Source organism: Mycobacterium paraffinicum, assembly GCF_025822865.1.
Lineage (GTDB): Bacteria > Actinomycetota > Actinomycetes > Mycobacteriales > Mycobacteriaceae > Mycobacterium > Mycobacterium paraffinicum.
Genome location: NZ_JACKUR010000016.1, coordinates 1 through 112,627 on the forward strand (window position 1 = coordinate 1; position 112,627 = coordinate 112,627).

General features: G+C 69.0%; 115 protein-coding genes and 1 pseudogene (1 of these 116 cut by a window edge). 45 read left to right on the plus strand and 71 right to left on the minus strand.

What is annotated here, in order from left to right:
- Nucleotides 1-353: 353 nt before the first annotated feature.
- From H7J89_RS05150 to mqo, 7 genes are read right to left on the minus strand one after another with little or no spacing between them, the layout of a single operon-like run.
- A complete protein-coding gene (locus H7J89_RS05150; RefSeq protein WP_264037119.1) occupies nt 354-1,946 on the minus strand; it encodes an MFS transporter in 1,593 nt (530 codons plus the stop codon).
- Nucleotides 1,947-1,979: 33 nt separating this feature from the next.
- Entirely contained in the window at nt 1,980-3,185 is a 1,206-nt protein-coding gene (gene cobA, locus H7J89_RS05155) for a uroporphyrinogen-III C-methyltransferase (RefSeq protein WP_264037121.1), read from the minus strand.
- A gap of 20 nt (nt 3,186-3,205) precedes the next feature.
- Nucleotides 3,206-4,591: a cobyrinic acid a,c-diamide synthase CobB gene (locus H7J89_RS05160; protein WP_264037123.1), complete on the minus strand. Its 1,386-nt coding sequence runs from the start codon at nt 4,589-4,591 to the stop codon at nt 3,206-3,208.
- Nucleotides 4,588-5,202, minus strand: coding sequence for a cob(I)yrinic acid a,c-diamide adenosyltransferase (cobO, locus tag H7J89_RS05165; protein ID WP_264037124.1), 615 nt, complete (start codon nt 5,200-5,202; stop codon nt 4,588-4,590). The genes H7J89_RS05160 and cobO overlap by 4 nt, the downstream gene beginning before the upstream one ends.
- A gap of 15 nt (nt 5,203-5,217) precedes the next feature.
- Nucleotides 5,218-7,053: a magnesium chelatase subunit D family protein gene (locus H7J89_RS05170; protein WP_264037126.1), complete on the minus strand. Its 1,836-nt coding sequence runs from the start codon at nt 7,051-7,053 to the stop codon at nt 5,218-5,220.
- The gene (locus H7J89_RS05175) at nt 7,050-7,574 is read right to left on the minus strand and encodes a GNAT family N-acetyltransferase (protein WP_264037128.1); all 525 of its coding nucleotides are present in this window, start codon (nt 7,572-7,574) and stop codon (nt 7,050-7,052) included. The genes H7J89_RS05170 and H7J89_RS05175 overlap by 4 nt, the downstream gene beginning before the upstream one ends.
- A complete protein-coding gene (gene mqo, locus H7J89_RS05180) occupies nt 7,571-9,073 on the minus strand; it encodes a malate dehydrogenase (quinone) (protein ID WP_264037130.1) in 1,503 nt (500 codons plus the stop codon). The genes H7J89_RS05175 and mqo overlap by 4 nt, the downstream gene beginning before the upstream one ends.
- A gap of 110 nt (nt 9,074-9,183) precedes the next feature.
- Between mqo and H7J89_RS05185 the strand changes: the two genes are divergently transcribed.
- Together H7J89_RS05185 and mtr are read left to right on the plus strand one after the other, a co-directional pair.
- Complete coding sequence (locus H7J89_RS05185; protein ID WP_264037132.1) at nt 9,184-10,200, plus strand: alpha/beta hydrolase; 1,017 nt, start codon at nt 9,184-9,186, stop codon at nt 10,198-10,200.
- A gap of 4 nt (nt 10,201-10,204) precedes the next feature.
- Nucleotides 10,205-11,584, plus strand: coding sequence for a mycothione reductase (mtr, locus tag H7J89_RS05190; protein ID WP_264037134.1), 1,380 nt, complete (start codon nt 10,205-10,207; stop codon nt 11,582-11,584).
- A gap of 57 nt (nt 11,585-11,641) precedes the next feature.
- Here the strand turns inward: mtr and H7J89_RS05195 are convergent, their stop codons facing one another.
- Nucleotides 11,642-12,106, minus strand: coding sequence for a Fur family transcriptional regulator (locus H7J89_RS05195; protein ID WP_264037136.1), 465 nt, complete (start codon nt 12,104-12,106; stop codon nt 11,642-11,644).
- Between the two features lie 171 nt (nt 12,107-12,277).
- Here H7J89_RS05195 and nicT point away from each other — a divergent pair, with 171 nt between their 5' ends.
- The 24 genes from nicT to H7J89_RS05310 all read left to right on the plus strand — a co-directional run bounded on the left by nicT (nt 12,278) and on the right by H7J89_RS05310 (nt 33,555).
- Nucleotides 12,278-13,390, plus strand: a complete 1,113-nt coding sequence (gene nicT / locus H7J89_RS05200) for a Nickel transporter NicT (protein WP_264037138.1) — start codon at nt 12,278-12,280, stop codon at nt 13,388-13,390.
- Nucleotides 13,391-13,483: 93 nt separating this feature from the next.
- Nucleotides 13,484-13,819, plus strand: coding sequence for a hydrogenase maturation nickel metallochaperone HypA (locus tag H7J89_RS05205; RefSeq protein ID WP_067949288.1), 336 nt, complete (start codon nt 13,484-13,486; stop codon nt 13,817-13,819).
- 28 nt (nt 13,820-13,847) lie between these two features.
- Nucleotides 13,848-14,618, plus strand: a complete 771-nt coding sequence (gene hypB / locus H7J89_RS05210) for a hydrogenase nickel incorporation protein HypB (RefSeq protein ID WP_067199618.1) — start codon at nt 13,848-13,850, stop codon at nt 14,616-14,618.
- Nucleotides 14,619-14,848: 230 nt separating this feature from the next.
- Complete coding sequence (locus H7J89_RS05215) at nt 14,849-15,904, plus strand: NADH-quinone oxidoreductase subunit B family protein (RefSeq protein WP_264037144.1); 1,056 nt, start codon at nt 14,849-14,851, stop codon at nt 15,902-15,904.
- Between the two features lie 80 nt (nt 15,905-15,984).
- Nucleotides 15,985-17,784, plus strand: a complete 1,800-nt coding sequence (locus tag H7J89_RS05220; RefSeq protein ID WP_264037147.1) for a nickel-dependent hydrogenase large subunit — start codon at nt 15,985-15,987, stop codon at nt 17,782-17,784.
- Between the two features lie 4 nt (nt 17,785-17,788).
- Nucleotides 17,789-18,691, plus strand: a complete 903-nt coding sequence (locus H7J89_RS05225) for a NifU family protein (RefSeq protein WP_264037149.1) — start codon at nt 17,789-17,791, stop codon at nt 18,689-18,691.
- Nucleotides 18,688-19,314, plus strand: a complete 627-nt coding sequence (locus tag H7J89_RS05230; RefSeq protein ID WP_264037151.1) for a DUF5947 family protein — start codon at nt 18,688-18,690, stop codon at nt 19,312-19,314. The genes H7J89_RS05225 and H7J89_RS05230 overlap by 4 nt, the downstream gene beginning before the upstream one ends.
- A complete protein-coding gene (locus tag H7J89_RS05235; RefSeq protein WP_264037152.1) occupies nt 19,311-19,958 on the plus strand; it encodes a DUF6084 family protein in 648 nt (215 codons plus the stop codon). The genes H7J89_RS05230 and H7J89_RS05235 overlap by 4 nt, the downstream gene beginning before the upstream one ends.
- Entirely contained in the window at nt 19,955-21,280 is a 1,326-nt protein-coding gene (locus H7J89_RS05240) for a hypothetical protein (RefSeq protein WP_264037154.1), read from the plus strand. The genes H7J89_RS05235 and H7J89_RS05240 overlap by 4 nt, the downstream gene beginning before the upstream one ends.
- 12 nt (nt 21,281-21,292) lie before the next feature.
- Nucleotides 21,293-21,412 carry a DUF6893 family small protein gene (locus H7J89_RS25885; protein ID WP_372513720.1) on the plus strand — a complete coding sequence of 40 codons (120 nt, stop codon included), beginning with the start codon at nt 21,293-21,295 and terminating at the stop codon, nt 21,410-21,412.
- 9 nt (nt 21,413-21,421) lie between these two features.
- The gene (locus H7J89_RS05245; RefSeq protein WP_264037156.1) at nt 21,422-21,931 is read left to right on the plus strand and encodes a hydrogenase maturation protease; all 510 of its coding nucleotides are present in this window, start codon (nt 21,422-21,424) and stop codon (nt 21,929-21,931) included.
- The gene (locus H7J89_RS05250; RefSeq protein ID WP_067212491.1) at nt 21,922-22,188 is read left to right on the plus strand and encodes a HypC/HybG/HupF family hydrogenase formation chaperone; all 267 of its coding nucleotides are present in this window, start codon (nt 21,922-21,924) and stop codon (nt 22,186-22,188) included. The genes H7J89_RS05245 and H7J89_RS05250 overlap by 10 nt, the downstream gene beginning before the upstream one ends.
- A gap of 1 nt (nt 22,189) precedes the next feature.
- A complete protein-coding gene (hypF, locus tag H7J89_RS05255) occupies nt 22,190-24,532 on the plus strand; it encodes a carbamoyltransferase HypF (protein ID WP_264037159.1) in 2,343 nt (780 codons plus the stop codon).
- 3 nt (nt 24,533-24,535) lie between these two features.
- Nucleotides 24,536-25,255: a HypC/HybG/HupF family hydrogenase formation chaperone gene (locus tag H7J89_RS05260; protein WP_264037162.1), complete on the plus strand. Its 720-nt coding sequence runs from the start codon at nt 24,536-24,538 to the stop codon at nt 25,253-25,255.
- Nucleotides 25,252-25,923, plus strand: a complete 672-nt coding sequence (locus tag H7J89_RS05265) for a D-sedoheptulose-7-phosphate isomerase (protein ID WP_264037164.1) — start codon at nt 25,252-25,254, stop codon at nt 25,921-25,923. Before H7J89_RS05260 ends, H7J89_RS05265 begins: the two co-directional genes overlap by 4 nt.
- Nucleotides 25,920-27,038, plus strand: a complete 1,119-nt coding sequence (gene hypE, locus H7J89_RS05270; protein ID WP_264037166.1) for a hydrogenase expression/formation protein HypE — start codon at nt 25,920-25,922, stop codon at nt 27,036-27,038. The genes H7J89_RS05265 and hypE overlap by 4 nt, the downstream gene beginning before the upstream one ends.
- A 40-nt stretch (nt 27,039-27,078) precedes the next feature.
- The gene (locus tag H7J89_RS05275) at nt 27,079-27,351 is read left to right on the plus strand and encodes a HypC/HybG/HupF family hydrogenase formation chaperone (protein ID WP_264037168.1); all 273 of its coding nucleotides are present in this window, start codon (nt 27,079-27,081) and stop codon (nt 27,349-27,351) included.
- Nucleotides 27,352-27,367: 16 nt separating this feature from the next.
- Nucleotides 27,368-28,498 carry a hydrogenase formation protein HypD gene (gene hypD, locus H7J89_RS05280; protein WP_264037170.1) on the plus strand — a complete coding sequence of 377 codons (1,131 nt, stop codon included), beginning with the start codon at nt 27,368-27,370 and terminating at the stop codon, nt 28,496-28,498.
- A complete protein-coding gene (locus H7J89_RS05285; RefSeq protein ID WP_264037171.1) occupies nt 28,495-29,232 on the plus strand; it encodes a DUF6390 family protein in 738 nt (245 codons plus the stop codon). The genes hypD and H7J89_RS05285 overlap by 4 nt, the downstream gene beginning before the upstream one ends.
- Nucleotides 29,233-29,253: 21 nt before the next feature.
- Entirely contained in the window at nt 29,254-30,396 is a 1,143-nt protein-coding gene (locus H7J89_RS05290; protein ID WP_264037173.1) for an alkaline phosphatase family protein, read from the plus strand.
- Between the two features lie 126 nt (nt 30,397-30,522).
- Nucleotides 30,523-30,969 (plus strand): hypothetical protein, encoded by a 447-nt coding sequence (locus H7J89_RS05295; protein WP_472409005.1) that lies wholly within the window; start codon nt 30,523-30,525, stop codon nt 30,967-30,969.
- A gap of 223 nt (nt 30,970-31,192) precedes the next feature.
- Complete coding sequence (locus H7J89_RS05300) at nt 31,193-32,095, plus strand: PPE family protein (protein WP_264037178.1); 903 nt, start codon at nt 31,193-31,195, stop codon at nt 32,093-32,095.
- Nucleotides 32,096-32,154: 59 nt separating this feature from the next.
- Entirely contained in the window at nt 32,155-32,565 is a 411-nt protein-coding gene (locus H7J89_RS05305; protein ID WP_264037180.1) for a hypothetical protein, read from the plus strand.
- Between the two features lie 99 nt (nt 32,566-32,664).
- Nucleotides 32,665-33,555 (plus strand): PPE family protein, encoded by an 891-nt coding sequence (locus H7J89_RS05310; protein WP_264037183.1) that lies wholly within the window; start codon nt 32,665-32,667, stop codon nt 33,553-33,555.
- Nucleotides 33,556-33,563: 8 nt separating this feature from the next.
- Here the strand turns inward: H7J89_RS05310 and H7J89_RS05315 are convergent, their stop codons facing one another.
- From H7J89_RS05315 to dxr, 10 genes are all read right to left on the minus strand, one after another.
- Nucleotides 33,564-34,340: a gamma-glutamyl-gamma-aminobutyrate hydrolase family protein gene (locus H7J89_RS05315; RefSeq protein WP_264037185.1), complete on the minus strand. Its 777-nt coding sequence runs from the start codon at nt 34,338-34,340 to the stop codon at nt 33,564-33,566.
- Between the two features lie 57 nt (nt 34,341-34,397).
- Nucleotides 34,398-34,958 carry an alpha/beta hydrolase gene (locus tag H7J89_RS05320; RefSeq protein WP_197504017.1) on the minus strand — a complete coding sequence of 187 codons (561 nt, stop codon included), beginning with the start codon at nt 34,956-34,958 and terminating at the stop codon, nt 34,398-34,400.
- A 142-nt stretch (nt 34,959-35,100) separates the two neighbouring features.
- Nucleotides 35,101-36,612, minus strand: coding sequence for a cobyric acid synthase (locus H7J89_RS05325; protein WP_264037189.1), 1,512 nt, complete (start codon nt 36,610-36,612; stop codon nt 35,101-35,103).
- A 14-nt stretch (nt 36,613-36,626) separates the two neighbouring features.
- On the minus strand, nt 36,627-37,484 hold the full coding sequence (gene map / locus H7J89_RS05330) for a type I methionyl aminopeptidase (protein ID WP_264037191.1): 858 nt from the start codon (nt 37,482-37,484) through the stop codon (nt 36,627-36,629).
- A gap of 10 nt (nt 37,485-37,494) precedes the next feature.
- Entirely contained in the window at nt 37,495-38,100 is a 606-nt protein-coding gene (locus H7J89_RS05335; protein WP_264037192.1) for a DUF1707 SHOCT-like domain-containing protein, read from the minus strand.
- 66 nt (nt 38,101-38,166) lie between these two features.
- Complete coding sequence (locus tag H7J89_RS05340; RefSeq protein ID WP_264037195.1) at nt 38,167-39,984, minus strand: penicillin-binding transpeptidase domain-containing protein; 1,818 nt, start codon at nt 39,982-39,984, stop codon at nt 38,167-38,169.
- A gap of 146 nt (nt 39,985-40,130) precedes the next feature.
- Nucleotides 40,131-40,985 (minus strand): GNAT family N-acetyltransferase, encoded by an 855-nt coding sequence (locus tag H7J89_RS05345; protein ID WP_264037197.1) that lies wholly within the window; start codon nt 40,983-40,985, stop codon nt 40,131-40,133.
- A gap of 55 nt (nt 40,986-41,040) precedes the next feature.
- Complete coding sequence (gene ispG / locus H7J89_RS05350) at nt 41,041-42,207, minus strand: flavodoxin-dependent (E)-4-hydroxy-3-methylbut-2-enyl-diphosphate synthase (RefSeq protein ID WP_264037199.1); 1,167 nt, start codon at nt 42,205-42,207, stop codon at nt 41,041-41,043.
- Between the two features lie 71 nt (nt 42,208-42,278).
- The gene (locus H7J89_RS05355; RefSeq protein ID WP_264037201.1) at nt 42,279-43,502 is read right to left on the minus strand and encodes a M50 family metallopeptidase; all 1,224 of its coding nucleotides are present in this window, start codon (nt 43,500-43,502) and stop codon (nt 42,279-42,281) included.
- Between the two features lie 19 nt (nt 43,503-43,521).
- Nucleotides 43,522-44,718, minus strand: coding sequence for a 1-deoxy-D-xylulose-5-phosphate reductoisomerase (gene dxr / locus H7J89_RS05360; protein ID WP_264037203.1), 1,197 nt, complete (start codon nt 44,716-44,718; stop codon nt 43,522-43,524).
- 96 nt (nt 44,719-44,814) lie between these two features.
- On the opposite strand from dxr, the gene H7J89_RS05365 reads away from it, so the two are divergent.
- Nucleotides 44,815-45,069 carry a DUF2631 domain-containing protein gene (locus tag H7J89_RS05365; RefSeq protein WP_264037205.1) on the plus strand — a complete coding sequence of 85 codons (255 nt, stop codon included), beginning with the start codon at nt 44,815-44,817 and terminating at the stop codon, nt 45,067-45,069.
- A 58-nt stretch (nt 45,070-45,127) separates the two neighbouring features.
- Here H7J89_RS05365 and rlmN read toward each other — a convergent pair whose 3' ends face one another.
- The 4 genes from rlmN to pyrH form a co-directional block, all read right to left on the minus strand.
- A complete protein-coding gene (gene rlmN, locus H7J89_RS05370) occupies nt 45,128-46,222 on the minus strand; it encodes a dual-specificity RNA methyltransferase RlmN (protein WP_264037207.1) in 1,095 nt (364 codons plus the stop codon).
- 22 nt (nt 46,223-46,244) lie between these two features.
- Nucleotides 46,245-47,111 (minus strand): phosphatidate cytidylyltransferase, encoded by an 867-nt coding sequence (locus tag H7J89_RS05375; RefSeq protein WP_372513733.1) that lies wholly within the window; start codon nt 47,109-47,111, stop codon nt 46,245-46,247.
- A gap of 90 nt (nt 47,112-47,201) precedes the next feature.
- Complete coding sequence (frr, locus tag H7J89_RS05380) at nt 47,202-47,759, minus strand: ribosome recycling factor (RefSeq protein WP_264037209.1); 558 nt, start codon at nt 47,757-47,759, stop codon at nt 47,202-47,204.
- Between the two features lie 15 nt (nt 47,760-47,774).
- Complete coding sequence (gene pyrH, locus H7J89_RS05385; RefSeq protein WP_264037211.1) at nt 47,775-48,545, minus strand: UMP kinase; 771 nt, start codon at nt 48,543-48,545, stop codon at nt 47,775-47,777.
- Nucleotides 48,546-48,896: 351 nt separating this feature from the next.
- On the opposite strand from pyrH, the gene mbp1 reads away from it, so the two are divergent.
- Nucleotides 48,897-49,133: a microaggregate-binding protein 1 gene (mbp1, locus tag H7J89_RS05390; RefSeq protein WP_067212426.1), complete on the plus strand. Its 237-nt coding sequence runs from the start codon at nt 48,897-48,899 to the stop codon at nt 49,131-49,133.
- Between the two features lie 227 nt (nt 49,134-49,360).
- Nucleotides 49,361-50,092 carry a winged helix-turn-helix domain-containing protein gene (locus H7J89_RS05395; RefSeq protein WP_264037215.1) on the plus strand — a complete coding sequence of 244 codons (732 nt, stop codon included), beginning with the start codon at nt 49,361-49,363 and terminating at the stop codon, nt 50,090-50,092.
- Nucleotides 50,093-50,138: 46 nt separating this feature from the next.
- Here the strand turns inward: H7J89_RS05395 and H7J89_RS05400 are convergent, their stop codons facing one another.
- Both H7J89_RS05400 and H7J89_RS05405 read right to left on the minus strand, forming a co-directional pair.
- Nucleotides 50,139-51,074 (minus strand): lysophospholipid acyltransferase family protein, encoded by a 936-nt coding sequence (locus tag H7J89_RS05400; protein ID WP_264037217.1) that lies wholly within the window; start codon nt 51,072-51,074, stop codon nt 50,139-50,141.
- Nucleotides 51,075-51,177: 103 nt separating this feature from the next.
- Nucleotides 51,178-51,732: an MPT63 family protein gene (locus tag H7J89_RS05405; RefSeq protein WP_264037220.1), complete on the minus strand. Its 555-nt coding sequence runs from the start codon at nt 51,730-51,732 to the stop codon at nt 51,178-51,180.
- A 396-nt stretch (nt 51,733-52,128) separates the two neighbouring features.
- Here H7J89_RS05405 and H7J89_RS05410 point away from each other — a divergent pair, with 396 nt between their 5' ends.
- Nucleotides 52,129-52,968, plus strand: coding sequence for a glucose 1-dehydrogenase (locus H7J89_RS05410; protein WP_264037222.1), 840 nt, complete (start codon nt 52,129-52,131; stop codon nt 52,966-52,968).
- Between the two features lie 30 nt (nt 52,969-52,998).
- Here H7J89_RS05410 and H7J89_RS05415 read toward each other — a convergent pair whose 3' ends face one another.
- Both H7J89_RS05415 and H7J89_RS05420 read right to left on the minus strand, forming a co-directional pair.
- Nucleotides 52,999-53,328, minus strand: a complete 330-nt coding sequence (locus H7J89_RS05415) for a DUF2795 domain-containing protein (RefSeq protein ID WP_276041746.1) — start codon at nt 53,326-53,328, stop codon at nt 52,999-53,001.
- A gap of 86 nt (nt 53,329-53,414) precedes the next feature.
- Entirely contained in the window at nt 53,415-53,828 is a 414-nt protein-coding gene (locus H7J89_RS05420; RefSeq protein WP_264037226.1) for a ChaB family protein, read from the minus strand.
- A 125-nt stretch (nt 53,829-53,953) separates the two neighbouring features.
- Between H7J89_RS05420 and H7J89_RS05425 the strand changes: the two genes are divergently transcribed.
- Nucleotides 53,954-54,373, plus strand: a complete 420-nt coding sequence (locus H7J89_RS05425; RefSeq protein WP_264037228.1) for a MarR family winged helix-turn-helix transcriptional regulator — start codon at nt 53,954-53,956, stop codon at nt 54,371-54,373.
- A 46-nt stretch (nt 54,374-54,419) separates the two neighbouring features.
- Here H7J89_RS05425 and H7J89_RS05430 read toward each other — a convergent pair whose 3' ends face one another.
- The 3 genes from H7J89_RS05430 to rpsB are packed head-to-tail and all read right to left on the minus strand — an operon-like array spanning nt 54,420 to nt 57,512.
- Nucleotides 54,420-55,817: an amidase gene (locus tag H7J89_RS05430; RefSeq protein WP_264037230.1), complete on the minus strand. Its 1,398-nt coding sequence runs from the start codon at nt 55,815-55,817 to the stop codon at nt 54,420-54,422.
- 32 nt (nt 55,818-55,849) lie between these two features.
- Nucleotides 55,850-56,665, minus strand: coding sequence for a translation elongation factor Ts (tsf, locus tag H7J89_RS05435; protein WP_264037232.1), 816 nt, complete (start codon nt 56,663-56,665; stop codon nt 55,850-55,852).
- 13 nt (nt 56,666-56,678) lie between these two features.
- Nucleotides 56,679-57,512 carry a 30S ribosomal protein S2 gene (rpsB, locus tag H7J89_RS05440; RefSeq protein ID WP_264037234.1) on the minus strand — a complete coding sequence of 278 codons (834 nt, stop codon included), beginning with the start codon at nt 57,510-57,512 and terminating at the stop codon, nt 56,679-56,681.
- 262 nt (nt 57,513-57,774) lie between these two features.
- Between rpsB and H7J89_RS05445 the strand changes: the two are divergent.
- Nucleotides 57,775-58,269: pseudogene (locus tag H7J89_RS05445) on the plus strand (M23 family metallopeptidase); the annotation flags it as partial.
- Between the two features lie 18 nt (nt 58,270-58,287).
- Here the strand turns inward: H7J89_RS05445 and H7J89_RS05450 are convergent.
- From H7J89_RS05450 to dprA, 4 genes are read right to left on the minus strand one after another with little or no spacing between them, the layout of a single operon-like run.
- The gene (locus tag H7J89_RS05450; protein ID WP_264037235.1) at nt 58,288-59,184 is read right to left on the minus strand and encodes a tyrosine recombinase XerC; all 897 of its coding nucleotides are present in this window, start codon (nt 59,182-59,184) and stop codon (nt 58,288-58,290) included.
- 33 nt (nt 59,185-59,217) lie between these two features.
- The gene (locus H7J89_RS05455; protein WP_264037237.1) at nt 59,218-60,381 is read right to left on the minus strand and encodes a lactate 2-monooxygenase; all 1,164 of its coding nucleotides are present in this window, start codon (nt 60,379-60,381) and stop codon (nt 59,218-59,220) included.
- A gap of 42 nt (nt 60,382-60,423) precedes the next feature.
- Nucleotides 60,424-61,275, minus strand: coding sequence for a siderophore-interacting protein (locus H7J89_RS05460; protein WP_264037239.1), 852 nt, complete (start codon nt 61,273-61,275; stop codon nt 60,424-60,426).
- 32 nt (nt 61,276-61,307) lie between these two features.
- On the minus strand, nt 61,308-62,474 hold the full coding sequence (dprA, locus tag H7J89_RS05465) for a DNA-processing protein DprA (protein WP_264037241.1): 1,167 nt from the start codon (nt 62,472-62,474) through the stop codon (nt 61,308-61,310).
- A 113-nt stretch (nt 62,475-62,587) separates the two neighbouring features.
- On the opposite strand from dprA, the gene H7J89_RS05470 reads away from it, so the two are divergent.
- Nucleotides 62,588-62,863, plus strand: coding sequence for a DUF4190 domain-containing protein (locus H7J89_RS05470; RefSeq protein WP_264037244.1), 276 nt, complete (start codon nt 62,588-62,590; stop codon nt 62,861-62,863).
- A 14-nt stretch (nt 62,864-62,877) separates the two neighbouring features.
- Here the strand turns inward: H7J89_RS05470 and H7J89_RS05475 are convergent, their stop codons facing one another.
- The 4 genes from H7J89_RS05475 to H7J89_RS05490 all read right to left on the minus strand — a co-directional run bounded on the left by H7J89_RS05475 (nt 62,878) and on the right by H7J89_RS05490 (nt 66,756).
- Entirely contained in the window at nt 62,878-64,389 is a 1,512-nt protein-coding gene (locus H7J89_RS05475) for a YifB family Mg chelatase-like AAA ATPase (protein ID WP_264037245.1), read from the minus strand.
- The gene (locus H7J89_RS05480; protein WP_264037247.1) at nt 64,389-64,766 is read right to left on the minus strand and encodes a YraN family protein; all 378 of its coding nucleotides are present in this window, start codon (nt 64,764-64,766) and stop codon (nt 64,389-64,391) included. Before H7J89_RS05480 ends, H7J89_RS05475 begins: the two co-directional genes overlap by 1 nt.
- Before the next feature lie 116 nt (nt 64,767-64,882).
- Entirely contained in the window at nt 64,883-65,701 is an 819-nt protein-coding gene (gene fdhD / locus H7J89_RS05485) for a formate dehydrogenase accessory sulfurtransferase FdhD (protein ID WP_264037249.1), read from the minus strand.
- Nucleotides 65,702-65,775: 74 nt separating this feature from the next.
- Entirely contained in the window at nt 65,776-66,756 is a 981-nt protein-coding gene (locus H7J89_RS05490; RefSeq protein WP_264037250.1) for an SDR family oxidoreductase, read from the minus strand.
- Between the two features lie 275 nt (nt 66,757-67,031).
- Here H7J89_RS05490 and H7J89_RS05495 point away from each other — a divergent pair, with 275 nt between their 5' ends.
- Complete coding sequence (locus tag H7J89_RS05495; protein WP_264037251.1) at nt 67,032-67,790, plus strand: GAF and ANTAR domain-containing protein; 759 nt, start codon at nt 67,032-67,034, stop codon at nt 67,788-67,790.
- Nucleotides 67,791-67,795: 5 nt separating this feature from the next.
- Here the strand turns inward: H7J89_RS05495 and H7J89_RS05500 are convergent, their stop codons facing one another.
- From H7J89_RS05500 to rplS, 4 genes are all read right to left on the minus strand, one after another.
- On the minus strand, nt 67,796-68,101 hold the full coding sequence (locus H7J89_RS05500) for a DUF2469 domain-containing protein (protein ID WP_264037253.1): 306 nt from the start codon (nt 68,099-68,101) through the stop codon (nt 67,796-67,798).
- Nucleotides 68,098-68,901 carry a ribonuclease HII gene (locus H7J89_RS05505; protein WP_264037255.1) on the minus strand — a complete coding sequence of 268 codons (804 nt, stop codon included), beginning with the start codon at nt 68,899-68,901 and terminating at the stop codon, nt 68,098-68,100. Before H7J89_RS05505 ends, H7J89_RS05500 begins: the two co-directional genes overlap by 4 nt.
- Before the next feature lie 2 nt (nt 68,902-68,903).
- Nucleotides 68,904-69,782: a signal peptidase I gene (gene lepB, locus H7J89_RS05510; protein ID WP_264037257.1), complete on the minus strand. Its 879-nt coding sequence runs from the start codon at nt 69,780-69,782 to the stop codon at nt 68,904-68,906.
- 69 nt (nt 69,783-69,851) lie between these two features.
- A complete protein-coding gene (gene rplS / locus H7J89_RS05515) occupies nt 69,852-70,193 on the minus strand; it encodes a 50S ribosomal protein L19 (protein WP_007171386.1) in 342 nt (113 codons plus the stop codon).
- 354 nt (nt 70,194-70,547) lie between these two features.
- On the opposite strand from rplS, the gene H7J89_RS05520 reads away from it, so the two are divergent.
- Nucleotides 70,548-71,519, plus strand: coding sequence for a serine hydrolase (locus H7J89_RS05520; protein ID WP_264037260.1), 972 nt, complete (start codon nt 70,548-70,550; stop codon nt 71,517-71,519).
- Here H7J89_RS05520 and trmD read toward each other — a convergent pair.
- From trmD to H7J89_RS05545, 5 genes are all read right to left on the minus strand, one after another.
- On the minus strand, nt 71,516-72,220 hold the full coding sequence (gene trmD, locus H7J89_RS05525) for a tRNA (guanosine(37)-N1)-methyltransferase TrmD (RefSeq protein ID WP_264037262.1): 705 nt from the start codon (nt 72,218-72,220) through the stop codon (nt 71,516-71,518). The genes H7J89_RS05520 and trmD overlap by 4 nt on opposite strands.
- Nucleotides 72,217-72,738 (minus strand): ribosome maturation factor RimM, encoded by a 522-nt coding sequence (gene rimM / locus H7J89_RS05530; protein ID WP_264037264.1) that lies wholly within the window; start codon nt 72,736-72,738, stop codon nt 72,217-72,219. Before rimM ends, trmD begins: the two co-directional genes overlap by 4 nt.
- A gap of 17 nt (nt 72,739-72,755) precedes the next feature.
- The gene (locus H7J89_RS05535) at nt 72,756-72,998 is read right to left on the minus strand and encodes an RNA-binding protein (RefSeq protein WP_003878715.1); all 243 of its coding nucleotides are present in this window, start codon (nt 72,996-72,998) and stop codon (nt 72,756-72,758) included.
- Nucleotides 72,999-73,003: 5 nt separating this feature from the next.
- Nucleotides 73,004-73,525: a 30S ribosomal protein S16 gene (gene rpsP, locus H7J89_RS05540; RefSeq protein ID WP_264037266.1), complete on the minus strand. Its 522-nt coding sequence runs from the start codon at nt 73,523-73,525 to the stop codon at nt 73,004-73,006.
- A gap of 250 nt (nt 73,526-73,775) precedes the next feature.
- A complete protein-coding gene (locus H7J89_RS05545) occupies nt 73,776-74,195 on the minus strand; it encodes a nuclear transport factor 2 family protein (protein ID WP_264037268.1) in 420 nt (139 codons plus the stop codon).
- A gap of 59 nt (nt 74,196-74,254) precedes the next feature.
- Between H7J89_RS05545 and H7J89_RS05550 the strand changes: the two genes are divergently transcribed.
- Nucleotides 74,255-75,130, plus strand: a complete 876-nt coding sequence (locus tag H7J89_RS05550; protein WP_264037270.1) for a D-alanyl-D-alanine carboxypeptidase family protein — start codon at nt 74,255-74,257, stop codon at nt 75,128-75,130.
- On the opposite strand, the gene H7J89_RS05555 is transcribed toward H7J89_RS05550, so the two are convergent.
- From H7J89_RS05555 to ffh, 4 genes are all read right to left on the minus strand, one after another.
- Entirely contained in the window at nt 75,131-75,739 is a 609-nt protein-coding gene (locus H7J89_RS05555) for a TetR/AcrR family transcriptional regulator (protein ID WP_264037272.1), read from the minus strand.
- A gap of 1 nt (nt 75,740) precedes the next feature.
- Nucleotides 75,741-77,582, minus strand: coding sequence for an N-acyl-D-amino-acid deacylase family protein (locus tag H7J89_RS05560; RefSeq protein ID WP_264037274.1), 1,842 nt, complete (start codon nt 77,580-77,582; stop codon nt 75,741-75,743).
- 69 nt (nt 77,583-77,651) lie between these two features.
- Nucleotides 77,652-78,743 (minus strand): metal-dependent hydrolase family protein, encoded by a 1,092-nt coding sequence (locus H7J89_RS05565; RefSeq protein ID WP_264040028.1) that lies wholly within the window; start codon nt 78,741-78,743, stop codon nt 77,652-77,654.
- Nucleotides 78,744-78,841: 98 nt separating this feature from the next.
- On the minus strand, nt 78,842-80,398 hold the full coding sequence (gene ffh / locus H7J89_RS05570) for a signal recognition particle protein (protein WP_264037276.1): 1,557 nt from the start codon (nt 80,396-80,398) through the stop codon (nt 78,842-78,844).
- 173 nt (nt 80,399-80,571) lie between these two features.
- Here ffh and H7J89_RS05575 point away from each other — a divergent pair, with 173 nt between their 5' ends.
- Complete coding sequence (locus tag H7J89_RS05575) at nt 80,572-81,366, plus strand: alpha/beta hydrolase (protein ID WP_264040036.1); 795 nt, start codon at nt 80,572-80,574, stop codon at nt 81,364-81,366.
- Nucleotides 81,367-81,470: 104 nt separating this feature from the next.
- A complete protein-coding gene (locus H7J89_RS05580; RefSeq protein WP_264037278.1) occupies nt 81,471-83,201 on the plus strand; it encodes a DEAD/DEAH box helicase in 1,731 nt (576 codons plus the stop codon).
- Between the two features lie 4 nt (nt 83,202-83,205).
- Here the strand turns inward: H7J89_RS05580 and H7J89_RS05585 are convergent, their stop codons facing one another.
- The 7 genes from H7J89_RS05585 to H7J89_RS05615 form a co-directional block, all read right to left on the minus strand.
- On the minus strand, nt 83,206-85,665 hold the full coding sequence (locus H7J89_RS05585; protein ID WP_264037280.1) for a [protein-PII] uridylyltransferase: 2,460 nt from the start codon (nt 85,663-85,665) through the stop codon (nt 83,206-83,208).
- A gap of 46 nt (nt 85,666-85,711) precedes the next feature.
- Complete coding sequence (locus H7J89_RS05590; protein WP_264037282.1) at nt 85,712-86,050, minus strand: P-II family nitrogen regulator; 339 nt, start codon at nt 86,048-86,050, stop codon at nt 85,712-85,714.
- Nucleotides 86,047-87,438: an ammonium transporter gene (locus H7J89_RS05595; RefSeq protein WP_264040043.1), complete on the minus strand. Its 1,392-nt coding sequence runs from the start codon at nt 87,436-87,438 to the stop codon at nt 86,047-86,049. Before H7J89_RS05595 ends, H7J89_RS05590 begins: the two co-directional genes overlap by 4 nt.
- 184 nt (nt 87,439-87,622) lie before the next feature.
- A complete protein-coding gene (ftsY, locus tag H7J89_RS05600) occupies nt 87,623-88,936 on the minus strand; it encodes a signal recognition particle-docking protein FtsY (RefSeq protein ID WP_264037283.1) in 1,314 nt (437 codons plus the stop codon).
- Nucleotides 88,937-88,990: 54 nt separating this feature from the next.
- The gene (gene smc, locus H7J89_RS05605; RefSeq protein ID WP_264037286.1) at nt 88,991-92,608 is read right to left on the minus strand and encodes a chromosome segregation protein SMC; all 3,618 of its coding nucleotides are present in this window, start codon (nt 92,606-92,608) and stop codon (nt 88,991-88,993) included.
- Nucleotides 92,609-92,783: 175 nt separating this feature from the next.
- Nucleotides 92,784-93,077, minus strand: coding sequence for an acylphosphatase (locus tag H7J89_RS05610; protein WP_264037288.1), 294 nt, complete (start codon nt 93,075-93,077; stop codon nt 92,784-92,786).
- On the minus strand, nt 93,064-93,477 hold the full coding sequence (locus H7J89_RS05615) for an OsmC family protein (RefSeq protein WP_264037290.1): 414 nt from the start codon (nt 93,475-93,477) through the stop codon (nt 93,064-93,066). Before H7J89_RS05615 ends, H7J89_RS05610 begins: the two co-directional genes overlap by 14 nt.
- Before the next feature lie 53 nt (nt 93,478-93,530).
- Here H7J89_RS05615 and H7J89_RS05620 point away from each other — a divergent pair, with 53 nt between their 5' ends.
- The gene (locus H7J89_RS05620) at nt 93,531-94,307 is read left to right on the plus strand and encodes a PIG-L deacetylase family protein (protein ID WP_264037292.1); all 777 of its coding nucleotides are present in this window, start codon (nt 93,531-93,533) and stop codon (nt 94,305-94,307) included.
- Between the two features lie 91 nt (nt 94,308-94,398).
- Here the strand turns inward: H7J89_RS05620 and mutM are convergent, their stop codons facing one another.
- Genes mutM through sepIVA form a run of 4 tightly spaced genes read right to left on the minus strand, consistent with a single transcriptional unit; the run spans nt 94,399 to nt 97,348 of the window.
- Nucleotides 94,399-95,259, minus strand: coding sequence for a DNA-formamidopyrimidine glycosylase (gene mutM, locus H7J89_RS05625; RefSeq protein WP_264037294.1), 861 nt, complete (start codon nt 95,257-95,259; stop codon nt 94,399-94,401).
- Nucleotides 95,260-95,970, minus strand: coding sequence for a ribonuclease III (rnc, locus tag H7J89_RS05630; protein WP_264037296.1), 711 nt, complete (start codon nt 95,968-95,970; stop codon nt 95,260-95,262). It lies immediately after the preceding gene.
- On the minus strand, nt 95,967-96,551 hold the full coding sequence (locus H7J89_RS05635; protein WP_264037298.1) for a YceD family protein: 585 nt from the start codon (nt 96,549-96,551) through the stop codon (nt 95,967-95,969). Before H7J89_RS05635 ends, rnc begins: the two co-directional genes overlap by 4 nt.
- A 59-nt stretch (nt 96,552-96,610) precedes the next feature.
- Entirely contained in the window at nt 96,611-97,348 is a 738-nt protein-coding gene (gene sepIVA / locus H7J89_RS05640) for a cell division protein SepIVA (protein WP_068040785.1), read from the minus strand.
- A 321-nt stretch (nt 97,349-97,669) separates the two neighbouring features.
- On the opposite strand from sepIVA, the gene H7J89_RS05645 reads away from it, so the two are divergent.
- Nucleotides 97,670-98,845, plus strand: coding sequence for a permease (locus H7J89_RS05645; RefSeq protein ID WP_264037302.1), 1,176 nt, complete (start codon nt 97,670-97,672; stop codon nt 98,843-98,845).
- Nucleotides 98,846-98,893: 48 nt separating this feature from the next.
- On the opposite strand, the gene coaD is transcribed toward H7J89_RS05645, so the two are convergent.
- The 5 genes from coaD to H7J89_RS05670 form a co-directional block, all read right to left on the minus strand.
- Nucleotides 98,894-99,376, minus strand: coding sequence for a pantetheine-phosphate adenylyltransferase (gene coaD, locus H7J89_RS05650; RefSeq protein ID WP_264037304.1), 483 nt, complete (start codon nt 99,374-99,376; stop codon nt 98,894-98,896).
- A gap of 77 nt (nt 99,377-99,453) precedes the next feature.
- A complete protein-coding gene (gene rsmD, locus H7J89_RS05655) occupies nt 99,454-100,008 on the minus strand; it encodes a 16S rRNA (guanine(966)-N(2))-methyltransferase RsmD (RefSeq protein ID WP_264037306.1) in 555 nt (184 codons plus the stop codon).
- A 10-nt stretch (nt 100,009-100,018) separates the two neighbouring features.
- Nucleotides 100,019-100,642: a vitamin K epoxide reductase family protein gene (locus H7J89_RS05660; protein WP_372513722.1), complete on the minus strand. Its 624-nt coding sequence runs from the start codon at nt 100,640-100,642 to the stop codon at nt 100,019-100,021.
- An 8-nt stretch (nt 100,643-100,650) separates the two neighbouring features.
- Nucleotides 100,651-101,415, minus strand: a complete 765-nt coding sequence (locus H7J89_RS05665) for a DsbA family protein (RefSeq protein ID WP_264037310.1) — start codon at nt 101,413-101,415, stop codon at nt 100,651-100,653.
- A 97-nt stretch (nt 101,416-101,512) separates the two neighbouring features.
- Nucleotides 101,513-102,628 carry an alpha/beta hydrolase gene (locus H7J89_RS05670; RefSeq protein ID WP_264037312.1) on the minus strand — a complete coding sequence of 372 codons (1,116 nt, stop codon included), beginning with the start codon at nt 102,626-102,628 and terminating at the stop codon, nt 101,513-101,515.
- Between the two features lie 346 nt (nt 102,629-102,974).
- Here H7J89_RS05670 and H7J89_RS05675 point away from each other — a divergent pair, with 346 nt between their 5' ends.
- Nucleotides 102,975-103,820, plus strand: coding sequence for an aldo/keto reductase (locus H7J89_RS05675; RefSeq protein WP_264040051.1), 846 nt, complete (start codon nt 102,975-102,977; stop codon nt 103,818-103,820).
- A gap of 1 nt (nt 103,821) precedes the next feature.
- On the opposite strand, the gene H7J89_RS05680 is transcribed toward H7J89_RS05675, so the two are convergent.
- From H7J89_RS05680 to H7J89_RS05690, 3 genes are read right to left on the minus strand one after another with little or no spacing between them, the layout of a single operon-like run.
- Nucleotides 103,822-104,535, minus strand: coding sequence for an HNH endonuclease family protein (locus H7J89_RS05680; RefSeq protein ID WP_264037314.1), 714 nt, complete (start codon nt 104,533-104,535; stop codon nt 103,822-103,824).
- On the minus strand, nt 104,532-106,751 hold the full coding sequence (recG, locus tag H7J89_RS05685) for an ATP-dependent DNA helicase RecG (RefSeq protein ID WP_264037316.1): 2,220 nt from the start codon (nt 106,749-106,751) through the stop codon (nt 104,532-104,534). The genes H7J89_RS05680 and recG overlap by 4 nt, the downstream gene beginning before the upstream one ends.
- Nucleotides 106,752-106,753: 2 nt before the next feature.
- Nucleotides 106,754-108,439, minus strand: a complete 1,686-nt coding sequence (locus H7J89_RS05690; protein WP_264040059.1) for a DAK2 domain-containing protein — start codon at nt 108,437-108,439, stop codon at nt 106,754-106,756.
- A gap of 259 nt (nt 108,440-108,698) precedes the next feature.
- Here H7J89_RS05690 and rpmB point away from each other — a divergent pair, with 259 nt between their 5' ends.
- Nucleotides 108,699-108,893, plus strand: coding sequence for a 50S ribosomal protein L28 (gene rpmB, locus H7J89_RS05695; protein ID WP_046185726.1), 195 nt, complete (start codon nt 108,699-108,701; stop codon nt 108,891-108,893).
- A gap of 169 nt (nt 108,894-109,062) precedes the next feature.
- Here the strand turns inward: rpmB and H7J89_RS05700 are convergent, their stop codons facing one another.
- Both H7J89_RS05700 and H7J89_RS05705 read right to left on the minus strand, forming a co-directional pair.
- Nucleotides 109,063-109,884: a mycofactocin-coupled SDR family oxidoreductase gene (locus tag H7J89_RS05700; RefSeq protein ID WP_264037319.1), complete on the minus strand. Its 822-nt coding sequence runs from the start codon at nt 109,882-109,884 to the stop codon at nt 109,063-109,065.
- Nucleotides 109,885-109,886: 2 nt separating this feature from the next.
- Nucleotides 109,887-110,777: an SDR family NAD(P)-dependent oxidoreductase gene (locus H7J89_RS05705; RefSeq protein WP_264037322.1), complete on the minus strand. Its 891-nt coding sequence runs from the start codon at nt 110,775-110,777 to the stop codon at nt 109,887-109,889.
- 96 nt (nt 110,778-110,873) lie between these two features.
- Between H7J89_RS05705 and H7J89_RS05710 the strand changes: the two genes are divergently transcribed.
- The 3 genes in view from H7J89_RS05710 to H7J89_RS05720 are tightly spaced (at most 48 nt apart) and all read left to right on the plus strand, a layout consistent with a single transcriptional unit that may run on beyond the window.
- Nucleotides 110,874-111,317, plus strand: a complete 444-nt coding sequence (locus H7J89_RS05710; protein WP_264037324.1) for a nuclear transport factor 2 family protein — start codon at nt 110,874-110,876, stop codon at nt 111,315-111,317.
- A gap of 48 nt (nt 111,318-111,365) precedes the next feature.
- Nucleotides 111,366-112,610 carry a hypothetical protein gene (locus H7J89_RS05715; RefSeq protein ID WP_264037326.1) on the plus strand — a complete coding sequence of 415 codons (1,245 nt, stop codon included), beginning with the start codon at nt 111,366-111,368 and terminating at the stop codon, nt 112,608-112,610.
- Between the two features lie 2 nt (nt 112,611-112,612).
- Nucleotides 112,613-112,627, plus strand: the 5' end (the start) of a protein-coding gene (locus H7J89_RS05720; protein ID WP_264037328.1) for an oxidoreductase. The gene runs 816 nt beyond the window's last position; the window shows 15 of its 831 coding nt (coding positions 1-15); its start codon is at nt 112,613-112,615; its stop codon lies beyond the right edge, outside the window.

Here is a 112,627-nt window from a genome sequence, read left to right on the forward strand (position 1 = left end):
CACTGGCTGCACCACCGCGCCGCCGCGCTGAACCTGCGCCGACTGATCGCGATGGGCCTGACCTCCACCGGTAACACCTGGGCCATCGCCTAAACCACCCACTCACCGGCCTTGCCTCCCCCCCCCCCCCCCCTGCCACTCTCAAACCGGCGGGGCGACCTCTCCTGTCGACCTCAGGGTCTGACTTCCACAACGCCGCAAGACGGCTCGAGGCGCCTCGCCCCAAACACCACTAATTCAGCAGGCTCCTAGCAGCCGAGGACCCACGCAAGGCTCCGCGAATCTGATATCGCCGCCGCTATCGAATCCCGCGCAAAGCTATTGGAGCGGGCCGCCAATCGGCGGCCGCGGCGTCACAGCTCGCCGGCGTCGATCGCTTCCTTGACCTCCTGCGCGTGGGCCACCTGCGCGGGCGTGTAGCCGATCAACAGCGCCGCGGCGCCGACGACGACGGCCACCCCGGCCACCCACAGCAGGCCGTACGTGTAGCCCTGGTCGAGCGCGTGCAATTGGAGGTCGTTCATGATCTTCACCGGGCCGGTGGTGCCGCCCATGTACAGCGTGCGGGAGGTGATCACGGCCTGGATGACCGCCAGCACCAGCGGACCGCCGAGGCTCTGGAGCATCAACGCGATCGCCGAGACCGGGCCGATCTGGTCGAAGCCGACACCGGCGATGGCCGCCAGCGTCAGCGGGACGACGCAGATGCCGATGCCGATCCCGCCCACGATGATGGGGAGCACCAGGTTGGGGAAATAGGGCACGCCGCGGTGCATGAACGCCCAGCCGTAGAGCATCGCCCAGAACAGCAGGATTCCGCCGCCGATCGTCAACACCCTTGGCGAGAACCGCGACACCAGTTGCGAGGAGACGCCCAGGCCAATCCCCATCGCGATGACGAACGGGATGAAGCCGACGCCGGCGCGCAGCGCGCTGTAGCCGAGGATGTCCTGCACGTACAGGCCGATGCACACCGTCAGGCTGAACATGAGGCCGCCGGCCAGGAAGATCGCGGCGAAGGTGACCAGCCGGTTGCGGTCGCGGAACAGATCGAATGGGACGACGGGGTTTTCGGCGGTGCGCTCGACGATGATGAAGGCGAGAGCGGCGGCCATCGCGACCACGCCCGAGCCAACGGTGGTGATCGAGACCCAGCCCTTTTCCGGCCCCATCGAGAAGGCGAAGACGGCGGCCGTGCACGCCAGCGTCGCCAGCATGGCGCCGGTGGCGTCGAGCTTCATCCGCTCGCGGTTGGTCTCACGCAGCGCGGTGCGCGCGAGGTAGATCATCACCAGGCCGATCGGCACGTTCACCAGGAACGCCAGCCGCCAGGACACCTCGGTCAGCGCTCCGCCGACCACCAGGCCCATCACCGAGCCGACCGCCGTCATCGCGGCGAACACCGCCGTCGCGAAGTTACGCGCGGGCCCCTTGGGGAAGGTGGTCGCGACCAGCGCCAGGCCCGTCGGCGAGGCGATGGCGGAGCCGACCCCCTGCGAGAGCCGCGCGATGACCATGGTCACCTCGTCCCACGCGACCGCGCACAGCACCGAGGAGATGGTGAACAACGCGACGCCGACGATGAAGGTGCGCTTGCGTCCGATGGTGTCGCCGAGCCGGCCGCCCAGCAGCATCAGTCCGCCGAAGGTGAGCACGTATGCGGTGATCACCCAGCTACGGCCGGCGTCGGACAGGCTGAGCTCGTTCTGGATCCGCGGCAGCGCGACGATGGCGACGGTGCTGTCCATGGTCGCCAGCAACTGCATACCGCCGATGGCGATCACGGCCGCGATGAAGCGGCGGGAAGGCAGCCAGGCCGGGTAATACTTGCTGATGCGGGTGGTGGCGGTCTCCGCCGGGCGCGTGGAGCGCGCCGGGGCCGGACGATCGGGGCGCGCGGACGTGAAGTTCCGCACCGCGCGCTCTGTGTCGTTGAGGGCCGTCATAAAGGGTTACCTTACAGTAATCTTAAGATCCGTTTAAAGCCCGAAAGCCGCCACCGGCCCGATCACGATGATCGCGGGAGGTCGGATGCCCTCGGCTCGGATCTTTTCCGGCGTGTCGGCGAGAGTGGCCCGCAAAGTGTGCTGAGCCGCCGTCGTCCCATGTTGAACCACCAGGACCGGTGTTTCCGCAGGTCGGCCGCCCGCTATGAGTGCGTCGGCGAAAAGCTCGATGCGTTCGACGGCCATCAGCAAAACGATGGTGCCGGAGAGCGCGGCCAGCGCATTCCAATTCACTAACGATTCGGGGTGACCGGGCGCCAGATGTCCGCTGACCACGACGAATTCGTGATTTATGGCCCGATGCGTGACCGGAACGCCGGCCAGGGCGGGCACTCCTATGGCGCTCGTCACACCCGGCACGACGGTGACCGGGATCCCGGCGTCGACGCACGCCTGCACTTCCTCGTAGCCGCGGGCGAAGACGAACGGGTCGCCGCCCTTGAGCCGGACGACGAACTTCCCGGACCGGGCGCGCTCGATCATGACGTCGTTGATCGCGTCCTGCGCCATCGCCCGCCCGTAGGGAATCTTGGCGGCGTCGATGACCTCGACGTGCGGCGGCAGCTCGGCCAAGAGTTCCGGCGGCGCCAGCCGGTCGGCGACCACCACGTCCGCGTGGGCCAGCAGCCGGCGCCCACGCACGGTGATCAGCTCGGGGTCGCCGGGGCCGCCGCCGACGAGCGCCACCCCGCCGCGCACGACGTCGGGGCTCACCGCGCTGTCCGGGGCGATGACCCCGGTCTGCAGCGCCTCCCGGATGGCCGAGCGGATGGCCGCGGACCGGCGGTGCTCGCCGCCCGCGAGCACCCCGACCGATAACCCTTCGTAGCTGAAGGACGCCGGGGTCACCGCGGTCCCTTCCACGGCGATGTCGGCGCGGACGCAGAAGAGGTGGCGGCGCTCGGCCTCCGCGACGACGGCCGCGTTCACCTGCGCGTCGTTGGTGGCCGCGATCGCGTACCAGGCCCCGTCGAGGTCGCCGTCGCGGTATTCGCGCAGCGACAACGTGATTCCGGTCATCGCCTCGACCGACCTGGTGGCGCTGCGAGAGATGACGTGAACGTCCGCGCCGCTGGCGATGAGCAAGGGCAGCCGGCGCTGGGCAACCGAGCCGCCGCCGACCACGACGACCTTCTTGCCGGCCAGCCGCAGCCCGGCGAGGTAGGCGTTCTCGGTCACCGGGCAAGCCTAGTGCGGGACTAGCGGGAGGGCTGGCCGGGGCGAGCGCGCCGGGCGGCGGCGTGCGCGACGAACCGCGCGACGGCTTGTGGTGCGGCAGCCGGATGGGTGTGCAGATACGAGGCGTGCACTCCGGCGTGCACGACGCCCTCGCGCACGGTATCCGCATCGTTGCCCCGATAGGCCCAGGCGGGCTGGTAGCCGCCGCCGAATGTGATTGCGGTCCGGTGGAATTCATGCCCCACCGCCCGCTGCCCGGCGGAATACAGCGGCGAATCGGCCACGGCGACGGCGTCGCGATAGGCCAACGTCAGATTGGGCGTGAACCGCGCCGACCCGGCCAGCACTCCGCACATCGGGTAGCCGTCGAGTTCGGTGGCCAGATAGATGAGGCCCGCGCATTCGGCGTGGATCGGCGCACCGGCGGCGGCCAGCTCGTTGATCTGCCGGCGCACGGCCTCGTTGGCCGAGAGTTCCGCGGTGAACTGTTCCGGGAAGCCGCCGGGCAGCAGCACCGCGTCCGTGCCGTCCGGCAACTCCTCAGCCAGCGGGTCGAATTCGACCACGTCGGCGCCCGCGGCCCGCAGCAGCTCGGCGTGCTCGGCGTAGCCGAAGCTGAACGCCCTACCCGCCGCCATCGCCACGGTGGCGTGCCCGCCGGGCGTCTCCCCCACCGCGGTCGCCGGGTCCCACGCCGTGCCGGTCCGGCTCGCGGCGACGGCCGCCACGGCCGCCAGATCGACGTGACGGGCGACCAGGTCGGTCATCGCCTCGACCGCGAGCCGCGCCCGCTGCCCGTATTCAACCGCGGTGACCAGACCCAAATACCTTGTCGGCAGCTCTAATTCGGCGGTGCGCGGAATGCACCCCAGCACCGCGACACCAGCCTGCTCGCAGGCCTGCCGCAGCACGTGTTCGTGCCGGGCCGAACCGACCCGGTTGAGGATCACGCCGCGGACCCGGGTCGCGGCATCGAACGTCGAAAAGCCATGCAGCAGTGCGGCGATGCTGTGGCTCTGGCCGCGCGCGTCGACCACCAGAATCACGGGCGCACCCAGCAGGCCGGCCACGTGGGCGGTGGAGCCTTCCGCGGGACCTGCCGCGGCCGGCCCGATCCGGCCGTCGAAGAGCCCCATCACCCCCTCGATCACCGCGATGTCCGCACCGCCCGAGCCGTGCGCGTACAGCGGGCCGACGAGGTTCTCGCCGACCAGCACCGGGTCCAGGTTGCGGCCGGGACGCCCGGCGGCAAGGCCGTGATAACCGGGGTCGATGAAGTCCGGGCCCACCTTGAACGGTGCCACGGCATGGCCCGCCCGCCGCAGCGCGCCGATCAAACCCGTTGCCACGGTGGTCTTTCCGCTGCCCGACGCCGGGGCGGCGACGACGACCGCGGGGACACTCACCACTCGATCCCCTTCTGCCCCTTGCGGCCCGCATCCATCGGGTGCTTCACCTTGGTCATCTCGGTGACCAGATCGGCGGCCTCGATCAACCGCTGCGGGGCATCGCGTCCGGTGACGACCACGTGCTGATGACCCGGCCGCGCCAGCAGCACGTCCACCACCTCGTCGACGTCCACCCACCCCCATTTCAGCGGGTAGGTGAACTCGTCGAGCACATAGAAGTCGTGGCGCTGCTCGGCCAGCCGGCGCGAGATCTCCGCCCACCCGTCGGCCGCGGCCGCGGCGTGATCGAGTTCGCTGCCCGCCTTGCGCGACCACGACCAGCCCGCGCCCATCTTGTGCCATTCCACGGGCCCACCGATGTTGTGCTGTTGGTGCACCTGGCCGAGTTGAGCGAAGGCGGTCTCCTCACCCACCCTCCATTTGGCGCTCTTGACGAACTGGAAGACCGCGACGGAGAGCCCGACATTCCAGGCCCGCAACGCCATTCCGAATGCGGCAGTCGACTTTCCCTTGCCGGGGCCGGTGTGCACCGCCAGCACCGGGGTGTTGCGCCGGGCCCTGGTGCTCAGTCCGTCCTCGGGGACCCGCAATGGGCGGCCTTGTGGCATCGGCGGTTACCCTTCTCAGGCCGCGTTGCGCACGGCGCGCGTCAGAGAGTCCGCGTGTAGCTGCTCCAGGCGCACGGCCGGCGCGCCGAGCTGGCGGGCCAGTTGCTCGGCCAAACCCAGCCGCACATAGGAGGTTTCGCAGTCCACGACCACGGCGGCCGCGCCCTCGGCCACCAACCGGGCGGCCGCGGCCCGGCTGCGGCCCAACGGGTCCGCTCCGGCGGTGGCCCGGCCGTCGGTCAGCACCACCACCAGGGAACGCCGGGCCCGGTCGCGCGCCTTCTCCCGGACGATCAGTTCACGCGCGGCGAGCAAGCCTTCGGCGAGCGGCGTCTTGCCGCCGGTGTCGAACCGGGCCAGCCGCCGGCCGGCGATGTGCGCCGACGAAGTCGGCGGCAGCAGCAGCCGCGCCTCCTGCTGGCGGAAGGTGATCACGGCGACCTTGTCGCGGCGCTGGTAGGCGTCGCGCAGCAGCGACAGCGTCGCGCCGCTCACCGCGGCCATCCGGTCGCGCGCCGCCATCGAGCCCGACGCGTCCACGACGAAGATGACCAGGTTGCCTTCGCGCCCCTCCCGGATCGCCCGCCGCACGTCATCCGCGCCCGGGCGCAGGGGGCCGGACCCGGCGCGCTCGGCGGCCGACAGCAGGGTGGCGAACAGGTGCAGCCCGTGCGCGCCGGAACTCGTGTCGTTTCCGTCGGCGGCCGCGATCACGCTGCCGCTGGCGTTGCGGGCCCGCGATCGCCGCCCCGGCGCGCCCGCACCGACCCCGGGCACGGTCAACGCGCGGGCGCGGAAGGTCTTGGACGGCGGCGCGCTGGGGCGCGGTGGTTGCGGCTTCGACGGCGCCGACGAGTTCGGTTGTTCCCCAGCGCCTTCCAAGGACCGGCCGCCGCCCGGCGGGTCGGGCTCCGGATCGCGGTCGTCGTCGCCGGCTTGCGCCAGCGCTTCGTCGAGCTGGTCGCGGTCGATGCCGGGGTCGTCGAACGGGTCGCGGCGGCGCCGATGCGGCAACGCCAGCTCCGCGGCCACCCGGACGTCTTGCTCTTCGACGGACTTGGCCCCACGCCAGGCGGCGTGCGCGGCGGCGGTGCGGGCCACCACCAGATCCGCCCGCATCCCGTCGACGTCGAACGCCGCGCACACCGCCGCGATGCGCCGTAACTCGTTGTCCGGCAATACCACCTCGCCGACGAGCGCCCGGGCGGCGGCGATGCGCCGGGCCAGTTCGGCCTCGGCGTCGGCGTAGCGCTCGGCGAACGCGTCCGGGTCGGCCTCGTAGGCCATGCGCTGCCGGACGACCTCCACCCGCACGTCGATGTCACGGGACGCATGCACGTCGACGGTGAGGCCGAACCGGTCCAGCAGCTGCGGACGCAGCTCGCCCTCCTCGGGATTCATGGTGCCGATCAGCACGAACCGGGCCTCGTGCGAATGCGAGATGCCGTCGCGTTCGATGTGCACCCGGCCCATCGCCGCGGCGTCGAGCAGCACGTCCACCAGATGGTCGTGCAGCAGATTGACCTCGTCGACGTACAGCACGCCGCCGTGCGCGCGCGCCAACAGTCCCGGCGAGAACGCGTGCTCGCCGTCGCGCAGCACCCGCTGCAGGTCCAAGGAGCCGATCACCCGGTCTTCGGTTGCGCCGAGCGGCATTTCGACAAGGCCGGCGCCCGCGTCACCGGTCGCCTCGGACAGCAACGCCGCCAGGCCCCGCACGGCCGTCGACTTGGCCGTGCCCTTCTCGCCCCGGATGAGCGCACCGCCGATCTCCGGGCGCACGGCGCACAGCAGCAGCGCGAGGCGCAGCTGGTCGTGCCCGACGATCGCGCTGAACGGATACGGCTTCACGGGAGCTCCGTCAGGCCGGCGCCCGGCCCGCCCGTCGGCGATGCCGGCGGGGTATCCCCCTGAGGAGGCGGGCGTTGGGGCTTCAGCATCGGCACGTGCGGAACGCCGTCGTCGACGAAATCGTCACCGGCGCGGACGAACCCGTGCTGAGCGTACATGTCGGACAGGTAGGTCTGCGCGTCGATCCGGCACGGGTAGTCGCCGACCTCGGCCAGGGCGGCGCGCAGCAGCCGGGTGGTGTGGCCCTGCCCGCGCGCGCTGCGTTTGGTGCACAGCCGGCCGATCCGGAACGTCTTTCGGCCGCCGGCGTGCTCCTCCATCAACCGCAGCGTGCAGATCACCTCGCCGTCGGGCGTCTCCAGCCAGAAGTGCCGCGTTTCGGCGAGCAGGTCGCGCCCGTCCAGCTCCGGGTACGGGCAGGCCTGCTCCACCACGAACACCTCCACCCGCAACTTGAGCAGCTCGTAAAGGGTCCGGGCGTCAAGGTCTTTGGCCCAGGACCGGCGCAACGCTTCACTCATGACCGAACCCCCGAATCGGACTGCAACCCCAACACCTCGGTTCCCCAGGACCACACCTCGTCGTACAACGCCGGCTCGCGGGACAGCTCCACCCCTAGCGACGGCACCATCTCTTTGAGCGTGGGCAGCCAGGATTGATAGCGGCCGGCGAAGCACCGCTCCAACACCTCGAGCATGGCCGACACGGCCGTCGATGCTCCCGGCGAGGCTCCCAGCAGCCCGGCGATGCTGCCGTCGGAGGCGGCCAGCACGGTGGTGCTGAAGTCCAGCACGCCTCCCTTGCGCCGGTCCCGCCTGATCATCTGCACGCGCTGACCGGCCACGGTCAGCTCCCAGTCGGAATCCGCTGCGCTGGGGGCGAATTCGCGCAGCGCGTGGATGCGGTCCGTTTCGGACAGCCTCAGCTGGTGAATCAAATAGTTGATCAGTGTCAGCTGGGTGAGGCCGACCCCCAGCATGGACAGTGCGTTGTCCGGCTTCACCGAGCGGGGCAGGTCGCTGAGGCGGCCGTGTTTCAAGAACTTGGGTGACCAGCCCGCGTACGGCCCGAACACCAGCCAGGATTTGCCGTTGACGAACCGGAGGTCCAGGTGCAGCGCGCCGAGCGGCGGGGCGCCCGGCGCCGGGACCCCGTACACCTTGGCCCGGTGCGCGGCGGTGAGCGCGGGGTTGTCGGTGCGCAGAAACCGGCCGCCGATGGGGAACCCGGCGAAGCCCCTGACCTCGTGGATGCCGGCCTTCTGCAGCAGCGGCAGCGCGTCGCCGCCGGCCCCGACGAAGACGAATTTGGCGTTCAGCCGGCGCTTTTCGCCGGTGCGCCGATTGCGGATCAGCAGCGTCCAGCTGCCGTCCGATTGCCGGGTCAGGTCGCGGACCTCGTGGCCGAACAACGCGGTGGCGCCGCCCTGCACGCAGTAGCCGACGAGCTGTCGGGCCAGTGCACCGAAGTCGACGTCGGTGCCGTGGGGGGCCCAGTTGAGCGCGGTCGGTTCGGAGAAGTCGCGCCTGGCGGCCATGAACGGCAGCCGGCGGGCGAACTCTTGCGGGTCGTCGATGAATTCGGTGCCGGCGAACAGCGGGTTGGGAGCCAGGGCCCGCTGCCGTCGGCGCAAGAACTCGACCCGCTGCGCCCCGCGCACAAAGCTCACGTGCGGGAGCGGGTTGAGGAAGCCGGTGTCGGTCAGGATCCCGTTCTCGGCGGCGTAGGCCCAGAATTGGCGGGTCACCTGGAACTGCTCGTTGATGCGCACCGCTTTGGTGATGTCGATCGAGCCGTCCGGGATCTGCGGGGTGTAGTTGAGCTCGCACAGCGCGGAGTGCCCGGTGCCGGCGTTGTTCCACGGACTGCTGCTTTCGGCCGCGACGGCGTCCAGGCGTTCGACGAAGGTCATGGACCAGTCGGGCTGCAGCCGCCGCAGCAACGCACCCAGGGTTGCGCTCATGATGCCCGCGCCCACCAGCACGACGTCCGTCCGTGCGGTTCGGGCTAGCGATGACACCTGCTCCTGGTCCTTCCGTCGACTGTGCCGGTTCCCAGGCTATCCCGAGGCAAACCCGGCACGGACGGCGTGCGCCTCCCCATCGCCAGCAAAACCTCTAAGCTGGCCTCGTGACTGGCTGGGTGCCCGATGTCCTGCCCGGTTATTGGCAGCGCACCATCCCCCTCGGGCCCGACCCGGTCGGCGAGGGCGAGATCGTCGCGACGCTGATCCGGCGCGGTGAGCCCGCCGGACCCTCCGGCGCGGGTCACGCGGTGCTGGCCGTGCACGGCTACACCGACTACTTCTTCAACACGGCGCTGGCCGACCACTTCGCCGACCGCGGCTTTGCGTTCTACGCGCTGGACCTACAGAAATGCGGCCGGTCGCGCCGCGACGGCCAGACACCGCACTTCATCACCAACCTCGACGACTACGACGCTGAACTCGACCACGCCCTGGCGGCGATCCGCGAGCACCACCGGCCCGCCAAGGTCTTGGTGTACGGCCATTCCTCCGGTGGGCTCATCGTGTCGTTATGGCTGGACCGGCTCCGCCGGCGCGACGCCGCAGCCCACGCCGGCATCGGCGGTTTGGTGCTGAACAGCCCGTTTTTGGACCTGCACGGCCCGGCGGTGCTGCGCCATTCGGTGACCTCGGCGCTGATCGCCGGCCTGTCCCGCGTGCGGTCCAGGGGGGTAGTACGGTCGCCCACCGAGGGCGGCTACGGCACCACCCTGCACCGCGACTACCACGGCGAGTTCGACTACGACCTGCAGTGGAAACCGGTGGGCGGCTTCCCGATCACGCTCGGCTGGCTGCACGCCATCCGCCGCGGCCACGCCCGGCTGCACCGCGGGCTCGACGTCGGGGTGCCGAACCTCATCCTACGCTCGGACCACACGGTGGCCGAAACCAGCGACGCGGCGTCCATGCAGTGCGGCGACGCGGTTCTCGACGTCACCCAGATCGCCAGGCGGGCCGGCTGCATCGGGAATCACAGCACCATCGTGCCGATCGGCGACGCCAAACACGACGTCTTCCTCTCGCTGCCGCAGCCTCGGCGGGCGGCCTACCGCCAGCTCGACCTCTGGCTGGACCGCTACCTGCGCACCGACCGCACCGAGCCCTCTTCGAGGATGGGGTGACGGGTTGGAGACCTATGACATCGCCATCATCGGAACCGGCTCGGGCAACACCCTTCTCGACGATCGGTTCACCGGCAAGCGCGCGGCGCTGTGCGAGCACGGCACGTTCGGTGGCACCTGCCTGAATGTCGGGTGCATCCCGACCAAGATGTTCGTCTACGCCGCCGAAGTCGCCACGACGATCCGGGACGCGGCACGCTTCGGTGTCGACGCGCACGTCGACCGGATCCGCTGGGACGACATCGTCTCGCGGATCTTCGGCCGGATCGATCCGATCTCGATGAGCGGCGAAGATTACCGCCGCGCGTCACCCAGCGTCGACTTGTACGACCAGCACACCCGGTTCGGACCGGTTCAGCCCGACGGGCGCTACCTGTTGCGCACCGACGGCGGCGACGAATTCACCGCCGATCAGGTGGTGATCGCGGCGGGGTCCCGCCCGGTCATCCCTCCCGCGATCCTCGACTGCGGCGTCGCCTATCACACCAGCGACACGATCATGCGGATCCCGGAGTTGCCCGAGCACCTGGTGATCATCGGGAGCGGCTTCGTGGCAGCGGAATTCGCCCATGTCTTTTCCGCCCTCGGCGTCCGGGTGACATTGGTCATCCGCGGCAGCTCGATGCTGCGGCACTGTGACGACACCGTCTGTAAACGCTTCACCCGCATCGCCGCAGCCAAATGGGAACTGCGCACACACCGAAACGTCGTGGGCGGCACCAACAACGGCTCCGGGGTCGCGCTGCGGCTCGACGACGGGTCGACGCTGGACGCCGACCTGCTGCTGGTCGCGACCGGGCGGATGTCCAACGCCGACCTGCTGGACGCCGAACAGGCCGGTGTCGAGGTCGAGAGCGGTCGGGTGGTGGTCGACGAATACCAACGGACCTCGGCGCGTGGTGTTTTCGCGCTCGGCGACGTTTCGTCGCCATACCAGCTCAAGCACGTCGCCAACCATGAGGCCCGCGTCGTACAGCACAACCTGCATTGCGACTGGGACGACACCGAGTCGATGGTGATGACCAATCACCGCCACGTACCGTCGGCCGTGTTCACCGACCCTCAGCTGGCATCCGTCGGCCTCACCGAAAACCAGGCCATCGCACAGGGATTCGAGGTCTCGGTCGCGATCCACGACTACGGGGACGTCGCCTACGGCTGGGCCATGGAGGACACCACCGGGATAGTCAAGCTGATCGCCGAGCGCAGCACCGGCCGCCTGCTGGGCGCGCACATCATGGGCCACCAGGCGTCGTCGATCATCCAACCCCTGATCCAGGCGATGAGCTTCGGGCTCACCGCCCACGAGATGGCCCGCGGCCAGTACTGGATTCATCCGGCGCTGCCCGAGGTGGTCGAGAACGCGCTACTCGATCTGTCCTAGTGGCGATCGCAAGCGCGGCGTAGCCGGGCCGCTGGGGGTCGTCACCGTTGGTGCAGCTCAGCGCTTTTGGCACTGCGGGCACAGGCCGTGCAGGGTCAGGCCCGCGGCCTCGGACAGCGCGAAGGAACTGCCCGCCATCGCGTGTTCGAGCGCCGAACTGAGCTGCCGGGCGGGCACCTCGATGATCGAGCCGCACTCGGTACACACGGCGTGGTGGTGCGGCGCGGTGGCCATCCCGTAAGTGGTGACACCGCCGTCGAGGGTCAACGGGTGCAGCACTCCCTGGCCGACCAGGGTGGTCACCGTGCGATAGATGGTCGCCACGTCGGGAGCGTGGGCCCCGTGCGGCAGGCACGCCCGCACCCGCTTGTGGATCTCCGCCACCGGGAGATGGCCGTCGACCGGCTCGAGCACCGCCAGCACCTGAATCCGCGACGACATCCGCCGCAGCCCCCGGGCGCGCAGAAGATCGCCGATCCGGGCGGTGACGGACGGGTCCAGCGCCGGCGGCTTTGGCGTCACCCGTTCAGTGTCGCGCCGCCGCGGTGGGTGCGCCAGTTTTCGGCCGAATTCGCCCTGCACCGGCCTCCCGGAATTCCTGCGACCTACTTGCATCTGGCTGGCGATGGCACATACAGTCGTGCGGGTTGTTCCGTTCCATGCCCGATGCTGGAAGGACCCTGGAGGAACCCAGTGGTCAGTACTGAGTTGGGCCGGCCGTCATGGACGACCAGGCTGCGCGGCGCCCTGACACCGGCGGAGTGGGGGCGGCTCGCATCGATGTCGGCGATCATCGTCGCGCTCCACGTAGTCGGGTGGTTCGCCCTGGCGGCCTTCGTGGCCCCGGCGCAATTCAGCATGGGGGGCAAGGCATTCGGGGTCGGCGTCGGGTTGACGGCCTACACCCTGGGAATGCGGCACGCGTTCGACGCCGACCACATCGCCGCCATCGACAACACCACCCGCAAGCTGATGAACGACGGGCAGCGGCCGCTCGCGGTCGGATTCTTCTTCTCGCTGGGCCACTCCACGGTGGTCTTCGCGCTGGCGGTCCTGCTGGCGTCCGGGGTCAAGACGATCGTGGGACCGGTCCGCGACGACTCCTCGAAGCTGCATCACTACACGGGACTGATCGGCACGGGCGTCTCCGGTGTGTTCCTCTATGCGATCGCCCTCCTCAACGTCGTCGTGCTGGTGGGCATCCTGCGGGTGTTCGCGCGGGTGCGCCGCGGTGGTTACGACCCCGACACCGACGGGGCAGAACTGGAACGGCACTTGGACAACCGGGGCCTGATGAACCGATTCCTCGGCCGCTTCACCAAATCGGTCACTAAGTCGTGGCACTCCTACCCCGTCGGGCTGCTGTTCGGGCTCGGCTTCGACACGGCCACCGAGATCGCGCTGCTGATCCTGGCGGGCACCAGTGCGGCCGCCGGCTTGCCGTGGTACGCCATCGTGTGCCTGCCCGTGCTGTTCACCGCCGGCATGTGCCTCCTGGACACCATCGACGGCTCGTTCATGAACTTCGCCTACGGCTGGGCCTTTTCGAATCCGGTGCGCAACATCTACTACAACATCACCATCACCGCACTGTCGGTGGTCGTCGCGCTGCTGATCGGCAGCGTCGAACTGCTCACCCTGTTCGCCGAGCAGTTCGGCTGGCGGGGCGCGTTCTGGAGCTGGATCGGCGGGCTGGACCTGGGCGTGGTCGGCTATCTCGTCGTCGGCGCGTTCGCCGTCACCTGGGCGGTGGCGTTGCTCGTCTGGCGCTACGGGCGCCTCGAACAGAAGTGGACGTCGTCGTAGAACCGCGAGCCCCGAGAGCGGCTGCGCATCCTGGGCCGTCGGTGTAGAACAGTGCTCATGAGCCTCGCTGCGGCCGGACGCCGGTGATCGGCTGTGCATGAGCTGTCGCTGTGCGAAGCGATCGCTGGTGTGGTCAAGACGCATGCCGACGGTCGGCACGTCGACGTCGTGCGCGTGCGGATCGGGGCGCTGCGCCAAGTGGTGCCCGAGTCGCTGTCGTTCTGCTGGACGCTGGTGCGGGACGCCGAGGACATGCCCGGCGCCGAGCTGGAACTCGAGTGCGTCGGCGCCGAGGTGCGCTGCCGCGCGTGCGGCCGGCAATCGGAGATCACGTCGGCCTGGTCGATCTGGTGTCCCGAGTGCGACAGCTCCGACGTCGAGGTGTTGCGCGGCAACGAATTCTTGGTGACGTCGTTGGACGTCTCGTGAAACTGGCCTGCTCCGAACGGATTTGACCATGGGTAGATTTCATCGGCATGACGACGGGACCGTGCACACCCACGAGCACGACGACCCGGATCACCGGCACGGCGATCACGGCCAATACCAGACCGGCAAACAGCGGGTCGACGTGCTGGAGGCGATCTTCGCGGAGAACGACCTGCTCGCCGACGCCAACCGCGCGGCGTTCGAGAGCAGCGGGGTGCGCACCCTCAACCTGATGAGTTCGCCGGGATCGGGCAAGACGACCGTCCTGCAGGCCACGCTTGACGAGCTCGCCGGTGAGCTTGCCATCGGGGTGATCGAGGGCGACATCGCCACCGACCTGGACGCGGCCAAGCTCAGCGGTCGAGGCGCCCAGGTGTCACTGCTCAACACCAGCAACGGTTTTGGTGGCGAGTGCCACCTCGACGCGCCGATGGTGAACCGCGCACTGCCGGGTCTCGACCTGCCCGCGCTGGACCTGGTGATCATCGAGAACGTCGGAAATCTGGTCTGCCCGGCCGAGTTCGACGTGGGTGAGCACGCCAAGGCCATGGTCTACTCCGTGACCGAGGGCGAGGACAAGCCGCTGAAGTACCCGGTGATGTTCCGCTCGGTGGATGTGGTGTTACTCAACAAGATTGACTTGGTTCCGTACCTGGACGTCGATGTCGATGAGTACATCGCCCACGTGCGCAAGGTCAATGCGACGGCGACGATCCTGCCGCTCAGTGCGCGGACCGGTGCGGGGATGGGCGCCTGGTTCGGCTGGCTGCGACGATTCGCCGCGGACGCGCCGGCCTGACGGGTCCGCTCTTGCAATGCTTTCGCATGATGTCGGGGCATCGGCGCGGCCGACGACTGCTCCCCGAGCGGTGCGGAAGGGTATGCAACGGTTGTCTAACTACTTGGTGCCGCAAAGACGTTGACACACTGGGCGGTGAAGAGTAGACCCAGAAATTAGCGCTGCGCAAGTGGGCCGACGGTCGACTCCGGCGGCGCAGGGGTCTCAGCCCGGCCCCGGAAAGCTGCAGCATGCCAACAGAAGCAGCAGTCAAAGCGGAAGAAACATTGATTCATGTCCTATGGATTAATGCGGGGCTCAGTTGTGATGGCGATTCGGTGGCGCTGACTGCCGCCACCCAACCCTCTGTTGAGGAGATTGCCCTGGGGGCGTTACCGGGGCTCCCGAAGGTCGCCGTGCACTGGCCGCTCATCGATTTCGAGTGCGGACCCAGCGGAGGGGCGGACGATTTCCTGTCGTGGTTCTTCAAAGCCGACCGCGGCGAGCTGGAACCGTTCGTGCTCGTCGTCGAGGGGTCGATCCCGAACGAGAAGATCAAGGAGGAGGGCTACTGGTGCGGGTTCGGCAACGACCCGGCCACCAACCAGCCGATGACCACCAGCGAGTGGCTCGACCGGCTGACGCCCAAGGCCACCGCGGTCGTCGCGGTCGGGACGTGCGCCACGTACGGCGGCATCCACGCCATGGCCGGTAACCCGACGGGGGCGATGGGCGTGCCCGACTACCTGGGGTGGGACTGGAAGAGCAAGGCCGGCATTCCCATCGTGTGCGTGCCCGGATGCCCGATCCATCCCGACAACCTGTCGGAGACGCTGACCTACCTGCTCTACATGGCGACCGGTCAGGCGCCGATGATCCCGCTCGACGACGCGCTGCGCCCCGCGTGGTTGTTCGGCGCCACCGTGCACGAGGGTTGTGACCGGGCCGGATACTACGAGCAGGGCGACTTCGCCACCGAATACGGATCGCCGAAATGCATTGTCAAACTTGGCTGTTGGGGCCCGGTGGTCAAATGCAACGTGCCCAAGCGTGGTTGGATCAACGGCGTCGGCGGCTGCCCCAACGTGGGCGGGATCTGCATCGGATGCACGATGCCGGGCTTCCCCGACAAGTTCATGCCGTTCATGGACGAGCCGCCGGGCGGCAAGGTCTCCACCACCGCGTCGGGCCTGTACGGAACCGTGATTCGCAATCTGCGGGGTATCACCGCGCGCACCGTCGACAAGGAACCGCGGTGGCGCCACAACGGTAACCAACTCACCACCGGAGCGCGCCGCACCTGGTAGGTCACCTACCGGGTGGGCGCGCTTCGTTCTCAAATCTGAGCCCTCGAGCTCAAGAGCCCACAGCGGGAAGAAGAAGTGCGATGACAACCATCATTCCGGAGCCCACCCACGCCAAGCGGGAACCCGGCCAACTGGTCGACATGGCCTGGGACCCCATCACAAGGATCGTGGGCAGCTTGGGCATCTACACCAAGATCGACTTCGAGAACCGCGAAGTCGTCGAGTGCCACAGCACCTCGTCGATCTTCCGCGGCTACTCGATCTTCATGAAGGGCAAGGATCCGCGCGACGCCCACTTCATCACCAGCCGCATCTGCGGGATCTGCGGCGACAACCACGCGACCTGCTCGTGCTACGCGCAGAACATGGCGTACGGCGTCAAGCCACCGCACCTCGGCGAGTGGATCGTCAACCTCGGTGAGGCCGCGGAATACATGTTCGACCACAACATCTTTCAGGAGAACCTGGTCGGCGTGGACTTCTGCGAGAAGATGGTGTCCGAGACCAACCCGAGTGTGCTTTCGCTCGCCGAGAAGACGCCCGCGCCTCAGGCCGACGCCCACGGGTACAAGACGATCGCCGATATCATGCGTTCGCTCAACCCGTTCACCGGCGAGTTCTACCGCGAGGCGCTGGTCGTCAGCCGCTGGACGCGAGAGATGTTCTGCCTCATGGAGGGTCGCCACGTGCACCCGTCCACGCTGTACCCCGGTGGGGTCGGCACCGTCGCGACGATTCAGCTGATGACCGACTACATGACCCGGCTGATGCGGTACGTGGAGTTCATGAAGAAGGTCGTGCCCATGCACGACGACCTGTTCGACTTCTTCTACGAGGCGCTGCCGGGTTACGAGAAGGTCGGGCTGCGCCGCACCCTGCTCGGCTGCTGGGGGTCCTTCCAGGACCCGGAGGTGTGCAACTTCGAGTACAAGGACATGGAGCGCTGGGGCAACGCCATGTTCGTGACCCCGGGTGTGGTGGTCGACGGCAAACTGCTCACCCACTCGCTGGTGGACATCAACCTCGGCATCCGGATCCTCTTGGGCAGTTCGTATTACGACGACTGGACCGAGCAGGAGATGTTCGTCAAGACCGACCCCCTGGGCAACGCGGTGGACCGGCGCCACCCGTGGAACCAGCACACCAACCCGCACCCGCAGAAGCGGGACATGGACGGCGGCAAGTACAGCTGGGTGATGTCGCCGCGCTGGTTCGACGGCAAGGACCACCTGGCGCTGGACACCGGCGGTGGCCCGCTGGCCCGGTTGTGGTCGACCGCGCTGGCCGGCCTGGTCGACATCGGCTACGTCAAGGCGACCGGCAACAGCGTCAAGATCAACCTGCCCAAGACCGCGCTCAAGGGTCCGGTCGAGTTCGAGTGGAAGGTGCCCAAGTACGGCAGCAACACCATCGAGCGGGACCGGGCGCGCACCTACTTCCAGGCCTACGCGGCGGCGTGCGCGTTGCACTTCGCCGAGAAGGCCTTGGCCGAGATCCGCGCCGGCCGCACCAAGACTTGGGAGCGCTTCGAGGTGCCCGACGAGGCCATCGGGTGCGGCTTCACCGAGGCGGTGCGCGGCGTGCTCAGCCACCACCTGGTGATCCGCGACGGCAAGATCGCCAACTACCACCCGTACCCGCCCACCCCGTGGAACGCCAATCCGCGCGACAGCTACGGCACGCCCGGGCCGTACGAGGACGCGGTGCAGGGTCAACCGATATTCGAGGAGAACAGCCGGGAGAACTTCAAGGGCATCGACGTCATGCGCACGGTGCGCAGCTTCGATCCGTGCCTGCCCTGCGGTGTGCACATGTACCTGGGCAAGGGCAAGACCCTGGAGAGACTGCACACGCCAACTCAGTCACCCGTCGGGGAGTGAGGAGATGGTGGATCGCCCGGAAACCCTTGACGACAGTGCGGCGCGTTGGCGCACAGCGGGCGATCGGATCCAGACCCTGCTGGATTCCTGCGCGGCGAGCGGGGCGGCCGCGCAGGAACGCGCAAGGGAGTTGGTCCGGGAAGTGGTCGGGCTCTACGGGGCCGGGCTGGAACGGATCATGCTGCTGGCTCAAGAGGGCTCCCGGGACGGACCAGGCCCCGGCCTGGCCGAGCGGCTGGCCACCGACGACCTGGTGGCCAGCCTGCTCCTCGTCCACGGCCTGCACCCCCACGACGTGCACCGCAGGGTGTCGGACGCGCTCGACCGGGTGCGGCCGTACCTGGGCTCGCACGGTGGTGACGTCGACCTGATCGGAGTCGATGGCGATACCGTGCGGCTCGCATTCACCGGCAGCTGCAAGAGCTGTCCGTCGTCGGCGGTGACGCTGGAATTGGCGGTCCAGGACGCGGTGCGCGCCGCCGCGCCCGAGGTCTCGTCGATCGAGGTGGTGACCGCCGAATCCGCGTCCGGCCCGGCCGTGATACCCGCCGAATCCCTACTGGCCCATCTGCATTCGACCAGCCCGACCTGGTACCCGGTACCCGAACTGGCCGAGCTGGAGCCCGGCGAGGTGGCGGGCTTCCTGGTGTCGGACACCCCGCTGGTGGTGTGCAGGATCGGCGACCTGCCGCTGGCCTACCGTGACCACTGTCCGGTGTGTGACGACTCGTTGGCGGGTGCCCGGCTTCGCGAGACGTTGCTGGGCTGCCCGCGCTGCGGCACGCAGTTCGACGTCGTCCACGCGGGTGCCGGCGCAGGCGGAACTCACCTCGAGCCGCTCCCCCTGCTGGTGCGCGACGGGGTGCCATCGGTAGCGCTGGCCGAACCGATGGGCGCCCCGGCATGACGACCCCGTACGAGGTCCTGACCCGCATCCGCAGCAACCGTGCGGCCCCCGAACCGGCCGGGGAGCGGTGTGAGATGTGCTCGGAATCGATCGCGGACACCCACCAGCACGTGGTGAATGTGGCGGACCGCCAGCTCATGTGCGTATGCCGGGCCTGCTATCTGCTGTTCACCGACTCCCGGGCGGAGCTTCGCTACCGCGCGGTGCCCGACCGGTATCTGTCATTCCCGGGCTTCGCGCTGGATCGCCGGGCCTGGGAGGCGCTGCAGATCCCGGTGGGCGTCGCCTTCTTCTTCACGAACTCCGCACTCGGGCGCACCGTCGCCTTCTATCCCGGGCCGGCCGGCGCTTGCGAATCCGAGCTCGCGCTGGAAGTTTGGGACGCGCTCAGCGGCGCCGACGCCCGAGCGGGCCTGCTGGCCGACGACGTCGAGGCGCTGCTGGTCCGGGTCCCCGAATCCGGTGCGCCGCAGAGCTATCTCGTCCCCATCGACGCCTGCTACGAATTCGTCGGGCGACTGCGCACGCTGTGGCGTGGCTTCGACGGAGGGCAGGAGGCGCGCGAGTTCATCGACGGCTTCTTCTCCCAGCTCGAAGCGCGCGCCGTGAGAACACCGCCATGATGGACGTCGACTTCTCGGTCCTCGATGTGGCGCCCGAGCCGTACACCGTCAGCCCGGTGCTGACCGCGCGCGTCGCCATCGACACCGGCGGTAGCGCGGCCGACCCGGTGCACGCGATCGCCCTGCGCTGCCAGGTCCGCATCGAGCCGCTGCGACGTTCGTACTCCGACGACGAAGCCGCCGGGCTGCTGGACCTGTTCGGGCCGCGCGAACGCTGGGCTAGCACCCAGCGCACCTTCCTCTGGCAGCACTGCACCGCGATGGTGCAGGGCTTCGCCGGCAACACGACGGTGGCGCTGCCGCTCGATTGCACCTACGACTTCGAGGTCGCCGCCGCCAAATACCTGCATGCGCTGCGCGACGGGGCGCTACCGCTCCAGTTCCTCTTCAGCGGAACGATTTTCGTCAAATCCGAACGCGGGTTTTCCGTCCAGCAAGTCCCGTGGGACTGTGAATGCCGCTACGACATGCCGGTCACGGTCTGGCGGCAGCTGATGGCCCAGCATTACCCGAACGCCGGCTGGCTGCGGCTGAGCCACGAAACCATCACCGCCCTGGCCGCATACAAGTCGGCGCACGGGCTGCTCGACCTCGACCACGCGATCACCGCACTGCTGGACACGGACCGGGAGACGGCGCGGTGACCGAGGGTCGGGACCGGGCCCGCGCCGTCGCCGACGCGGTGCTCTACGAGGGCTACCTGCTCTACCCGTACCGCGGCACCTCGAGCAAGAACCAATCACGCTGGCAATTCGGCGTTCTGGGCCCGCCCGGGGCCGCGGAGGCCGGCCTGGGCGAGGACGACACCCTGGCGGCACAATTCCTGGTCGACGGCGCCGGGAAGCTGACCCTGGTGGTGCGATTCCTGCAGTTGCAGCACCGCCGGGCCGAGCGCGAAGTCGCCCCCGGGGAATACGAGCCCGTCGACGAGCTCGCCACCCCGGGCGGATCGTGGCTGACCTGGGACGAAGCGGTCGAATGCGAAAGGTCCTTCGGCCCTGTCGCGCTCGACGGCCGGCCGTGGACACTGTCGGTGACGGCGGACGCGGGCACCGACATCGAATTCCTCGATGGTGGGCGCCTAGTGCGGCAACGACGGGAGGTACGTGGCGTGCTCACGGTCGCCGGCGAGGCGGACGGCGACCTGTGCCGGGTGTCGGTGCGGGTCAGCAACATCGGCGACGGTGCAGCGGACAAGAACGACTCGATCGCGCGGTCCATGATCGGAACGCACCTCATCGCCGAAGTCGAGGGCGCGCAGTTCGTTTCGCTGCTCGAGCCGTCGCCCGCGGCCCTCGACGCGGCAGCCCGGTGCGGCCAGCACCGCTGCTTTCCGGTGCTGGCCGGACCGCCCGGCGCCCGGGACTTGCTGTTGATCTCGCCGATCATCCTCTACGACCACCCGGAGGTCGCCGAGCAGAGCGACACCGCCCTGTATGACTGCACCGAGATCGACGAGATCCTCACCCTGCGGGTGATGACCATGACGGACGAGGAGAAGGCGCAGGCCCGGGCCACCGATCCACGGGCGGCGCGGATCATCGACCAATGTGACGCCATGTCTCCCGACGCGATGGCTCGCCTGCACGGCGTGCTGCGCGATCCCCACGCGATCTCGGGCCTGGTCCCGGAGATCCCCGACGGGGTCGATTGGTGGGATCCGCTGGCCGACAACGCGGTACGCCCGGAAATCGATGCGGTGCTGGTGAACGGGGTCCGGGTGGCGCGCGGCAGCCGGGTCCGGTTGCGGCCCAGGCGCAACGCCGACGCGCAGGACATTTTCGTCGCAGGCAAGACCGCCCGCGTCACCTCGGTGCACGAGGATGTCGAGGGCACCAAGCACGTCGCGGTCGTCGTCGAGGACGACCCGGCCGCCGACCTGCATGACTGGTACGGCCGCTACCTCTACTTCTCCCCCGACGAAATCGAGCCTCTGGAAGCTCAACGCAGCCCGGCAAACTCGTGAAAGGAGTCCGAGATGGAGATCCTGGGTTGGATATTCATCGCGATCATCGCGTTGGTGGTGGCGATCGGCGTGGCGCTCGGGGTGGCATCCCTGCCCGATGCCCGCCGCTACCTGAAACTGAGGCGGATGTAACCGGCTGAAATGACAGCACGCATCCTGGTAGCGGGCATCGGCAACATCTTCCTGGGCGACGACGGATTCGGATCAGAGGTGATCCGCACCGCCGAGATCGCGCAGGACGGTGCGAGCGTCCGCGTCACCGACTACGGCATCAGCGGGATGCACCTGGCCTACGACCTGCTCGAGGATTGGGACACCCTGGTGCTCGTCGACGCGGTCCCCAGCCGTGGCAACCCCGGCACATTGCATGTCTTCCAGGCCGATCATGAATCGGATCACACCGCAATGGGTTTCGACGGCCACAGCATGGATCCGGCGGCGGTGTTCGCCAGCCTGCGGGCGCTGGGCGGCAATCCGCCCTACACGGTCGTCGTCGGGTGCGAGGCGGGCAGCGTCGAGGAGGGCATCGGCCTCACCGAGCCGGTGGCCCAGGCGGTTCCCCGCGCCGCGCGGGCCGTCGAGGAGATCGTCGCGGCGTTGCAAGCGCACTCGGTCGCGACCAGCCGAGAGGGTACCGAGCCATGTGTTTAGGGATCCCCGGCCAAGTGATCCGGATGCTGGACGGCTTCGAAGGGCAGCTGGCCCTGGTCGACGTCACCGGCGAACAGCGCAGGGTCAACGTCGGCATGCTGCCGGAGGAGACATTCGCCCCGGGCGACTGGATAATCATTCACATGGGCTTCGCCGTCGAGAAGACGGACCGCGCGGGCGCCGAACAGGCGCTGGCGGGCTTGGAGCTGATGGGCCGGGGCCGCACGGACCCAACGGACTTTCCGGAGGTCGGCTGAGATGACCTCGTCCCCCCTGCTGCTGCGGCACCGCGACGTTCGGCAGCGCTTGACCGTGACCGGTGTCGTGCAGGGGGTTGGCTTCCGGCCCTTCGTCCACCGCATCGCGACCGAACTCGGCCTGTCCGGCTTCGTCGGCAACGACTCGGGCGCCGTGTTCGTCGAGGTGCAGGGCGAGCGCGCACGCATCGCCGAATTCGGCCGCCGACTCCACGCCGAGGCGCCGCCGCTGGCCCGGATCCGCGACGTCACGGTCAGCGAGCTCGCCGCCGATGCCGGCGAAGAACGCGGGTTCCGGATCGTGGCCAGCCGGGACCTCCCCGGCGAGACGACGCCGATTCCGCCCGACATCGCCGCGTGTGACGACTGCGTCGCCGAACTCTTCGACCCGAGCGACCGGCGCTACCGCCACCCCTTCGTCACCTGCACCAACTGCGGGCCGCGATTCACCATCATCCGCGAGCTGCCCTACGACCGCCCGGCGACCACCATGTCCGGGTTCCCCATGTGTGCGCGCTGCGCCGCCGAATACCACGACCCGACGGATCGGCGCTTCCACGCGCAGCCGATCGCCTGCCCCGAGTGCGGGCCGTCCCTGTGGTTCCGGTCGGCGAGCGGACGCGTCGACGGAGCGGAGGCAGCGCTGGCGGCCACCCAACGCGCGCTGGCCACCGGTGCGGTGGTGGCCATCAAAGGCGTTGGCGGTTACCACTTGGCCTGCTCCGTCAGCGACGGCGCGGCGCTCGCCGCGCTGCGGGCGCGAAAGGCACGCGGCGCCAAGCCGTTTGCGATGCTGGTCCGCGATCTGGACGTCGCGCGCCGCTACGCCCACGTCGACGACGACGAGGCGGCCGTGCTGCTGAGTCCCGCCCGTCCGATCGTGTTGCTGCGACGCCGATCCCCGAATGACACTGCGCCGGTCGCCGACGCCGTCGCGCCGGGCAGCCCGCTGCTGGGACTGATGCTGCCGTACTCCCCCATCCATCACCTGCTGTTGGCGCCCGTGCCCGCCGCCACCGGGGCCGTCCCGGCCGCGCTGGTGCTCACCAGCGCCAACCGATCCGACGAGCCCATCTGCTTCACCGATGACGATGCCAGCCAACGGCTTCCGGCGCTGTGTGATGCGGTGCTCGACCACGATCGCCCGATCCACGTGCCGTGCGACGACTCGGTGGTGCGGGTGGTCGACGGGCGCGAACTGCCGATCCGGCGGTCCCGCGGGTACGCGCCGCTGCCGGTCGACTTGAATACCGAGGGCCCCGCGGTGCTGGCCGTTGGCGGGGAATTGAAAAACACCTTCTGCCTCACCGACGGCGCACGCGCCTATCTGTCCGGGCACATCGGCGACATGGGCACCTGGGAGACGTTGCGCGCGTTCGAGCGGGCGGTGCGCCAACTCAGCGAGATGCGCGGTGAGCCGGCGCGTTTGGCCGCCGACCTGCATCCCGGGTATCACACCCGAAGCTGGGCGGAGCGCCGCGCGGACGGTCGACCGCTGGACCTGATCCAGCACCACCACGCGCACGTGGTGTCGCTGCTGGCCGAGCACGGGCGAATCGGCGAACCCGTCATCGGGGTCTCCTTCGACGGCACGGGTTACGGATGCGACCAGACCATCTGGGGCGGGGAGATTCTCCGGCTCGGCCGCGACAGCCAGCGATTCGTCCGGGCCGGCCACCTGTTGGGAGTACCGCTGCCCGGCGGTGATGCGGCTGTCCGCAACCCTTGGCGGATGGCGCTCTCGCAGTTATGGTCGGCCGGCATCGACTGGACCCCCGACCTGGCCCCCGTCGCGGCCGCCACGCCGGACGAATTGCGCCTGACCCGTTCGCAATTGGAGACGGGAACCGGATGCGTGCCCTGCTCGAGCATGGGCCGCCTGTTCGACGCGGTCGCCTCGTTGCTCGGGGTGCGGCACCGGATCGACTACGAAGGCCAGGCCGCCATCGAGCTGGAGGCGCTGGCGCAGTCGGCGGGTGCGCAGTCCGGGCCGTCGCTGCCGCTCATGGTCGGCGCCGGCGGGGTGATCGATCCCGCGCCGATGGTGCAGACGTTGGTGTCGGCGCTCTACGCCGGCACGCGACCCGCGCTGCTGGCCGCGGCTTTTCACGAGGCCGTCGCGGACGCCGTCGCCAAGGTGATCGGTCAGGTGGCCGGCGCCACCCGGTTGGTGGGCCTCACCGGTGGGGTATTCCAGAACGTGCTGTTGCTGAGAGCGTGTCGTCAGCGGTTGCAGCTGGCGGGATTCGAGGTGCTGACCCACCACCTCGTTCCGCCCAACGACGGCGGGCTCGCCCTGGGTCAGGCCGCGATCTCGATGCTGACCGCGCGGGAGGAGGGCTGACCCATGACCACCACAGCCATCGATCGCGGGCTGGGCGCCGAATTGGCCGAAGACCTCGCCGCCACCGCGTTCACGCTCGCCAAGCGCTTCGCGGCGGGAGCGACCATGTGGTCCATCGCGCCGTCCTGGGAACCGCACGCGCTGCACATCGCGGTCGAGTTCGTGCACCCGGTGATCATGGGCAAACGGGCCCTGCCCGCGGTGGCGCTGACCGGACCCGACCTGGTTGACCTGGTGCGAGTGTCCGTGCGGCCGGGCGACATCGTGGTCGCAGTTTCTGGAGCCGACGACGCGCAGGTCCGCTCGGTGATGCGGCGCGCCCCCGCGTGGGGGGTCACCACGATCTGGATCGGCAGCGGCGAACGCCCCGGCGCGGGCATGGCAGACCACGTGCTGTGGCTCGACGACCCCGATCCTCGCGTGCCCGCGACGGGCGGTTTTGTGCTGTTCTATCACCTGCTGTGGGAACTGACCCACGTGTGCTTCGAGCACCCCGGCCTGCTCAAACCCGAGTGCGCCGAGCCGGTTTGCGTCACCTGCAGCGACGAGGGGCGTCCCGGCGAGGCGGTGACGGCGTCGGCCGACGGGCACGCCACGGTACGCACGGCGCGCGGCATCGAAAACGTGGTGACCACCCTGATCGACCCGGTCGAAGCCGGGGACCTGATGTTGGTGCACGCGGGCATGGCGATCGGCAGACTGGAAGACGAGGAGGGCCGATGAGCACCGACGAACCCACCAACTTCCTGTATCCGTTCATCGACGCCCGGGAAGACGATCCCGCCTCGCTGCTGGCCGACCTGGCCGCCTCGGCGCAGGCCAAGGCGGCCGAAAGTCTGGCGTTGCGGCGCTCGACACTGGAAGCCAACGCCGCGTTGCTCGGTGAGACCGCCGCCGAGCTGGCGCGCCGTTTCGCGGCGGGCGGGCGCATGTTCACCTTCGGAAACGGCGGTAGCTGCACCGATTCCACCACCCTGGCGAGGCTGTTCGCCCGGCCGCCGGTCGGCATGCCGCTGCCCGCGTGGCCCCTGACCACCGATCAGGCGATCCTGACCGCGCTGGGCAACGACGTGGGATTCGAGTTGGTGTTCGCCCGGCAGTTGATCGCCCGCGCCAGGGCCGGTGACATCGCGATCGCCATGTCGACCAGCGGCGGTTCGCCCAACCTGCTCGCCGCGCTGGCCGAGGCGCGTCAACGCGGTCTGTACACCGTCGGATTCGCCGGTTACGACGGCGGCGCGTTCGCGAACAATCCGAATGTGGACGCCTGCTTCGTCGTTCGTTCGCAGAGCGTGCACCGGATCCAGGAATCGCAAGCGCTGCTGGGCTATCAGCTGTGGCTGAGCGTGCACGAACAGCTCGGCGGCAGGCAAGGCATGGGGGCGGCATGAGCAATTCGAAATCGGCGGGTGAATACCTTTCCTCAGGGCCACGATTCGCCGAGGGCGAGGTGATCGAGCGGATCGAATCGTTCCGCAGGCGCCGGCCCCGGTTGCTCGACGACCATGTGACGCTGGCGCACGGCGCGGGCGGCAAGGCCTCGGCGGCGCTGGTGGACGCGGTGTTCGTGGAGGCGTTCCGCAACCCGCTGCTGGAGTCACTGGGTGACAGCGCGGTCCTGACGCTGCCCAGCGGCGAGCGCCTGGCGATGTCCACGGATTCATTCGTGGTGCAGCCCAGGCGCTTCCCGGGCGGTTCCATCGGCGCGCTCGCGGTGCACGGCACCTGCAACGACCTCGCGATGGCCGGTGCCGTGCCGTCGTGGATCTCGGCGGCGTTCGTGCTCGAAGAGGGTTTCCCCATCACCGAATTGAAAGAGATCGCCGCCGACATGGCGGCGGCGGCGACGACGGCGGGCGTGCGGATCGTCACCGGCGACACCAAGGTGGTGCCCAAGGGCGCCGCCGACGGCATGTTCGTCACCACCGCCGGCGCCGGTGTCATTCCCGCGGGACGCGCGCTGTCCGCGGCGTCGGTGCGGACCGGTGACAAGCTGCTGCTCTCGGGATCGATGGGCGACCACGGCATGGCGGTCATGCTGGCGCGGGGCGACCTGGCCATCGAGGCCGACATCCACTCCGACACCGCGTGCCTCAGCCCGCTGGTGGAGCTGCTGATGGTGGCCGCACCGTCCACCCGCTGGCTGCGGGATGCGACGAGGGGCGGAGTGGGCACCGTCTGCAACGAGCTGGCCCAGGCCTGTGGTCTCGGGGTGCTGCTCGAGGAGGAACGACTTCCCGTGGCGCCCATGGTGAACGGCGCCTGCGAGCTGCTCGGCATCGACCCGCTGTACGTCGCCAACGAGGGCAAGTTCGTCGCGGTCGTCGCGCCCGAGGAGGCGGCGGCCGGGCTCGACGCCCTGCGGTCGCATCCGCTGGGTGCCGACGCGGCCGAGGTCGGGGAGATCGTCACCGAACCAGCCGAAAGCGTGGTGCTGCGAACCGGATTCGGTGGAACACGGATCGTCGACATGCTCGTCGGCGACCCGCTGCCGCGGATCTGCTAGGACGCGGCGGATCGCCACCAGAAAGGAAGGGAGGCCGCACATGTGTTTGGGAATTCCGGGCCGGATCGTCGAGATCACCGACCCCGCCGACTATTTGGCTAAGGTCGACGTCAGCGGCGTGCAGCGCACCATCAGCGTGCGGCTGCTCTCCGACGACATGCCCGAACCCGACGACTGGGTCCTGGTTCACGTCGGGTTCGCGATGGCCAAGATCGACGAGACGGAGGCGCTGCTCACCCTGGCCGCCGTCAAGAAGCTCGGCGACGCCTACGACACCGAGATCCAAGCCTTCGACTCCTCATCGATCGTCTGAGAAGGAAAGGACCGTCATGAAATTCGTTGACGAGTTCCGTGATCCGGCCGCGGCCCGCAAGCTGCTGGGCGCCATCGAACGCTTGGCCGGTGCCGACGGCGAACAGTTCAAGTTCATGGAAGTGTGTGGCGGACACACGCACACGATCTACCGGCACGGCATCGAGCACCTGCTGCCCGACAACGTCGAGCTGGTGCACGGGCCCGGCTGCCCCGTCTGTGTGATCCCGATGGGCCGCATCGACGACGCCATGTGGCTGGCGGGCCAACCCGACGTCATCTTCACCTGCTTCGGCGACATGATGCGCGTGCCCGGATCGCACGGCAGCCTGCTGGACGCCAAGGCGCGCGGTGCCGACGTGCGGTTCGTCTACTCCCCGCTGGACGCGCTGAAGATCGCGCTCGACAATCCGGACAAGCACGTGGTGTTCTTCGCCATCGGTTTCGAAACCACCGCGCCGTCGACCGCGGTCACCCTGGTCCGGGCGCGCGACCTGAAGCTGAATAACTTCAGCGTGTTCTGCAACCACGTGATGATCGTCCCGCCGATCAAGGCCATCCTGGAGTCGCCGGACCTGCGCCTGTCGGGCTTCATTGGCCCCGGGCACGTGTCCACCGTGGTCGGCAACCGCCCCTACCGGTTCGTGCCGGAGGTGTACCGAAAGCCGTTGGTGGTGGCCGGGTTTGAGCCTCTGGACATTCTGGCCGCGGTCGCGATGCTGTTGACCCAGATCCGCGAGGGCCGCTGCGAGGTGGAGAATCAGTACACGCGCGTGGTGCCCGAGCGGGGCAATCCCGCCGCTTTGGCGTTGATGGGCAAGGTTTTTGCGCTGCGCCCCCACTTCGAGTGGCGCGGGCTGGGTTTCATCTCGCAAAGCGCGCTGCGGCTGCACGACGACTTTTCGGGATTCGACGCCGAGCTGCGGTTCGCGATGCCGGGCGTGCGGGTCGCCGATCCCAAGGCGTGCCAGTGTGGCGAGGTGCTCAAGGGTGTGCTCAAGCCATGGGAGTGCAAGGTTTTCGGCACGGCGTGCACCCCGGAGACCCCGATCGGCACGTGCATGGTGTCCCCCGAGGGGGCGTGCGCCGCCTACTACAACTTCGGCCGAATGCACCGCGACGCGGTCAAGCTGGTGGGGCGCGCTTGACCGGTAACACCGACGGTCCAGACATGTTCGCGCGCTACGCCTACGCGCCCAACGCGCTGGGCTATTGCGGTCCCCCGCTGGGAGCCACCCTGCGCGACGGTTCGGTCGACGAGGTGCGCCGGGCGGCGACGAAGTTCTCCGGGGCGTGGCCGTACCTGCGGGTGCTGTCGACGCTGACCGGCATCGCCGACCCGCTGGATTACCGGCTCGTGGAGTCCTACTGGCTGGGCGGCGGCGTCGGCGCCGACCTGGACCCCCGGGATTTCTTCAACGGGTTGCTGGCGATCATCGGCCCGCAGGCGGGCCGCTATTGGTCGCACCTGACGCCGGACCTGGCCGGCGAGGCCGCCGCCAACCACTGTTTCCACGTGTTCGGCGTGTACCCGTGGACCCGGTTCCTGGGGCGGGGCATGGACGAACATCCCCTGAACGTGCTCGACAACTGCCGCATCACCTGGGGAACCGTGCTTTCCCGGGACGGCGACCGGATCGAGGTGCTGCGCCGACGGCTGGTGCTCGACGGTGACAGGCTGGCGCTGTCCGAACCGTCGTCCGCTGTGTTCGACGTCTGGATCGACGGGTACAGCGCGGTGCCGGATGCCGCCGCGGGCGACGAGGTCGCGCTGCACTGGGGGCGGCTGTGCGGCCGGCTGTCACCGCGGCAGGTCCGTGCCCTCGCCGACGGAACCCAGCGTCAACTGCGGGTGACGAGCCACCGACTGGCGCGCGTCTAATTTCGTGCCAGACTGGCCCCCGTGCCCGGTTCCCTTTGCGACGTGCTGCCCGCGGCCGCCGCTCTGCTCGGCGCGCCGGGCGCCGTCGACGAGCTGGGTTTGGCCGACCGGGTCGGCGGGCCCGACCAGGTCGATCGGGTCGCGGTGGTGCTGGTGGACGGACTGGGCTGGCACCTGCTTGCGGAGCTGGCCGGCAGCGCCCCACTGCTCGCCTCCGTGCTCGCCGGGCAGACCGGCCACCTCACGGAGCTCGCCTGCACCTTCCCGTCGACCACCCCGACCAGTTTGGTCTCGCTGGGCACGGGGGCACAGCCCGGCGAACACGGGATCCTGGGATTCACGCTGAACGTGCCGGGCACCGATCGGGTGCTCAACCACATCCTGTGGCGTGACGACCCGCCGCACGCCGAGTGGCAGCCCTTACCCACCTGGTTCGGGCGGCTCAACGAAGCCGGCGTGAGCGCGCGCGCCGTCTTGCCGGCCGCATTCATGGGTAGCGGGCTGACCGAGGCGGCGTACCGCGGCGCCGAGTTCCGCCCGATCCAGCCGACGGACGACAACGCGCAGGCGGTGGCCGACGAGTTGCGCGCGGCGCCGGGCCTGGTCTACGGCTACACCGCGGCCCTCGACACCGCGGCACACGTATTCGGCGTCGGATCGCCCCGGTGGCACGAAGCGGCCGCCCAGGTGGACGCGCTGCTCAGCCGGTTGGTCGAGGCGCTGCCGCCGAACGCGGCGCTGCTGGTGACCGCCGACCACGGGGGTTTCAACGTGCCACCGGACGCGCGGGTCGACCTCGACACCGACCCGCGGCTGGCCGCGGGCGTCCGCGTGGTCGCCGGCGAGCCGAGGGTTCGCTACCTGCACACCGAGCCCGGCGCCGCGGCCGACGTGCAGGCGGCCTGGAGCGAGGTACTCGACGGCAAGGCGCAGGTCTACAGCCGCGAGCAGGCGGTGGCCGCCGGGATGTTCGGACCGGTCAGCCCGGCGCACCTGACGCGCATCGGTGACGTCGTCGCCGTCTGCACCGGCGATGCCGCCGTGCTGGCAACCGGGCACGAGCCGCCGGAAACGGCTCGGCTCATAGGCTTTCACGGCGCGGCGACGGCCGCCGAAACGGCCATCCCGCTGATCGCCTTCAAAGCCCCTGCCGCGGATCATTAGTCGCCGCTGCGCCGCCTTGCGGCTTCTTCCGCGAACTGCTCACAGCTCAAATTGCGCTACCTCTAAGCCTTTTCAAAGGGGACGGGCAGGGCCGCCACCCGCCCGCGCTGCTACGGTGGCAGCACTGTGAGTTTCCGTGGTGCGGGCAGACCTTCACGACGGCCCCGACACCAGTCGGCTCTGGCCGTAGTTGCCACACTGTCCCTTTTCGCCGCTGCCTTCGGGTTCTGGGCGTTGCAGGTCGAGGCGACGACCGGCCCACCGCAGCACCTGGCGGTGTCGGTGGCGACTGCCGGCACCGGGACGCTTGAGTTCCGGGACGGCTCCGCACCGCGCAGCCATCCCGACTTCGGCTCCACCCTGAACGACGACAAGGCATTCAAGAGCGCGGGATTGAAGCGCGATCGGCCGACGACCTTTTCGCTGGCCGTGCCGCGCTGGTCGTGGGCGCTGTCGTCACTTGCGTCGGCCACTGGGGCACAACGGCCCCTCGACGCGTGCCCGTCGCGCGCACCCTCGACTGTCCTTGCAGGTCAAGACCTCTTGACCAAGCTTTGCGTGTCCAGGCGCTGATCGGCATCCCGACCCACTCATAGCCATGTCTGCCGGCGCCGCGCGCCGGCCGACTGCCGACCGCGTTAGCCGGAGCGGGTAGAGCCCGTCGGCATGCGCGCAACTCCCGACGCGACGCTGAACGTCGTCGCTACCCACCCAAGGAAGTCATGTTTGCAGCCAACCCCGTCACGCGCGCCGGATCCGCGGGCAGCCACCCCGCCCCTGCCGGGGGCAGATAGCGGTGGACTTCGGCGCGTTACCCCCAGAGATCAACACCGCGCGAATGTATTCCGGCCCCGGCCCCGCATCACTGCTGAGCGCGGCCACAACGTGGCAGCGGCTGGCCGACCACCTCCGCGAGGCCGCGACGAAGTACCTCGTTTCCGCGGGGCTGCTGGACGGCTTGCGCGGCCCCGCCGCGGTGCAGATGGGCGACACGACGGCACCGTACATAGCGTGGCTGCAGGCCACCGCCGCAGTAGCGGAGCAAACCGCCGCCCGCGCCGGCGCGGCGGCCGACGCGTATGAATGGGCGTTGGCCGCGACCGCGCCGCCGCAGACCATCGCCGCCAACCGGGCATTGCGAAGGTCGCTGGCGGCGACGAACCACCTGCGCCAAAACACCCCGGCCATCGCGTCCGCGGAGGGCCACTACGACCAGCTGTGGGCGCAGAACGTCGCCGCCATGTACGCCTATGCCACTGCCGCTGCGGCCGCCTCGACCCTGACGCCGTTTACGTCCCCGCCCGTCGCCGACGACGGCGACGAAGTGATATCGGCTGGCGCGGAACTGGTTTCGATGCTGCCCGCAGCGCTCGACGGGTTATCCTCGGCATCTTGCCGGCGATTCCGTAAGGCTGTGCTGTCGATGTCGTCGCCGCTGTCCAAGCTGAGTTCCCTGCCCGCCGGGTTCGCCCGGCAGGCCGGCATCCCGCTCGCCGTGGCCATCGGTGCTGCGGCGGCGAAGGCGGGCTGGGGTAATCGCGCGGCGGTGCTGGTGGATTTTGGACGCGCGATCTCGATCGGCGGGTTGTCGGCGCCGCGGGCATGGCTGCCCGCGGCGAAACCGAATGCTGTTGGTAGGCGGCCAACTGCGCCCGAAGACACCGTAGGCGGGGCGCCGCGAACCCACACCGGACTTTGATCGTTTTCACAGCTCGCTGGGCTTGTCGGCCAAGCATCGTGTTGTAAGTTCGGGCCACTGTGACAGTTGGCGACACCCGTAGAACCCGACGATGGCGGTCGGTCATCGCAATCGTCGCGGTGCTCGGTGTGTTCTGCGCGGTCACCGCGGGCTGGGCATCGCGTGGGAGCGCGGTTTCCGGACTCGCCCGCGCGGATGCCGCGCACGTGCAGGTGCATAACCCGAGCCCGGCCGCACCGGGCTTTTCCGCCGGCTCCTCGCCGACACCTCACAAGACCACCAAGACCGCGTGGATGACGCGGGATCGGCCGCCCACCTGGGCCCGCTCGTCGCCGCCGACGATCGGGTCGCCGTTGCCGACTTCGTTTGCGGCCGCGGTGTTTCGGCTGCCCCGCGCTCCATCCCGTTCGCCCGGGGCGGTTCCGTCCGACCGGGATCTGTTGACGCTGCTCTGCGTCGCCCGTTGCTGAGGGCTCCTTGGCAGGTAGGCCTGTAACCCCCGGGCCTACGTCCCAACAGAAGAGTCCGTTCGAACCGCGGCCCACCGCCGTCGTTAGGCAGAGATAGCGATGAATTTCACGATGCTCCCGCCCGAAATCATTTCCGGACAACTGCATGCCGGCCCCGGCTCGGGCTCGATGGCCGAAGCCGCGACGGCCTGGGCCCGCCTGGCCACTCGGCTGCACACCGCGGTCGCGGACTACCGCGCGGTGACCTCAAAGTTGCTGGCCGGCTGGGAGGACCCCACCCCCGCGCCCGGCGCCGCGGCGTCCTACATCGACTGGCTCAATGCCACCGCGATACGCGCCGAGCAGGCGGCCACCCAGGCCGCCGCTGCGGCGGGCGCACACGAAAGGGCGTTAGCGGCAGCGGTGCCGCCGTCGTCGATCGACGCCAACCGGGTGCAGCGCAGATCGCTGATCATGGCGAATTCCCTCGGTCTGGCGAGCCCGGCGATCGCCGCCACCGAGGCCGACTACGAACGGATGTGGGCACAGGACGCCGCGGCCATGCACGCCTACGCCGCGGCGTCGGCGGATGCCGCGGCCATCGTGCCGTTCACGTTGCCGCCGGGCTGCGCAAGCCGGGGCACGTGGGCACTGGAGTCGGGACCGGAGCTCGTATCGGCAGGCCGGCAGTTGATCGCAGCCGCTCCCGCCGCGCTGCGGGCGCTGTCCCTGTCGCCGCTGGCCACGTTCGACGTCTCCCTCGCGTCGGCGACCTGCCCGCTGTCAAAACTGAGCTCGCTCACCGCGCCGTCGGGTGTCGCGATCGGCTACCTGAATTCGCTCAACAAGGCGGCGGCGTTGCGCTGCCTGGCACCCGACCGGCGGGCTGTTCGCGGCGCGGCAGTCACCGCGCGAGTCGGCCGCGCAACGTCGGTCGGGGCGCTGTCGGTGCCACGGGTGTGGGCGACGGCCGCGGCGCCGATGGCCGTCTACCGCGGAACGGTCGCGTAGCGCTCGGGTCAGCCGGCGCGCCCGGCATACGACCGCGCGGCGTCCACGATCGCGGCGAAGAGGCGCAAGTCGTCCAGGGATTGTTCCGGATGCCATTGCACCGCAAGCACAAAACGGTCCCCGGGCAACTCCAGCGCCTCGACGACGCCGTCGGCGTCCCAGGCGCTGACCATCAGCCCCTCACCGACTTTGTCGATCGCCTGATGGTGGTAGCACGGCGCATCGGTGGACTCCCCGACCAGCGCGGCCAGCCGGCTGCCCGCCGCGGTGCGCACCGTCAACCTGTTGAACACGGCGTTGCCCGCCCGATGTCCGTCGTGCCCGAGAACCTCCGGCAGGTGCTGATGCAGGGTGCCGCCCAGCGCCACATTGAGCACCTGCGCACCGCGACAGATGCCCAGCACCGGCAGTCCCCGCTCCAGCGCCCCGCGCAACAACGCGAACTCCCATTCGTCGCGGGCCGCGCGCGGCTGATCGGTGGCCGGATGCGGCTGTTGGCCATACGCGGCGGGATCCACGTCGTAGCCGCCCGTGATCACCAGCCCGTGCAGGCCGTCGAGCACCGGGCCGACCGTCTCCGGTTCCGCCGGTTGTGGCGGCAGCAACACCGCGGCCCCGCCGGCCAGCACGACGCCCTGGAAGTAATCGGCGGGCAGATAACCCGCCGGCATGTCCCAGATCCCGGTCCGCACCCGCTCCAGGTACGACGTCAGGCCCACCACCGGGCGCCCAGAGGCGTTCACCACCGCGCATCCTTTCCCCGACCGACACGGTACCGCCCGCAACCCGCGAAGTCGCGGCAAACCGCTTGTGCGAGTTGCTGTTCGGCGCGCCCGTCGGCACTACCAGGTGCTGGTGCGCAACACGATCTCGGCGGCCAGCTGTGCCGTCGACTCCTGCACCGTCCGCCGGCCCAAATGCACCACGCGGTACTCGGCGTAGACATACTGCTGGCTGGCGCGCGCCACCGCGCGCGCGGCCGGGGAGCTGACCAGGACCGTGGTGCCGATCTCCACCGGCGGGCAGTGCCCGTCGCGAACCGCGCCGTCGCGATCGGCCGCCCGCGGATGGCCACGATCGATCACCACCAGGCCGACGAACCGGCCCAGCTTCGTCGCGGCCAGTTCCCAGGCCAGTTCGCCGCCGGCGCGGTCGCCCACCACCACGGCCCACCCGATTCCCAGCGCGTCGAGGATGCCGACCACCGACTTGGGGGTCAGGCGCGGGTCGAGACCGATGACGACCGTCCGAAGCGACGCGGTGTGCAGCCGTTCGCAGACCGCGTCGTACGCGGCGGGGATGCGCTCCTCGTCGCCCAGGATGACGACCACGACGCCCTGTTCCGGACCAGCCACCGCTACCGGGACGGGGAACCCGTCGAGCGTGGTCATCATTGAGGGCATCTACGCACGCTACAGCCGACCGGCCCGCGCGCGCGACGATTTCTCCACATCCCCGTGTTCAGCGGCTATTCTGCGGGCGCGCGCGACGCGTTTTGCGTCGCCGTCAATTCGGCCGTCACGCCGCCGGCGCTCGGCGAATGCCCTACGGCCCCAATTGAGTTGCCAGGTGCGGCCGGCGGGGCGGCGGACCGTCGAGCAGGCCGAGGACGGCGTCGGTGTCGAGGTGGGCCGCCAGCAGATCGGCGATCACATCGAGCTGGGCATCGCGGCGCGCGGCCACGTTGGTGTCGGCGACGACGAACCCGTCGCGGCCCGCCGCGGCCGCGACGCCGGTGAGCCACGCGCGGCGGAAGTCGTCGTTGTCGAGCAGGCCGTGCCAGTGGGTGCCGAAGACCGCGCCGCGCGCCAGGCCGTGCGGCTGGCAGTCGCGCCCGCCCTCCGCGCCGAACCATCTGTCCTCCGCGCAGCGCGACACCCGGCCGTGATGGATCTCGTATCCGGTGAGCGGCGGCGGCCAGCGGCGCAGGATCTTGGTCTCGGCGAAGGCGATGTCGGCGTCCAGCAGCCCCAGCCCGGCGACGTCACCGAGTCCCGATTCCACCGGGTCGTCGAGGTGCCGGCACAGCATTTGAAAGCCGCCGCAGATCCCGAGCACCGGCTTGCCGGCCGCGGCGTGCGCGGTGATCGCCTCGGCCAGGCCGTGATCGCGTAGCCAGGTCAGGTCGGCGACGGTGGATTTGCTGCCGGGAATCACGACGAGGTCGGTGTCGGCCAGGTCGGCGGGGTCGGCGCTCCAGCGCACCGCGACGCCCGGCTCGCACGCCAGCGCCTCCACGTCGGTGGAGTTGGAGATCCGGGGCAACCGGATCGCGGCCACCCGCAGCCACTCGCTCCCGCGCGGCGGTTGCGGGGTGCCGACGAGGCGGCGCGCGACCACCGACAGCGAGTCCTCGGCGTCCAGCCAGAGTTCGTCGGCGTAGGGCAACACCCCGTAGGTCGGGCGGCCGGTCATCGCCTGCAATTGCCGCAATCCGGGCTCCAGAAGTGCGGGGTCGCCGCGAAATTTGTTGACCACGAACCCGGCGATCAGTGCCTGATCGTCGGGCTCGAGCACCGCGACCGTCCCGAACAGATGGGCGAGCAGGCCGCCCCGGTCGATGTCTCCGACCAGGATCACCGGCAGGTTCGCCGCCCGGGCCAGGCCCATATTCGCCAAATCCGTGGCACGCAGGTTGATTTCGGCCGGCGAGCCCGCCCCCTCACAGATGACGGCGTCGAAATCATCACGCAGGCAAGACAATTCGTCTGCGACAATTCCGGCGAGGCGGTCGCGATGCCGCACATAGCTTGCGGCCGTGACCGAGTCCGCGACCTGGCCGCGGATCACCAATTGCGACGTCCGGTCACTGCCCGGCTTGAGCAGGATCGGATTGAACCGCACGCTGGGCTCCAGCCCCGCCGCCCGCGCCTGGAGCGCCTGCGCCCGGCCGATCTCGCCGCCTTCCACGGTGACCACGGAATTGTTGGACATGTTCTGCGCCTTGAACGGCGCCACCCGAACGCCGCGGCGTGCCAGCAACCGGCACAGGCCCGCGACCACCACCGACTTCCCGGCGTCGGAGCTGGTGCCGGCGACCAGCAGCGCCCCGCTCAAGGATTCACGGCTTGTTATATCGAGGTGAGGATTTCGACGCCGGTGTCGGTCACCAGCAACGTGTGCTCGAACTGCGCGGTCCACTTGCGGTCCTTGGTGACCACCGTCCAGCCGTCGTCCCAGATCTCGTAGTCCAGGCCGCCGAGGTTGATCATCGGTTCGATGGTGAACGTCATCCCCGGCTGCATGATCGTCGTCACCGAGGGCTGGTCGTAGTGCAGCACGACCAGTCCGTTGTGAAACGTGGTGCCGATGCCGTGGCCGGTGAAGTCACGAACCACGTTGTACCCGAACCGATTCGCGTACGCCTCGATGACGCGGCCGACGACCGACAGCGCCCGCCCCGGCTTGACGGCGTTGATCGCGCGCATCGTCGCCTCGTGGGTGCGCTCCACGAGCAGCCGGTGTTCCTCGGAGACGTCGCCGGCCAGGAAAGTCGCGTTGGTGTCGCCGTGCACCCCGTCGATGTAGGCCGTGACGTCGATGTTGACGATGTCGCCGTCCTCGACCACCGTCGAGTCCGGGATCCCGTGGCAGATGACCTCGTTGAGCGACGTGCAGCACGACTTCGGGAAACCCTTGTAGCCCAGGGTCGACGGGTAGGCGCCGTGGTCGATCATGTACTCGTGGGCGATCCGGTCCAGTTCGTCGGTCGTCACCCCGGGCGCCACCGCTTTGCCCGCCTCCTGCAGCGCGCCGGCCGCGATCGCGCCGGCGACCCGCATCTTCTCGATCACCTCCGGGGTCTGCACCCACGGCTCACTGCCCTCCCGCACGGTGGGCTGCCAGGCGTACTCCGGACGGGGAATGCGGCCGGGCACCGGCAGAGTCGGGGACAACTCTCCGGGGGAAAGCGCAGTGCGAGCAGGCATGGCGACCAGCTTAATCACGCCGCGCGGCGGCTCCGCCGAAGCGGCCGCGGATCAACGAGCGCCGCGGCCCGCGGATGATCACCGAGCCGCACACCACCCGTCCCGTCAGCACGACGTGCGGCCGGCCTTCGCCCGGCGCGTCCTTGCGGCGGTCGCTGGCGCTGCCCACGTAGACCTCCACGTCGTCGATCGATGCGCTGGCGCCGTCCGGCAACCGGATCTCCACCGAGCCGAACCGCATGTCGAGTTCGACGACCACCACCGGGCCCGCAAACCGGGCCCTGGTGAGGTCGAGCTCGATGGAGCCCAGCCGGCGGACCAACGCCAGCCGGGTGGGCACCGTCCATTCGCCCTGGCGCTTGAGCGAGCCGGCCCAGCCGCGCAGCTCGACCCGGTCGGCCGCGGAGGTGACGATCGCGCCGGGACCGGGCAGGTCGCCGACCAGCCCGTCGAGCTCTCCCCGGGTGCGCGCGTAGGACACCTGCGACGAGCGCTGCTCGAACTCGTCGATATCGATCAGCCCGAGCGCGACGGCGTTGTGCAGTCGCCGCATCGTGCCGTTGCGGTCGGCGTCCGAGACCCGTAACGCCACCATCTCTCCACCGGTCTCAGTCATGGCCTTTCCTGATGCTTGAACCCTCGGCCTACCCTCGCAACTTACCGCCGGGGCGGGCCGCAGGCGTCAGGCCAGGAAGTCGGGCGGCAACGATTCGAACATCACCTTCGTCATCCGAACCGCGTATTCCGAGCTGCCGCCCCCGACGATCAGCGAGGCGAACGCCAGATCGCCGCGATATCCGGCGAACCAGGAATGCGATCCGCCCGGGAACTCGGCTTCACCCGTCTTCCCGTAGACCGCGCCGCAGCCGGCGATCTCCTTGGCCGTCCCGTTGGTCACCACCAGCCGCATCATCGGCCGCAGCGCGTCGATCATCTTCGGGCTGATCGGCGTGGTGTCGCCCTGAACCGCGGTCGGCCGGCCCGCGATGAGCTGCGGCGTCGGGGTCTTGCCGGCGGCGACCGTCGCCGCCACCAGCGCCATGCCGAACGGGCTGGCCAGCACCTTGCCCTGGCCGAAGCCGTCTTCGGTGCGCTCGGCGAGGTCCACGGTCGGCGGCACCGATCCGGTCACCGTGGTGATGCCATCCACCTGATAGTCCAGCCCGATCCCGTACTGGGTGGCCGCCTGCGTCAGACCGCGCGGGGGCATCTTGCTGCTGAGCTCGGCGAAGGTGGTGTTGCAGGAGCTGGCGAACGCCCGCGACATCGGCACCACGCCGAGGTCGAAGCCACCGTAGTTGGGGATGGTGCGGTGGCCGATGTCGAGATGGCCCGGGCAGCCCAGCATCGTGTTCGGGGTGGCCATGTCGCGGTCGACGGCCGCGCCTGCGGTCACCATCTTGAACGTCGACCCCGGCGGGAACAGGCCGGTCGTGGCGAGCAGGCCGTCCGCGTCGGCACCCCCGTTCTGCGCGATCGCCAGGATCTCACCGGTCGAGGGCTTGATCACGACGATCATCGCCTTGCCGCCGCGGGTGTCCACCGCGCGCTGGGCGGCGTTTTGCACCACCCGGTCGAGCGTGATCGAGATCGACGGCGCCGGTGATCCCTGCACCTCGTGCAGGAGTTCGACTTCAACACCGTTCTGGTTGACGCTGACCACCCGCCAGCCCGCTTGGCCGTCGAGTTGGTCGACCACCGCCTTCTTCACCTCGGCCATGGCCGCCGAGGCGAAGCGCGGATCCGTCGGCAGGATCTCGGGCTGCGGCGTGACCACGACGCCGGGCAGCCGGCCGATCACCGGGAAGACCTTGTCGTTGTCGTCGGGATGCAGCGTCACCAGGTCCACCGGTTGCGTCGCCGAGCTGGCCTGCTCGGCGAGCAGCTGCGGGTCGTTCAGCGTGCCGTTGAAGGGGTGCAGGAGGTCCACGATCGCATGCGCGGTCCCGCTCAGGGCCAATCCGGATCCGGCCTGGGTGGCGTCCAGCGTGTAGTGGTACAGGTAGCCCGGCACCAGCACATCGGTGCCGCCGAGTTCGTTCACCGAGGCGCGCCGCGGCGCATCGGCCCGCAAGGCGAACGTCTGGTGTTCACCCAGCTTGGGGTGCAGGTCGGTCGGGGTCCACCGGACCTCCCAGCGCCCCTCGTCGCGGGCCATTTTCAGCTGGCCGTCATAGGTCCAGGTCCGGTTCTTGGGCAGGTGCCAGGTGAACCGGTAGCCGACGGTGCCGGTGTCCTCGGCGTACTTGGCGTTGAGGATCTGCGTGTCGAGGTGGGTCGCCTGCAGCCCCGCCCAGGCCGCGTTCAGCGCTTCGCGGGCCTCGTTGGGATTGTCGCTGAGTTGGGCTGCCGTGGCGGTGTCACCGATCGCCAGGGCGCCGAAGAACTTTTCGGCCGCGGGGCCGGGGCCGTCGGGCCGCGGTGTGCATCCGGACAGGGCGATGACGCCGACGAGCAGCACACCCGAAGCGGTTGATACCAATGAGGCTTTTGTGACCATCGGTACAGATGTTATGAACGCTGGGCCGCCGACGAGCGTCGACACACCGAGACCGGATCGTGATGTAACGCCGACGATCGCCCGAGCGCCCGGCCAGCCGGGCGTTCGCCGCCCAGCGCCCGGCCAGCCGTCGCGCGGCAAGCGGCTCAGTCCAGCAGGACCGTCGCGAAGGTGCCCACCTCGGCGAAGCCGACTCGGGCGTATGCGGCGCGGGCCACCGTGTTGAAGCTGTTCACGTACAGGCTGGCGGTGCGCCCGCTCCCGACGATGACGGCGGCCACGGTCGCGGTGCCGGCGGTGCCGAGCCCCAGGCCACGCCACTCGGGATGCACCCACACGCCTTGGATCTGGCCGACGCCCGGCGACTGCGAGCCGACTTCGGCCTTGAAGACGACCTGACCGTGCTCGAAGCGCGCCCAGGCGCGACCGGCCGCGATGAGGCTGGCCACCCGCCGCCGGTAACCCCGACCGCCGTCGCCGATCCGCGGGTCGACGCCCACCTCGCCGATGAACATGTCCACGGCGGCCACCAGATAGGCGTCCAGCTCGTCCGGCCGAACCTGGCGCACCCCGGGGTCGATGTCGCAGTTGGGGTGCCTGGACAGCGACAGCAGCGGCTGGTGGTCGCGCACGTCCCGGGCCGGCCCCCACGCCGACTCGAGCCGCTCCCACATCCGCATCACCAGGTCGGACCGGCCTACCAGCGACGAACAGCGGCGCGTCCCACTCATCGCCTCGTCGGCGAAGGCGTCCATGTCCTCCGGTGCGCCGCGCAGTGGGATCAGGTTGGCACCGGCGAAGCACAGCGACTCTTCCGCGCCGCGCAGCGTCCACAGTTCCCCGCCGATGGAATTGGGGTCGATGCCGTGGTCCGCCACCCGGGCCGCGACCATGCACGACCCGACGGGATCCTCGTCGAACACCCGCCAGACGGCGGCGGCGTCGCGCACCACCGACACCCGTCGCTCACCGACAAGGCGGAAGAGGGGCGGAGCCGACATCTGGCGAACTCTCTGTGGTGCGATTAACGGACTTGCAAGCGGGAAACGGCCCCCATCAGCTTACGGTCACGATCGGCGAACCGCTTGATGTTGTGTCAGGACCGTGATCGGTCCCCATCTCCGAGGCCAGCCGCATGGCCTCCTCGATGAGCGTCTCGACGATCTGGGCTTCCGGCACGGTCTTGATCACTTCGCCGCGAACGAAGATCTGCCCCTTGCCATTTCCTGACGCGACGCCCAGGTCGGCCTCTCGCGCCTCGCCCGGACCGTTCACCACGCACCCCATCACGGCGACCCGCAGCGGGACGTCCAGGCCGTCCAGGCCGGCGGTGACCGCGTTGGCCAGGGTGTAGACGTCGACCTGCGCGCGACCGCAGGACGGGCAGGACACGATCTCCAGGCCGCGCGGCCGCAGGTTCAGCGACTCGAGAATCTGGATGCCGACCTTGACCTCTTCGACCGGCGGCGCGGACAGCGACACCCGGATGGTGTCGCCGATCCCCCGCGAGAGCAGCGCGCCGAAGGCCACCGCGGACTTGATGGTGCCCTGGAAGGCCGGACCGGCCTCGGTCACGCCGAGGTGCAGCGGGTAGTCGCATTGGGCGGCCAGCTGCTCGTAGGCGGCGACCATCACGACGGGATCGTTGTGCTTGACGCTGATCTTGATGTCGCCGAAGCCGTGCTCCTCGAACAGCGAGGCCTCCCACAGCGCGGACTCGACCAGCGCCTCGGGGGTGGCCTTGCCGTACTTCTCCATGAACCGCTTGTCCAGCGAGCCGGCGTTGACGCCGATGCGGATGGGGATGCCCGCCGCGGCGGCCGCCTTGGCCACCTCGCCGACCCGGCCGTCGAATTCCTTGATGTTGCCGGGGTTTACCCGCACCGCGGCGCATCCGGCGTCGATGGCGGCGAAGATGTACTTCGGCTGGAAGTGGATGTCGGCGATCACCGGGATCTGGCTGTGCCGGGCGATCTCGGCCAGCGCGTCGGCATCCTCCTGGCGTGGACAGGCCACCCGCACGATGTCGCAGCCCGCGGCGGTCAGTTCCGCGATCTGCTGCAGCGTCGTGTTGACGTCGTGGGTTTTGGTGGTGCACATCGATTGCACTGAAATCGGATAGTCGCTGCCCACCCCGACATCGCGGACCATCAGTTGGCGCGTCTTACGCCGGGGGGCGAGCGTGGGCGCCGGTGCGTCCGGCATGCCCAGGCCAATCGTCATCTGCGCCACTCCTCCTCATCGCTTCGCTCTGCATCGTCGCCGGCGCGGGTCACTGTTCTAATTCCTTCTTGCTATTGGAAGAGCCTGATCGGATTGACCAGATCAGCGGTCACGGTCAGCAACATGTACCCGACCACGAACACCAACACCACGTAGGTGGCGGGCATCAGCTTGAGGTAGTTCACCGGTGCGGCCGCAACCTTGCCGCGGGCCGACCGGACGAGGTTGCGGATCTTTTCGAACACCGCGATGGCGATGTGGCCGCCGTCGAAGGGCAGCAGCGGCACCAGGTTGATGGCACCCAGGATGAGGTTCAGCTGGGCCAGGAAGAACCAGAACGCCACCCACAGCCCGTGGTCGACGGTGTCGCCGCCGATGATGCTGGCGCCGACCACGCTCATCGGGGTCTGGGGATCACGCTGTCCGCCCCCGATGGCGTGCACCAGCGCACCCACCTTGGTCGGGATGGTGACCAGCGCCCTACCCACCTCGCGGGTCAGGTCCCCGGTGAACGCGAAGGTGGCCGGCACCGCGGAGAGCACTCCGTAATGCGCGGGCGCGAGTTTGACGGCCGCGACGCCGATGGCGCCGACCGTCGACGGCGCCGGCTGACCGCCCTGCGCGTTGGCGCCGGTGGTCAGGAAGCGCTGGGTGGGCGTGACGTCGACGTAGGTGGTGATCGCGTTGCCGCCACGCTCGACGACGACCGGGACGGTGCCGTGCATCTTGCGGACCGCGGCGGCCATGTCCTCGAACGTGGACACCGGGGTGTCGCCGACCTTGACCACGACGTCGCCGGCGCGGATGCCGGCCACCGCGGCCGGACCGGGGCCGGTGCAGTCCGCGATCTTCCCGGGGGCCACTTCCGGTGCGACACAAGCGGTTTCGCCGATCACCGCCCTGGTCGGCGGGTGCAGGTTGGGCAATCCCCAGACCAGCGCGATCGCATAGATCAGCACCAGGCAGATGACGAAATTCATGGCCGGACCGGCGAACAACACCGCGACCCGCCTCCAGACGGCCTGCTTGTACATCGCGCGGTCGGCCTCGTCGGGAGCCAGCTCCTCGACCGAGGTCATCCCAGCGATGTCGCAGAAGCCACCCAGCGGCACGGCCTTGAGGCCGTACTCGGTCTCACCACGCCGCGTCGACCACAGGGTGGGCCCGAACCCGACGAAATAGCGACGGACCTTCATGCCGGTGGCGCGGGCGACCCACATGTGGCCGCACTCGTGCAAGGCCACCGAGACCAGGATGGCGACGGCGAACAGCACAATGCCGATAACGAACATCATCTCCGCTGCAGGACCTTTCTCACACCATTCCGGAGGCGTTGACGGAGGCCTCGATGGACCCGGCGTGTGCGACGGCGCCCCGCGCTCGCTCCCGCGCCCAGCGCTGCGCGTCTAGTACCTCATCCACGTTAGCGGGTGAAACCGCCCATTGGTCCGCGGCGTGCAGCACGTCGGCGATGGTTTTCACGATGACGGGGAATCCCACCCGGCCCGCGAGGAACGCCGCCGCGGCTTCTTCGTTGGCCGCGTTGTAGACCGCGGTCATGCAACCGCCGGTCTGGCCGGCATACCGCGCCAGTTCCACGGCGGGAAAAACATCGCCGTCCAGCGGCTCGAATTCCCAGCTAGAGGCGGTGCTGAAGTCGCAGGGGGCGGCCACCCCGGGTACCCGGTCCGGCCAGCCCAGCGCCAAGGAGATCGGCAGCTTCATGTCCGGGGGGCTCGCTTGGGCGATCGTCGAGCCATCAACGAACGTGACCATCGAATGAACAATCGACTGCGGGTGCACGACGACCTCGATGCGGTCATACGGGACGCCGAACAGCAGGTGCGTCTCGATGAGTTCGAGCCCCTTGTTGACCAGCGAGGCCGAGTTCAGCGTGTTCATCGGGCCCATCGACCAGGTCGGATGGGCGCCGGCCTGTTCCGGGGTGACGCCCTCGAGCTGGGCGGCGGTCCAGCCGCGAAACGGACCGCCGGAGGCGGTCAGCACCAGCTTGGCGACTTCCTCGGGAGAGCCCCCGCGCAGGCACTGGGCCAGCGCGGAGTGTTCGGAGTCGACGGGCACGATCTGACCCGGCCGTGCCGCCCGCAAGACCAGCGGACCACCGGCGACCAGGGACTCCTTGTTGGCCAGCGCCAGCCGGGCGCCCGATTCCAGGGCGGCCAGTGTCGGGCGCAGGCCCAGCGCGCCCACCAGCGCGTTGAGGACGACGTCGGCCTCGGTGTCCTCGACCAGGCGGGTCACCGCGTCGGGACCGCGGTAGGGGACGTCGGCGGCCTGCGCCGCGCGTTCGTCGGCGACGGCGATGTTGGTGACCCCGGTCTCGGCGCGCTGGCGCAGCAGGGTGTCCAGACTTGCACCGCCCGCGGCCAGGCCGACCACCTCGAAGCGGTCCGGATGGGCCGCGATCACCTCCAGGGCCTGGGTGCCGATCGAGCCGGTGCTGCCCAGCACCAGCACGCGCAGGCGGCCCTCGGGTGTCGCGATTGTCACTCACTCATTGTGCCCCGCCCGGCGACGATGCGAGGGCTGCGGGACCTCGCCGCCGGTATGCCAGAATCGCTGCAGGACCGACGAAAGGGATTCACCGTGGCCAGTACCGAGGTGGAACACTTCAGCGGCGTCGACACCGTTGAGGTGCCGTCCGCGGCGTGGGGGTGGAGCAGGATCAATCACCGCACCTGGCACATCACCGGCCTGGTCATCATCGTGTTCCTGCTGGCGATGCTGCGCGGCAACCACGTCGGCCACATCGAGAACTGGTTCCTGATCGGGTTCGCCGCACTGGTGCTCGTCGCGCTGGTCCGCGACCTGTGGGGCCGCCGGCGCGGCTGGATCAGGTAGCTACCCGCCTTCGGCGGCCAGCTGTCCGCACGCCCCCGCTGATTCGCCCGCGCTCCAGCTACCCGCCTTCGGCGGCCAGCTGTCCGCAGGCGGCGCTGATCTCGCGGCCGCGCGTGTCGCGGACCGTGCAGGAAACCCCCTGCGCCCGGACCCGCCGGACGAACTCCCGCTCCACCGGCTTGGGGCTGGCGTCCCATTCGCTGCCCGGCGTCGGGTTGAGCGGGATCAGGTTCACGTGCACCAGCGGGCCGAGCGCCCGGTGCAGGCGCTTGCCGAGCAGGTCTGCCCGCCAGGGCTGGTCGTTGACGTCGCGGATCAGCGCATACTCCACCGATACGCGGCGACCGGTGACGTCGGCGTAGTAGCGGGCGGCGTCGAGCGCCTCGGCGATCTTCCAGCGGTTGTTGACCGGCACGAGGGTGTCGCGCAGTTCGTCGTCGGGCGCGTGCAACGACAGCGCCAGTGTCACCCCGAGCCGTTCGTCGGCCAGTTTGCGGATGGCTGGAGCCAGACCGACGGTCGAGACCGTGACCGAGCGGGCCGAGATGCCGAAGCCATGCGGCGGCGCTTCGGTGATGCGGCGCACCGCGGCCACCACCCTGGCGTAATTGGCCAGCGGCTCGCCCATGCCCATGAAAACGATGTTGGAGAGCCGATCGCCGAACTCGTCGCGCAGGGCGACGGCGGCGGAACGGACCTGCTCCAGGATCTCAGCGGTCGACAGGTTGCGGGTCAGTCCGCCCTGCCCGGTCGCACAGAACGGGCAGGCCATGCCGCAGCCGGCCTGCGACGAGATGCACACGGTGTTGCGCTGCGGGTAGCGCATCAGCACCGACTCGAAGGTGGTCCCATCGGTGCCGCGCCACAACGTCTTTCGGGTCTGCCCGGCATCGCAGGTGACTTCCGCGGCCGCGGTGAGCAGGCGCGGGAACATCGCCTCGGCGACCCGGTCCCGCACGGCAGCCGGCAGGTCGGTCATGTCGCGGGGGTCGGCGATCAGGCGGGCGTAGTACTGATGCGCGAGCTGCTTGGCGCGGAACGCCGGCAGCCCCAGCTCGGCGACGGCCGACGCGCGGCCCTCCACGTCGAGGTCGGCCAGGTGCCGCGGCGGCTTGTTCGGGCGGGGTTCGGTGAAAACCAGTTCTTGGACCATGACCAGTCCAGTATCGGCCCTCTCAGGGGACGAGCGTCAGCACAGTCCACGCGGCGACCGCCGACGGCAGCACCCCGTCGAGCCGGTCCATGAGACCGCCGTGGCCGGGCAGCAAGCGGCCCATGTCTTTGATGCCGAGGTCACGCTTGATCTGGGACTCGACCAGATCGCCGAGGGTGCAGGTGAGCACGAGGATGACACCCAGCAGCGCTCCGATCCAGGGCGGTTTGCCGGCCAGGAACGTCGCCGTCAGGATGGCCGCGGTGATACCGAAGAAGAGCGAACCGGCGAAGCCCTCCCACGACTTCTTCGGGCTGATGGCGGGAACCATCGGGTGCTTGCCGAGCAGCACGCCCACCGCGTAGCCGCCCACGTCGGAGGCGACGACGGTGACCATCAGACAGAACACCCGGCCCGCGCCGTCCTTCGGGTAGACCAGCAGGGCGCCGAAGGAGGCGAACAGCGGCACCCACGCGGCCAGGAACACCGTCGCTGAGGCGTCGCGCAGGTAGTTGGCCGACGGAGACCCGGCGAACGGCTCGGGCCGCTTGCTGTTGTCCTGCATGAACAGCCGCCAGACGTTGCACACCACCACGGTGGCGCCGAAGCCGGCCAGGGCGCCGGCGGCGTGAAACGGCCACGTCAGCCAGATCGTCACCTGACCGCCAGCCAGCAGTGGGATGAGCGGGATGACGTATCCGGCCTCGCGCAGCCGTCGCACCACCTCATGGGTGGCGACCAGGATGGCCAGCGCGACGATGGGGACCCAGAAGCGGGGCGCGAAAATCAGCGTCACGATGAGCACGCCGCCGATGCCCGCGCCCACCGCGATGGCGGCGCGCAGGTCGCGTCCCGCACGGGACGTCTTCTGGGCCGAATGCTGCACGATGTTCTCGGCGTCACGCGCCGGTTCATCGGGCGTGCTGGCTGCGCCGGTGGTTGCCACGGACCTGGGGTGAACTCAGCTGCTGGGCGGCCGCTAGACCTCCAGCAGCTCGCCTTCTTTGTGCTTGACCAGGTCTTCGATCTGGGTGATGTACTGGTGCGTGCTCTTGTCCAGGTCTTTTTCCGCCCGACCGACCTCGTCCTCGCCGGCCTCGCCGTCCTTGCGGATGCGGTGCAGCTCTTCCATCGCCTTGCGCCGGATGTTGCGCACCGACACCTTGGCGTCTTCCCCCTTGCCCTTGGCCTGTTTGACCAGCTCCCGGCGTCGCTCCTCCGTCAGCTGCGGGACCGCCACCCGGATCAGGGTGCCGTCGTTGGTCGGGTTGACGCCCAGGTCTGAGTTACGGATCGCGTTTTCGATCGCGCCGAGCTGACTGGCCTCGTAGGGCTTGATCACGACGAGCCGCGCCTCGGGCACATTGATGCTGGCCAACTGGGTGATCGGGGTGGTGGCGCCGTAGTAGTCGATGACAATCCGGGAGAACATGCCCGGGTTGGCGCGACCGGTCCGGATGGTTGACAGGTCGTCACGGGCCACCGCCACGGCCTTCTCCATTTTCTCTTCGGCATCGAAGAGAGCCTCGTCAATCATCGTTCGCTCTTCCCCTCAGGTGGTGACCAGTGTCCCGATTTTCTCACCGGCGACCGCGCGGGCGATATTGCCATTGGTCAGCAGGTTGAACACCAGGATCGGCATGCCATTGTCCATGCAGAGGCTGAACGCCGTGGCATCGGCCACCCGCAGGCCACGGTCGATGACCTCACGATGGCTGATCGCGGCGATGAGCTCGGCCCGCGGGTCATGGCGCGGGTCGGCGGAGAACACCCCGTCGACCGCCTTGGCCATCAACACCACCTCGGCGCCGATCTCCAGCGCCCGCTGCGCGGCCGTGGTGTCGGTGGAGAAGTACGGCAACCCCATGCCGGCCCCGAAGATGACCACCCGGCCCTTCTCGAGGTGACGGACGGCGCGCAACGGCAGATACGGCTCGGCGACCTGTCCCATGGTGATCGCGGTCTGGACGCGCGTGACGATGCCTTCCTTTTCCAGGAAGTCTTGCAGCGCCAGGCTGTTCATGACCGTGCCGAGCATGCCCATGTAGTCCGAGCGGGTGCGTTCCATACCGCGCTGCTGCAGTTGCGCGCCACGGAAGAAGTTGCCGCCACCGATCACGACCGCGACCTGGACACCGTCGCGAACCACCTCGGCGATCTGGCGGGCCACCCGCGCCACGACATCGGGGTCCAGCCCGACCTGGCCACCGCCGAACATCTCGCCGCCAAGCTTGAGCAACACCCTGGAGTACTTGGGCCGCGTCCGCGGCTGCCCGGCAGCTGATCCATTCTCCGGTGCCGTGGGCTCCCTGGACTCCGTCATCACGCTCCTCGCATGAGAGTGCCATCCCGGGGGTTAACTCCTCCGGAACGGCATTTCACATCCTGCCTCATCGCAGCACAAGCCGGTGCCAGTGGGGTGCGTTATGCGCAGAGTTGGCGATGCGGACGACTTTTCGCGCGATCGGCCCAGGGGATGCGAAGGCGGGGCTACGGTTCGGCGGGCTTCTCGGATGTTTGCGGGATGACCGTAGTGGGGAATCTGCAATATCGCGGCGGGAATTCACGGTCTTGAGAAAGAAGGGCCCATCTCGCCGTATGACCGGATCGATCGCGTTGGCGATCGGTGGTGAGCGCGAATCGCTCAGGTACGCCTACGAGGAGGAACTGATCCATGGCGGACAACAACTCTGGACCTGCTGAAGCTGTCAAGGGCGTCGTCGAGGACGTCAAGGGCAAGGCGAAGGAGGCCGTTGGTGCGGTGACGGGTCAAGACGACCTCACCCGCGAGGGCCAGGCCCAGCAGGACAAGGCGGAAGCGCAGCGCGACGCGGCGAAGAAGGAAGCCGAGGCCGAGGCGGCCCGCGGCGGCGCCGAGGCCGCTGAGCAGCGCCAGAAGGCCAATCAGTAGCTTGCTGGGAGGATGGGTCCGGTCTGTGGAAACGGACCGGGCCCATCGACTTTTCCGGGTCAAAACGATCGCGTCCGGTTAGCCAGGCCGAGGCGGTCCGCAAGCGTCGCAAGATCGTTTGCATACTTTCGCCGCGAGTGGGTAGTCACCGCTGCGCTGGCTGATATCTCCCCCAGGACGGATGCCTACGGGGGGCAAAAGCGGACCCACATTTCGGGAGAAAGTCGTTGGACGTTCTACTGCTGACCGACGCTGACGACTTCGAACGCGCCCTGCCGGCCCTGACTTCGTTCGAGCGGATCATGCGGCGCGCCCCTCTTATGAGCGACAGCCAGGGGCCGGTCGAAGCCGGCGACGTCGCCATAGTCGACGCTCGAGGCAACCTCGCGGCCGCGGCGGCCGCCTGCCGGCGCCTGACAACCGATGCCCCCGCCACCGCCGTGGTGGCGTTGGTGGCGCCGGCCGCCGGGGTAACGGCGGACGTCGACTGGAACGTCGACGATGTCATAGGGCCGGGAACCGACTTCGACGAGCTGCAGGAGCGGCTGCAGCGGGCGATTGCGCTGCGGCGCAGTGAAATCAACGGCAGCTTGCGGTTCGGCGCTTTGCTCTTGCGCCCGACCAGCCTCAGCGGATCGCTGGAAGGCAAGGACCTGGGTTTGACGCTGACCGAGTTCAAACTGCTGAGTTTCCTTGTGCAGCATGCCGGTCGGCCATTCACCCGGACCCGCCTGATGCACGAGGCGTGGGGCTATGACAGCAACGGCCGAGTCCGTTCGGTCGACGTCCACGTCCGGCGGCTGCGCGCCAAGCTCGGACCCCGACATCAGTCGATGGTGGACACCGTCCGAGGTGTCGGCTACATGGCGGCGACCCCACCGCATCCGGAATGGATCATCAGCGAGCCGACGCTGACATCGGCACCGACGGATTCCGCCAGGGATCCGGTCGCGCAGTGACGCGCTGAGCTTGAATCACCCTGCCCGAGAAGGCCTTCGGGATTGGTCAGCCGAAGAGCGGGAAGGCGCGCTTGCGCGCGAGCGCGTCCATGCCGTCCTGGATGGCGTCCTGGATCTCGCGGTACTTGCGGTCGATGTACGCTTCGTCCTCCGCGCGTGCGGGATCGTGGTCGAGCTCGACGGCGGGCATGAACCGGGTCCTGATCTTGGCCGGTAGCGGCAGCTGCGGAAGTGCCGCCGGCGCGATCCCCCACGGCAGCGAGATCGCCAACGGAAACACTTTGAGGCGCAGCAGGCGGTCCAGCTGCAAGGCCTTTGACAGCTTGTCGCCGCGGATCAGCACGGGCATGGCGTCGGCGCCGCCGACCGTCGCGATCGGTACGACGGGCACGCCGGCCCGAATCGCCATCTTCACGAAGCCTTTTCGGCCCGCCAGGTTGGCCTGGTCGCGCTCGGTCCACGGGCGCAGGGAGTCCACTTCCCCACCGGGCCACAGTGCAACGTCGCGCCCTTCGGCCAGGGCGGTGGCGATGGCGTCCGGCGCGGCCGGAAGCACGCCCATCGACCGGAAGTACCGGCCGATCACCGGAATCGCCATCAACGCGTCATGGGCCGTGCCGTGCAGCGGGCGTTCCTGCCCGAAGCGCCGCCACCATTGCAGACCGACGGTCCAGGCGTCCCAGACGAAGGGAGCGCCGGAGTGGATCCCCACCAGCAGAACCGGCGGCTCCGGGATGTTCTCCCAGCCGTCGATCTCCATGCGGAACCAGTAGTCCACCAGCACATTCCACAGATATTTCTGCCGCTGCAGAGTGGTCTCTTCCTGGCCGCGAAGGTCCCAGCGGCCGGCTCGCTCGGCGACCCAGCCGCTCAGTCCCCCGCCCTGATCGCTGCGCCGATCCTCCATCCCCGCCCGCGCCCGCTCGGCGTTCAGTTGCGCTTGTTCGCGTACCTCGGCTGGCCTGTGATCTGGGTTACTCATGGGTACGGTGTACCCGATTCATGCCCGCACGACGCAACACCCGGCCGCCGAAAGCACCTCCCCGCGTCGCATGCGCGACGCGGGGAGATATCCGCAAGCGGGATCAGGTGTGAGCCGGGCTGGGCGGCGCACCCGGTGCCGGGCTCGGGCTCGGAGCGCCGGGCGCCGAGCTGCCCTGCACGTTCGACGTCCACATCAGAATGTCTTGCATCCCGTCGTTGTAGACGACGCCGTTGGGCGGCGCGCCGGTCACGTCGAAGTACAGCGTCCCGGTCGACTCGCTACCCTGCGGGATCGGCGCCGGGTTGAGGCCATTAGGGGCCCCCGCCTTGTCGATCACCCGGTAGTTCTGGCCGTTGGGCCCGCGGGCGATGAAGTCCTTGACCATCGGGGTCACCAGCCCGCCGTCCGACCGAGCGGCGACGTCCGCCTGGTAGAGCGTCCCCTTGGGCGTGTAGCCGGGAATCGAGACGTTGCTCGGCTGCAGGTTGCTCACCGTGTAGTTGGTGATCAGCGGCCCGTCCACGAGCTGCTCACTGGTGCCGAAGCCCTGGATGTTGGGCGGCGCGGCAGAAGCCGGCACCGCCGCGAAAATGCCTGCCGCCGCTATCCCCCCGGCAGCGGCAGCTGTCTTCAGCGCGGTCTTGGTGACCTTCATTGCTCATTCCTTTCGTGTCGAACAATCGCCCCCAGAAGGGCAATACGCATATAGGCCGCAAATAGCCCCTTGCCGCCCGCTTTAAACATATGCGCCCGTTATATTCGTAATTTTCAGCCGGCTAGCTGGCGAAATGGTGTTGCTTTGCTGGACAGCATCTTTCGCATCAGCTTTTAACATCCGTATCGCTATTCACGTGAAATACCACGGGCAACGACACCGTCGCCGGGCTCTCGGCGCCCGATTAGCCCCCGCCGTGGCGGGTAGTCGGAGCGGGAGAAATCAGACCGGACGAAACGGGACGATCCCGAGCCGCCGGCCGACGACGTCCCCACGGCCCGCCCGGTGACACGCGAACCGTAAACCGGCATTTTCGACCACGAATTGAGGAATCAGATGGGCTTTTCGCCTCAGCAACAAACCGCCCCCGGTGTGCAGGGCCGGATGAACCCCGTGCCCGATTGCGGCGAAAACACTTACCGGGGATCGGGAAAGCTCACCGGCAAAAGGGCGATCATCACCGGGGGTGACAGCGGCATCGGCCGCGCAGTCGCTATCGCGTTCGCGCGCGAAGGCGCCGACGTGCTGATCTCCTACCTCAACGAGGACGATGACGCCCGCGACGTCGCACGCTACGTCGAAGACGCCGGGCGCAAATGCGTACTGGTGTCCGGCGACCTTTCCGATGCTGCGCATTGCCGCGCCGTCGTCGACCGGGCCGTCGAAGAATTCGGCGGCATCGACATCCTGGTCAACAATGCCGCCTACCAGATGATGCACAAGAGCCTCGACGAAATCAGCGATGAGGAATGGGATTACACGTTCCGGCTCAATGTCGGCGCATATTTTTATCTCACCAAGGCGGCGGTGCCGCACATGAACGCGGGGGCGTCGATCATCGGCAGTTCGTCGGTCAATTCCGACACGCCCAATCCGACGCTGGCGCCCTACGCCGCCACCAAGGCCGCGATCGCCAACTTCTCGGCCAGCCTCGCTCAGCTGCTGGGCGAGAAGGGGATTCGGGTGAACAGCGTCGCGCCCGGCCCGATCTGGACACCGCTGATCCCCTCGACCATGCCCCCGGACAGCGTCGAATCGTTCGGAGACAACACGCCGCTGGGCCGCGCCGGCCAGCCCGCCGAACTCGCGCCGATCTACGTGCTGTTGGCCTCCGATGACGCGAGTTACATTTCCGGCGCCCGGGTGGCCGTCACCGGAGGCCGGCCAATTCTCTAGCGCCGCATCGTTTTTGCTCGTGCGGACGGTTCAGGAGCCCCGGTTCTCGCCCAGCTCCTCGACGATCGGGCTCGAAGCGGGGATGTCTTTTGCGTTTTCGGCCAGCCCCGGCTTGGTGTGGGAGCGACGAGCCGCGGCCTTGTCGGCTTCCCCGACGTCGCGATCGTCGATGATGCTGACCGACGCGGCGACCTGGGCGGCATTGTTGTAGGTCTCGGGCGGAATGCTTCGCAGGGCGCGGATGGTGTGGTCGTCGCAGCCATTGCGACCGGCGGCGTCAAGCAGATCCTGCTTGTTCGCCGGAAAGTCCACATCGGTGAAGCATTGGCGCAGCTGACTGGGAGTAGTAGACGCAACCATAGCTGTCGGGATGCCCGGTGGCCGTGGCGCTAAACCGGCCCCGGGGTGACGCCTTGGTCACATCGGCGCAGCCTGGAACGCCTTTCTCAGCGGCCGCGGACCCGGCGGTTGTGCTTCATGATCGCGTCGACCAACTCCGCCTTGCTCATCGTCGACCGCCCCCGCACGTCGAGTCGGCGGGCGACGTCAAGCAAATGCTTCTTGCTCGCGTTGGCGTCCACACCCTCGGCGGTCGCGCCGGAGGCGCGCGGCCCGCCGCTCTCGGCGCGCTCGTCGGACGGGCCCTTCTCTTCTTTGGGCTCCCAATGATCGCCGATCTTTTCGAAGCTGTGCTTGAGGGCGGAATACGCCACCCGGTGGGCGCGCTCTTCGCTGCCGTATTCGTCGGCGGCAGCGTCATGCGTTTTCGCGAACGTGCGTTGCGCTTTGGCGTTGGAACGCTGCAAAGTGCTCGGCAGTTCGTCCTTCTTCGGCTTGCCGCCTTTCGTCGTCTTGGGCATGAAAACCTCCTGATGCGCCCGCGCGGTGCGAGTGACATTCCGGTTACCCCACTGACAGGCCGACAATCACCACTTCGCACCGCGAAGTCGCGTCCGAAGCCCGAAAATATGTCAATATCGTTGACATGGTTCAGGCCGAAGACGCCCCGCTTGGTTACCTGCTGTACCGGGTGGCCAGCCTGCTGCGGCCGGAGGTTTCCGCGGTGTTGGGCCCGCTCGGCCTGACGCTGCCCGAATTCGTCTGCCTCCGCATGCTTTCCCTGGTTCCGGGGATGTCGAGCGCCGAACTGTCCCGGCAGGCCGGCGTGACACCGCAGGCGATGAACACTGTGCTGCGCAAGCTGGAAGACATTGGCGCCGTGGCCCGTCCGACATCGGTGTCCAGCGGTCGCGCGCTACCGGCCACGCTGACCGGTCAGGGCCGCGCCCTGCTGAAGCGCGCCGAAGGCGCGGTGCGGACCGCCGATGCGCGCATCCTGGCCAAGCTGACCGAAACTCAGCAGCGCGACATCAAGCGGATGCTCGACAAGCTCGGGTCCGACTGACTCCGCGGCGAAGCCGGGCGAAGCGGGTCGCCGCCAAGGCCGTGTATCAAGCGGTCTGGATCCGGGCCCATGGTCGGGCCTCTTCGAGTTCGTAGGCCAGTTCGAGCAGGAGCGCCTCCTGCCCGAGGTTGGCCGAGAACATCATGCCCACCGGCATGCCTTCGTCGGACTGCGCCAACGGAAGTGAGATCGCCGGCTCACCGGTGACGTTCTGCAGCGGGGTGAACGAGACCCAGTCGATCAGTCGCTCGATGACCTGGTGGTAGTCGGTGGGAGCCAGATAGCCGATGCGCGGCGTCTCGTCGGCGAGCGTCGGGGTCAGCACGACGTCGTAGGTGCCGAAGAATTGTGCGGTACGCCTGCGGATTCGGCGCAGGCGCATGATCGCCAGCGGCAGCCGATAAATGTTGCGGGCGGTGTGTCGCTCCAGCCCGAGGGTCAGACTGTCCAGCCGGCTGCGGTCGAACGTCTTGCCGAACATGTGCCGCCCGCTGCGCACCTGGGCCAGCGCGAGAAATCCCCAGTAAAGGACGAAATCGTCGACGAAGCTGGCCGGCACCGGGGGCTCGTCGAGGTATTCGACGCGGTGCCCCAGCTCCTCGAGAAGGCCCGCGGACTTCAGCGCCAGCTCGCGCACCTGGGGGCTGCAGTCGCGTTGCACCGACCGGGTCAGCACGGCGATCCGCAGCCGCTGCCTGCCGGGTCCGACGACGTCGCCGACCGGTGCCAGTTTCGGATTGCGCCAAATCCGTTCGGCCTCCCGGTAGAACGCCGCCGTGTCACGCACCGAACGGGTCACCACACCGTTGGCGACGATGCCCACGGGCATCCGGCGCAGGTGGGCGTCCAGCGGCAGCCGCCCGCGTGACGGCTTCAGCCCGACAAGCCCGTTGCAGGCGGCAGGGATGCGGATGGAGCCGCCGCCGTCGTTGGCGTGGGCGATCGGCACCACGCCGGCGGCAACGAACGCAGCAGAGCCCGATGACGATGCGCCGGCGCTGTAGTCGGTGTCCCACGGGTTGCGGACCGGGCCCAGCCGGGGGTGTTCGGCCGACGCGCTGAAACCGAATTCCGACAACTGCGTCTTGCCCACCGGGGCCAGCCCGGTGGCCAGGAACAACCGGGTGAATGCGCCGTCGGAGGTGGCATTCCACGGCGTCCACGCGTCGGTGCCGTGCATCGTCGGCTGGCCGGCGATGTCCACGTTGTCCTTGAGGAACGTCGGGACGCCGTCGAAGAAGCCGTTCGCCGCCGCGGCGGTTCGCGCCTGCTGGAAGGCCGCATAGGCCAGGCCGTTGAGGATCGGATCGACGGCCTCGGTGCGGGCGATGGCGGCCTCGACCACCTCCGCCCTGCTGACCCAGCCGGCCTGTATCGCGTGGGCGAGCCCGACCGCGTCCAGATCACCGAGGGCGTCGTCGCCGAACGCATGCACGTGTCGCATGTAACCGACGCTAGCCCGCGCCCGCGCGGCGCCTAGGCCTGGCCCACCTCGAAGCGCACGAACCGCGTCACCGTCACGCCGGCCTCGTCGAGCAGGGCCTTGACCGTCTTCTTGCTGTCGGACACCGAGGGCTGCTCCAGCAGCACGGAGTCCTTGAAGAAGCCGTTCAGCCGGCCTTCGACGATCTTGGGCAGCGCCTGCTCCGGCTTGCCCTCGGCCTTGGCCGTCTCCTCGGCGATGCGGCGCTCGCTGGCCACGACGTCCTCGGGGACGTCGTCGCGTGAGAGGAAGCGCGCCTTGAGCGCGGCGATCTGCAGCGCGACCGAGTGCGCGGCGTCGACGTCGGAGCCGCTGTATTCCACCAGCACGCCGACGGCGGGCGGCAGGTCCGCCGCCCGCTTGTGCAGGTAGGCTTCGACGGTGCCGTCGAAGTACGCGACGCGGCGCAGCTCGAGCTTCTCGCCGATCTTGGCCGACAGGTCGGCGATGGCCTGCTCGACCGTCTTACCGCCCGTGGCGGCAGCCTTGAGCGCCTCGACATCGGTCGCCTTGGATGCGGCCGCCGCCGCGACGATGTCATCGGCGAGCTTCTGGAACTCGGCGTTCTTGGCGACGAAGTCGGTCTCGGAGTTCAGCTCGATCAGCGCGCCACCCTTGGCCGCGACCAGACCCTCGGCCGTGGCGCGCTCGGCGCGCTTGCCGACGTCCTTGGCGCCCTTGATGCGCAACGCCTCGACGGCCTTGTCGAAGTCGCCGTCACTCTCGGCCAGCGCGTTCTTGCAGTCGAGCATGCCGGCGCCGGTGAGCTCCCGAAGCTTCTTGACGTCGGCGGCGGTGAAGTTGGCCAATGATCAGCCTTCCTTAGGAGGGTTCAGGGGTCGATTCGGGTGCGCCCGCAGCGACATCGGTGGGGGCGCTGGCAGCAGCGGAGGCCAGCAGTTCCTGCTCCCATTCGGGCAGCGGCTCGGCGGCCTCGGCCTCGGGCTTGCCGTCGGTGCGGCCGACGCCGGCGCGGGCCTGCAGGCCCTCGGCAACCGCGGAGGCGATCACCTTGGTCAGCAGCGCGGCCGAACGGATCGCGTCGTCGTTCCCGGGGATCGGGTAGTCGACCTCATCGGGGTCGCAGTTGGTGTCCAGGATCGCGATGACCGGGATGCCCAGCTTGCGGGCCTCGCCGACGGCGATGTGCTCTTTGTTCGTGTCGACGACCCAGATCGCCGACGGCACCTTGGCCATGTCGCGGATACCGCCCAGGCTGCGCTCCAGCTTGTTCTTCTCGCGCGTCAGCATCAGGATTTCTTTCTTGGTGCGGCCCTCGAAGCCACCGGTCTGCTCCATCGCCTCGAGCTCCTTGAGGCGCTGCAGGCGCTTGTGCACCGTGGAGAAGTTGGTCAGCATGCCGCCCAGCCAGCGCTGGTTCACGTAGGGCATGCCGACGCGGGTCGCCTCGGCCGCAACGGATTCCTGCGCCTGCTTCTTGGTGCCGACGAACATCACGCTGCCGCCGTGGGCGACGGTCTCCTTGACGAACTCGTACGCCTTGTCGATGTAGGTCAGCGTCTGCTGCAGGTCGATGATGTAGATGCCGTTGCGGTCGGTGAAGATGAACCGCTTCATCTTGGGATTCCAACGACGGGTCTGGTGCCCGAAGTGAGTGCCGCTGTCCAGCAGCTGTTTCATGGTTACGACGGCCATGCTCGTGCCTAACTTGTGTCGGTTGTCGCCCGGCATCGGGTGAAGCCGGGCCCTGGCGCCTGCTGCGATGCCGGACCCTGTTAAGGGACCGCCCGGCACGCGATGCGAACTCCTAGTGGAACTCAGAGACGCGGGGCGGACGCGCGAAGTCAGCCCGCGAACGAGCTGCGACCAGGAGTTTACACCGACTCAGCTGGTGGTTTTGCACAGCACCGACCCGGCCTGAGTGGTGCAGGCGCGGGCGGGGCAATGAACTAAGCCGATGCGACGGGTTTTGCGGCTGATGCTGTGCCTGACGGTGCTCAGCGCGGTGCCGGCGGTTGCGGACGACGCTCGCCTGGATTGGCCGTTACGCCCGCCGCCGGCCTTGGGATCCATAGCCCGCGGATTCGACGCCCCGTCACCGGATTGGAAACCCGGGCATCGGGGCGTGGATCTGCCCGGCGCTGCAGGTCAGCCGGTGTACGCGGCGGGCACCGCCACCGTGGTGTTCGCCGGGCAGCTGGCGGGGCGGCCGGTGGTTTCGCTGGCCCACCCGGGCGGACTGCGGACCAGCTACGAGCCGGTCCTGGCGGCTGTTCGAGTAGGCCAGCCGGTGACGGCCCAGACCGTGATCGGCGAGCTGGTGGCCGGGCATGCCGGCTGCCCGGCCGCGGCGTGTCTGCACTGGGGCGCGATGTGGGGTCCGGCGTCGGGCGCCCGCTATGTGGATCCGCTGGGTTTGGTGAAGTCGACGCCGATCCGGCTCAAGCCGCTGCAGCGTTGAGGGCGGGCGTCACGCCCGCGGGTGGGCCTGATCATGCACCGCCCGCAACCGCGAGACGGCGACATGGGTGTAGAGCTGGGTGGTCGCCAGGCTCGAATGGCCGAGCAGTTCCTGCACGACGCGCAGGTCGGCGCCGCCTTCCAGCAGGTGCGTGGCCGCGCTGTGCCGCAGCCCGTGCGGCCCCATGTCCGGCGCGCCGTCCACCGCCGACACCGTCTCGTGCACGACGGTGCGGGCCTGGCGGACGTCGAGCCGCCGCCCTCGCGCGCCCAAGAGCAGCGCCGGCCCCGACTCGGCGTTCACCAGGGCGGGCCGCCCCTCGTCCAGCCAGGCGCGCAGCGCCTCGGCGGCCGGTGTCCCGAACGGCACGGTGCGCTGCTTGTTGCCCTTGCCCAGTACCCGGATAAGCCGATGCCCGGCGTCCACATCGTCGAGGTCCAGGCCGCACAGTTCGCTCACCCGGATTCCGGTGGCATACAGCATCTCGACGATCAGCCGGTCCCGCAATGCCATCGGATCCCCTTGTTGGGCACCGGATTTCGCGGCCGCCATCGCGTCGAGCGCCTGGTCTTGGCGCAGCACCGCCGGCAGGGTGCGGTGTGCCTTGGGCACCTGTAGCCGGACCGCCGGGTCCGCGGCCAGCAGGCCGCGCCGCGCGGCCCAAGCGGTGAACGCCTTGACCGCCGAGGTGCGACGGGCCAGCGTCGTGCGGGCGGCGCCTGCGGCCCCCGAGGCCGACAACCACGAGCGCAGGAGGGGCAGGCTCAATACGTCCAGCCCGGCGCCGCGGTCGTCGAGAAAGGTCAGCAGCGAGCGCACGTCGCCGAGGTAGGCCCGACGGGTGTGCGCTGACCGGCCGCATTGCAGCGACAGGTATTCGTCGAACTCCTCGAGGATGGCCTGCACGCCTTCAACGTTCGCAGCAGCCGGGGACCTGAATCAGTCGACGCGCCGAAGCGTGTCCGGGGTGAGATCTTTCAGTGTCGGATAGCCGTCGACGGCCATGATCAGGTCCGCTTCGGCCAGCAGCGAACGCAAGACGTGCACGAGGCCGTCGACCCCGCCGAGTGCCAGGCCGTACGCGTACGGGCGACCGACGCCCACCGCGGTCGCGCCCAGCGCCAGCGCCTTGACGATGTCGGCGCCGCTGCGGATGCCCGAATCGAACAGCACCGGCAGCCCGTCGGCCGCCTCGATCACCCCGGGCAGGCAGTCCAGCGCGGGCAGGCCCCCGTTCGCCTGGCGCCCGCCGTGCGTCGAGCAGTAGATGCCGTCGACGCCGCCGTCCTTGGCGCGCCGGGCGTCGTCGGGATGGCAGATGCCCTTGATGATGAGCGGCAGCTTGGTCAGCGACCGCAGCCAGGAAAGGTCGTCCCACGTCAACGGATTGCCGAACGTCGTGATCCACTGCAGCACTGCGGCTTGCGGGTCCTCCTCGGGCGGTCGCTGCAGGCCGGCGCGAAAGACCGGGTCGCTGGTGTAGTTGCTCAGGCACAATCCCCGCAACTGCGGAAAGTTTGCCGTGGTGAGGTCGCGCGGCCGCCACCCGGGAATCCAGGTGTCCAGGGTGACGATGATGCCCTGGTAGCCGGCGGCCTCGGCCCGCTGTACCAGGCTGGCGGCGAGCTCGCGGTTCTTCGGCGTGTACAGCTGGAAAAAGCCGGGGGTGTCGCCGAACTGGGCGGCGACGTCTTCCAACGGGTCGGCGGTCAGGGTGGAAACGACCATCGGGACGCCGGTGGCGGCTGCGGCCTGCGCGGTGGCCAGGTCGCCGTGGCCGTCCTGAGCACAGATGCCGATGACACCGATCGGGGCCATGAATACCGGCGACGGCAACGTCAGGCCGAACATCTCCACCGAGAGGTCGCGCTCGGCGGCGCCGACGAACATCCGGGGCATCAAGCCCCAGCGGTCGAAGGCCTCGCGATTGGCCCGCTGGGTGCGCTCGTCGCCGGCACCACCGGTGACGTAGGACCACACCGACGGCGACATGGCACGCTCGGCACGGGCTTCCAGCTCCGCGAAGGCCATCGGCAGCGCGGGCGCGATCCCGCCCAGGCCCTTGAAGTAGATCTCGTTCTGGTAGTCCCCGAAATGCGCCATGGGAGTAGAGGATGCCAGCCGGCGTTCAAGCCGACGAATCCGCTAGGAAGCCCCGGCCTCCGCCTCGGCCAGTTCCTTCTTCCATTGCCGGAACGTCTCTTCGGTGCGGCCGCGACGCCAGTAACCCGAGATGGACGACGCCCACCTGGCGTCTACGCCGCGCTCCTTGCGGATGTAGGGCCGCAGATTGTGCATCACGCTTTGCGCCTCGCCGTGAATGAAGACGTGCACCTGACCGGGCAGCCACGGCGTGGTGGTCACCGCCTCGATGAGCGGGGCGTGGTCGCCGGCGCGGTCCTCGGGGACGAGATCGGCCCGCCCGCCGCGATAGACCCAATGCACCTCGACGCCTTCCGGGGCGGTCAGCGGAATCTCGTCTTCCTGGCCCGCTACCTCGATGAACGCCTTGCCAACGGCGCTGGGGGGCAACGCCTCCAGCGCCGCGGCGATGGCCGGAAGCGCCGATTCGTCGCCGGCCAGCAGATGCCAATCGGCGGCGGGATCGGGTGTGTAGGCCCCGCCGGGGCCCATCAGGTAGATCCGCTGGCCGGGCTGGGCCGCCGCGGCCCATTGGCCCGCGATCCCGTGCTCGCCGTGCACGACGATGTTCAGCGTGATTTCGCCGGCCGCCGCGTCCACGTGCCGGACGGTCATGGTCCGAACCGACGGCCTCTTCTCGGGGGGCAGGCCGGTGAAGCTGTCCAGGGTCAGCGGCTGGGGCAGGTCCGCGACGTCGATGTCGTCGGCGACGAACGCCAACTTGACGTAGGAGTCGGTGAATTTGCTGGGCACGAAGGCGTCGAAGTCCTTGCTGCCCAGCACGACCGCGACCATGTGCGGTGTGAGCTCCTTGGTATCGACAACCTCGAAGCGTTGCAGAGGTCGACCCGCCACGTATCCTCCTGTCCCCGCCCGACCCCCGTCGACTATACGAGCCGCGTCGTCGATGCAGCTTGACCCCTTGCGGCCCGCACAAGTCGCCACTTGCCCTCCTGGCGCTGCACCAACCCGGCCAGCTCGAGGATCGCCAGCGGCCCCAACACCCGCTCGGGCGCCAGCCCCGAAGCGACCGCGAGTTGCTCGACGGCGGCGTCGCCGCGGCCCGGCAGCGCCTCGTACACCCGGCGCTCGTCGTCGCTGAGCGCGTCGAGCGCCGTCGTCGGGCGCGGCTCCTCGGCCGCCAGCTCGCCGATGCGGCCGATCAGCTCGACGATGTGGTCGGCCCGGGTCACCAGTTCGGCGCCGTTGCGCAGCAGCGCATGGCACCCGGCCGACGCGGACGACGTCACGGGACCGGGCACGGCGGCCACCACCCGGCCCAGCGCCCTCGCCCAGGCGGCGGTGTTCGCGGCGCCGCTGCGCAGCCCGGCTTCCACCACCACCGCGGCCCCCGCGACGGCGGCCACCAGGCGATTGCGGGTCAGGAATCGGTGGCGGGCCGGCCGGACACCGGGCGGGTATTCGGTGAAGAGCAGCCCGTGTTGCCCCACCCGGTGCAGCAACGCCGTGTGACCACTCGGATAGGGAATGTCGAGCCCGCCGGCGAGAACGGCCACGGTGATTCCGTCCGCGTTCAGCACCGCCCGGTGTGCCGCGCCGTCGATGCCGTAGGCGCCACCGGACACGACCGCGACCTCGCGTTGCGCCAGCCCCGCCGCCAGGTCCTCGGCCACCTGCTCGCCGTAGGCCGTCGCCGCCCGAGTGCCCACCACGGCGGCGGCCCGGTGCGCGACCTCGTCGAGCCGGCTCGGGCCCTGCGCCCACAACACCATCGGCTCCCCGCCGCGAGCTTTCGCGGCGGCATTCCCGAACGCGGCGAACGCCAACAGCGGCCACTCGTCGTCGTCGGGGGTGATCAACCGTCCGCCCCGGCGGGCGAGCAGCTCGAGGTCCGCGGCGGCGCGGTCGATTTCGCGCCGCGCTTCGGTGTGCCGCGCCAGGCCGTCGTCCACCAGTCCGCGGCGGACCCGGTCGGCCGCCTCCACCGGACCAACACTTCGCACCAGGCTGGCGAGCTCGGTGCAGGGCGGCTCGGCCACCCGGGACAGGTATGCCCACGCGCGCAGCACGGGATCGTCGACCGCGGTCAGCATCGCCGTGCTCCGGTGTCCAAGAATTCGCCAAGGATCCGTATAGCCCCGTACGCGAATGTGTTGTCGTCGACCCCCATTCGCCATCGCGCCGCCGGCAAGGAACGGAGCGAACAATGATCGTCTGCCAGCCGACCCAGCTCGCCGCGCCCGCCCGCCCCGTAAACCCCTGGGCGGTCGCGGCGTTCACTCTGAGCCTGGTCAGTTGGTGCGGCTTGCCGATTCCGATCCTGAGCGGCGCGCTCGCGGCCGTGGCGCTGCGCGACATGGAACAGCGCGGCGAGGGCGGCCGCGCGATGGCCCAGTTCGCCAGGGCGTTCGCCATCCTGGTGACCGTCGCGATTGCGGTCCGGGGCGGGCACAACGACTGGCTGGCGAAGGCGTACTGGTGACCCGGGCCCGGCGCTCATCGCCGCGCTCCCGGCTGCCGGAAGCTGAGCGCGGCCGCGACCTCCTCGGGCCCGGGCGATACCCCGCCGGCTAAGTCGGTCAGGCTCCACGCGACCCGCAGGGTGCGGTCCAGGCCGCGGATGCTGAGCAGCCCGCGGTCCAGCGCTTTCTGCAGCGGTTCCATCGCGGCGTTGCCGGGCCGGAACTTGCGGCGCAACAGCACCCCGCTCACTTCGCCGTTGGTGCGGAATCCGTGCGGCCGCCACCGCTCGGCCGCGGCCGCGCGGGCCTGCGCCACCCGCCGGCGAACCTGTGCCGTCGATTCGGCTTCGGTGCCCGCGAAGGCGCCCGCGCGCACCGCATGCATCTCCACCCGCAGGTCCACCCGGTCGAGCAGCGGCCCGGACAGCTTGCCCAGGTAGCGACGCTTGACCGCCGCCGCGCAAATGCAGTCCTGCGGATCGGCGGGGGCGCACGGGCACAGGTTGGCCGCCAACACCAGCTGGAACCGGGCCGGATAACAGGCCACCCCATCGCGGCGAGCGAGCCGAATCTCGCCGTCTTCCAACGGCGTTCGCAATGCATCCAGCGCGCTGACGCTGATTTCGGCGCACTCGTCGAGAAAGAGCACCCCGCGGTGCGCCCGGCTGACCGCGCCCGGGCGCGCCATGCCTGAACCGCCGCCGACGAGCGCCGCCACGCTGGAGCTGTGATGTGGCGCCACGAACGGCGGCGTGGTGATCAGCGGGGTGTCCCCCGACAGCAGCCCGGCCACGGAGTGAATTGCGGTGACTTCCAGCGACTCGCTCTCCGACAGCGGCGGTAACAGGCCCGGAAGCCGTTGCGCGAGCATCGTTTTCCCGACGCCCGGCGGGCCGGTGAGCATGAGGTGATGCGACCCGGCGGCCGCGACCTCCACCGCGAAGCGCGCCTGCGTCTGCCCCACCACATCGGAGAGATCCGCCGAGGCCTCGGGTGCGGTGGCCGTCGCGGTGATCCTGTTGTCCAGAGCGGCGGACCCGCTGAGCCACTTCTGCAGCTGCCCCAGCGTGCGCACGCCCCAGACGTCGATGCCGTCGACCAGGCTGGCCTCGGCGAGGTTGTCCACCGGGACGACGACGGCCGGCCAGCCGTCGCGTTTGGCGGCCAGCACCGCCGGCAGTATGCCGCGCACCGGACGGACCCGTCCGTCCAGCGAGAGCTCCCCCAGCAGCACCGTCTTGTCCAGGCGGTCCCACGGGTTCTTCCGTTGCGCCGACAGGACGGCCGCGGCCAGGGCGATGTCGTAGACGGAACCCATCTTGGGCAGCGTCGCCGGGGACAGCGCCAGCGTGAGCCGCGCCATCGGCCAGCTGTTGCCGCAATTGGCGACCGCCGCCCTGACCCGGTCGCGGGACTCCTGCAGGGCGGCGTCGGGCAGACCCACCAAATGCACGCCCGGCAGTCCAGAGGTGATGTCGGCTTCGATCTCCACGATTTGGCCGTCCACCCCGCGCACGGCGACCGAGAACGCCCGACCCAGCGCCATCAGCCGATCCCTTGCAAATGGGTGATTTCGGGTGTGCGCCGGCGACCGATCCGCACCTGGATCACGTCGATCCGTAGCGCCGCCCAGCGCTTGCCCTGGCCGGCCAGCCACAGGCCGGCCAGGCGGCGCAGCCGGCGAACCTTACGCTCGGTGACCGCGTAGGCCAGCCCGCCGTAGCCGTCCCCGGTACGGGTTTTCACCTCGACGAACACCACCGTGCGGGTGGCCTCGTCGCTGGCGATGACGTCGAGTTCGCCGTAGCGGCAGCGCCAGTTACGTTGCAGGATGGACAATCCCATCCTCTTCAGGTGATCCACGGCGAGCGCCTCGCCCATCGCCCCGAGTTGGGCCCGAGTCAAAGTCGTTTCGGTTGTCATGGGAGCCAATGTGCTCAGACGACCCCGACACGGCGGGCGGCAGCGACGCCTGCGATCCAGCCGCGACGGCCGGTTATCCCCAGTACCGTCTGCATGCACAACCGAGCCGAAGACGACTAGCTGATGCGATCGGCCCTGGTGTAGATGTTCATCGAGTCCTCACGCAGGAAGGCGACCAGCGTGATGCCGGACTCCTCGGCCAACGAGACCGCCAGCGACGACGGCGCGGACACCGCGGCCAGCACCGGGATCCCGGCCAGCACAGCTTTCTGCGTCAATTCGAAGGAGGCCCGCCCACTGACCAGCAGCACCGAGCCGACCAGCGGCACCCGCCGATGTTCCAGCGCCCAGCCGATGACCTTGTCGACCGCGTTGTGCCTGCCGACGTCCTCCCGCACCGCCAGCATGGTGCCGTCGACGTCGAACAACGCCGCTGCGTGCAGGCCACCGGTGCTGTCGAAAACCTTTTGCGCCGAACGCAATTGGTCGGGCATCGCCGCGAGGGTGGCCGCCGTGACGGCTGCGGGGTCCGCGCCGGGTGAGAAGCGGCCGATCAGCCGCACGGCGTCCAGCGACGCCTTGCCACACACCCCGCACGACGAGGTGGTGTAGAAGTTGCGGGTCACGTCGAGGGTCGGCACCGTGACGCCGGCGGCCAGTGTCACGTCGAGCACGTTATAGGTGTTCGTGCCCTCGACGGCGCCCCCGCAATACCGGATGGTCAGCACGTCGTCGCGGCCGGTGATGATCCCTTCGGTGAGCAGAAAGCCTTGGGCCAGTTCGAAATCCGCGCCCGGGGTGCGCATCGTCACGGTGACCGCCGCGCCGTTCACCCGGATCTCCAGCGGCTCCTCGACGACCAGCGTCTCCGGCCGGCTGATCGCTTTCCCGGCGGTGAGATGCTTTACCCGCCGGCGCGCAGTTACGTGCCGCACTAGGCGAATTCACCGTCAGCCGGGATCGCGGCTAAACGCTGGAACCTCACGCAGCCAAACTACCCTGGTCGGCGTCACACCGCCGAAGCCAGCGCCCTCAGGGTTTCCGCCGACGAGTGGACCGGCCGCCAGCCCAGCTGGGTGCGCGCTTTGGTGGTGTCCATGACCATCGAGGTGCGCGCGGTGTGCAGCCATTCCAGCATGGACGGGACCAGCGGCACCCGCGACAGCGCCGCCGAAGCCGCCGAAGCCGCGACGGCCGGCACCCGCACCGGGCGGCCGCCCAGCGCCCTGGCCACATCCCCCACCGTCACCACGCCGTCCCCGGCGATGTTGTACGCGCCGGGCGGCGCCGGGGTGGTGGCCGCCAGCGCGATCGCGCTCGCCACGTCGTCGTGGTGCACCAGCTGCAACGGGATGCCCGGATCCGGGACGACCGGCTTCAAAATCGGCACCGCCTTGACCACGGCGCGCATCGGGCCCGGCAACTGGTTCCACGGCATGGCGTCGGCCAGGACGGTGGCATTGGGCCCGGCGACGATGCACGGCCGCAGCACGAACACCTCGAGGGGCGAGTCCTTGGTGATCTCGCCCAGCAGCGCCTCGCACGCCGCCTTCTGCGCGGAGTAGTAGTGCTCGTCGGACCCACGTGCCGGGACGTCCTCGGTCAGCGGGTGGGGGTTGTCGCCGTGGTAGCCGTAGGCCGCCACCGAGGAGGTGTACACCAGGCGCCGTGTCCGCTCGCTGGCGACCGTCGCCTCGAACACGTTGCGGGTGCCCTGCAGGTTGATTCGGGCGCTCTCTTCCCGCGACCCCATGATGATGAAGGCGAGGTGGATGACCACGTCGGCCTGTGCCACCAGGGCGTCGACGGCCTCGCGGTCCAGGATGTCGCCCTGCTGGTAGGTCGTCTTCTGCCAGCCGCGCGAAGACGGGTCGAACGGCCGGCGCGCCATCCCGATGATGGCGTCCACGGCGGGTTCGCGCTCCAGCGCCGTCACCGCGGACATACCGATCTCGCCGGTTGGCCCTGTCACCGCGACGGTAATTCCCACTTGAAGGCTCTTTCCCGCCGGGCGCCCGCCGAAACCCCCGGTGGGAAATGTCACTGACGGGCGCCGCCGCGGGCGCGCCGATTGGTAAGTGCAAGACGCGCGGGTACCCGTATCGGCAACGGCTGCTTTTCGATGGCCGAGGGCGTGGCGGTCGAGGCGCGTGGGATTCGTCGCAATCGCACCGAACAGCGTGTGAGGGTCGCGCCCAGGACCGATAATCTACGGCGATCGAAACGCGGGGTCAGACTGCGAATGCGCAGGGAATGAGGCACAACATGGCGGACGAACCGACTGCCGCAGGCGGGCCGACGCCGGGCGGGGAAATGGCCGATCCCGGGACGGTGTTCGCCGCGCTGGCCGAGATCATCTACCAGGGCTCGGACGCCGGCCAGATGTATGCGGCCATCTGCATCGCCGCCACCCTGGTCGTGCGCGGATGCGACCACGCCAGCCTGTTGGTGCGTGATGGCGACCGCTACGTCACCGTGGGCGCGAGTGACCAGCTGGCGCAGCAGATCGACGAGCTGGAACGGCGTTCGGGGGACGGTCCGTGCATCGACGCGATCGAGGAGGAGACCCCCCAGATCGACCCGGACCTGACGACGCCGTCGCTGTGGCCGCAGCTGGCGAAGGTCCTGGTGGCGGAGACCCCGGTGCGCGGGGCGATGGGCTTTCGGCTGCTGGTGGACAAACGCAAGGGCGCCGCGCTCAATCTGTTCAGCGACACCCCAGGCGTGTTCGACGCCGAATCGGCCGGGCGCGCGGCGGTGCTGGCCGCGTTCGCCAGCGTGGCCATCAATGCGGTCGCGAAGGGCGAGGACGCCACCAGCCTGCGCCGCGGATTACTGAGCAACCGCGAGATCGGTAAGGCGGTCGGCATGTTGATGCTGCTCCACGACATGACCGAGACGCAGGCGTTTGAACTGCTGCGACGCCACTCCCAGACGCTGAACATCAAACTGGCCGATGTGGCGCGGGAGGTCATCGAGAGACGCGGGGAACTGCCGCCCGCGGAAGACAAGGAGAACGGCTAACCGGGCTACTCCGGCAGCCGCAGCTCGGGCTTTTCCACCTCTTCGATGTTGACGTCCTTGAACGTCACCACCCGCACCTGCTTGACGAACCGCGCGGGGCGGTACATGTCCCACACCCAGGCGTCGGCCAGTCGCAGCTCGAAGTACACCTCGCCGTCGGCGTTGCGGGGCACCATCTCCACGCTGTTGGCCAGGTAGAAGCGCCGCTCGGTTTCCACGACGAAGCTGAACTGGCCGACGATGTCCTTGTATTCGCGGTACAGCGAGAGCTCCATCTCGGTTTCGTACTTTTCGAGATCCTCGGCACTCATCTGTTCAGACGTCCTTCTCGGAGAAACACTTCCCCCGGCGTTCCGCCCGGGGAATCCTGGCCCCATCTTTCCTCACCGATATCCACCGCGCGCGGGCGAGGGTCCGGTCGGCATTCGGCCACGACGCGTCCGCCCGACCCTGCTGACCCTATGGCCACACGCCGGACATTGATGAACGAATGGCGGTGTTCGGGGCAGGGACCCAGCCGCGTCAGCGCCGTGCTGTGCGCCGGTGTGCTGTAGCCCTTGTGCTCGGCGAAGCCGTAGCCCGGATGGTCGGCGTCCATGGCGACCATCAGCCGGTCCCGGCTGACCTTCGCCAGCACGCTGGCCGCGGCGATGCACGCCGCCACCGCGTCGCCGCCGATGACCGGGAGCGACGGCACCGCCAGGCCGGGCACCCGGAATCCGTCGCTGAGCACGTAGCCGGGCCGCAGCGACAGGCCCGCCACGGCGCGGCGCATGCCTTCGATGTTGGCGACGTGCACGCCGCGCCGGTCCACCTCGGCCGGCGGGATGAACACCACGTGGTAGGCCACCGCGTAACGACGGATCAGCGGGAACAACTTCTCCCGGGCACTCTCGGTGAGCTTTTTCGAATCATCAAGCGCGGCAAGGCTTTCCAGGCGCCCCGGCCCCAGCACGCAGGCCGCCACCACCAGCGGGCCCGCGCAGGCGCCGCGGCCGACTTCGTCCACGCCTGCCACCGGCCCCAGACCGTTGCGGTACAGCGCCGACTCCAGGGTCCGCAACCCCGACGACTTGCGGATCACCGTCCGCGGCGGCCACGTCGTGGCCATGGCTACTGATGCTGCTGGGGGTTCACCGAAGACACGCCACCCCATCGCCCGGGCGGCCACACGATGAACCTCGCCTTGCCGATCACGTTGGACACCGGCACGGTCCCCGACGCGGGATCACCCGTGCACAACACGCCCTTGAGCGCCTCGGCCGGGACACTGTTGCAGTGGGCGCGCGAGTCCGCCGAGTGCGTCCGGTTGTCGCCCATCACCCACAGCCGGCCCTGCGGAACGGTGACCGGCCCGAACTCGCTGCCCAGGCACGGATACACCGACGGGTCGGCCATCATGGTGGCCGGATCCAGGTAGGGCTCTTTGAGCGGCTTGCCGTTGACCGTCAAGCCGGTGTCGGCCCGGCACTGCACCGTCTGTCCGCCGACCGCGATGACCCGCTTGACCAAGTCGTTTTCGTCGGGCGGCACGAAGCCGATGAAGGACAGCGCGTCCTGTGCCCAGTGCAGCACGGTGTTGTTGGACCGGATCGACTTGTACCCGAGGTTCCAGTTCGGCGGTCCCTTGAAGACGATGACGTCGCCGGGGCGGGGTGAGTCGAAGCGATAGCTGACCTTGTCGACCATGATCCGGTCACCGACACAACCGGTGCACCCGTGCAGCGTGGGCTCCATCGATTCCGAGGGGATCAGGTAGGGCCGTGCCACGAATGTCAACATGACGTAATAGAGGGCCACCGCGATCACCGCCAGCAGCGCGAATTCCCGCAGCGTGGATCGCTTGGAGCGCTCCGGCGCACCCTCGTCGGGCGCCTCATCAGGTTCGGGGACCTTCGGCGACTCGCCTTCGGGACTGTCCGGGATGCGGGTGGAGACCTTCGGCTCTGACTGGGCGGACTGGGGCTCAGATGAGTCCGTGGGATCGGTCACGAGATCAGAGTAGCCAGCGCAGATTGTCGCGCTGTAAACCGACCGGGACTGCCGCCCGGCCGTCCCGGCTCAGCGCTTTTCCTTGATCTTGGCCTTCTTGCCGCGGAGCTCGCGCAGGTAGTACAGCTTCGCGCGGCGGACATCGCCACGGGTCACCACCTCGATGTGGTCGATGTTCGGCGAATGCACCGGAAACGTCCGCTCGACGCCGACGCCGTAGCTCTCCTTGCGCACGGTGAAGGTCTCGCGGATGCCGCCGCCCTGCCGACGGATCACCGCGCCCTTGAACACCTGGATACGCTCCTTGGCGCCCTCGATGACCTTGACGTGCACGTTGATGGTGTCACCCGGGCCGAAAACCGGGATGTCGTCGCGCAGCGACGCTTGGTCGACGAAGTCCAGGCGGTTCATCTGAGAAGACACTTCCTTGCGGTCGCGGCCTGCGGCAGCAGCTCTCACCTGGATGTGAGGCAGTCGCCAAGCCGATGGGTTAGGGGCAACTAGGGCGTATCTCGCAGCAGGCAAGAAGCGGCCCGGCCGGCCTGGAACCGCTGGAGACAACTGGTCAATTGTGCCAGACAGGACGCTTGCCACGAAAATCACAGCGTCGGAGGCGGTTCGCAACGAGCCGAAAACGCTGGTGAATGGTACATATGACTGGGGCCAGAACGCGCTTCCGGACCTTGCGTGATGGCCGGGACAGGTGGCGCGATGCGGCCCGCACCCGTGCACTTGGGTGCGTCGGAGCCACGACGGAGGAGAGGAATGCGCGTTCGGCCGCTGATTTTGTTCACCGCCACAGCGGCGGTGGCGTTGATCGTGGCCGCCGGATGCGAGGCGAAGGTACAGGCCAAGGTATACAGCCTGCCGGTCTACGTCACACCCGACCGCGGTCTGCGCCAGCCGCCGCCACAGTCGGCCGAGCTCATGCTGGAGGCGGTCAAGCCACCGCAACAACCCGAACCGCAGCTGACCACCCCGGGACCGGTCGGCCTGCAGGCGCGGGTGCAGCAGGCAACCAACGAAGCCGCCGCCGGCGGAGCCGCCCTTTCGGTGGCGATCCTCGATCGCAAGACCCACCAGCTGGTCTCCACCGGCAACAGCCAGGTCATCGGCACCGCGTCGGTGGCCAAGCTGTTCATCGCAGACGACCTGCTGCTGCACGAATCGCAGGGCAGGGCCGCGCTGAGCGCGGACGACCGCCAGGCGTTGGACATCATGTTGCGGTCATCCGACGACGGCGCGGCGGAGAAGTTCTGGGGCCAGGGCGGCGAGAACGCCATCATCACCGCGGTCGCGGCGCGCTACGGGCTCACGTCGACCACCCCGCCCAGCGACGGACGCTGGTGGAACACGATGAGCACGACGACCGACCTGATCCGCTACTACGAGATGCTGCTCGACGGATCGGGCGGGCTGCCGGCGGACAAGGCGAAGGTCATCGTCGACGACCTGGCCCAGTCCACGCCGAACGGGCTCGACGGTTATCCGCAACGCTTCGGCATCCCCGACGGGCTGTACGCCGAACCGGTGGCGGTCAAGCAGGGCTGGATGTGCTGCATCGGCAGCGACTGGATGCACTTGTCGACCGGTGTGATCGGCTCGGACCGTCGCTACATCATGGTGGTGCAGTCGCTGCAGCCCTCCGACGACGCCACCGCCCGCGAGACCATCACCCGGGCGGTCAGGACGATATTTCCCGAGGGCCGGATCGACCCGCTCGGGCGCGGGCTCTAATCCTCTTGCCCGGGCGCGTCGAGCAGCTCCGGGCGGCGTTCGCGGGTGCGCTGCAGCGAGACCTCCCGGCGCCAAGCGGCGACGCGCGCGTGGTCGCCGGATAACAAGACCTCGGGAACGTCGAGCCCACGCCAGCTCGGCGGCCGGGTGTAGCTGGGCCCCTCCAGCAGTCGGTCCAGCGCCGGGGAGTGCGAATCCTCGCGATGTGATGCCGGATTGCCGAGGACGCCCTCGAGCAGGCGCACCACGGCTTCGATCATCACCACCGCCGCCGACTCCCCGCCGGGCAGGACATAGTCGCCGATCGAGACCTCCTCGACCCGCATCCGCCGGGCGGCATCTTCGATGACCCGCTGGTCGATGCCCTCGTAGCGGCCGCATGCGAACACCAGGTGCTCCTCGGCGCTCCACCGCTGGGCGTCAGCCTGAGTGAACAACGCACCGGCGGGGGTGGGAACAACCAGAACGGTTTTATCCGAACAGATCTCGTCCAGCGCTTCACCCCACACGGGGGCCTTCATCACCATCCCGGGGCCACCGCCGTACGGCGCGTCATCGACCGAGCGATGCACGTCGTGCGTCCATCGCCGCAGATCGTGCACCTGCAGGTCGACCAGCCCCGACTGAATCGCCTTGCCCGGCAACGATTGTCGCAACGGGTCCAGGAAGTTCGGGAAGATCGTGACGACGTCGATTCTCATGCCAGATCCAGCAGGCCCTCGGGCGGATCGATCTCGACACTGCGGTCGTCGAGCGACACCGACGTGACGATCGCGCCGACGAACGGCACCAGCACTTCCCCGCCGTCGCCTCGGCGCACCGCCAACAGCTCACCCCCGGCGGTGTGCAACACCTCGGCGACGACACCGACGTCCTGGCCCGTCACCGTGCGGACGTGCAGCCCTTCGAGTTGGTGGTCGTAGTAGGTGTCCGGCTCATCGATGGGGGGCAGATCATCGGAGTCGACGACGAACACGGTGCCGCGCAGCGCGTCGGCGGTGTCGCGGTCCGTCACCCCGGCCAATCGCAACAGCAGCCGCCCACCATGCTCGCGCGCGCTCTCGACGACGAAGTCACGTTCTTCACCACCGCGGGATGGCTTACCGCGCAAGGTGTTACCCGGCGCGAAGCGGGTCGCGGGGTCGTCGGTGCGGATCTCGACGACGACCTCGCCGCCGATTCCGTGCGCTTTCGCGACGCGCCCGACGGTCAACTCCAACGGAGCTCCATCAGCGGCTACTGGTCGGTGTCCACCACGTCGACGCGGATACCGCGGCCACCGATACCGGCGACCAGGGTGCGCAGCGCGGTCGCGGTGCGTCCGCCGCGACCGATCACCTTGCCCAGGTCGTCGGGATGGACGTGGACCTCGACCGTTCTGCCGCGGCGGCTGGTCACCATGTCCACCCGGACATCGTCGGGGTTGTCGACAATCCCACGGACCAGGTGCTCCACTGCGTCAACGACGACCGTGCTCACGTCAGTCAGCTTTCGGCGCTCGGCGCGGCCTGCTCGCCGCCCTCGGCGGCCGTCTCCGCCGGCGGGGCCTCGGCGGCGGTCTCCGCCGTCTCGGCGGCAGCCGCCGCCTCTGGCTCGGCGGCCTTGGCGGCCTTCTTGGCGGGCGACTTCTTCTTCGGCTTCGCGGCCTCGGTGGTGGGACCGCCCTCGGCCTCGGCCAGCGCGGCGTTGAACAGCTCGAGCTTGCTGGGCTTCGGCGGGGCGACCTTCAAGCGGCCCTCGGCGCCCGGCAAGCCCTTGAACTTCTGCCAGTCGCCGCTGATCTTCAGCAGCTTGAGGACGGGCTCGGTGGGCTGAGCACCCACGGACAGCCAGTACTGCGCGCGCTCGGAGTTGATCTCGATGAGGCTCGGGTCTTCCTTCGGGTGGTAGCGGCCGATGACCTCGATGGAGCGACCGTCGCGCCGCGTCCGCGCGTCGGCGACGGCGATGCGGTACTGGGGATTGCGGATCTTGCCAAGCCGAGTCAGCTTGATCTTCACAGCCATGGTTAAGCGGGTTCTCCTGTGTGTGTCACGCTGCAATTCAGCGATCGGGGCGGGATGCCCGGATCCGGTTTTGCCTCGCGTGTATGACCACGAAGCGATGCGTAATCGCTCGGCGGACAGCCGCCCATTGTGCCAGACCAGGGCGCCGCGCCAGAAATCCGCTCGATCACCGCCCAGATTGCCGTCATGGTCGCGTTCGGGGCGCAAGGCACAGCCATGGCGACAATCTCGGCGAAGGACGCCGAGCCGCCTACATGACCTTCTGGAAGACCTTGGTCTCGACCCGGCGGGTCATCCGCCAGCCCTCGGGCGTACGGACGAACTCGTCGTCGTACCAGAGCCCGCAGAACAACACCTGATCCTTGTCCCCACCGAGCACCATCGGGTTGAAGCAGATCACCCGCGACGAAGCCTTATCCCCGTCGATCCGCACCGAGAAGTTGCCCAGCATGTGCGCATACACCGGGAAGTTCGGCAGCACCTCAGACAGCCACTTCTTGACCTCCGGGTAGTGGCCCTCGATGCCGCCGAGGGCGGTGTAGTCGATGTAGGCGTCTTCGGTGAACACCCGGTCGAGGTCGTCGAATCGGCGCTGGTCAATGGCTGTGGAATAGTCCACCAGAAGCTGCTGGATCTCTAAGCGGTCGGAAATCTCGGCCAGGCTCAACATGCATCGGACAGTAGACGAAAATCGACGCCGAACAGGCCCGGAAGTTAGACTTTCGCCCCATGCGCAAGGTCATGGCCGCAGCCGCGGCCCTGCTCACGGTGGGGGCTTACGGTGCGACCGGTCCCACGGCCTGGGCCGACAGCATGCAGCCGGTGGGCTCGGTGCCGATCCCGGACGGCCCGGCCCAGACCTGGATCGTCGCCGATCTCGACACCGGTCAGGTGCTGGCCGGCCGCGACCAGAACGTGCCCCACCCGCCGGCGAGCACCATCAAGACGCTGCTGGCCCAGGTGGTCCTCGACTCGGTGAGCCTGGACTCCACCGTCGTGGCCGACGCGGCCGACACCCAGGTGGAATGCAATTGCGTCGGCATCAAACCGGGCCGCACCTACACCGCGCGTCAGCTGCTCGACGGCCTGCTGCTGGTCTCGGGTAACGACGCCGCCAACACGCTGGCGCACATGCTGGGCGGGCCCGACGTCACGGTCGCCAAGATGAATGCCAAGGCCGCGTCGCTCGGCGCCACGAGCACCCATGCCGCGACGCCGTCCGGGCTCGACGGGCCCGGCGGGTCCGGGGCATCGACCGCGCACGACCTGGCCGTCATCTTCCGCGCCGCGATGGCCAACCCGGTGTTCGCGCAGATCACCGCCGAGCCGTCGGCGATGTTCCCCGGCGACAACGGCGATCACCCGATCACCAACCAGGACGAGCTGTTGCAGCGCTACCCCGGCGCGATCGGCGGCAAGACCGGGTTCACCAACGCGGCTCGCAAGACCTTTGTCGGGGCCGCCGCCCGCGGTGGCCGTCGGCTGGTCATCGCGATGATGTACGGCCTGATCAAAGAGGGCGGACCGACGTACTGGGACCAGGCGGCGACGTTGTTCGACTGGGGATTCGCGCAAAGCCCGCAGTCCGGCATCGGCTCGCTGTAGCTATTGCGTTAGGCCCGCATCCGGCGCCGCCGCGGACAGCAGCGTCATCAGCATCGGGATCCGTTGCTCGGCGATCTGCGGCTGCGGCAGCACCCCCTCCACCACCGCGGCCCCGTCGAACACGTTGGTCAGCAACGCGACCAGAACCGGGAACGTTTCCTCGGGGAAGCTTTCGGCCCCGGGCAGCGTACGGGCAGCGTCGTGAATCTTCGCGGAATACTGGCGCAGCTCGGTTTGCAAAGTGGCCCTGAGCTTTTCGTCGGTGCGTGCGGCGACCAACAGTTCGTACAGCACGGCGTTGCTCGGGGCGGCGGTGATGTCGCGGAGTATCGCCAGGGCGGCTTCGAGCGCCGGCCGATCGGCCGGTATTTCGGCGACCCGCTTGGTGAAGGTCTCGAGCTGACGACGCAGCGCCTCGGACGCCGTGGCGGCCATGAAATCGCCCATCGTCTCGAAGTGCCGGAACAGGGCGCCCACCGACACCCCGGCCCGCTTGGTGATCACGGCCGCCGACGCCCGGGCGTATCCGACCTCGATGATGGTGGCGATGCAGGCGTCGAGCAGCCGTCCCACGGTCTCTTCCCGACGCTGCTGCTGGGTTCTGGCCACGTCAGCCTCCGATTTTCAGGGCGCTCCGGCCCCGGTGCCGCTGGCCCGCGCGCAGGTAGCGGCCCGATTTCACGGTCCGGCCGTAGCCGTCCGTGAACTGGCCCCCGCCCTGGCAACCCCGAAAGACGACGGCGCCGCCCACACCGGTCGCGACGACGGCGTCGTCGTTGCGATTGACCATGCGCCGCAATCCCCCGTAGAACGGCACCTCTTCCTCGTAGTAGCCCTCGACCGCTTCGTTCAGGCCGGCCGGGTCGATCACCACGAAGTCCGCGCGGTCGCCCTGCCGCAGCGTGCCGGCGTCGACGCCGAACCACTCGCCGAGTTCACCGGTCAGGCGGTGTACCGCCTGCTCGGTGGACATGAACGGCGCGCCGGCCCGGTGGGCGTCCCGGACCCGCTTGAGCAGTTTCACCGGGAAGTTGTAGAAGGCCATGTTGCGCAGGTGCGCACCGGCATCCGAGAAGCCCATGTGCACGCTGCCCTCGTTGGCGAGCGCGTTAAGCAGCTTGGGGCGGTGGTTGGCCACGACGGTCGTCCACCGGACGTTACGTTCGCCGTTCTCGACGAGCACGTCCAGAAACGCGTCGAGCGGGTGCAGCTTGCGCTCGTCGGCGATGGCCCCAAAGCTCTTGCCTATCAACGACTTATCGGGGCACTCGACGATTACCGCGTCGTGGAAGTCGCGGTGCCACAGCGACGGTCCGAGTTTGATCCGGTCGAACTCCTTGCGGAACTTCCGGCGGTATTCCTTGTCGGCCAGTAACTCGTTGCGCTCCAACTGGTCCCGCAGGTGCAGGGCGGCCGTTCCGGCGCCGAACTCCTCGAAGACCGGCAGATCGATTCCGTCGGAGTACAACTCGAACGGCACCGGCAGATGCTGGAATCGCACGCTGGCGCCGAGCAGCTTGTTCAGCAAGCGGGTCCCCGGGCCGAAGACGTATACCGACAGCGGCATCGACTTGGCATCGGCGGATACCAGCATGCTCATGCGAACACCCTTGCCGCGGTTGAGGATCCGGCTGCTGGCCAGGAAGAAAAGCATGCCGGACGACGGCTTCGCCACGTTGGGCGCGCTCTGCAGCATGCGGCCGCGCTTGCGCAGCACCTTGATGAGCCTGCGGCGCTCGCGCCAGGTCGCGAAGGTGGACGGCAGCGCCCGCGACCGGAAGCGCTCACCGTCGAGCTTGTCGATGGCCGCGTCCATTCCCGACATGCCGAGCACCCCGGCGTCGAGCGCCTCCTCGAGCAGGGCCGCCATCTGCTCCAGCTCGGCGGCGGTGGGCGAGACAGTGGCGTCAGTGGCCCGATCGAGCCCGAGCACCGCGGTCCGCAGGTCCGAATGGCCAAGCAGCGAGCCGATATTCGGCCCGAGTGGCAGGGCGTCGATCGCCTCGATGTATTCGGCCGCGGTGGACCACGTCTTGTCCTGCAGGGCGCCGTAGACGAATTCGCGGGGCACGGCCTCGACGCGGCTGAAGAGGTCGGCGGCGTCCTCGGAGCTGGCGTAGACCGTCGACAACGAGCAGTTCCCGAGCAACACGGTGGTGACACCGTGCCGCACGGACTCCCGCAGACCCGGGTCCAGCAGCACCTCGGCGTCGTAGTGGGTGTGCACGTCGATGAAGCCGGGCACGATCCACTTGCCGGCCGCGTCGATCACCTCGGGGCAGCCCGTCTCGTCCAGCGGCCCGTCCGACACAGTGGCCACGACGCCGTCGCGGATACCCAGCGTGCGGGTCTGCGGCGCGCTGCCGGTGCCGTCGAACCACAGGCCTTCGCGAATGATCACGTCGTAAGCCACTTTTGCCTCCAGTTGTCGTGGTGACTTGGACCGTAACATAGATAGCAAGCACTCGCAATCTTTTCCGGAATTCGGCGTGTCAGCCCCGTGAACAGGCCCGATTCCGGACTACGTCGGCGGGCGGAACGCCTTGCCGCGCAGAATCACCAGGTCCGGACGGTGCAGCGCGGCCGGGCCCGACCGCGGATCGTCCGCGTAGCACAGCAGGTCGGCGGACGCGCCGTGATCCAGCCCGGGGCGGCCCAGCCAGCGACGGGCGTCCCAGCACCCCGCGCCCAACGCATCGGTCGGGCTCATTCCGAGGCCCTTGAGCGCTTCGATCTCGTCGGCGATGCGCCCGGGCGCGACCATGGTGCCGGCGTCACTGCCGGCGTAGATCGGCACGCCCGCATCACGGGCCGCGGCGATCCGCGATAGGCCGCGCGCATGCAGGTCGCGCATGTGAGCGGCGTAGGTCGGATACTTCGCGGCGGCGGCGTCGGCGATACCCGGGAAATTCTCGACGATGTTGACCAGCGTGGGGACCAAGACGGTTCCGTGCTCGAGCATCAGCGCGATGGTGTCATCGGTGAGGCCGGTGCCGTGTTCGATGCAGTCGATGCCGGCCTTGACCAGCCCCGGCAGCGCGTCCTCACTGAAGACGTGCGCGGTGACCCGGGCGCCATGAGCGTGTGCGGTGTCGATCGCGGCCTTGAGCACGTCGTCGGACCACAGCGGGGCGAGGTCGCCGACGCTGCGATCGATCCAGTCGCCGACCAGCTTGATCCAGCCATCGCCGCGCCGCGCCTCTTCCGCCACCGCCTCGGGCAGTTGCCACTCGTCTTCCAGCTCGCGTGAGAAACCCGCCGCATACCGCTTGGGCCGGGCCAGATGTTTTCCGGCCCGGATGATGCGCGGCAGGTCCTCGTGGTCGTCGAGGCTGCGGGTGTCGGTGGGTGAGCCGCAGTCTCGCAACAGCAGCGCACCGACGTCGCGTTCGATCTCGGCCTGGGCGATCGCCTCGTCGAGCGGAATCTCGCCGTGCTCGCCGAGCCCGACGTGGCAGTGCGCGTCCACCAGGCCGGGGATGATCCAGCCCTGAAAACCAGATGAGCCGAAGACGGTGTCGGCCCCCGCGACCGGTTCGGTGCTGATGCGCCCGTCGACGATCCACAGCTCGATTGGGGTCTCGTCCGGCAGCCCGACACCTCGCACGTGCATGCGCACGGCGGGTTAGTTTTGTCCGGTCCGATGGTGACGACCCGCTTCGCCCGGTCCCCCGCAAGCGGGAGGTGCCCCCACCGCCGCGCTCGCGATCGTCACGGCTTGCCTGGGAACTTGAGTTTGGACAGGTCGAAGTCCGCCAGCCCGGGCGGCAGCTCGTTGAGGCCTTCGGGCATATGCGAGAGGTCGGGGAACCCGGCCGGCATGCCCGGCATTCCGGCGCCGAGCGGGTTCCTGGCCTTGGGCGGCGTCGGGCCGCGCCCGCCCTTCTTGCCCTTCTTCCCCTTGCCGCCCTTGGCCTTTCGGGTCGCCGACTTGCGACCCATGCCGGGGATGCCCATGCCGCCGAGCATCGACGACATCATCTTGCGGGCCTCGAAGAAGCGGTCCACCAGCTGGTTCACCTCGGACACCGAGACGCCGGACCCGTTGGCGATGCGCAGCCGCCGCGACGCGTTGATGATCTTCGGGTCGGCCCGCTCTTGGGGCGTCATGCCGCGGATGATGGCCTGCAGGCGGTCGAGCTGCTTGTCGTCGACCTGGGCCAGCGCGTCCTTCATCTGTCCGGCCCCGGGCAGCATGCCCAGCAGGTTGCCGATCGGACCCATCTTGCGGATGGCGAGCATCTGCTCGAGGAAGTCCTCCAGCGTCAGCTCACCGGTGCCGATCTTGGCGGCGGCGGCCTCGGCCTGCTCGGCGTCGAAGACCTGCTCGGCCTGTTCGATCAGGCTCAGCACGTCGCCCATGCCCAGGATGCGGCCGGCCATCCGGTCGGGGTGGAAGACGTCGAAGTCCTCGAGCTTCTCGCCGGTGGAGGCGAAAAGGATTGGGACGCCTGTCACCTCACGAACGGACAACGCGGCACCACCGCGGGCGTCACCGTCGAGCTTGGTCAAGACCACCCCGGTGAAACCGACGCCCTCGCGGAACGCCTCCGCGGTGTTGACGGCGTCCTGACCGATCATCGCGTCCAGGACGAAGAGGACTTCGTCGGGATTGACGGCGTCGCGGATGGCCGCGGCCTGGGCCATCAGTTCGTCGTCGATGCCCAGCCGGCCGGCGGTGTCGACGATGACGACGTCGTGGTGCTTCGCCCGGGCTTCGGCGAGACCGGCGGCCGCGACGGCGACCGGGTCGCCCGGGCCCGACTCGGGGGACTCGCCGGGATGGGGCGCGAACACCGGCACCCCGGCGCGCTCACCGACGACTTGCAGCTGGTTCACCGCGGCGGGCCGCTGCAGGTCGCACGCCACCAGCAGCGGGGTATGCCCCTGGCCGCGCAGCCAGGCGGCCAGCTTGCCGGCCAGCGAGGTCTTGCCGGAACCCTGCAGGCCGGCGAGCATCACCACGGTCGGCGGCGTCTTGGCGAAGGCCAGCTGGCGGGTCTGCCCACCCAGGATGCCGATGAGTTCTTCGTTGACGATCTTGACGACCTGCTGCGCCGGGTTGAGGGCACCGGAGACCTCGGCGCCCCGGGCGCGGTCCTTGATCCGGGTGACGAACGCGCGCACCACGGGCAACGACACGTCGGCTTCCAGCAGCGCCAGCCGGATCTCGCGGGTGGTGGCCTCGATGTCGGCGTCGGTCAGTCGACCCTTGCCGCGTAGTCCCTGAAGTGCACCGGTCAACCGGTCGGACAGTGATTCGAACACCCCGCCAGCCTAGTGGAGCCCTGCGAGGCGGGCCCGCCGCCGCCCATCGACCACGACACTGCAACTTCGCACACCACACGCCGACAAAGGTGTGCGTAGTTTCAGTCTCGCCGAGACGGCGGGCGGTTTGAATGGTCCAGCGAACCAAGACGCCGCCGAACGAGGTGAAGCTCATGCTCGAGGTGATCGACAAGGGATCCTGCAGCCAAGACCATCCGGTGCCGCTGCTGTTCGTGCACGGCGGCTGGCACGGCGCGTGGTGCTGGGAGCACTTCCTGGACTTCTTCGCCGGCGCGGGCTACCGCGCGGTCGCGATGAGCCTGCGGGGACATGGCGCCAGTCCGACGGCCAAGCCGCTGCACAAGGTCTCCATCGCCGACTACATCGAGGACCTCCGCTCGGTGGCCGACGAACTGGGCGGCGACCCCGTGCTGATCGGCCATTCGCTGGGCGGCTTCGTCATCCAGCGCCACCTCGAAACGCGCGGCGCCCCGGCGGCGGTCCTGGTGGGCTCCGTGCCGCCGCAGGGCGTGCTCAGGCTGGCGGTGCGCGTCTGGCGTCGCCGACCGTCGATGACGATGGGAGCCTGGGCCGACCCCACGCTGCTGAAGTTCCTCGCCACCCCGACCCTTACCCGCGAGTACCTCTTCTGCGCCGACACGCCCGAGGCGGTGGTCCAATCCTGCATGCAGCGCGCCGGAGCCGAGAGCATCCGCGCCGCCATGACCGATCCGATGGTCCGCCGCGTCAGAACCCGTCGGGTGACCACGCCGATCCTGGTCCTCGGCGCCGAGTACGACGGCTTCGTCAGCGTCGGCGATGTGCGGGCCACGGCGCGCGCCTACCGGACCGAGCCGGAATTCTTCCCGATGGGCCACAACATGATGCTCGAGCCGGGGTGGGCTGACGTCGCGCAACGCATCCACCGCTGGCTGCAGACCCGCGACCCCGCGGGCATGCCACGGTAACCGCATCCGAGTCGTTACTGCGCCGAAAAGCGTTGGCGTGCTAGATTTCACAGCCACCGCTTCACCACTCTGGCTGCGTCGACAATTACAACAAACGGGGGGAAATGTCCGTGCAACCGCTCGCTCGCACGGAGTCTCCCGTCGACGACAGCGGCCGCGCGCTGCGGGGTTGGCAGCGCCGGGCGTTGGTGAAATACCTGGCCGGCCAACCGCGCGATTTCCTGGCCGTGGCGACCCCGGGATCCGGGAAGACGACGTTCGCCTTGCGGGTGGCCGCCGAATTGCTGAGCCAGCGCGTCGTCGAGCAGATCACGGTCGTCGTGCCCACCGAGCACCTCAAGGTGCAGTGGGCCCAGGCCGCGGCACGGCACGGCATCGCGCTGGACCCGAAGTTCTCCAACTCCCATGCCCTGATGTCGGGCGAGTACCACGGCGTGATGGTCACCTACGCTCAGGTCGCGGCGCATCCGACGCTGCACCGCGTGCGCACCGAGCAGCGCAAGACGTTGGTGGTCTTCGACGAGATCCACCACGGCGGTGACGCCAAGACCTGGGGCGACGCCATCCGCGAGGCTTTCAGCGATGCCACGCGCCGGCTCGCCTTGACGGGCACGCCCTTTCGCAGCGACGACAGCCCCATCCCCTTCGTGCCCTACGAATCGGGCGCCGACGGGGTGCGCCGTTCGCAGGCCGACCACACCTATGGCTACGCCGAGGCTCTTGCCGACGGGGTGGTCCGGCCGGTGGTGTTCCTGGCCTACTCCGGGGAGGCGCGGTGGCGGGACAGCGCCGGCGAGGAGCACGCCGCGCGGCTGGGCGAGCCGCTGACCGCCGAGCACACGGCGCGGGCCTGGCGCACGGCGCTCGACCCGGCCGGCGAATGGATGCCCGCGGTGATCGCGGCCGCCGACCAGCGGCTGCGCCAGAAACGCGAGCACGTGCCCGACGCCGGCGGCATGATCATCGCCTCGGACCGCACCGCGGCCCGCGCCTACGCGACCCTGCTCACGAGGCTGACCTCGGAGGCACCGACGGTGGTGCTGTCCGACGATCCCGGATCGTCCGCGCGCATCAGCGAATTCGCCGCAGGCACCAGCCGGTGGCTGGTGGCGGTGCGCATGGTCTCCGAAGGCGTCGACGTGCCCCGGCTCTCGGTCGGCATCTACGCCACCGGCGCCTCCACTCCCCTGTTCTTCGCGCAGGCCATCGGCCGCTTCGTGCGATCGCGCCGGCCGGGCGAGACCGCCAGCATCTTCCTGCCGTCGGTGCCGAATCTGCTGCAGCTCGCCAGCGAGCTGGAGGCCCAGCGCAACCACGTGCTGGGGGAACCGCACCGCCCCGACGACGATCCCCTCGACGGTGATCCCGCCATCAGGACGCAGACCGAAAAGACCGAAATCGACAACGGCTTCACCTCACTGGGCGCCGACGCGGAACTGGATCAGGTCATCTTCGACGGGTCGTCGTTCGGCACCGCCGCGCCGGCTGGAAGCGACGAAGAGGCCGACTACCTCGGCATCCCGGGGCTGCTCGACGCCGATCAGATGCGGGCGCTGCTGCACCGCCGGCAGGACGAGCAGCTCCAGCGACGGGCCGCACAGGGTGCGCCGGCCGCGGTGTCGGGCTCGCCGTCGATGCATGGCCAGCTGCGCGAGCTGCGTCGCGAGCTCAACACATTGGTGTCGGCCACCCATCACCGCACCGGCAAGCCGCACGGCTGGATTCACAGCGAACTTCGCCGTCGTTGCGGGGGGCCGCCGATCGCCGCCGCGACCCGCGAGCAGATCCAGGACCGTATCGAGGCCCTGCGGCGACTCAACGCCGAGCACGCCTGACCCTCTAGTCGCCGACCGGCTCCTGGAGCACCTCGACCGCGGGGCCGCCCAGCACGGCGAGCAGGTTCTGCTCGATCGCGGCTCGCGCGTCGTGCTCGCCGTGAGCCGGCACCGTCACGCAGAAGACGTCGGCCGCGGTCGACCCGAACGTGTTGACCTTGGCCCAGGCGATGTCCGCCCCCGCGCGTTCCAGCGCACGGGTCAACAGCGCGAGCAGACCCAACCGATCCATGGCGCGGACTTCGAAGATCAACTGGCCGGCAGTCGCCGCGTCGAGCCACAGGATGCGCGGCGGGGCGGTCGACCGGGTGACGGGCACTCCGGCCTGAATCTCGCCGGCCCGCGCGGTCGCGGCGCTGACGGCGTCGCTGTCTTTCCGCTCCAGCGTGCCGAGGACATCGAGGTCGCCGGCCAGGGCGCCGTTGAATTGCTGACGCAGCAGGCCTGATTCGGGCGGCGAGCCGAAAACCGGAGATGCGACGAACTCGACGATCGCGACGCCGTCGTGAATGTTCGCCAATGCCGAATGGATTCGCAGGGAGTTCACCGCCAGCACCGCCGCGGCTTTCGACACCAGGGCGCGCTGGTTCGGCGCGAGCATCACCGCGGTCAAGCGCTCCCGGTCGCCGGGATGCAGCTCCACGTGCACCCCGCGGCCGGCCGCCAGCGAAAGATAGTGGGGCGCAATCGGTTCCGCCTCTGGGAGTGGCTCGCCCGCCATCACCAGGCGGCAGCGACGGACCAGGTCGTCGATCAACGACGCCTTCCAGTCGCTCCACACCCCGGGCCCGGTGGCCTTCGAATCCGCCTCGGCCAGGGCGTGCAGCAGTTCGAGCAGTTGCGGGTCGCCGCGCAGGGCCGTGGCCACCGACTCGATGGTCTTGGGGTCGTTGAGGTCGCTTCGGGTGGCCGTTATCGGCAGCAGGAGGTGGTGGCGGACCATGCCCGCGAGCGTGTCGGTGTCCTGGGCCGACAGCCCCAGCCTGTTGCCGATCGGGATCGTCAATTCCGCGCCGAGCACACAGTGGTCCGAGCCGCGCCCCTTGCCGATGTCGTGCAGCAGCGCGCCGAGCGCGAGCAGGTCAGATCGCGCCACGCGGGTGGTGAGTGGGGCCGCGTTGACGGTGGTTTCGACGATGTGCCGGTCGACGGTCCACTTGTGCGAGACGTCGCGCGGGGGAAGGTCACGCACCGCATCCCATTCCGGGAAGAGGCGGCCCCACAGCCCGGTGCGGTCCAGCGACTCGATCGTGTTCACCGCCGTCGGCCCGGCCAGCAACACGACCAGCAAGTCGTCCAGCGCCTCCCGCGGCCATGGCGACGGTAAGTCCGGGACGCTGTCGGCGAGTCGTTTGAGCGTGCCGGCGCCGATCGGCAGCCCCGTGTCCGCCGACGCGGCGGCGACTCGCAACACCAGGCCGGCATCGGTCTGGGGTTGGGCGTCGCGGGCGAGCACCACCTCGCCGTCGTACTCGACCACCCCCTCGTCCAACGGTCGCCGCTTCGGGCGCCGCACCAGGGCGGTGAGGCCGCGTCGGGGCAACGCGTTCTGCGCGGTCCGCAGGCCGGTTTCGGCGTGGTATGCGATGGTGCGGCTGACGCTGGAGAGCATGCGGGACAACGCAAATCGATCCCCGACGCCCAACGCGGCGCTGACCTCGTCGGCGAACTGCGCCAGCAGTTGATCGAGTCCGCGCTTGGAGACCCGGTGTAGTTCGGTGCGGACGTCGAGCAGCGTCAGATATGCCGCGTCCAGCGAGCCGCCCGGTGCGTCCGGATGGCCCATCCCGTGGCGGTCGATCAGCTGCGCGACGCCCAGCGCGTCGAGCAGCTGGACGTCGCGCAGCCCGCCGCGCCCCGACTTCAGGTCCGGCTCGGCTCGCTGCGCGATCCGCCAACACCGTTGCCAGCGTTCATATGTCATGGCGACGAGCTCGTCCATGCGGGACCGAATCGCGCTGCGCCACTGGCGTCGCGCCCCGTCGATCAGCTCCGCCGACAGCCGGTCGTCCCCGGCGATGTGGCGCGCGTCCAGCATGCCCAGCGCCGCCACCAGATCGCTGTTGGCGACGCCCAGGGCCCCGGACACCGTCCGCACGCTGTGGTCAAGCCGAACGTTGGCGTCCCACAACGGATACCACAACCCGTCGGCGACCCGCTGCAGCTCCGCGTCGGATTGATTGTCGTGCAACAGCATCAGGTCGAGATCGGAATACGGCAGCAGCTCGCGGCGGCCCAGGCCGCCGACTCCGACGATCGCGAAACCGCTGCCGTCGGTGATGCCGATCTCGCCGGCCTTGGCGGCCAGCCAGGATTCGTGAAGCTCCAGCCAGGCCTTCCGGAGCTCCGCTGCACCGAGGTGACTGCCCTCCGAAAGCAGTTGGCGCCGCGAGGCAGCCAAATCGGCTGCCCCGCCGGCGCTTCCTGTCCCCGCTTCAGATGACCTGTCGGATGGGCTTGTCATACCCTCCCGGCCCGTCCGGCCTGGTTCAGCAATGTGCGGCTAGGAGTCAGAGGGCATCGGTTCCGCGTTCACCCGTGCGCACCCGCACAATGGTTTCCACGGGGGTGACCCAGACCTTGCCGTCACCGATCTTGCCGGTGCGCGCCGCCCGGACGATGCTGTCCACGACCTTGTCCACGAGGGAATCGTCGATCACGACCTCGATTCGCACCTTCGGCACGAAATCCACCGAGTATTCGGCACCCCGGTAAACCTCGGTGTGGCCCTTCTGCCGGCCGTAGCCCTGGACTTCGCTGACCGTCAGCCCCAGGACGCCCGCGTCCTCGAGGCTGGTCTTCACGTCATCGAGGGTGAACGGCTTCACGATTGCGGTGACTAGCTTCATGCCTGCTCTGCCTCCACCTTGTCGCCCACTCGGTCCTCCTCCAGCCCGTTTCGGTCGTCCACGGGAACCCGCGCCGCCGGCAGGACGGATCCTTGCCCACCGATCGTGCCGAAATCGTAACCGCTCTCCGCGTGCTCCGATTCGTCGATGCCGGTTGATTCTTCCTCAGCCCCGACACGCAACCCGATCGTGTACTTCAGGATCAAGGCCAGGATCAGCGTGACGATGCCCGAGTAGAAGAGGACGGCGAAGGCGCCGACCGCCTGCCGTTCCAGCTGGGCCCAGCCGCCGCCGTAGAACAACCCCTTCGACACCCCGACCACGCCGTTGATCGCCGGGGACTCGGGCGCGGCGAGCAGGCCCACCAGCAGGGTGCCCGTCAGACCGCCGATCATGTGCACCCCGACGACGTCGAGCGAGTCGTCGTAGCCGAACCTGAACTTCAGTCCGACCGCCAGCGCACACACCACCCCGGCCACCGCGCCGACCACCAACGCGCCGAGCACGTTGACCGACGAGCAGGACGGCGTGATCGCGACCAGTCCCGCGACGATGCCCGACGCCGCTCCCAGCGTCGTGGGCTTGCCGTCGCGGATGCGCTCGGTGAGCAACCAACCCAGCATGGCCGTGGCCGTCGCGATGGTGGTGGTCATGAACGTGGTACCGGCGGAGCCATTCGAGCTGGTCGCCGAACCGGCGTTGAACCCGAACCAGCCGAACCACAGCAAGCCCGCACCGAGCATCACGAAGGGCAGGTTGTGCGGCCGGAACAGCGTGGTGGGCCACCCGCGGCGCTTGCCCAGGACGATCGCCAGCGCCAGGCCGGCCACACCGGAGTTGATATGGACTGCTGTCCCTCCGGCGAAGTCGATGGCGTGCAGCTTGTTGTTGATCCAGCCGCCGTGCTCGGACGCGAACCCGTCGGCGGCGAAGACCCAGTGCGCGACCGGGAAGTAGACCAGCGTCGCCCACAGCCCGGCGAAGACCAGCCAAGCGGTGAACTTGAGCCGATCGGCCACCGCACCCGAGATCAGCGCGACGGTGATGATCGCGAACATCAGCTGGAAGGCCACGAACACGGTCGCGGGCATGGTGCCGGCCAACGGGATGTCGACCTGCGTGACGCCCTTGCTCGGGTCAGCCTTGACGGCGTTGCCGCCGATAAGCTTTGCCAGGCCCCAGTAATCGGTCGGGTTTCCTACGACGCCGCCCCTGTCGTCACCGAACGACATCGAGTAGCCGTAGAGCACCCAGAGCACGGTCACCACGCCCATGGCGCTGATGCTCATCATGATCATGTTGAGCACGCTTCTGGTGCGCACCATGCCGCCGTAGAAGAACGCAAGACCCGGCGTCATCAACAGCACAAGCGCGGAACTCGCCAACATCCAGGCGGTATCGCCGGTATCTGGTTGGCCCAATTGCGGGAATGCCACTCGCTCACCTCCGGTCGGACATGAATGGCCGTCAGGCGACGCCTGTGGCCTGCGAGAACCATGCTCAATGGTTGTTTCCGCAGTGGGGCCGCCGTGTTTCGGCGGTATTAACGTCGCGCTCGCCGTGTAAGGGCTCTCAGCCGAGCAGGGCGTCGACGAAGGCGCCCGGCTCGAACGGCGCGAGATCGTCGGGACCTTCCCCGAGCCCGACCAGCTTCACCGGTACCCCGAGTTCCTGTTGGACCCGGAATACGATGCCCCCCTTGGCCGTACCGTCCAGCTTGGTCAGCACCGCGCCGGTGATCTCGACGACCTCGGCGAACACCCGCGCCTGGGCCAGTCCGTTCTGTCCGATGGTGGCGTCGAGCACCAGCAGCACCTCGTCGACCGCGGCGCGTCGGGTTACCACGCGTTTAACCTTGTCGAGCTCGTCCATCAGCCCGACCTTGGTGTGCAGCCGGCCTGCGGTGTCGATCAGCACCACGTCGGCGCCCGACGCGATGCCCTTGTCGACGGCGTCGAACGCCACCGACGCCGGGTCGGCGCCTTCGGGCCCGCGCACCACCTCCGCGCCCACCCGGGACGCCCAGGTTTGCAGTTGATCGGCGGCCGCGGCCCGGAAGGTGTCGGCGGCGCCGAGTACGACGCGACGTCCGTCGGCCACCAGCACCCGGGCCAATTTGCCTACGGTGGTGGTCTTTCCGGTGCCGTTCACGCCGACGACCAGCAGCACCGACGGGTGGTCATCGTGCGGCAACGCGCGGATCGAGCGGTCCATGTCGGGATGCAGCTCCCGGATCAGCACGTCGCGCAGTACGGCCTTCGCGTCGGCCTCGGTGCGCACATCGCTGCCGGCCAGGCGCGCGCGCAGCTGCGCCATCACCGACTCGGTGACCACTGGGCCGAGGTCGGCGACCAGCAGGGTGTCCTCGACGTCCTGCCAGGCGTCTTCGTCCAGGTCGCCGCCGCCGATCAGGCCCAGCACGCTGCGTCCCAACGCGTTCTGCGACCTGGCCAGCCGGCCGCGAAGGCGCTCGAGGCGGCCTTCGGGCGGCGCGATGGCCTCGATCTCGGGGGCCGCGGGCGGCGGCTCAGGGGCCGGCGGTTGCGGGGGCGCCGGTGCTACCGGCGGCGGGGCGGGGGTCTCCAGCGTCTCCGGTTCGGGGAGCTCGACCTCCGAGATGGTGCGCCGCGGCGCGTCGCGAGGAATGGTGGCGTCGTCGCCCACCGCGGGCAGGCCCGTGGTGTCGAGCCGATCGGCCGTTGCGGTCTGGCTGAAGGTGATGCCGGACGACGCGGTGTAGCCGCCCGAGCGGTCGATCGTGCCGGGCTCCGGCTTGGCCGTGAAGGTGATCCGTCGGCGTCGGTACCGCGCCAGCCCCAGGACCAGCACCGCGATAACAACCAGGACAGCGACGACCGCGATGGCGATCCAAAGACCTTGGGACACGCTGACATTGTTTCAGGGGCGCGGCGCCGCGCGGTCGGCGCGGGGTCTGCGCCGCTACGAAGACTGCGAGACCAGCTGCTCCACCTGCTGCCCCCGCATCCGCTGGGAGATCACCGCGGTGATGCCGTCGCCCTGCATGGTCACGCCGTACAGTGCGTCGGCGACCTCCATCGTCGGCTTCTGGTGCGTGATGATGATCAGCTGCGACCGGGCTCTCAGCAGCTCGAACAGGCTGATCAGCCGGCGCAGGTTGGTGTCGTCGAGCGCGGCCTCCACCTCGTCCATGATGTAGAACGGCGACGGGCGGGCGCGGAAGATGGCCACCAGCATCGCCACCGCCGTCAGCGCCTTCTCGCCACCGGACAGCAACGAGAGCCGGGTGATCTTCTTGCCGGGCGGACGGGCCTCCACCTCGATGCCGGTCGTGAGCATGTCGTCCGGGTCGGTGAGCCGCAGCCGGCCCTCGCCGCCGGGGAACAGCACGGTGAAGACTTCGGAGAATTCGCGTTCCACGTCGACGAAGGCGTCGCTGAACACCTGCAGGATGCGGGCATCGACGTCGGCGACGACGTCGAGCAGGTCTTTGCGGGCCGCCTTGACGTCCTCGAGCTGCGTGGACAGGAAGTTGTAGCGCTCCTCCAGCGCGGCGAACTCCTCCAGCGCCAGCGGGTTGACCCGGCCCAGCTCCGCGAGTTCCCGCTCGGTGCGTTTGGCCCGCCGCTCCTGGGTGGCCCGGTCATAGGGCATCGGAGCGGGCGCGACCACTTGCTCACCGCGTTCCCGCGCCTGCTCGAATTCGGCCATCTCGAGCTCGGTGGGCGGCAGGGCCACGTCCGGGCCGTACTCGGCGATCAGGTCGGGCGGCGCCATGCCGAACTGCTCGAGCACCATCTGTTCCAGCTGCTCGATGCGCATCGCCGCCTGCGCGTTGGCCACCTCGTCGCGGTGCAGCGAGTCGGTGAGGGTGGCCACCCGGGCGCTCAGCGCGTTCACCTCTTCGCGCACCGCCGCCATCGCCGTCGCGCGCTCCTGGCGTTCGGCCGCCAGCGCGTCGCGGATCTTCGACGCCGCCGCGACCACCCGGTCCAGCCGCTGCGCCAGCAGCCGGCCGGCGTCGGCCACCGCGGCGGCGACGGCGGCCGCGCGCAGCCGCGCCTCGCGCGCCTGTTGAGCCCGCAGCCGCGCCTCGCGTTCGGCGGCCGCGGCACGGCGCAGCGAATCCGCGCGCCCGCGCACCGCATTGGCCCGCTCCTCGGCGGTTCGCACCGACAGCCGGGCCTCCACCTCGGCACTGCGGGCGGCCTCCGCGGCGGCGGCGATCCGCTGACGGACCTCCGCATGGTCGGGCCTTTCCGCGTCCACGTGCTGCGTCTCTTGAGCGTTGCGCAGCCGGTTTTCCAGCTCGGTGACTTCCTCGAGCGTCTGCGCGCGACCGGATTCGAGCTCCTCGCGCTGCCGCAGCAGCCTGCTCCACTCGTCTTCGGTCGTGCGGGCTTCCTGCCCGAGCCGGCCCAGCTGCTCGTACATCGCCGAGATCGCGGTGTCGGATTCGTTCAGCGCAGCCAATGCCTGTTCGGCGGAGTCCTGGCGGGCGGCCTGCTCGGTCAGCGCGCCCGAGAGCGCCGCCGTCAACTGGGCGACCTGCGACTCCGCGGCGGCCAGCTCGCTGCCGGCCTTGTCGATTTCCGAAGTCACCTCGAGCGTGGACAACTTGCGGTCGGAGCCCCCGCTCACCCAGCCCGCGCCCACCAGGTCGCCGTCGACCGTGACCGCGCGCAACTGCGGTCGCGCCGCCACCAGCTCGAGCGCCTGATCCAGGTCGTCGACCACCGCGACCCCCGAGAGCATCGCCGCGATGGCACCGCGCAGCCGCGCGGGCGCCTCGATCAGGTCCAGCGCCCACAGGGCGGTGCCCGGCAGGGGGTCACGCGCCGCGGGGTGGTCGGCGGGCCAGTCGCCGAGCACCAGCGCCGCGCGGCCGCCGTCGGCCTGTTTGAGGGCGGCAACGGCGGACCGGGCCGCGCCGAAGCTTTCGGCGGCCAGCGCGTCCGCCGCCGACCCCAGCACCGCGGCCAGCGCCGCCTCATAGCCGGAGCGGACCTTGACCAGCTTGGCGATCGGCCCGAAAAGCCCTGCCTGAGAATGATTTTCGGTAAGCCAGGCCGCGCCGTCCTTGCGCTCCAGCCCGACCGACAGCGCGTCGATGCGGGCCCGCAGCGAGGCCACCCGGCGTTCGGCGTCGCGTTCGGCGGATTGCAGTTCGACGACGCGTGCGTCGGCCAACCGCAACGCGGCGACGGTCCGCTCGTGGTGCTCGTCCAGACCCACCTCGCCCTGGTCGAGTTCGCCGACGCGTCCCTGCACGGTTTCGAATTCCGCCTTGGACTGCTGCGCGCGGGCGGCGGCCTGTTCGATGCGTTCGGACAGCCGCGCCACGCTGTCGTCGATCGATTCGACGCGCGCCCGCATGGTCTCCACCTGACCGGCCAGCCGCGCCAGGCCCTCCCGCCGGTCCGCCTCGGCGCGCACCGCAGCGAGGTGGGCCCGGTCGGCCTCGGCGGCCTCGCGTTCGCGCTCGCCCAGTTCGGCGCGGGCGGCATCGAGGCGCGTGCGCGTCTCGGCCAATTCGGCCAGCAACTGCCGCTCGGCGACGGCCACCCGCTCGGCCTCGGCTTCCAGCTCTTCAGGCTTTCTGGGGTCGTTTTCGCTGGTCGGTGCGGTTTCCACGTCGAGATGGTGCGCGCGTTCGCTGGCGATGCGGACCGTCGCGGCCACCCGTTCGGCCAGCGCGGACAGCCCGAACCAGGTGTGCTGGACGGATTCGGCGCGAACCGACAATTCGGCCACCGCCGCCTCGTGCGCGGTGAGCTCCTCGGACGCCACGGCCAGGCGAGCGGCGGCCTCGTCGTGCTCGCGCCGGATGGCGGCCTCGGCCTCGAAGATGGCGTCGCGCTGCACCTGCCGGCTGACCAGATCGTCGGCGGCCAGCCGCAACCGGGCGTCGCGCAGGTCGGCCTGGATGGTCTGGGCGCGACGGGCCACCTCGGCCTGGCGGCCCAGCGGTTTGAGCTGGCGGCGCAGCTCGGTGGTCAGATCGGTGAGCCGGGCCAGGTTTGCCGACATCGCGTCGAGTTTGCGGAGGGCCTTCTCCTTGCGCTTGCGGTGCTTGAGCACGCCGGCGGCCTCTTCGATGAAGGCGCGACGGTCTTCGGGTCGGGACTGCAGGATCTCGTCGAGCTTGCCCTGCCCCACGATGACGTGCATCTCGCGGCCGATCCCGGAATCGCTCAACAGCTCTTGCACATCCATCAAACGGCAACTGGCACCGTTGATTTCGTATTCGCTGGCGCCGTCACGAAACATGCGGCGGGTGATCGACACCTCGGAGTATTCGATCGGCAGCGCGTTGTCGGAGTTGTCGATGGTGACGGTGACTTCGGCGCGGCCCAGCGGGGCCCGCGACGAGGTGCCGGCGAAGATGACGTCTTCCATCTTGCCGCCGCGCAGGGTCTTTGCTCCCTGCTCCCCCATCACCCAGGCCAGGGCGTCGACGACGTTGGATTTGCCGGAACCGTTGGGCCCGACGACCGCGGTGATGCCCGGCTCGAAACGCAGAGTCGTCGGCGATGCGAAGGACTTGAAGCCCTTCAGCGTCAGACTCTTGAGGTACACGGCGAGCCAGACTACCGCTCAAATCGCCCGTGCTGCCCGCACCGAGGGGTGTCGCCCGGTTCGAAATACGGCCCCTGAACACAGTCGACGCACTGGCCACAGTGACCACATCAGTCACGGGAACGGAAGCGATGTCGGGCGCTGAATCGTGATAGCGCCCGCGCCATCACGTTCGTCAGCGCTCGACGAAGCCTTCGTACCGTTCCTGCGGCTGCGACCAGTCGGCGACGACCTTCTCGACGCGGCCCGGCCTGGACGGCCACGACTCGCCGCCTTCCAGCAGCGTCAGCAGCTTCTCGCCGGCCTCGCGCGGCCCCTGAGCGACCACCAGGACGCGGCCGTCGGCTTGGTTGGCCGCGTAACCCGTCAGGCCCAGCTCGAGCGCCCGGCAGCGCGTCCACCAGCGAAAGCCGACGCCCTGGACCGTCCCGTGCACCCAGGCGGTGAGCCGGACGTCAGGATCCGACATCGGCGACCTTGAAATCGACCTGCGTGCCGGCTTTCAGCGTGCGCCCCACCGTGCAGACCAGGTCGATCGCCCGATCGACCACCACCATCAGCCGCTCCTTCTCCTCCGAGGAGAGTCCGGACAGGTCGAGCTCGAGCGTCTCTTCAAGGAGTGGATAGACCTCGTTCTCGCGGTCGGCGTCCCCGGACACCCTGACCACCGCTTTGTAGTCGTCGCCGAGCCGGCGGGCGAGCGGCTGGTCGCTGGACATCCCGCTGCACGCGCCGAGCGCGATCTTCAGCAGCTCGCCGGGGGTGAACACGCCCTCGACGTCCTCCGAGCCGATGAGGACCTGCGCACCGCGCGAGCTGTATCCGGTGTAACGGCGGGATCCGGTGCGCTCCACCCAGAGTTCGGTCATGCCCTACTTTTTACCGGGCGTGCTTTCACCGCGCCCTGGGCATACTGCGTTTCATGGCCACCGTCGTCGCCTTCCACGCACATCCCGACGACGAAGTGATCCTCACCGGAGGGACGCTCGCACGCGCGGCGGCAGGCGGGCATCGCGTGGTCGTCGTCACCGCGACCGACGGCCGGATGCATAACGAGGAGAGCGGTTTCCGGCTGGACGAATTGCGTTCGAGCGCTGACATTCTGGGAGCGCAGCGGGTTGAGTGCCTCGGCTATGCCGATAGCGGATATGGCCCGGTGTTCTACCCGGATCCGCCGGGACGGGTCAGCTTCGGGCGAGCAAACGTCGAGGAGGCGGCGCAGCGGCTCGCGGCAATACTCCGCGAGGAAGAAGCGGACCTCCTGCTCAGCTATCAGCCCAACGGCGGCTACGGCCACCGGGATCATGTCCAGGTGCATCATGTCGGCAAGCGGGGCGCCGAACTCGCGGCTACCCCGCGAGTGCTGGAGGCGACGATGCCCCGCGAATTACTGGTGCGCGTCGGCCAACTCGCCAGTGCGCTGCGGCTGCCGGCGCCCTACGAGCCGCACATTGCGCGGACCGCGTACGCGCCGCGGGCGAGCATCACCCACCGCATCGACGTGTTCGCATTCGCGCGCCAGAAGCGGGACGCGTTCGCCGCCCACCGCTCACAGATCGGTGACTCCAGCGTTGCCGCGCGCATGTACGGGGTCCTGCTTCGACTGCCGCCTCAGGCGTTCGGCCTGCTGTTTCCCCGCGAGTGGTTCGTCGACCCGGCCTTGCCCACGGGGTCCGCGCGCAGGGACATCTTCGATTGATCCGCCGCAGGCCCGCTCGAGCGGGCGTCCTGGGTGACTGGGCTCGGCGTGTCGCCGCCGTGGGCGCACACCCAAAGCCCCACGCGCACAATCAAAGCCGCGGCCTCGGCTGGCACTCCGGACAGTAGAACGATGACCGGTTCATGAACTTCTCCCGGCGCATCACCGCGCCGCAGCGCCGGCAGCTCTGCCCTTCGCGGCCGTAGGCGTCCAGCGACCGGTCGAAGTAGCCGGATTCGCCGTTGACGTTGATATACAGCGAATCGAACGACGTCCCGCCTTGCGCCAGCGCGTCGCGCATCACGTCGGCCGCGGCGTCCAGGACGGCGGCGAGCTGGCGGCGGCTCAACCCGGCGGCGATCCGGGCGCCGTTGACCTTGGCCCGCCACAGCGCCTCGTCGGCATAGATGTTGCCGATGCCCGAAACCACCGTTTGGTCGAGTAGCTGCCGCTTGATCTCGGAATGCTTGCGCCGCAAGACATTAACGACAGCATCGCGGTCGAAGAGCGGGTCCAGCGGGTCGCGGGCGAGGTGCGCGACGGGGACCGGCACGATGCTGCCGTCCACGCTCACCAGATCGGCAAGCATCCACCCGCCGAAGGTGCGCTGGTCGGCGAAGCTCAGCACCGTTCCGTCGTCGAGCAGCGCGGAGATGCGGACGTGGTCGGCGCGCGGCACTTCCCCAAGTAGCATCTGGCCGCTCATGCCGAGGTGCACGACGAGCGCGGTGTCGGGCTGCTCCCCAGCGTCGAGCAGCAGCCACAGGTACTTGCCGCGCCGATCGGTGCCGGTGATCCGGGCGCCGAGCAGTCGGGCGGTGAGGTCGGCGGGCCCGGCCTCGTGACGGCGCACCGCGCGCGGATGGTGCACCCGGACGGCCGTGATCGTTTTGCCCACGACGCGGGCCTGCAAGCCGCGGCGGACCACCTCGACTTCGGGCAGTTCGGGCATCTAATTCCCGGGAACCGCCGTGTCCAGCACTTCCAGCGCTTTCCAGGTGGCCGCCGCGGCCTTCTGCTCGGCTTCCTTCTTGGAGCGCCCCACGCCGGAGCCGTATTCGGTGTCCATCACGACGACGACGGCAGTGAATTCCTTGTCGTGGTCCGGGCCGGTGGAGGTGACGACGTAGGACGGCGCGCCCATGCCCCGCGCCGCGGTCAGCTCCTGCAGGCTGGTCTTCCAGTCCAGCCCGGCGCCCAGGGTCGGGGCCGCGTCCAGCAGCGCGCGGAACAATCGCAGGATCACCTCGCGGGCCGTGTCGATTCCGTGCTGCAGGTAGATGGCGCCGAGAAGCGATTCCATGCCGTCGGCCAGGATGCTCGACTTGTCGGCGCCGCCGGTGTTGGCTTCCCCGCGCCCGAGGTAGAGGTGCACGCCCAGGCCGTCCGCGGACAGCTTGCGCGCGACGTCGGCCAGCGCCTGAGTGTTGACCACGCTGGCCCGAAGCTTGGCCAGGTCGCCTTCCGAACGGTCGGGATGGCGGTGGTAGAGCTCGTCGGTGATGGTCAGGCCGAGTACGGCATCGCCGAGAAATTCCAGCCGTTCGTTGGTCGGCAGCCCGCCGTGCTCGTAGGCGTAGCTGCGGTGCGTCAACGCCAGCGAGAGCAGCTCGTCGGGCAGCTCGACCCCGAGGGCATCGAGCAGGTCTTGCCGTGACGTCACTGCTCACCCCGCGCCGCGTCGGCCTCGGGAAACATCCCCGCCAGCTTGGACCACCGCGGGTCGATGGTGTCGTGGTGATGGTCCGGCTCGGCCGCCAGGGCAACGCCGCATTCGGGGCACAGCCCGGGGCAGTCGGGCGTGCACACCGGCGAGAACGGCAGCTCCAGTCCCACGGCGTCGACGATCGACTGCTCGAGATCGACGATGTCGTCAACGATGTGCCCGACCTCGTCCTCCTCGGTGGTCGCCTCGGTCGTGCTGTCGGGGTAGGCGAACAGTTCGGTCAACCAGATCTGCACGTGACCCTTGACCGGGGTCAGGCACCGGGAGCATTCGCCGACGGTGGGCGCGTCCACCGTCCCCGTCACCAATACGCCCTCAGAGACCGACTGAACTTGCAGGTCGAGTTCCAACGGGGCGCCCGCCTCGATCGCGATCATGTCCAGCCCGATGCGCGACGGGGTGGGCACGGTCTTCCGCAGGGTCACCATCGCCCCGGGGCGCCGCCCGAGCCGGGCGATGTCAATCGTCATCGGCGAGCTCAGATGGCGCCGCGAGGTGGTGCTGTGCTGCCGCGTCATATCAGAAATCCTACGGCGCGAGCCGCATAATTCCAGGGCGCGGCCGCCCGGTTGACGCGCTAGCGCACCGCGTAGTCGTGCGTACCGGCCGCCGTCCGGAGTTGGTGACGGCCGCGCCCGACCGAGCGCAGGGTGCCGTTGAGGAATTCCTCGAACTCGGCGAGCTTGTTGTCGACGTAGATGTCACATTCACCGCGCAGCCGGTCGGCCTCGGCATGCGCCGAGTCGATGAGACGGGTGGCCTCGGCGTTGGCCGCCTCCACCACGCTGTTCTGCGATACCAGGCGCTGCTGCTCCTTGATGCCCTCTTGCACGGCCTTCTCGTAGGAGATGTTGCCGTTCTCGAGCAGCCGGTCGGCCTCGGCCTGCGCGCGGCCGACGCTGGCCTCGTACTCCCGTTTGGCCGCCGTGGCGATGCGCATCGACTCCTCGCGGGCCTCGCCGACCATCCGTTCGCTGTGCTGGCGCGCCTCGCTAACCATGCGGTCGGCCTGCGCTTTTGCGTCCGACAACAGCCGGTCGGCCTCCGCACGGGCGTGGTTGAGCATCGACTCAGACTCGGTGGTCGCCGAGGAAACCATGGATTCGGCGTGCGACTTGGCGTCCTGCAGCATCGAGTCGCGCGCGTCGAGGACGTCCTGGGCGTCATCCAGTTCGCCGGGGATCGCATCCTTGATGTCGTCGATCAGTTCCAGCACGTCACCCCGTGGCACCACGCAGCCGGCCGTCATCGGAACGCCGCGTGCTTCTTCAACGATGGCGCTCAATTCGTCGAGCGCTTCAAAGACTCTGTACACGGCCATATCCTCCTGGCGTCTGCAAAAACCCTGTTGTTACCAGTGTGCCTGGTGTTGCCTTTGTGACAGCGGTGGCGAGGCCGGTGTGTCGGACATTTGACCGCGACGACGATGCGAAACGCCGCAGAAAACCGGCTGCGGCCTCGCCGTCGTCAGTGAAACGCATCGAATCGCCCGTCCGCGCCGCCAAGGTTGGCTGCACCTGTTGCGGCCATTCTAGGGATCGCGGAGGCTCCAGGTGCTGGCCAGCGCACTTCACGGCGCTTGACCTATACCCCCAGGGGGTATAGGTTTGGGGGATTCAGCCAGTCGAGGGAAGGATTGGAACTCGTGCTAGCAGCGATCGAACACGCCCTGGCGGTGGCGGGATCGATGACGTGGGAAATCCTGTGGGCGCTGATCCTGGGGTTTGCCCTCTCGGCCGTGGTGCAGGCGGTGGTGCGGCGCTCGACCATCGTGACGCTGCTGGGCGACGACCGGCCGCGCACCTTGGCGCTGGCCGCCGGCCTCGGTGCGGCATCGTCGTCGTGCTCGTACGCCGCGGTGGCGTTGGCCCGATCACTCTTCCGCAAGGGCGCCAGCTTCACCGCCGCCATGGCATTCGAGATCGGCTCCACCAACCTGGTGGTGGAACTGGGCATCATCCTGGCCCTGCTGATGGGCTGGCAGTTCACCGCCGCGGAATTCGTCGGCGGCCCGCTGATGATCGTGGCGCTCGCAGTGTTGTTCCGATTGTTCGTCCGCTCTCGGCTTATCGATGCCGCCCATGAGCAGGCCGACCGCGGAATCGCCGGCTCGATGGAAGGCCATGCGGCCATGGACATGTCCATCAAGAAGCAGGGTTCGTTCGCGCAGCGCCTCTTTTCCGCGGAGGGCTTCACGGCCGTTGCCCACGTGTTCGTGATGGAGTGGCTGGCGATCCTGCGCGACCTCGTTCTGGGCCTGTTGATCGCGGGGGCCATCGCGGCGTGGGTGCCCGAAAAGTTCTGGCAGGTATTCTTTTTGGCCGACCACCCGGGCTGGTCGACGATATGGGGTCCGATCGTCGGACCAATCGTGGCGATCGTGTCCTTCGTCTGCTCGATCGGCAATGTGCCGCTGGCCGCGGTGCTGTGGAACGGGGGGATCAGTTTCGGCGGTGTCATCGCGTTCATCTACGCCGACCTGCTGATCCTGCCGATCCTCAACATCTACCGCAAGTACTACGGCACCAGGATGATGCTGACGCTGCTGGGCACCTTCTACGCCGCCATGGTCGCCGCGGGCTATCTGGTCGAATTGCTCTTCGGCGCAGCAAGTCTTATTCCGAAGCAGCGCAACGCCACGGTCATGGAAGCGACGATTTCGTGGAACTACACGACCTGGCTCAACGTCGCCTTCCTTGCCGTCGCGGCCATTTTGGTCATTCGGTTCGTCACGACGGGCGGAGTTCCGATGGCGCGGATGATGGGCGGCTCCCCCGACGGTGGGCACGACCACGATCACGAGTGCCACTAGGCGGCGGCGCAGATCCTCTGCGCGAGTGGGCGTTTGCGGTGCAACGCTTCAGGAGCGGCCGGCGAGCTTTTCACGCATACGGCGATTGACCGGTTCGGGCAATAGTTCCGAGACGTCGCCGCCCAACAGCGCAACCTCCTTGGCCAAGGACGACGACACGAACGAATACCGCGGCGTCGTCGCGACGAAAAACGTGTCGACGCCGGCGATGTGCTTGTTCATCTGTGCCATCTGCAGCTCGTATTCGAAGTCGGTGCCGGTGCGCAGGCCCTTCACGATCGCGGTCATCCCCTGCGACCTGACGAAGTCCACCACCAGCCCCTGGCCGGCCTCGACGCGCAGGTTGGGCAGATGTGTCGTCGACTCGTTGATCATCGCGATCCGCTCGTCGAGCTCGAACATGCCCTGCTTGGCGGGATTGGTCAGGATCGCCACCACCACCTCGTCGAACTGAGCCGCGGCCCGTTCGAAGACGTCGATGTGGCCCAACGTCACTGGATCAAACGACCCCGGGCATACCGCGCCACTCATGACGTGCGCCGACGACGATGCAGAGCCTCGCGATGAGGAGGAGCGGCGCCCATGACGAAAGACGGTACACGCCCGCCTCACCCTCGTTCGGCCATCTCCAAACGGGTGTCGCCGTACACGCGCGCCGGCCAGACGGACCAGCCGACCGGCCAGGTCAGCTCCGCCCCGAACGCCGCCCGCTCCACCACCGCCACGGTTCCGGCCTTCGTCCAGCCGTGGGTGTCCAAAGCGGCCAGCGCGGCTTCCACCTCGGCGGCCTCGACGTCGTAGGGCGGGTCGGCCAGCACGAGGTCGACCGGGCTCTGGGTCCCGGTCGCCAGGACCGTCGCGACCGCGCCGCGGCGCACCGCCGCCCCGGGCAAACCGAGCGCGTCGATGTTGCGTGCGATGACCGAAGCGCTGCGCTGATCCGATTCCACGAACAGCGCCGAGGCGGCCCCACGCGACAGCGCCTCCAATCCCAGTGCGCCGGAACCGGCATAAAGGTCGAGCACCGCGACACCGTTGAGCTCACGCCGCACCGTCAAGATGTTGAAGAGCGACTCACGCACCCGATCGGTGGTCGGCCGGGTCCCTCGCGGCGGGACGGCGATGCGCCGGCCGCCTGCCACGCCGGCGATGATCCGCGTCACCTGCCAACACTTACAGCAGCGTCGACCAATAGTCCCAGAACCGCGCCATGATCAGCAGAAACACCGCGGTGAACCACAGCGCGGCGATGGACCACCGCCATTGGTACAGCAGCCACGCCACACCGCGCCCCCGGCGTTGCAGCGCCGGCCGGTACACGATCGAGGCGACGACCACGAGCAGCGTCATGGTGGCCGCCCAGACCACCATGCAGTACGGGCACAACGCACCGATGCTGTACAGGCTCTCGTAGATCAGCCAGTGCACGAACACCGCCCCGATCACCAACCCGATCATCAGGCCGACCCAATACCATTGCGGCAAAGCCACTTTGGTCACCGCCAGCAGGCCGGTGACGACCACCACGGTGAACGCCCCCAGGCCGAGCAGCGGATTGGGAAATCCCAGCACCGACGCCTGCGGCGTGACCATCACCGAACCGCACGACAGGATCGGGTTGAAATTGCACGACGGCACGTACGCCGGGTTGAGCAGGAGGTCGATCTTCTCCACGGTCAGGGTCGCGGAGGCCACCAGGCCGATCGCACCGGCGATCAGCACCCACCACGCGCTCGGCACCGGCACGCGGGCTTCGGGACCCGATTCCGGTGTCAGGCCGGCGGTTTGGGCTGACACCGGGGTGGTCACGTGGCCGGGGGGGTCGCGGCGCCGTCGATGCCCGGCACATCGCCCACGATGCTCTTGATCTTGGCGACCAGCGCATCGGGCGTGGACGGGTCGTAATCGTCGCCGTTGATCTTGATGGTCGGCGTGGCATTGATCTTCGCGGCCGCCGCCTCACCCGTGACCTTGGCGATGTACTTGCCGCTGTTGATGCAGTCGGGCACCTTGCCCACGACGCCGGCTTCGCGCGCGAGCTCGATCAACCTGGCGTTGTCGGGGAAGCTGGTGCCGCGTTCGCTGGGCTGCAGGTCGGTGGTGAACAGCGCGGTGTGGAATCGGCGGAACGCGTCGAGGGACTCGTCGGCCACGCACAGGGCCGCGGCGCCCGCGCGCGACGAGTAGTTCTGGTTCCTGGAGTTGTCGAGAATCGACACCATGGAGTAGTCGGCCGCGATGGCGCCGACGTCGATCAGCCTGGACACCGTCGGGCCGAAGGTGCGCTCGAAGTTGCCGCAGGCCGGGCAGAGGAAGTCCTCGTAGAACGTGACCACGGCCTTGGGGTTGCTCGTCCCGGGCTGGGTGACCAGCTTGCTCGACGTCACCCGCACCGTGTCGCCCGCGCCGATGGCGGCGGTCTTCTTGTGGTGCGTGACCACGATGTAGGAGACCAGCGCGACGAGGAAGATGACGACGACGGCGGTCCCGCCGATCTGGACGAGTCGGCCCGATTTGCCGTCGGCAGCCTTCATGTCAAAGCGCGGGGGGCGTTTGGATTTGTCGGCCACAGTTTCCGTGATCCTTCGGTGCTCGGGGTGTCGTTCGTTGGTGGACGTCACTCGTTCGTGGGCGCCTCTAGATTACCGGCGGCGACCGCGCAACAGGTCAGACCCGGCTCAGGTGGGCACGCAACGCCGAAATCAACTCGGTGGTCGCGGCGGCGCTGCCGCCGCCGAGCTGGAACAGATTGGCGAAGCCGTGCGTCAGCGACCCCATGCACCGCAGATCGACCGCGGTCCCGGCGGCCTGCAGGGCCGCCGCGTAGCTCTCGCCTTCATCGCGCAATGGGTCGAAACCGGCGACCGCGATCAGCGCGGGCGCCAGCCCGGCCAACGACTCGGCCAGCAGCGGCGATACCCGCGGGTCCGCCCGGTCGATGCCCGAACGCCTGAGGTACTGCGACTCGAACCAATCGATGTCGCGCTTGGTCAGCAGGAACCCACGGGCGAACAGGCCCATCGAGCGGGTCTGCGAGGTGAAGTCGGTCCGCGGGTAGATCAGCCACTGCAGCACGGGGGCGGGGTCGCCCTCGTCGCGCGCCCGTTGGCAGACGACGGCGGCCAGGTTGCCGCCCGCACTGTCGCCGCCGACCGCGACGCGGCCTGGCGCGGCGCCGAGCTCCCCGGCGTGGTCGTATGCCCATCTGAAGGCGGCGTACGCGTCCTCGACCGCGGCCGGCGCCGGATGCTCGGGAGCCAGCCGGTAGTCGATCGACAGCACGTGGATGCCGGCGTCACGGCACGTCAACCGGCACAGCGCGTCGTAGGAGTCCAAGTCGCCGATCGACCATCCACCGCCGTGGTAGAAGACCAGCACGGGCGCGGACGCGCCGTTGGCGGGGCGGTAGTGCCGCGCCGGGATCTCGCCGGCCGGCCCCGGCAGCGATAGCTCCTGGACGTCGACGTGGATCTGCGGCCCGGGAAGCTCCAGCGACAGCTGGCGCATCTGGGCGCGGGACGCGCCCGGGTCGTCGTCGACGACCAGGCCGTCGATGCCGACGGCACGCAGACCGGAGAGCATCAGCTGCAGCGTCGGGTCAAGTGTGTTGCCGTCGATGGTCACCGAGCGGCCACCGAACAGCGCGCGCTTGGCGGGGGTCGGGATCCACGGAATGACCTTGACCCCGATCGTGGAGACCGCGCCCTGCATGCGACTGGCCAGGCGCATGGGCGTGTGCTTCACGCCGAGGTGCAGGTCCGGCGCGGGCACGCTCTTGGTCATGGGTACTCCCTCGAATAAAACGTCGTAACGCTCGACGCTGCCCGCCGTCGTCTCGGAGCCTTCCGGCTCCGGCGCCCACCGATCAGTGCCCTTGGTGCCGGGCGCGCTGGGCGACCGACAGGGCACTTGCCGGTTCCGGTGCGCCGTGTGACCAACACTACGTGGTCACGATTATGCGAAATGCAGACCAGGGTCCGATAACACTGCGCGCCCCGCCCCGGCGTTTGACGAGGTGGTATTTTGCAGCCCGGTAATATCGCGCCGATGGAATGGCGTCGATCTCCTCGCTCGATGACGACATCCGGTTTGGTCCACGAACGTTCAATTTCATAGGCAGGTGAATACATTGGCTGGCGAGTCGGGCGTTGCCGTGCCCTCGATAGCTCTGAATGACGAAAACACGATGCCCGTCCTTGGGCTCGGCGTCGCGGATTTGTCGGAGGACGAGACCGAGCGCGCGGTCTCCGCTGCGCTGGAGATGGGCTGCCGGCTGATCGACACCGCCTCGGCCTACGGCAACGAAGCGGCCGTCGGCCGCGCGATTGCGTCCTCCGGGATTCCGCGCGCCGAACTGTTCGTCACCACCAAACTCGCCACCGCCGACCACGGGTTCCTGCGATCCATGGAGGCCTGCAAGGAGAGCCTGGAACGGCTGGGCCTGGATTATGTCGACCTGTACCTGATCCACTGGCCGGTCCCGGCGCGAGGCGAATACGTGAATTCCTTCGGCGGGCTCATCCAGTGCCGCGGCGACGGGCTCGCGCGTTCGATCGGCGTCTCGAACTTCACCGACATCCACGTGACGGACGTCATCGACCTGAGCTTTGTGACCCCGGTGGTCAACCAGGTCGAGCTGCACCCGCTGCTCAACCAGGAAGCGCTGCGCAAGACCAACGCCGAACACAACGTGGTTACCCAGGCCTACACGCCGCTGGCGCTCGGCAAGCTGAACGACAACCCGACGGTGACTTCCGTTGCCGGCGAATACGGCAAGACGCCGGCGCAGGTGCTGCTGCGGTGGAACCTGCAGCTGGGCAACGCGGTCGTCTTCCGGTCCGCCAATCCCGAGCACATCGCCGGGAACCTCGATGTGTTCGACTTTGAGTTGGCCGCCGAGCACATGGACGCCATCAACGGGCTCAACGACGGCACCCGGCTGCGCCCGGATCCGAACACCTACGACGGCACCTGACCTAGCCCGCCGGGCAGGTGGCGGCCGCCTGACGCAATATCGGAGTCGACGGCTGGTCCACCGGTAACGAATAGCCGCGCAGCACGGCGATGAACTGCATGGCGTACTGACAGGCGAACGCGGCATTCGGCGGCATCCACAGCGCCGGCGGCGCGTCGCCCTTGTCCTGATTGGCCTGTCCCTGCACGGCCAGCAGGTTGGCCGGATCGTTGGCGAACCGCAGCCGCTCGCCCGCCGGCCAGGCGAAGGCACCCATGTCCCACGCGTAGGCGAGCGGGACGATGTGGTCGATCTGCACCGCCTCGCCGACCTTGGCGCCGCGCTGGAACGCGATCGTTGTGTTGGTATACGGGTCGTGCAGGGTGCCGGTGGCCACCGCGTCCGGACACCGTTTGGTCGACACATAGGTCTTGTCGACGAGGTCGCGGTTGAGGATGTCGTCGCGGGTGTCGCAGCCGTTGTGCCCCAGCGGGGCGTCGTTGTCGTCGTCCCACGCGTCGCCGAACGCCGCCCTGCGGTAGTCGTACCGGTGTGCGCGCAGCGGCAGCACCGCGATGCCCGCGAGCACATCGGTGCCGGGTTGCACCGTGGGGACGTCGGCGCGCGCCGCGTATTCGGCGGCGTGCCTGGTGGTCGACGATCCGACCGTCTGGTAGGCCACCAGCAGCGCGAGCGCCGCGACCGCGCTCAACCACAGCAGCGCCTTGCGATTCACGACTTGTCCAGGTATTCGATCCGGTCAGTGTTCACGAAAGGCGCTGCCAGCAAAGCCAATTCGGGGTTGGCCGGATTATCGGCGTAGGCCCGCACGCAGAAGTCGCGCGCGGCCTCGATGACGTCGCGGTGGTCGGCCAACGAGAGCAAGCGCAGATTGATCGCTCGACCGGACTGGTTGCGGCCCAACACGTCTCCCTCCCGGCGCTCCTTGAGGTCCAGGTCGGCGAGCGCGAACCCGTCCAAGGTGGCGGCGACCGCGGAGAGCCGCCGGCCCGCCGGCGACTCCGGCGAAACCCAGCTGGCGAGCAGGCACAGGCTGGGATGCTGGCCGCGGCCGATGCGACCGCGCAGCTGGTGCAGCTGGCTGATGCCGAAGCGGTCGGCGTCCATCACCAGCATCACCGTGGCGTTGGGAACATCCACACCCACCTCGATGACGGTGGTGCACACCAGCACATCGATCTCACCGGCCCGAAACGCCGCCATCGCGGCGTCCTTCTCGTCGGCGGACAACCGCCCGTGCATCAGCCCCAGACGCAGGTTGGCCAGCTCGCCGGAACGCAGCCGGGCGTAGAGACCCTCGGCGGTTTCCGACGGTCTGACGTTCTGCTCCTGCTTCTCGGCGTCGTCGGTCTCGTCGATGCGCGGCGCCACCACGTAGGCCTGGCGCCCGGCGGCGACCTCTTCGATGATGCGCCGCCAGGCGCGCTCGAGCCACGCGGGCTTGTCCTTGACGAAGATGACGTTGCTGGTGATCGGCTGGCGTCCGCGCGGAAGCTCGCGCAGCGTCGAGGTTTCCAGATCGCCGTAGACGGTCAACGCGACCGTGCGCGGTATCGGCGTCGCCGTCATCACCAGCAGGTGGGGGGTGACGCCGGGACGGGCTTTGGCGCGCAACTGGTCTCGCTGTTCGACACCGAACCGGTGTTGCTCGTCGACCACCACCATGCCCAGGTGGTGGAATTCCACCGCGTCCTGCAACAGCGCATGCGTGCCGACGACGATCCCGACCTGACCGCTTGCCACTTCGTCCCGGACATGCTTCTTCTGCGCCGCCGTCATCGAACCGGTGAGCAGGGCGACGCGGGTCGCGTTGTCCGCACCGCCGAGCTGGCCCGCCATCGCCAACGGGCCGAGCACGTCGTTGATCGACCGCAAGTGTTGGGCGGCAAGGACTTCCGTGGGGGCGAGCAGCGCACACTGATAACCGGCGTCCACCAGCTGCAGCATCGCCAGCACCGCGATGATGGTCTTGCCCGAGCCGACCTCACCTTGGAGCAGGCGGTTCATCGGCCGGGTTGCCGACAGCTCCTGCGCGAACACGTCGAGCACCTCGCGCTGCCCGGCGGTCAGCTCGAACGGCAACCGCCGCAACAGTTCCGCGGCCAGGCCGTCAGGCCGCGCCGGCGCTGGGGGGCCAGATTCCGACAGCTCGCTGTGCCGCCGCGCGACCAGCGCCCACTGCAGCCCGACGGCTTCGTCGAACGTCAGGCGCTCCCGCGCCCGCCTCCGCGCGGCCTCGACTTCCGCCAAATGGATGTCGCGCAACGCCTGCTCTTCGGAGATCAGGCCGTAACGGCCGCGCAGGTCGGCGGGCAGCGGGTCGTCCACCGGATCCAGGACGTCGAGCACCTGGCGTACGCACCTGAAGATGTCCCAGCTCTGCAACTTCGTGGTCGCCGGATAAATCGGAAAGAAGGCTCGCTCGAAGGCCGCCATCTGCACCTCGCCGGTGGTGGCTTGCGAGGCGATGGCGATGTTCTTCAGGGAGCTGGTGCCCCGGTTCTTGCCGTCCGGTGAGTCGAGGATGAGGAACGCCGGGTGCGTCAGCTGCATGACGTTGTTGAAGAATCCGACCTCCCCGGAGAGCATCACCTTGGTGCCTTCGGTCAGGTCCTTCTTCAAATAGTTCGCGTTGAAGAACGTCGCGGTCACCTTGTTTCGGCCGGCGCCGAGGGTGATGCGGTGGCACAGCTTCTTCGGGGTCTTTTTCATCGGCCACGTCTTGGTCTCGGTGATCGTGTCGACGATGGTGATGTGCTCGCCGGCCGGCGGTCGTTGATCGTCGGCGTCCCACCGGGTCGCGCCCTCGGTATAGCTGCGCGGATAGTGGCGCAGCAGATCGTCGACGGTCCGGATGCCCAACTCCTCGTCAAGCTGGTCGGCGGCCTTGGCACCCACCACGAAGTCCAGCCGGTCCCCCAGCGACGCCACAGCTACTCGACCCCGATCAAGAGCGCATCCCCGCGATGGCCGGTGCGGTAGGTGACGAGTTCGGTTCCCGGGTGGTGGTCGTGCATGTGTTTTTCCAGGATGTCGCCCACGGCCGCCGCGTTCTCTTCCGTGTCGATGTCGGCGCCGACCAGCACCGTCACCAGGTCGCCGCCGGAGGCCAGCAGCAGATCGAGCAGGCCGATGGCCGCCGCGACCGCGTCGGCGGCCACGATCAGCACCTCGTCCCCGGCGATCCCCAGGCCGTCGCCCGGCTGGCAGCGGCCCGCCCAGGTCAACGCGCTCTCAGTCGCGATGCGCACCGATGCGTGCCGGGCCGCGCCGGCGGCGCGGGCCATCGTGTAGCCGTCGTCCACCGCCTGCCGGCCGGTTTCGTGCACGGCCAGCGCGGCCAGCCCCTGCACCATCGACCCCGTCGGGATCGGCACCACGTCGATACCCCACCCGATGGCCGCGGTGCATCCGGCCACCAGCTCCTCGGCGGGCACGTAGCCGTTGGGCAGCACCATCACCTGCGCGGCAGCGGTGTCGACCACCGCCCGCATCAGCTGGTGGGCGCTGATGTTGGGTTCGTTGGCGGCCGGATCGCGCTGCAGAACACAGGCACCCTCCCCGCCGAACAGCTCGGCGGCACCGTCGCCGTCGACCACGGCCAGCACGGCGCGTTCCCGTGTCCAGCCGCCGGCCGGCAGCCCGGTGCCCCCGGAGCTCAACGCCGAAATCACGATGCGGCTCAGCCGCCCCGCGGCGAGCCCCGCCTCGACCGCTGCGCCGGCGTCGTCGGTGTGCACGTGCACCGAGTACGTGCAATCGGCCGACGACGGCGCGGCGGCGATGCCCACGGAGTCGCCCAGCTCCCCGAGCCGGTCGCGCAGCGCGTCCGCCGCGGCCGGAGCGCATCCGTCCAGCCGGTACATCACCTCGAACTGCGGTGCCGGCCGCTCGGCGGCGCCTTCCGGTTGCGCCGCCCGCGGCGAGAGCTCGTACACGGTTCGGGCTGGCGCCTGGCCGGTGACGGTGGTGCGCAGGGCGTCCAGCAGGACCAGCAGGCCCCGCCCGCCGGCGTCCACGGCACCGGCGTCGGCGAGCACGTCGAGCTGTTCGGGGGTCTTCTCCAGCGCGACGACCGCCGCATCGCCGGCGGCGATGATCGCCGCGGCGAGCCCTTCCCCGGCCTGGGCGCACTCCCCGACGGCGGCGGCCGCGGCCCGCAGCACCGAGACGATGGTCCCCGGGACCTCGTCCCCGCCCATCGAGGTGATGACCAGGTCCACGCCGCGGCGCAACGACGCCCCGAGGATGGCCGAGTCCATGTGGGGCAGCTCACCGCCGGAATCGGTGGCCGCGAGGGCGGTGACGTCGGCGATGCCCCGCAGGATTTGGGACAGGATCACACCGGAATTGCCGCGGGCCCCGTTCAGCGCACCGGCCGACATCGCCGCGGCGGTCCGGGCGACGCAGGCCGAGCCGCCCTCGGAATTGACGCCCGCGTTGGCCTCGGCCAGCGCCGAGCGCATGGTGAACAGCATGTTCGCGCCGGTGTCGGAATCGGCAACCGGAAACACATTGAGCCGGTTGATCTCATCGATGTGGGTGATCAGGTCGCTGACGGCGGTGTGCGCCCAGTCCCGCAAGGTGATCGCGTCCAGCAGACGCTCCGACGCTCCCAGTGTTACCCACCTCCTCCACACCCAGCTCCCGGTGGGCGCCAGCGTAGCTCGGCGGCCCGGGCAACGGCTGCCCGTGACCACCACCCGCCGGCGGGGCGATCCGACCCATTGAGCCTAGCCAGACAGGGCGACAGCGGCGGCGATCGTTTTGGTGGTTGCCAGGACAATCGGTATCCTGATTGGGCCCGGTCAGCCCGGGCTGTCCCGGCCACGTGTCAGACCGCCGAGCCGGACCCCCGAGATTTGAGGAGCTTGAACCATGGCCGCTGTGTGCGACATCTGCGGGAAAGGCCCCGGCTTCGGTAAGTCGGTGTCGCACTCCCACCGCCGCACCAGCCGCCGGTGGGACCCCAACGTCCAGACCGTGCACGTTGTCACCCGCCCGGGCGGCAACAAGCAGCGCCTGAACGTCTGCACGTCCTGCATCAAGGCCGGCAAGGTCGTCCGGGGCTAGAGGCGATCGCAAGCGCGCCGTAGCCGGGCGCTGGGGGCACCCCCGCGGAGCTGGGGGACGGGTCGCCGCCATCGGGGCTAGAGGCGATCGCAAGCGCGGCGTAGCCGGGCGCTGGGGGCACCCCCGCGGAGCTGGGGGACGGGTCGCCGCCATCGGGGCTAGTCCGCCGCTACATCACGACGTGCCCGGCGTCGACGGGTATCGACACGCCCGTCACGTAGCGGGCGCGGGGACCGACCAGCCACAGCACCGCTTCCGTCACGTCCTGCGCCTCGACCAACGGCACGTCGGGCAGCAGCATCTGGGAGACGGCCGGGTTCGGGTTCTCCAGCATCCGGTTGACAACGAAGTCGTTGAGGATCATCGGCGTCATGACGCCGCTCGGGTGGACAGAGTTGACCCGAATCTTGTGTCGCGCATAGGCATTGGCCGCTGACCGCATCAAGCCCACCACCCCGTGCTTGGACGCGGCGTAGGCGAACATCGCCGCACTGCCGTCGCCGCCCCGGCCGGTCAGCCCCTGCGACGAGCTGACCAGGACGATCGACCCGCCCTGGCCCTTGCGGATGAGCGACGGGACCGTCGCCAACAACGTGTGCCACACCCCCTTGAGGTTGGTGTCCACGATCGAGTTGAACACCGGTTCGGAATGGGCTTCCGGGTCACCGATCGCCACCACGCCGGCGTTGGCGATCACGATGTCCACCTCCCCTAGATCGTCGATTCCGCTTTGGACCGCGGCCTCCAGTTGCGTCAGGTCGCGGACGTCGGCGACGACGGGCGCCACCTTGCGGCCCGCGGCTTCGACCAGTCGCGCGGTCTCGTCGAGATCCGATTTGGTCCCCAGCGGGTAGGGAATCGCGTCAATATCTGCGCAGATGTCCACCGCGATGATGTCGGCGCCCTGTTCGGCCAGGGCGACGGCGTGGCTGCGGCCCTGCCCGCGCGCCGCACCGGTGATGACGGCGACCTTGTTGTCGAGTTCACCCATGGCTATACCTCCAGCTTCGTGCCGGTTTGTTCTTCGGCGAAGGCCACCAGCCGAGCGGCCGTGTCGTAGTCGCAGGCGCCCTGCGAACGGCCGATCAGCACCGGGCCGCCGCGCAGGCCGAACCTACCGGTGACCCCGACGTAGCTGCCCGGCGGAATCGGTTCGCTGATGCAATACAGGGTGGGCGCCGCGCCCTCGTCGATGTCGTTGGCCAACCGGTCGGCCACCAGCTTGACCACTTTGTGCGCCGCCGCCATCACTGGCGAGTCGCCGAGCTGCGACAGGTTCGAGGCGACCCAGCCCGGGTGGGTGAGGTGGGTGACGACCGGCGAGCCGGCGGCGCGCAACCGGCGGTCCAGCTCCAGTCCCCACAGCATGACCGCGAGCTTCGACTGCGCGTAGGCGCCCAGCCGGGTCCACTTGTGCCGGCGCAGGTGCAGGTCGTCCATGCGCAGCGTTGCCGACCGGTGTGCGTCGGAGCCGACGTTGATGATCTGCGTGCGCACCTTGGGCAGCAGCAGGTTGGTCAGGGCGAACGGTCCGAGCAGGTTGGTGCCCAGGGTCATCTCGAATCCGTCGACCGTGTCGGTGCGGCGGTCGGTCAGCGCGCCGGCGTTGTTGATCAGGATGTCGATGTCGTCGTCGATCGATTGCGCGAAGGCGCGCACCGACGATTGGTCGGCGAGGTCGACCCTGGCCACCGACGTCGAGCCGCCCATCTCGGCAGCGCGTTGCTCGCCCAGCTCGGTGTTGCGCACCGCCAGGATCACGTGCGCGCCGGCTTCGGCCAGCGCACGGGCGGTGCCCAGTCCGACCCCGTTGGTCGCTCCGGTCACGACGATTCGCTTGCCGGTCATGTTGCCGAGCCGGCTCGGCGTCCAAGGTAACGTCACGGCGATCAAGAGTAATGGTCGGTTCTATGTAAATTGGACCGGTTCTGCCACCATTGTTCGCGGAAGCGGAGGAGATGGGCACAAAGGTGGTTCCACATGAGTGACAGCGCAACCGAAATCACCAACCTCATCTACACCTACGCCGAGCTTCTCGACGGGGGCGATTTGGACGGGGTCGCCCGGCTCTTCGAGCACGGCCGCATCTGCGGCGTGGAGGACGGCCCACCGGAGACGGTGTTCGCCGGGGCCGCCCGGGTGCGCGAGATGTATGAGATGGCCACCCGCATCTACTCCGACGGCACCCCCAAGACCAAACACAACACCACCAACGTGCAGCTGCACATCGACGAGGCCGAAGGTACCGCCCGCAGCACGTCCTACTACTGCGTCACGCAGGCCACCCCCGACCTGCCCTTGCAGGTGATCGTGACCGGGCACTACAAGGACACGTTTGCGCGGGTGGACGGCGCCTGGCGGTTCGACAGCCGCACCATGTTCGTCGATCAGGTCGGCGACGTCAGTCAGCATTTGAAGTTCTGATCACGTTGTGTGCCAATCGTTTTGAGCAATACATCGGAGGAACAGCGCATGCGTGATGACCCCGTCGCGACGAAATCCCAGCACGAGCAGGAACTGGCCGCCCTGGACCTGATCGAGCACCCGACCGTCAAGGCCGCCTATCGGGCGGTGGCCGACACCTGGCTGGGTCGCGCCAAGGCGTCCGACGCGATGCGGGAGCGGTTCGACGACGCGTTCGCCGAGGTGATGTTCTCGGCGGCGGTGTGGTCGTCCAACCAGGACAAGCTGAGGCCGAAGGTCAGCTGCATCACCCGGCTGGCGCATCCCGTCGACGGCCGGCGCATCCCCGGGTCACGTTGGGGCATCGACAATCCCGACAGCGTGTACCGGGTGATCCCGATCTCCGGTGACGAACGCTACGAAATCCACGGCCGGGTGGGTGAACACCGCATGACCGAAAACTACTTCACGCTCTGGGATGCCCACATGGGCACCGTCGACGTGCTGAACGGACGCACCCTGCGGGTCGACTCCGACGGCAGCTTCACCATCACCGTGGACGCCGACGCCGCCGGCGGGCGGCCCAACCACGTGCAGGCCTCCCCCGCGGCGCACGAGTTCTACATCCGAGACGTGCTGCTGGACTGGGGCCGCGACGACCCGAATTACCTTGCGGTGCAACGGCTCGGGGGGCCGCCCGCGACACCAGCACGCACGCTCGACGAGCAGGCCGGGGCCACCGCGGCGATGATGGAGTACTTCGCCAACTTCACCGGCAAACTCAGCCACGGCGTGTACAAGATGCCCGCCAACCATTTCGACCTGGCGTGGTCGGCCGACAAGGTCGGCGCGATGCGCAACCAGGTCTACGTCATGGGCCGTTTCGATCTCGCACCCGACGAGGCGTTCGTGGTGGACCTCAACGACGGTGGCGCCGAGTACTTCACGGTGCCGCTGAGCAACATCTGGGGCACCACGCTGGACATCCTCGACCGCACCGGCAGCCTCAACAAGGCGCAATCGGTCGCCAACGAGGACGGCAGCTACACCTACGTGATCGCGCCGGCCGATCCCGGCGTGGCCAACTGGATCGACTCCGACGGCCTGCGCGAGGGGATCTTGACTTTGCGCATGGCGGAATTCGGCGAGGCGGGTCCCCGCGAAGACCTAGGCGCCCGCGGGCGGGTGGTCAAGCTGGATCGGCTGGACGCCGAGGTGCCGCACCTGCCGCGCGTGAGCTCGCAGGAACGGGCCGCCCAACTCGCGGCTCGGCGAACCGCGTATCTGCGGCGCCTGCCGGAAGGGGCGATCTAGCGATGTCGCGCTGGCTG

Excerpts from the sequence above, each read along its gene's own strand:
- H7J89_RS05150 (WP_264037119.1), bottom strand. The coding sequence starts at position 1,946 with ATGACGGCCCTCAACGACACAGAGCGCGCGGTGCGGAACTTCACGTCC.
- cobO (WP_264037124.1), bottom strand. The coding sequence starts at position 5,202 with ATGCCACAAGGCCGCCCATTGCGGGTCCCCGAGGACGGACTGAGCACC.
- H7J89_RS05175 (WP_264037128.1), bottom strand. The coding sequence starts at position 7,574 with ATGAGTGAAGCGTTGCGCCGGTCCTGGGCCAAAGACCTTGACGCCCGG.
- hypB (WP_067199618.1), top strand. The coding sequence starts at position 13,848 with ATGGGTAGATTTCATCGGCATGACGACGGGACCGTGCACACCCACGAG.
- H7J89_RS05215 (WP_264037144.1), top strand. The coding sequence starts at position 14,849 with ATGCCAACAGAAGCAGCAGTCAAAGCGGAAGAAACATTGATTCATGTC.
- H7J89_RS05220 (WP_264037147.1), top strand. The coding sequence starts at position 15,985 with ATGACAACCATCATTCCGGAGCCCACCCACGCCAAGCGGGAACCCGGC.
- H7J89_RS05225 (WP_264037149.1), top strand. The coding sequence starts at position 17,789 with ATGGTGGATCGCCCGGAAACCCTTGACGACAGTGCGGCGCGTTGGCGC.
- H7J89_RS05230 (WP_264037151.1), top strand. The coding sequence starts at position 18,688 with ATGACGACCCCGTACGAGGTCCTGACCCGCATCCGCAGCAACCGTGCG.
- H7J89_RS05235 (WP_264037152.1), top strand. The coding sequence starts at position 19,311 with ATGATGGACGTCGACTTCTCGGTCCTCGATGTGGCGCCCGAGCCGTAC.
- H7J89_RS25885 (WP_372513720.1), top strand. The coding sequence starts at position 21,293 with ATGGAGATCCTGGGTTGGATATTCATCGCGATCATCGCGTTGGTGGTG.
- H7J89_RS05245 (WP_264037156.1), top strand. The coding sequence starts at position 21,422 with ATGACAGCACGCATCCTGGTAGCGGGCATCGGCAACATCTTCCTGGGC.
- H7J89_RS05250 (WP_067212491.1), top strand. The coding sequence starts at position 21,922 with ATGTGTTTAGGGATCCCCGGCCAAGTGATCCGGATGCTGGACGGCTTC.
- hypF (WP_264037159.1), top strand. The coding sequence starts at position 22,190 with ATGACCTCGTCCCCCCTGCTGCTGCGGCACCGCGACGTTCGGCAGCGC.
- H7J89_RS05260 (WP_264037162.1), top strand. The coding sequence starts at position 24,536 with ATGACCACCACAGCCATCGATCGCGGGCTGGGCGCCGAATTGGCCGAA.
- H7J89_RS05265 (WP_264037164.1), top strand. The coding sequence starts at position 25,252 with ATGAGCACCGACGAACCCACCAACTTCCTGTATCCGTTCATCGACGCC.
- hypE (WP_264037166.1), top strand. The coding sequence starts at position 25,920 with ATGAGCAATTCGAAATCGGCGGGTGAATACCTTTCCTCAGGGCCACGA.
- H7J89_RS05275 (WP_264037168.1), top strand. The coding sequence starts at position 27,079 with ATGTGTTTGGGAATTCCGGGCCGGATCGTCGAGATCACCGACCCCGCC.
- hypD (WP_264037170.1), top strand. The coding sequence starts at position 27,368 with ATGAAATTCGTTGACGAGTTCCGTGATCCGGCCGCGGCCCGCAAGCTG.
- H7J89_RS05310 (WP_264037183.1), top strand. The coding sequence starts at position 32,665 with ATGAATTTCACGATGCTCCCGCCCGAAATCATTTCCGGACAACTGCAT.
- H7J89_RS05320 (WP_197504017.1), bottom strand. The coding sequence starts at position 34,958 with ATGCCCTCAATGATGACCACGCTCGACGGGTTCCCCGTCCCGGTAGCG.
- map (WP_264037191.1), bottom strand. The coding sequence starts at position 37,484 with ATGCCTGCTCGCACTGCGCTTTCCCCCGGAGAGTTGTCCCCGACTCTG.
- H7J89_RS05335 (WP_264037192.1), bottom strand. The coding sequence starts at position 38,100 with ATGACTGAGACCGGTGGAGAGATGGTGGCGTTACGGGTCTCGGACGCC.
- H7J89_RS05340 (WP_264037195.1), bottom strand. The coding sequence starts at position 39,984 with ATGGTCACAAAAGCCTCATTGGTATCAACCGCTTCGGGTGTGCTGCTC.
- H7J89_RS05345 (WP_264037197.1), bottom strand. The coding sequence starts at position 40,985 with ATGTCGGCTCCGCCCCTCTTCCGCCTTGTCGGTGAGCGACGGGTGTCG.
- ispG (WP_264037199.1), bottom strand. The coding sequence starts at position 42,207 with ATGACGATTGGCCTGGGCATGCCGGACGCACCGGCGCCCACGCTCGCC.
- H7J89_RS05355 (WP_264037201.1), bottom strand. The coding sequence starts at position 43,502 with ATGATGTTCGTTATCGGCATTGTGCTGTTCGCCGTCGCCATCCTGGTC.
- rlmN (WP_264037207.1), bottom strand. The coding sequence starts at position 46,222 with ATGGTCCAAGAACTGGTTTTCACCGAACCCCGCCCGAACAAGCCGCCG.
- frr (WP_264037209.1), bottom strand. The coding sequence starts at position 47,759 with ATGATTGACGAGGCTCTCTTCGATGCCGAAGAGAAAATGGAGAAGGCC.
- pyrH (WP_264037211.1), bottom strand. The coding sequence starts at position 48,545 with ATGACGGAGTCCAGGGAGCCCACGGCACCGGAGAATGGATCAGCTGCC.
- mbp1 (WP_067212426.1), top strand. The coding sequence starts at position 48,897 with ATGGCGGACAACAACTCTGGACCTGCTGAAGCTGTCAAGGGCGTCGTC.
- H7J89_RS05400 (WP_264037217.1), bottom strand. The coding sequence starts at position 51,074 with ATGAGTAACCCAGATCACAGGCCAGCCGAGGTACGCGAACAAGCGCAA.
- H7J89_RS05405 (WP_264037220.1), bottom strand. The coding sequence starts at position 51,732 with ATGAAGGTCACCAAGACCGCGCTGAAGACAGCTGCCGCTGCCGGGGGG.
- H7J89_RS05410 (WP_264037222.1), top strand. The coding sequence starts at position 52,129 with ATGGGCTTTTCGCCTCAGCAACAAACCGCCCCCGGTGTGCAGGGCCGG.
- H7J89_RS05415 (WP_276041746.1), bottom strand. The coding sequence starts at position 53,328 with ATGGTTGCGTCTACTACTCCCAGTCAGCTGCGCCAATGCTTCACCGAT.
- H7J89_RS05420 (WP_264037226.1), bottom strand. The coding sequence starts at position 53,828 with ATGCCCAAGACGACGAAAGGCGGCAAGCCGAAGAAGGACGAACTGCCG.
- H7J89_RS05425 (WP_264037228.1), top strand. The coding sequence starts at position 53,954 with ATGGTTCAGGCCGAAGACGCCCCGCTTGGTTACCTGCTGTACCGGGTG.
- H7J89_RS05430 (WP_264037230.1), bottom strand. The coding sequence starts at position 55,817 with ATGCGACACGTGCATGCGTTCGGCGACGACGCCCTCGGTGATCTGGAC.
- rpsB (WP_264037234.1), bottom strand. The coding sequence starts at position 57,512 with ATGGCCGTCGTAACCATGAAACAGCTGCTGGACAGCGGCACTCACTTC.
- H7J89_RS05455 (WP_264037237.1), bottom strand. The coding sequence starts at position 60,381 with ATGGCGCATTTCGGGGACTACCAGAACGAGATCTACTTCAAGGGCCTG.
- dprA (WP_264037241.1), bottom strand. The coding sequence starts at position 62,474 with ATGCTGACCGCGGTCGACGATCCCGTGCTGCGCGCGTGGGCATACCTG.
- H7J89_RS05470 (WP_264037244.1), top strand. The coding sequence starts at position 62,588 with ATGATCGTCTGCCAGCCGACCCAGCTCGCCGCGCCCGCCCGCCCCGTA.
- H7J89_RS05475 (WP_264037245.1), bottom strand. The coding sequence starts at position 64,389 with ATGGCGCTGGGTCGGGCGTTCTCGGTCGCCGTGCGCGGGGTGGACGGC.
- H7J89_RS05480 (WP_264037247.1), bottom strand. The coding sequence starts at position 64,766 with ATGACAACCGAAACGACTTTGACTCGGGCCCAACTCGGGGCGATGGGC.
- H7J89_RS05495 (WP_264037251.1), top strand. The coding sequence starts at position 67,032 with ATGGCGGACGAACCGACTGCCGCAGGCGGGCCGACGCCGGGCGGGGAA.
- H7J89_RS05500 (WP_264037253.1), bottom strand. The coding sequence starts at position 68,101 with ATGAGTGCCGAGGATCTCGAAAAGTACGAAACCGAGATGGAGCTCTCG.
- H7J89_RS05505 (WP_264037255.1), bottom strand. The coding sequence starts at position 68,901 with ATGGCCACGACGTGGCCGCCGCGGACGGTGATCCGCAAGTCGTCGGGG.
- rplS (WP_007171386.1), bottom strand. The coding sequence starts at position 70,193 with ATGAACCGCCTGGACTTCGTCGACCAAGCGTCGCTGCGCGACGACATC.
- H7J89_RS05520 (WP_264037260.1), top strand. The coding sequence starts at position 70,548 with ATGCGCGTTCGGCCGCTGATTTTGTTCACCGCCACAGCGGCGGTGGCG.
- trmD (WP_264037262.1), bottom strand. The coding sequence starts at position 72,220 with ATGAGAATCGACGTCGTCACGATCTTCCCGAACTTCCTGGACCCGTTG.
- rpsP (WP_264037266.1), bottom strand. The coding sequence starts at position 73,525 with ATGGCTGTGAAGATCAAGCTGACTCGGCTTGGCAAGATCCGCAATCCC.
- H7J89_RS05545 (WP_264037268.1), bottom strand. The coding sequence starts at position 74,195 with ATGTTGAGCCTGGCCGAGATTTCCGACCGCTTAGAGATCCAGCAGCTT.
- H7J89_RS05550 (WP_264037270.1), top strand. The coding sequence starts at position 74,255 with ATGCGCAAGGTCATGGCCGCAGCCGCGGCCCTGCTCACGGTGGGGGCT.
- H7J89_RS05560 (WP_264037274.1), bottom strand. The coding sequence starts at position 77,582 with ATGTTACGGTCCAAGTCACCACGACAACTGGAGGCAAAAGTGGCTTAC.
- H7J89_RS05565 (WP_264040028.1), bottom strand. The coding sequence starts at position 78,743 with ATGCACGTGCGAGGTGTCGGGCTGCCGGACGAGACCCCAATCGAGCTG.
- H7J89_RS05575 (WP_264040036.1), top strand. The coding sequence starts at position 80,572 with ATGCTCGAGGTGATCGACAAGGGATCCTGCAGCCAAGACCATCCGGTG.
- H7J89_RS05580 (WP_264037278.1), top strand. The coding sequence starts at position 81,471 with ATGTCCGTGCAACCGCTCGCTCGCACGGAGTCTCCCGTCGACGACAGC.
- H7J89_RS05585 (WP_264037280.1), bottom strand. The coding sequence starts at position 85,665 with ATGACAAGCCCATCCGACAGGTCATCTGAAGCGGGGACAGGAAGCGCC.
- H7J89_RS05590 (WP_264037282.1), bottom strand. The coding sequence starts at position 86,050 with ATGAAGCTAGTCACCGCAATCGTGAAGCCGTTCACCCTCGATGACGTG.
- H7J89_RS05595 (WP_264040043.1), bottom strand. The coding sequence starts at position 87,438 with ATGTTGGCGAGTTCCGCGCTTGTGCTGTTGATGACGCCGGGTCTTGCG.
- H7J89_RS05610 (WP_264037288.1), bottom strand. The coding sequence starts at position 93,077 with ATGTCGGATCCTGACGTCCGGCTCACCGCCTGGGTGCACGGGACGGTC.
- H7J89_RS05615 (WP_264037290.1), bottom strand. The coding sequence starts at position 93,477 with ATGACCGAACTCTGGGTGGAGCGCACCGGATCCCGCCGTTACACCGGA.
- H7J89_RS05620 (WP_264037292.1), top strand. The coding sequence starts at position 93,531 with ATGGCCACCGTCGTCGCCTTCCACGCACATCCCGACGACGAAGTGATC.
- mutM (WP_264037294.1), bottom strand. The coding sequence starts at position 95,259 with ATGCCCGAACTGCCCGAAGTCGAGGTGGTCCGCCGCGGCTTGCAGGCC.
- H7J89_RS05635 (WP_264037298.1), bottom strand. The coding sequence starts at position 96,551 with ATGACGCGGCAGCACAGCACCACCTCGCGGCGCCATCTGAGCTCGCCG.
- coaD (WP_264037304.1), bottom strand. The coding sequence starts at position 99,376 with ATGAGTGGCGCGGTATGCCCGGGGTCGTTTGATCCAGTGACGTTGGGC.
- H7J89_RS05670 (WP_264037312.1), bottom strand. The coding sequence starts at position 102,628 with ATGACCAAGAGCGTGCCCGCGCCGGACCTGCACCTCGGCGTGAAGCAC.
- rpmB (WP_046185726.1), top strand. The coding sequence starts at position 108,699 with ATGGCCGCTGTGTGCGACATCTGCGGGAAAGGCCCCGGCTTCGGTAAG.
- H7J89_RS05700 (WP_264037319.1), bottom strand. The coding sequence starts at position 109,884 with ATGGGTGAACTCGACAACAAGGTCGCCGTCATCACCGGTGCGGCGCGC.
- H7J89_RS05710 (WP_264037324.1), top strand. The coding sequence starts at position 110,874 with ATGAGTGACAGCGCAACCGAAATCACCAACCTCATCTACACCTACGCC.
- H7J89_RS05715 (WP_264037326.1), top strand. The coding sequence starts at position 111,366 with ATGCGTGATGACCCCGTCGCGACGAAATCCCAGCACGAGCAGGAACTG.